The following is a 115,343-nucleotide window of genomic DNA, read 5'->3' on the forward strand; positions in this document are numbered from 1 at the left end:
AACACACAACCAAACCCACACACAGAACCTAAAACAACGCGTTTAGTTCCTATAGGCCCAGTGTTGGGAATCTGGTAATTGCTCTTCAACGAAGAAGACCCGGGGGATTGCCAAGCATGAGCGGACACCCTTTTCGCCCACCAGTCACGATTTTGTTCAGGCAACTCTGCCTCTTAGCTATTATGTAGCTTTAGCTAAAGAGCACAGCAACAGGCTAAGGAAATGGGTGGCCCGGCAATCTTGGGGTTTGCGGGGCCACCCCGCTTACTCGTGCAAAGAGTTTAGTGGCGACGGCTGCTGCTTTCTCGTTGGTGGGAGGCTGCTGCCGTGGCGCCTGCTGCAGTGAGCAGTCCTGCGGCGAGCAGGACCAGGAGTCCGGCGCTGCCGGCCCTGGGCAGGATGCCCTCGTAGGTGTAGCCCAGGTGGGCGGTCGTCTGTGCGGCCTGGTCTATGGTCCAGTCGACGGCCACGTCGACGGGTCCTGCGTCGTGGGGCGGGTTGGTGATGCTCCAGGTGACATCGGCGTTCCGGTACAGACTGGTCCCGGCGATGCCGCCGAACTTGACGCCAGTGAGCACCAAAGGTCTCGGATCGAAGGCAACCGCCAGGGGGGTTGTGCTTTTGGCTGCCGTTCGGTTGCTGCCCAACTGCCCGTATTGGTTGTCTCCCCAGGCCCAGAGGTTGCCGTCCTGCCTGATGGCCAGTGAATGGAGCTGTCCGACGCTGCTTCGAACGGCTTTGAAGGTTTGGGCCTTGTTCGCGGGGTCCTTGATGGTCGCGGGCTTGTTCTGATTGACGGTGCTGCCGATGCCCAGCTGCCCGTTGCTGTTCCATCCCCATGCCCAGAGGCTGCCGTCACGGCCGACGACAAGGGAGTGGTTCACACCTGCGCTGATCTGGGCGGCTTTAAGGTTTTGGCTGGTATTGGTAGGGTTCTGCACGGTTTGGGGCTTGTATTTGTCGCTGGTGCTGCCATCCCCCAGCTGGCCGTACCCGTTGTATCCCCAGGTCCAGGTGTTCCCGTTCGAATCGATGGCCAGGGCGTTCCAACTCCCCGCGCTGATTTGGATGGCTTGGAAGGACTGATTGGGCAGTCGGGCCGGATTGGATGCGTAATTGGTGCTGTCGCTGGTGCCGTTGCCGAGCTGGCCGTTGGTGTTGTATCCCCAGGTGTACACGTTGCCATCGGCGTCCAGGGCCATGACGAAGCTCCAGTTGAGGCTGGCCTGGACCGCATGCAAGGTCTGTCCCGGATTGTCCGGGTCAGCGGCTGGAGTCGGGTTCTTCCTGGTCGTGCTGTACGCGGGCGTCTGGCCCTTGCCGGTGCTCTCGCTGCCCCAGGTGTAGACGCGGCTTTCGGAGTCGATGGCGGCTGAGTCGGCGACGCCGGCGCTGACCTGTACGGCTTTGAATGGCTGGCCGCTGGTGTCCTTGACGGGCTGGGGCTTGTACCGGTCTGTGGTGGTGCCGTCGCCCAATTGTCCGTGATCGTTGCGTCCCCAGCTGTAGAGGATGCCGTTGGATCCGATGGCCAGGACGTGCGAGTCGCCGGCTGCAACCTGGGTGTAGGTAAAGCTGGAATCCGCGCCGTCGGGCAGGGGGATTCTGACGGGAGTTTTCTGCATGGCGGCATCTGTCGGTTTCTGAGCCAGTTGTCCATATTTGTTGTTGCCCCATGCATAGGCGTTTCCGTCGCTGGCGACGCCTATGGAGAAGGAGCCTCCGGCGCTGGCCTGGTTGAAGCGGATGCCCCGGTTGATGGTGGGCGGGGTGATGGTTATGTGCTGGCCGCCGAGCACGTTGCCTTTTTGAGGGTTCAGGGCCCAGTGGGTGTCCATTTTGGTCCAGTGGGCGGCCAGGGTGATGTTGCCGGTGACCGGCTGGCTGAAGTCGTAGGCGATCCAGGAATCGTTGCTGGTGTCCTTGATGAACCAGCCGTCGAACAGGCAGCCATCCGCTTTCGGATTGGGGAAGGGGCGTTTGGCCTGTTTGCCTTCGGTGACGGTCTGGTTTTGGGGCATGCCGGAGGGTGTCGGGCAGGAGCTGTCCGTGCTGGTGAAAGTGACGGTGTAGGAGTCCAGGTATCTGTAGGCCAGGTGGGCGTCCGGCTGCTGGCCGTTGAGAGTCCATGAGACGGTTGTGTCCACTTTTCCCCGCACATGCGCGGGTGTGGTGACGCTCCATGTACCATTCGCGTTCTTGGTTATGTTCGTACCTGCCGTCCCGCCGAAGCTGACCGCAGTGACTGTGGTAGTGCCGGGCAGGTTCACCCGGCCGGGGATATGCCGATCGTTGGTGGTGTTGTCGCCCAGCTGGCCGTTTGCGTTTTTACCCCAGGAGTACAGGTTGCCGTCCGAGGCCAAGCCGAAGGAGTTGTTGTCCCAACCGGCGCTTGCCTGGACCCAGGTCAGTCCAGTTGGCGCGTTCTGCGGCGCAGCAACCCGGACAGGGGTGTTTCGCTGGGTAGTGGTGTTGTCGCCCAGCTGACCATTGTTATTGGCGCCCCAGGAGTAGAGGTTTCCGTCTGAGCCAATGGCCAGTGATGCAACAGATAGGAGGCTTACTTGTTTCCAAGAGAAATAAGGTAGCACTCCATTGGGTTTATGTGCTTGAGTTGGGCCGTAAACGTCAACGGTGGACCCATTGCCAACGTTGCCGTTTCCGCCGTAACCCCATGTATATATGTTGCCGTCGGATCCGATGGCTTGCGAGTAGTAGTCCCCCATTTGGAACTGTCCCCAGGTCAATCCGGAGGGGGCCCCTTGTGGCCAGGCGATTCGTACGGGCGTGATTTTATTATCGGTGATTGATCCTGTACCCACTTCACCACGGGTATTTGCGCCCCAGCCGTAGATCCAGTTATCCGATCCCAAGGCCAGAGAATGCCATCCCCATCCGCTCATCTGCTTCCATTTGAATCCGGAGGGTACTCCGTTTGGCATCTTCACCTGGATGGGGGTATGCCGTTCAGTGGTAGTGCCGTCCCCCAGTTGGTTATGATCGTTGTCGCCCCAGCTGTAGAGGTTGCCGTCGGATCCCAGGCCAAGAGCATGCAGGCTACCTACCGCTTCCTGCTTCCATGTGAACCCGGATGGGGCATTTTGTGGCATGTTAACTTGTTCGGGGGTGTAATGCGCGGTTGCAGTCTTGTTCCCCAACTGGCCATAGGTGTTGTCGCCCCAGCTGTAGAGCTTGCCGTCTGATCCCAGAGCCATGGAGAACAAGTACCCGGCTGAGGCCTGGACCCAGGTGAAATCCTGGGATACGCCCTGGGGTTTCTTCACCGGGACCGGCTCATGACGTTCAGTGGTGGTCCCGTCGCCGAGTTGGCCATGATCGTTGCTTCCCCAAGAGTAGAGGTTGCCGTCCGAGGCGACTGCAAGAATGTGCCCCCTTCCAGCGCTGACCTGGCTGAAGCGTATTCCTCGGGGTCCGGGCGGGGTCAGGGTGACTTTCGTGCCGCCGGCGACCGGCCCCTGCATGGGGCTCATGCTCCAGGCATCCGCCTTGGTCCAATGAGCGGTGAGCTTCAGATCGTTGGTGATGGGCTGGTTGAAATCGTAGGCGACGGGTGTTGAGCCGATGAACCAGCCGTCGAACAGGTAGCCGTCTTTGGTCGGATTCGCTGGCCGTTTCGCGCGCTCGCCGTCAGCTATGGTTTGCGTCGTGTCGGTGCCTTGGGGGTTGCTGAAGGTGACGGTGTGCGATGTGGAGGCGCGTGATTGCAGTCCAGCGTTGTCTTTGTCGTCGGGAGTCCCGGTCTTGTCCGGCGTGGGGGAGATGGAGGGGGTCGGTTGTGTGGGATTCAGAGGGGAGGATGTGGCCAGAGGAGATGGAGATGTAGGAGTTGTTGCTGTTTCTGTTGGCTGGGTGGTGATGTCAGGAGCATTGCTGGACTGTTGCTTAGCTTCACGATCCCCCTCCTCCCCGCTATTCCCATATGGGGTCGGCGCTACTGCGCGGGCCGCACTGGATTGGGTTGTGGCGCTGTCTGCCGTGGCATAGGTGCAGACCAGGAGGCTTGAGGGCAGAATAACTGCCAGCAGGAGGCTGATCAACAAGGCCGGTCGAGCGGATACAGTTATATTGGAGTGCTGGCGAGGCATAGTATGATCCCCTTCCCCAGGAATCGCAGCCATATTGTCAAGAATCCCCAACATCCGGCGAATCACGTGCCGAAGACAACTTTGGCCGCTAATGACACAGTAGCATAAGCGCTGATGGTCTAGAACAAATAAAATTGAGAAATTCTTGTTTACTTTCCGACGATTTAATGGGGCACGTCGGCTTTTCATTCGTAGCCGACCTTTCGCTCCCTAGGGGTCCATTACCGATCTGGTATGCGAAACAGAAGGAATACAGGAAAATAGATATGGTTATCACTGCAACGACGAAGAGAGCAAACACAAAACGGTGTTATGCATGCCAAGAGTTCAGTAGGGAAAACCGATAGCCATGGAACCTTGTAGCACTATTTAGGATGGCCACCGAGAGATTCGTGGCGGAGATGATATGGGTTCGTCGATGTGTTAAGTATGCGGTGTTGACAGTGTTGGCAGTAATGCAGGACATGGTTGATGTATCACCACGGTTTTCAATTCGTGTGCTAGTACACACGTTCTGGTTGCAGTTGATCTTATGCTAGTTGGCCATAGCTGGTTACTCGATCAAACCTGGTTTCCGCGCCAGCAAATTATCGAGGTATTGGCAAATACCGATACAAAGTGCAACGACTGGGTATGCTTCCGTGCCAAAGCTTACTGGTCAAATGCCGACTCTTCCTGCCGTTATACGCCAGGCAGCCCAACAGTATGCGGCAGCGCCCGAGCGACGTTCAGGGTGATGATTTGGGTGTGAGGCCCCAAGAGCAGACTTTCGGTCTGCGCTATCCTCATACGTCCAGATAGGACTGCACCGAGATCTTCTTGAGACGAGACTCCAACGGCGGTAGTTCGTCTCAAGCCTGAAGGTCTGCGGCAAGATATCATAGAGACAGGCAAAGGGGTAGCGAGATGGCACTGAAGACTTCGACTCACTTGCCTTCTATTTCCATGGTCGTCCCATGTGGTCGCTGATATTTGGCCGAGTGCAGCAAAAGGGCGAGGCTGGCGTTGAGTGTCAGCGAAATGGAGCACCTACAGATGGATGGGATGGTCTTGCAGTGCAGGCCGAGCGGAGCGGGTCTTTAGCATCATTCATTCCAGCAAGCCACCCGGCTCTGTAAAGCATAACAATCGGCGATACAGTTCCCCTGGTTGTCGATGGCCGGCCCCTCATGGCCTTGCTGCAATTGGTTCCACAGGTTGGGGTAGTCCTGAAGATTGAATCCGCCGCTGTGTTGAGTAGATGGGGCGGATCCGCCTCCTCCGCCGCCATGTTGACCGGTGGCTGGATGGGATTGCGTGTAGCCTTTCCGCCTGTTGCTGGAGGTCGCCGACTTTCGTTGCGGAGATCCTGACCTTTGGGCTGCCTGCTGCGAGGCCTATGCTGCCGCCACCGAATCCACCACCTCCGTCAGCATACGCAGCAAGCGGTGAAAACAGCGTAGAAAGCACAGCAACCACAGCAGCCGCTATGGTCGCTCCATTCTTCCACTCTCTCGTATTCTTCCCTTATCATTAAAGAGGCAGCCCCTTATGGGCTGCCGTAACAGGCTCCCCACTATCGCGCTCATCCGGCAAGATAGAACCGTGATAGCGGGGCGCATTTTTTATTGGTTTATTGGTTATAAGAATTGATTACCCTATCGGGCACACACTGTTACCGTCTACACAGCCTTGAATAGGCTTCGATGGAGTCAGATCAAACCCTGAACCCGATCCGGTGGAGCCGCCAGAATTGGAATGGTTCGAGCCAGAGCCGAAATGAGAATTGTTGTCTGATCGATTAGTGGTAGCGGATCCTGAAGAGCCACCGGTCAAACGGCGCTTAGTGGATCCCAAAGAACCGGAAGACGAGGATCCCGAGGAGGACTTCGACTGAGGCTGAGACTGCGACTGAGCGGCCTGCGCGGCAGCCGCGTCAGCAGCGGCCTTAGCGGCCACACTATCGTTCACGCTATTGACTGGAGCAGTCAACGATGCCTCAGCATCCCGATACTTCTGTGGATTCTTCACGTCCTTACCGGCAAGCACCTTGTTCGCCACGTCGATGGCCTGCTGCAACGTCTCGCGGGTCTTGTTGTCGGCAACCTTACCGTTCGTGGAGTCAAGCGTGCCCTGGGCTGCACTCACCGCCTGGGCCAACGACGTCTTCGCATCCTCCAGGGCCTTCGCATCCCGGGAGGCAAGCACGGCATCCGCCGCTTTGGACACGGCCGCGTATTCACCGTCAAGCTTCTCGGCCCTTCCGGCCTCTGTGTTCAGCCCGTCGGTGGGCATGGAAGTCTTGCACCGGATCGTCGGCTGCCTGATCCCTTCGGCGTCCTTCACGCTGCGCGCCAGGGCCACCACGGTGCTCGCATCCTTGACCTGGTCGGACTTTATGCCCGCCGCCTCACGGTAGCGGGCCATCCTGGCCGGACCGGTCTTGTCCTGCAGGGCCTTCACCGTCCGGCTGCAGGAGTCCAGCGCCGCATCATGCCGGCGGTTCTCCACCACGCGCCAGCCCACAAGGCCGGCAACAACCACCACCACGACCACCAAGGCGACAACCGCCGGAACCAGCCACTTCGGGCGCCGCCCGTTCGAAGGGGCTCCTCCGCCCTCGGGCACAATCGCCGCAGGAGCAGAAACCTCACTCACAACCGGGTCGGAAACGCTCTCCAGACCCGCAGCCCCCTCGCCATCATGGTCCTCCATGAAACACACCCTCTTTCCCTCAGCCTCTGTCTCTTTTCAGGATCAGTGCTTGATTGGGCAGGCGCGCATTGCCACCTCGCATATTTGTGGCGATGCCACTCTGTCACCCATCAGAGTCTGCCTCTGCTGCACAGTCTTCGTGGTCTCGTCAAGGCTGCAAACAACTTCCGTGCGCTGCTGTGCAGTGAATCATTGATGCATTGATATTCAATACTTTATCAGGAAGCCGATTATGAATCCTCTGACGATACAAAATTTGACGTAATTCGATAGGTGGATGATTAAATGAGAGTGAAAATACTGCCGGAAGATATATGAGTGTATCAAGTTCAGAACAGGTTTGCGGTCGTCTCTCATGCATCAGTAAGAGCAATTGAAGGGGAAATGCTAAAAAGAGAACAGTTAACCTTTCTCATACAACCTGTGTCTTCTTGTTCAGACTTTCTGCCTTTGTTGATATAACTTGGTTTGACTGGCAAAGTGAGGGCACTGTCATCCATAGAGGTTTGGGGCAGAGAGTCGGTCAACGCTTTTCAACGCTTTCATGTTCACATAGGAAAACAAGGTCAATTGCCGGCTATGGCTTCTCTCGGTACCGCCATCTGTAAGTCTAGGTGCGAACTGTGATTGGACCCGACTGTTAATTTGGAATTTAAACAATCGCATTTCGGCATCACCGATTACGGGGATCTGCGATGCAGGCACGAGACGCAAACCTTGTCGGGGGACGGGCTCGCAATAGTTGCATACATATCTTTATTAGTGATAGCTCGAGGCCTATTTTGATTTTGCATGAGTGATAATAAATTCGTAGTTATCTTTCAGCCTGGTACGTTGTGTGTGATGCTTGGCGAAGAGAATCGGAGAAAGGGTTATGGGCGATAAGGATCAGGAATCAGAAGTTGAGGAAGCAGACGAAGAGGCCAAGGTCGATAAGGCTCCGCCGACGGTCGTGCCGGTAGATGAGGATACTACGTCAGGCAGGCGACATCGGAAGTGGCTGGTTGCGGTAATTATCGCCGTTGTGGTGGTGGTCGTGGCTGGTCTTGCGGGCTGGCGCGTGGTAGAGAACCGCCGGCATGGTTCGGCGCTGGAATCCTGCAACCGGGCTGCCAAGAGCCTGCAGGAAAGGACTAGCTCTGCAAAGATGGCCCGCTACCGTGAAGCGTCAGGTGTGAAAGCAGACCAGGTCAAGGATGCGAAGACCGTGACAAACATGAGCAGAAGCGTGAAGGCTGCCGGCGGGCTCAAGCCTTCTTTGATTCAGTGCAATGCATCCATGTCCACAGGCGAGCTGAATGCGACGGCCGGCCAGGCCGGAAAAATCGACGGCAAATATGCGGCTGTGGCCAGGGCTGCCAAGGCGGTGATCGCCTCCAGAGATGCGAAAACCCTCGATGATGCGAAGGCGGCGCTGAACACGAAGAAGGATGAAGCGTCAAAGCTGTTGGGTGATTCCGACGGGAAGGTGGCCGACAACGCGACCCGTGACAATCTGCAGACAGCTATTAATCAGGCCGGACAGGTCAAAGGGGATGAGGCGAAGGCTTACCAGGATGCGGCTGGATCCTTGCAGGCGGCCATCGACCGGGTGAACGCCTCCGTGCAGGCCAAGAGCCAGGCCGACCAGCAGGCCGCAGCCCAGGCGCAGGCCCAGGCCGCGCAGCAGCAGGCGCAACGGCAGGGCGCCACCCAACGTCGTCAGGCCTCTTCCAGCAATGGGCGGAGAGGCTCCACGCAATCCCGCCGGCCATCCTACCGGCCGTCCGGCAACCGGGGCGGCGGAGGCGGCGGATCAGCTCCCTCTGTTCCGCAAGGCGGCGGTGAGGATAATAGCTGGATTGATGAATTAAAGAATCAAAAGCCGATTGGGAACCATGGTTGTAATTCGGCTGGCGTATGTGTCCTTGGCTGATTGATTGAGAATTTGCCAGCGGGACCGGTTTCTTACCAGGTCTCTCATCCCGCGGGCGTTGTTTGTGGGCGACCATATGGCCGTCCCCTTCATAGTAGTGGTAGGGAAACATAAATGATGACTCCTGGAAAGATCGGACACTGGGCGGGCAAGGCGGTGGTTGTGACGGTTGCTGTCAGCTGTCGTAGCCGTCATTGCGAAATAAATTACTTGCGAGAATGCACTCTGAGTTCGGGTTGGAGGTCCTGTATACGCCAAGGATCTGTGCCGACTCCCCTTCCTGGTGAGATTGGTCGGGCAAAGAGGCCTCTTTATCGTTTACCGGAGTTGTATATCCAACCCCTATGCGAGTAGAAGATTTCATTGGTCAGAATTGATCTTTGGTTTTACAGGGAGTGTTTCAGATAGGAACGGCTTGCTTCTGTGCAGGAGGAGGCTTGAGTTTTTGCGGGCTGTTGCCCTGGAGGAGGACAACAGCAATCCGCGTGGATGGGAAGAGAGGATGGTCATGGCGGACCATGATGATGAGGGGGCTTTGGGTCTGGAGAGCGTGTCCGCTCCGGTCGAGGGGGAGGACCCGGAGTCGCCGGTGATTGTGCCGGAGGGCGGTGGAGCCCCCTCGGGCGGGCGGCGTCCGAGGTGGCTGGTTCCGGTGGTTGTTGCCGTGGTGGTGGCTGTGGTGGTGGTTGTTGCCGGTCTTGTGGGCTGGCGCGTGGTGGAATCACGCCGGCATGATGCGGCGTTGGACTCCTGCAGCCGGGCGGTGAAGACCCTGCAGGACAAGACCGGCTCGGACCGGTTGGCGCAGTATCGCGAGGCGGCGGGCATAAAGTCCGACCAGGTCAAGGATGCAAGCACCGTGGTGGCCATGGCGCGCAGCGTGAAGGACACCGAAGGAATCAAGGAGCCGACGATCCGGTGCAAGGCCTCCATGTCCACCGGTGAGCTGAATGCGACGGCCGGCCAGGCTGGAAAGATCGACGGCAAATATGCGGCTTTGTCTAAGGCTGCCAAGGCGGTGATCGCGTCCCGTGATGCGAAGGCCCTGGAGGATGCCAGGATCGCCCTGGACGGGAAGAAGGGCGAGGCGTCGAGGCTGCTGGCCGATTCGGACGGGAAGGTGGCCGACAATGCGACCCGTGACGGCCTGCAACAGGCCATCGGCCAGGCGGGCCAGGTCAAGGGTGATGGGGCGAAGGCCTACCGTGATGCGGTAGGCGCCCTGCAGGCGGCCATCGACCGGGTGAACGCGTCCGTGCAGGCCAAGAGCCAGGCCGACCAGCAGGCCGCAGCCCAGGCGGCGCAGGCCGCACAGCAGCCGGCGCAACGGCAGGGCACCGCTCAGCGCCGTCAGGCCTCCTCCAACAGTGGGCGGAGAGGCTCCACGCAATCTCGTCGGCCCGCCTACCGGCCTTCCGGCAACCGGGGCGGCGGAGGCGGCGGATCCTCGCAGGCTCCGGCAGCCCCATCAGCCCCTCAAGGTGGTAACGGAGGTATCGATTGGGACCAATGGATAGATCAACATAAAACTCCGAGTAGCTGTCATGCCGGGGAATTCTGCCCCATTGGCTGATTGATTGAGAATTTGCCAGCGGGACCGGTTTCTTACCAGGTCTCCCATCCCGCTGACGCTACATGAGGGCATCTCTTCACGGTAGTGGAATGGAAAAGGAAACATCAGCGATGACACTAGGAAGATAGGACGCTGATCCAGTTGTTTTCTGGGTCTGAGCTCAAAATACGGTCACTTATTGAATTGCAAGTGTGGCATTTTGGCTGAGAAAAGTACTCCCAATTTTTATACGGTGGCGTGATGACTGGGAAAAAGAAATTCCCTCGACTTTGGTAGAGGCTCATGCCCAGCTCCTAAGTTGGTCGAATACTGATCAGCTACGAACCATCACTGTTTACATTGAAAGTGGCTGAGTTGAGGATGACTGGCTTATATACGTGAGGACACTCTAGTTTTACGTGGTCGGTTACTCTGGCATAAGGCGATGGTGCTCGCAAGTGAGAAGAAGGATTGTTTCATGGCGAATCAGAAAGATGAAAAGACTGAGAGGCTGGAGAGCGTGTCCGCTCCGGTTGAGGCTTCGGCGCCTCCGTCGACTATGCCGGACCATGGGAAAGCCCCGTCGAGCAGACCGCGACCAAAGCGGCCAGTTGCGGTGGTTGTCGTCGTGGTGGCTGTGGTAGTTGTTGTGGCTGGTCTTGTGGGCTGGCGTGTGGTGGAATCCCGCCGGCATGGTGCGGCGCTCGACTCCTGCAACCGGGCGGTGAAGACCCTGCAGGACAAGACAAATCCGTCCAGGATGGCCAGCTACCGTGAAGCATCATACGTGAAAACGGAGCAGGTCAAGGATGCGAAGACCGTGCAGGTCATGGCGCGCGACGTGAAAGCCGTCGGTGAGCTGAAGCAACCTACCTTGCAGTGCAAAGCCTCGATGTCCACCGGTGAGTTGAAAACTGCAGCCAGCAAGGCCAATAAGCTTGCTAGTGAATACGCGGCCGTATCCAAGTCGGCTAAGTCAGTTCTAGCCTCCCGGGACGCGAAATCCCTTGAGGATGCGAAGACGGCCTTGAATGTAAAGAAGGACGAAGCGTCGAGTCTGTTCAGCGATTCCGACGGAAAGGTAGCGGACAACGCCACTCGGGACGGCCTGCAGCAGGCAATCGATCAGGGTGGCCAGGTCAAGGGCGATAAGGCCAAGAAGTACAAGGATGCGGCGAACGCCTTACAGGCGGCCATTGATCAGGTAAACGCGTCCATGCAGGCCAAGAGCCAGGCAGACCAGCAGGCCGCCGCCCAGGTGGCGCAGCAGCAGGGCGCCGCCCGACGCCGTCAGGCCTCCTCCAGCAATGGGCGGAAAGGCTCTACGCGATCCCGCAGGCCATCCTACCGGCCGTCCGGCAACCGGGGCGGCGGAGGCGGCGGATCAGTCCCGGCGCCAGCTCAAGACGATTGGTCGGAACAAGCATTTTTGGAATGGTCGAAAGGAAATACTACAGGTGGCAATGGTTGTAATCCGGATGGCTCTTGTGGCATTGGCTAATTGATATATGCAGGTACCTTCCTGCCCAGCCTGCAGTACTTGTTATAAAACGAAATTGACCCTGAATGATATGAAAAACTAGGCGGCTCGCAGAAATGGATAATCGGGACAAGTCCAAACCTAATTCTGACGAAGCGAAGGAGCGTCGTCCGAAATGGATGATTCCCTTAATTGCGGTGGTAGTAGTGTCGGTGCTGGCCTTGGCTGTTGTTTTCGCCTGGCGTGCCTATGAGCATCGCCAACATGATTCGGCGCTTTCCTCGTGTTCGCAAGCTGTTAGCAATTTACATGGGCTCACAAGACCGTCTCAGCTGGCCAGATATCATGAAGCCGGAGCTGTGCGGGCCGACCAAGTGAAGGACGCGAAGACCATAAAAGCTTTGAGCCGGAGCGTCAAGGCTGTCGGCAGTCTTCGCCCGCAGACTCTCCAGTGCAAGACATCCATGTCAACAGAGAGTTTGGAAGCAACTGCCAACAAGTCTAAGAAGTTAGATGCTGGATACCACGCTGTGTACAAAGCTGCCAATGCGGTTCTGGCTTCCCGCGACGCCAAGACCCTCAACGATGCGAAGGCTGCTCTGAGTTGCAAAATAAACGAAGCAAAGAAACTGTTGCAGGACAGCGATGGGAAGGTGGCTGACAATACCGTTCGTGACAATTTGCAGAAGGTCATAGATCAGGCTGACCAGGTTACGGGAGACGAGATAAAGGCTTATCAGGACGCAGTGAGCGCGTTACAAGTGGCCATTGATCGGGTGAACGCTTCTACGCAGACCAAGAGCCAGGCAGACCAGCAGGCCGCTGCTCAGGCGCAACGGCAAAGCCGGCCAACATCCTCCAACAATGGTCGAAGAGGCTCCGTGCAATCCCGTCGGCCTGCCTCCCGGCCTTCCGGGAACCGGGGCGGCGGAGGCGGTGGATCCTCGCAGGCGCCGACAGCCCCATCATCCCCACAAAGAGGTGATGGTAATGGAACCAGCGGGCATGCCGTATTGCCCCCGTTAGATACAACGCATCATGGTTGTAATCCGGATGGTTCCTGTGGCATTGGCTGATTTATTGGGAATTGAACATCTGCCATAGGTGCTGATTGCCTGGAGGATTTTCTACCCTGCTAGCATTGCTAGTGGGGCCCATGAGGCTGTCTCTTTCACGGTACTTTGCTATATTCGCTAGGGAATGCGATATGACTCGGCCTATGTCTGAACGTTGTAGGTGTGGATAATGATATCAATGGCTTTTTGAATAGGCTCTAGGCCACGCAAGTGAGAGAATTTATTCTCAGATTCGTATCGCTTTTTGATTGATGCCACCTCACTGACGTGGGTTTAGGTAGTAGTTTGTCACCGGGGATGATCCGCACTGAATGCGGGCCGCTACTGCTGGAGCGAGTGCTGAAACGGCCGTTGCGAATGTAATGAATACCGCAGGGCTTTGCATCGCACTTGCTCCATTGCATCAATAGGGCGACGTGCCGGATCAGCGCAGGAGGCTGTACCCGGAATTATGCGGCCTGCTTCGGCAAACTCCGAACATGTGGATCGAGCAATGCAATCAATTTGAGACCATTTGGCTGGTCGCATGAGAGTTTGTGCGGATTACCCTGTTTAATGTCAATCTTTGCGAAGGGGAAGAAATTCTGCCCGTCGCCTGCTGGATAATTCAAGTTTGAAGAAGAACGCTGCATGGCTTGTCCGTTCACCTTGCATTGCCCGGCTTCTGTCTGCTTAAGATCGGCCCGCTGTGCGAGTACATACAGGGTTCCCGACTTGTTCGCGGAGATGGTTGTGACGTTGCCGTCACCAGAAACGTCGTACTTTGTCAAAGATGACAGGTAATTGGAGACCTGTTCCACGGACGGCTCTGACCGATTCGATCCCTGGCAGCCTGAGAACAGGGCCACACTCATCAAAACTGCTACAAGGGCGATTATTTGTTTTTTCCAGATGGCGCCAGCCGTTCTTGCTTCGCTATGGAACCGGGCTGGCGATGCCGTGAGCCGTACCAAGTGTCCTTGGGAATCCCGCTGATGCGCCACTGTCGAATTAAAGTCCGTCTGCTCAAAAGCCTTTGTCTTCTTCATCAGTTCTCCTTAGGCAGGTAGAGGAGGGTTCACAACATTGTTAGTTGGATCTAAGTTTCATAACTCAGATGAGCGGTAATTAAATAAAACGAGTTTAGCTCTTTATTTAAGAAATACAAATATTTGCCAGTTTGTATCTTTCGTGGTCGAATTCTGGCTATAGTTACGTGATTAGCCGTCATTCTCCTAATTAATCGAATAGCGCCATGCATGCGGTTCCTACCCGCTTTAATCATGAAATCTCAACAGGAATTGTGATCTGCTTTGCGGAAGTCTCTGAAGGCGTGTGCTTGTCACATTGTTTTCTTACCGGCTATTTACCAATACAGAAACAATTACTCGAAAATTATATGAGTCTGGCTGAATTTCTGAGTTGTGCGGCCAGTTCAGTGAATGTTTTCTGTCCGCTGACCATTTCTTGTATCCAGCGATACATGCCATTGCGCTCAGGTTCGTCTGAATCGTCAATATCCAACTCGATGCCCATTCTGAAGAGATAAGAGAGTGAAGCTCGCATGGCAGTCCTTTTGTTGCCATCACCAAAAATATGGTCTTTTGCCAGCATTTCTGCGAACCTGCTTACCTGATCGAAAATATCGGTGAATTCAAATCGTTCAGCAGGACTCATACCAAAGCTGATGCAGAAGACTGAATAAACCGGAGTAAGCAATCTGCTCTCAACTTCCAGTCGCTGTTTCTGCTCACCCCGAATGTCGCTTTTACTAAAACCACCGGTTTTCTGTATTTCTAGTTTGTGCAAATCAAAGATTCTGCTGGCTTGTTCTTTGCAATCCTCTTCGCTGAGGATAATGGGCGGCGCTATGGCCGCCCAATCCAACTTCTCATTCTTCATGAGTCCTTCAACAGTTTCAGTGCGTTGGGGAATCGCTCATTCACTGCACGGACACCACCGGCCAAGGTCCTGCGCAGATCAGGATGATCAATGCCATCGTGAGAGCTGAGTATGGCTTTTTCAGTGATTTCGTTGTTCTTGTGGGGTTGATACACCGCTTTCCAAGCGGAACCGTTGCGATGTGAATAGTCCATAAGTTCGAAGGCTGCCAATGGTCCGTATAAATCGACCACCCTTTGAACCACATCCTTTGCCTCTTGGAGGTCTGCTAAGGAATTGGCCTGATCATGATCCTCTGACATGGCTGGAGCAGTGATTCGATCTGAACCATACTTTCTGAATGCCGTATAAACGCTCGGTTCCACGGGGCCGTACTCCCATGCTTGTATGGGTTCATCGAAGAGCTTATGCCCATGTGTTCGGAGGCATTCAACCTGTGCAAAGTAGACTAACTTGTTGATTTTCATATTGGTCAGATACAGGTCCTGCTGAGGCACGGAAATTAACATATTAGCAATTGTCAATGCATGCATTGCTACTCACCTCCCGTCAAACATCCCTATGTACGTAATATCATTTTATGCTTGTTACCAATTTTGGAAAATAGTTGTCCACTTTGAGTGGATAACAGAGACCATGGTTTTTGGCAAAGTGTGAGTTGACACTTATTATTTTATCAGGAATATTTATTGACGAATCTAATGCGGTTTCAGTTTATGAAGCGCTGGTAATCTTTCGGCCAAGCATGGTTGGATCATTTGGGTTATTTAATCTGCAATCAACTGGCGGCTGCTGGATACTAGCCTGGCCAGGTTCAGGCTCTCTCAGGGCAACTGGTCCATATGCCCGCTGCAGTCATGGTTGACCGGATTGGTGTTCCAGGGGTAGGGCAGTGTGGTCTGCGGATAGATGTCCGCCAGCAGGTAGCCGGTCGGGTCGTATTCGCGCAGCTTGTTCCTGGTGTTGAGCGGACCTCGGACGCCGTCCCAGGTGTCGTCGGCGCTCTTGGCCATCACGTTGAACTACATTGTGGTCGGGGTGGTGAAGTACTCCTCGATGTTGCCCAGCGGGTGGATGGCGTGGCCGAATTCATGAGCCAGTATGGACTCGTTGGGGTAGCGGGTCTGGTGTACGCCCTCAGTGATGCGTTCGATATTGGCGGCGGAGATGGATGCGACCGGGTCGCCGATCATGCCCCATAGCCTTTGACAGGCCGATCCATGATATGGGCACCGCCTCGGTGCTCGGGTATGTCATAGACGTCCCCATTCAGTCCGTAGATGCGGTGACAGATCACACAGGCCGAGGTTCTTCGGATGCCGTCAGCCGACGGGTGGACTAGGGGTACCTGTACCTCCACCCTTCGGTTTCTGGAAGCAGGGCGATCGGATCGACATCCACTTCGAAATGCCAGTGCGTGCCGTTGCCGCCAACCCTTTGGTCAGCCAGGATGCGGGCAAGGTGGCGGTGGCTGGGGGGGGGGCATAGTCTACTGCGCCGAGGAAAGGGACAACGGGGCCAACCTGCACCTGCTGCATCCGGACGGCAACGCCTTGTCGGGTGATGCAAGCCACGTGAAAGTCGAGCCTTTCACTTTCCAGGCTGGGGCGTATCTTGATGATCCTCAGTCCGAAGCCATTCTGATTCCCCTATTTTGCCAGGTCCAACCGTGGCGAAAACGAGATGAGGGTTTTCCTGGACGTGGGCTGAAGGCCAGCATCACTCAAGCACGTTGCGGTTTCTGAGATTGACGCAGGGCGGTCAAGATCAGCAGCAGGATCAAGGCGTGCTGGAACCGTTGATGGTGCCCACCTCTGTACGGTCCTGCCGAGCAGCAGGGGGGGGGGCGGTGCCAGCGTGTCGATGACCAGTCCGTTTATCTTCATTTGCCGCAGGATTTTTTGTTGTGGACGGGTGGATGTAGAATTCCATCTCGATGTCCCTCCGGGTATGGTCTTGGGACTCGCCTTGGCTGCTTTTCTGGATCCCTTGTGCAGAGCTCCGTATGGAATGGTTCCAAGATTCCAACCGGTCTAAGGATGCAGTTGACGTGCATTGCCGGATTTCGGCAACAAATATCATCTTCTTGCTATGCAGGGGAAATGCCCGATTCCCGGGCTTACCGTATAGGCAAACGGAAGCCTTCCCGTCCGGCTCATATGTAGGTGGTTGGAAGTTAGCCACTTCTGCATGGCATGATCTGCGACAGAGCAGTGGACGTAATCATGTCTCGTGACAGGGTCCTTATCTTGTAGCAATGGCGCCTTGAATGCCAGGACCCCGGGATGAGCCGTTGGGTGGACAGTCTGACTATTCAGAGAAGAATGAAGGTACAGGACATGAGCATATCCCAAAAGGTCCTTGCAGGATTGATGGCAGGGGCCGTTCTTCTGACTGGTGCATCGATGGCGACTCCAGCCATGGCATCGGAGGATGAACAAACAATCAATGTGACGCCGAATCCCTGGTATGCCGATGGCCCCTTCCAGGGTTGGGGAACTTCCCTGGCATGGTTTGCCAATGCCACAGGCAACTATGGAGAAACCGGTTCAATCAGTCAATCCAGCGGAGACCCTCAGACCGATGCCAAGGCTTTGGCCTATGGGCGGCAACTTCGTGAGGATTTCTATACGAGCATCTTCGGTAAGGAGGGTCTTGGTCTCAACAAGGCTCGCTACAACATAGGCGGTGGCAATGCCTCGGACGTGGCATATGGCTATCCGTTCATGCGGCAAGGCGCCGCCATGCCTGGCTACTGGGCCCAGGACCCGGACGGCTCCTTGGGCCTTTACGGCGGTCTGGCGACGACGATGGCCAACAAGGCCGGGATTGACCGGGCTTTCGATCCTCACAGCGATGCCTCCTATGTGTGGGGATCCGCCTCCTCTGATTCCCCGCAGGCCCGCGATGTCAAGGCTCAGGAATGGTGGCTGAAAAGGGGAGCTCAGAACCATGACATCGACCATGTCGAAGCTGCAGCCAACGCGGCTTCCTGGTTCATGACGGAAAGCGGGTATGTGAGCGGCGGCGATAGCGGGAATGCCAACAACCTTGCGGATGCGGAAAAATTCGCACAGTATCTGGCTGCGGTAACCCGGCATCTGTCACAGCTCAAGGCTGACAATGGGAACCGGGTTGGGATCAATACGGTCGAGCCTCTCAACGAGTCGGAGACCGGATACTGGAGTTCGCCGCGAGGCCGGGCTTCGGATGCCTGGCCAGCCGAGGACAGGGCTCTGATCGACCGATACTGGAATCGGTATTACCAGGGTAAGAACAAGGCTGTCACGCCGTATACCACCGAGGTCAAAAAGCCCCAGGAGGGTATGCATGTCGATACTGGGACAGCCGGCAATGTCATACGCGCGCTCAGATCGGCTCTGGATGCAGAAGGCCTGCAGCAGACTTTGGTTTCAGCTACCGATGCGACGGATTCAGGCCAGTTTGTCGATTCCTACCATCGCTATCCGCAGGATGTCAGGGATGCCATCGGCCAGTACAACACCCACGGGTATGGCACCAACCGCCAGCGGGCTGCCCGGGACATTGCCCAGGGGGATGGCAAAGCCTTGTCCATGAGCGAGGTGGATGGCTCCTGGCAATCCGGAGGCTTCAATCCTTATGGTTTCGACAATGCCTTGGGCATGGCCGGTAAGATCAACGCCGATGTCTACGCCTTGCAGCCCAAGGATTACACCTTCTGGCAAATCGGTGAGGACCTTTACAATGTGGCCACCGGCGACAAGGATATGAATGGCAACAGTGCCAATCCCAAGGGGGAGGACACCAATTGGGGCACAGTCTTTCTTGATTATGATTGCTCGGTCGCCGGCGTTGACGGCAAGCTCTACTCTCGCAGGGAAGTGGACAACAATGGAGGCCAGACCTCGGGAATTCGCCCCTGCCGGATCGTGGTCAACGCGAAGTACAATGCTGTTCGCGCCTACACCAAATTCATTCATCCAGGGGATTTCATCACCGCCAATAACGCCACCAAGGACAATATGACCGCCAGCTCGGCAGATGGCAAGACCCAGACGGTGATACACCGTAACGGCAGCGATCAGCCGCAGACGCTGGTCATCGATCTGTCAAACTACGGGGGCATCGATTCCAACGCGAGCGGAAAGCTCTTCCTGACTACCGAACCTGATCATCAGCAGGATATATACACGGCTGATATGAGCTATATGAACAAGTACTCCAATAAGGAGCAGCCGCATGGAGTCACCATTGATGCGGCAGCCAAGACGGCCACAGTCAAACTGCCGGCCCGTTCCATCGCCTCCATACAGCTCACCGGCGTATCCGGGGTCTCCCCGCAGGCCCAGGTCAAGGATGGCAGCACGGTTCAGCTTCAGGGGCAGCAGTCAGGAAAGATGCTCACCGCATCGTCCGATGGTATTCTCACGCTTGAAGGCATGGCCAAGAATCCGGATCAGGGACGAGCCCAGGCTTTCACCGTCCACAGCGTCGAGCCGTCTGCCGGCAGCCCTACGGTGCGTCGGTACCTGATCTCTTCTTCGGACGGGGGCAAGTTCCTGTGTGCGGATGGCCGGATGCGGGCGGGTACCAGAGCATCGATAGGTACCGATGGACGGTTCATCTGGATGCTCAATACGGAAAATGGCAAGACCTTCAGTCTGGTCAACCAGGCAGGCAAGGTTGCCCTGGACGTGACTGGTCAGCGGACTGATGCGGGTGCCACAATCTCTGTGGCAGAATCGACCGGTGCCGACAACCAAGGATGGTACTTCCGGTCTACGGAGCCGACAGGCGCCGAGAAGACCACGGTACAGGTGCCACTTGGCGGATCCGTGGCCATGCCTCAAACCGTGATTCCCTATTATTCCTGGGGTCAGGGGGAGCCTGTACCAGTGGTCTGGAAGACCGAGGCCGTTGATGTGGGCAGAGAGGGAACCTATCAGGTTCAAGGCGTTGCCACTGATTTCTTCGGCAATACATTCCCTTGCCAAGCATCGGTTTTCGTGGGCGATCTTACCGTGACCGATCCTGCTTCCGCCACTATTCTCTTCGGTTCAGATGCCCGGGAGGCCCGCAAAGCGATGGAAGCCACCACCGTTTACGCCCATGTCAAGGCTTCGCTGGCCATCAAGGTCGACCCTCATGCCGTCAGCTGGGATTGGGCTGATCTTCAAGGAAAGCTGGACCGGGCGCACGAGGGTGACGTGGTGCCTGTGAAAGGCAACCTGTCCGTAAGCGGAGGACGTTCCCTGCCCCTATCTTTCAGCCTGTATCTGGAGGCAGCCAAACCACAGAACGTGGCTGATGTCAGTTACAATCTGACCGTTACCGACCAGGACGTTGAGTATGGCAAGGAGGATCAGTGGAGGAAGCTCACCGATGGCAATATGCGGGAGGAGGCCTGGGCGACTTGGAATTCGGCCGGCAACTACCGACATAGCCCAACTGCCAATCTTGACTTCGGGCGAGTGCGTCAGCTGGATCGGGTGGCCATCACCTACAAGGATCATCCGCCGGTGTCCGCCAAGGCCGAATACACCGATGATGGTGCCAACTGGAAGCCGCTGGGGAAGGTCATCAACAACCCGCAGCCTGGTCAGACCGTGACCTTCCAGGCAGCAGGCATGGTAGGGGCCAGCAAGGTCCGCATCGTCAACACGGTAGACAACGCCTGGATGGATGCGGCGGAAATCGAAGCCTGGGCTCGTCCATGGGTAGGCCCGGTCAGAAATCTGGCTTGGGGCGCCGGCACCCACTTCTCGGTCAACGTGCAAGATGGTGATACGGCCGGGAAAGCCATTGACGGGCATGTCGCCGCGGGTTGGTCCACCAAGTCGGCTTCTTCGGATGTCGATCCGACAGCCACCTTCAACTTTGACAAAATCAGGACTATCAGCAAGGTCAAGACCGTCTTCCACTGGGATGGGCGAGCATCCTGGCCAAAGTCGCAGACCTTGGAATATTGCGATCAATCCGACATCTGGCATCGGCTAGAAACCAAGACGGGATGGTATCTTCCCCAGGCCGGTGGTACGGATACCTCCACACAAGCCGATGCGCCTACGGTGACCTTCACCCTGGCCAGCCCTGTCCAGGCAAAGGCGGTGCGGCTTATCAACAGTCTTCAGGACACGAAAACCTATATCAACGTGGCCGAGATCGAGGTAAACGGCACGGAGAGTATTTCGGCCTTCGAGCCTGAACCAGGCAATGATTCCAACCTGGCTGATCTGCGCTTGGACGGACGAACCATTACAGATTTCTCGCCCGATCGCAATGATTATGTAGTCGATTTGCCGGCTGGTTCCGAAAGCAACCCGGTCTTGCAGGCCTTCAGCAGGGACAACGCGGCTAAGGTGGTTCAGACTGATGAAAGAACGACCATCGGTGGCAAGAGCATGATTACCGTCACCTCTGCTGACGGGTCGCGCTCCAGAGTCTACTCGGTCCGCTACCGGTCCTTCGATTTGCAGGGTTTGCAGGTCATCCCGCCAACGAAGACCTGCTATGCCATCGGCGAGCGGTTTGACCCAAGCGGATTGGCGGTCAGCGCTGTGTACATCTCCAAGGACAGGGACCGCACCGAAGTCAGGCCTTTGGCCTTGGACGATCCCGAGCTGTCGGTGACGGGCTTTGACTCTACTGTGGCCGGCAAAAAGACCATTGTCGTGGCCTACCGAGGGGTGAACGCCAGCTTCGGTATTTGGGTAAAGGCCAACGGGCGGAATGCGTCCGGCACAGGCGCTGTGGGTTTGAACGGAAATGATTCTCCGCTTGGTGGACCTTCACATGCGGTTCTGGCGCATTCAGGAGCTTCGATAATCTCGGTAGCCCTGCTGGTCGGAGCTCTGGCACTGACGTCATTTGCGGCATTGCTCGGCAGGCGATACCTGTCAAGCAGACGATAAGGGCACTGCGAATTTCTTGGCTTCTCACCTTACGCGCGGTTCTGGTTCACCAATGTTGCAATTGGCTAACCTGAGCCGCGCTCAGGTGGTTAGCCGACAAACCTTTTTAAGCGAAAGCAATATTTTGATATTAGATAGCAGTTTTCATGTACAGAGCCTTGTAATCGTTTATAGACTGAAAGTACGTTAATGATTGCACTATCAACGTAATGAAAAGAGGCACAAGGATGTGTGCATGTGAAAAGCAGTCGTGACCATTTACAGCAAAACATCTACATTCGGCAGAGTTGTCTGAATGGTTGACAGTTTCTGACATCTAGATGCTCAACGGCCAATTGGTGGGGCGTCCGTTCCCTCAATTCCGGTTTGTAGGCCCGGGTCTTCGTCGTCGTTGACGGTAGGGGTTGGGTTCACGCAATCAGACATCTCAAAGGAGAATAATGACATTTTCCAAATCGGCGGCAGGGCCAGCTGATGTTGCGAACAATCAGCAGCCGAGCACCGTCAACAAGCACAGACGGGATTGGCGCGGTTGGAAGTTCATGGGGCCTTTCGCGGTTGCTTTCCTGCTGGTGTTCATCATCCCGATCATCTACGCAATTTATATTTCTTTCTTTGAAAAACGAATGGTCGGCGGCACGGTTTTCGCTGGGCTCAGCAATTACAAACGTTTGTTCGCAGATGGTCATTTCTGGAGTTCGGTCGGCCGTGTCAGTGCTTTTACGCTGATTCAGGCGCCGCTCTGCCTCTTCCTGGCCGCCTTATTGGCTCTGGCGATTGACTCCATGAGATTGCATGGAACCAAGTTCTTCCGAATTTCCACATTCATGCCGTATGCCGTTCCCGCCGTCGTGTCCACGCTGATCTGGGGATTCATGTACGGGGCCAAGTATGGACTGGTCGGCTCCTTCAATTCATGGACCGGCTTGCATCTGGACCTGCTGGCTTCCAATATTCTTCTGGTCTCTATCGGCAACATCGTGACCTGGGAATACACCGGCTACAACATGCTGATCTTCTATTCCTCCCTGTCCACGATTCCGCATTCGCTCTATGAGGCGGCGGCAATCGACGGGGCCAGCGAATGGCAGATCGTCAGACGGATCAAGATGCCGGAGTTGCGTGGAAGCCTGGCAATTACCGTGATTTTCAGCATCATCGGCTCCTTCCAGCTTTTCAATGAACCCTCGATCATGCAGAACATGGTGCCTGGAAACACCATTACCAGCTACTACACGCCGAATATGTATGCCTACAGTCTGAGCTTCGCGGGCAACCAGTCGAATTACGCTGCGGCCCTGGCCATTGTCATGGCGGTGATCACCATGGCGATCGCGTACGCGGTCCAGCTGAACAGTCTGAAGGAGCAGATGAAATGACCTCTGACATTTTGGATGAGTCGCCTTCAGCGATTCGAGCGCGCGAACGCAGACGCGCCAAGCGAGTAGCCAGGGATGAAAGGGCGGAACGCAAGCGCGCCGCAAAAAACGGATTCTCCAATCCAGCGAACCCTCGTCGCTCGATGACCCTGACGCTGGTTACCGGCATCTTCGCGCTATACTGCCTGTTTCCATTCGCCTACCTGATCATCAACGCCACCAAGACGCAGTCCGACTTCACCTCGACCTTCGGTCTTTGGTTTGGTCACACCTTCGCGCTTTGGGACAACATAACCACGGTCTTCACCTATGAGGACGGCATATTCGGACGTTGGCTCTTGAACACGCTGCTCTACGTGGTTGTGGGAGCGGGTGGCGCAACCGTACTGGCCATCATGGGCGGATATGCCTTGGCCAAGTTCGCTTTTCCTGGCCGCAAGGCAGTCTTCGCGGTCGTGCTGGGTTCCATCAGTGTGCCCGGCATTGCCCTGGCTGTTCCGCAGTTTCTTCTGTTCGCCAAGATGGGCTTGACCAATACGCCCTGGGCCATGATCCTGCCAAGCCTTATCAGTCCCTTTGGCCTGTACCTCATGTGGATATTCTCCGAGCAGGCTGTTCCCACGGAGCTCCTGGAGGCGGCCAGGGTTGACGGTGCAGGGGAGTTCAGAACCTTCCTGACCATCAGTCTGCCCCTGCTGGCTCCCGGAATCGTAACCACGGCCTTGTTCGCCATAGTGGCCACCTGGAATAACTACTTCCTGCCCCTGATCATGCTGAAGGACGCCAATTGGTACCCCCTGACCATCGGACTGAACCAATGGAAGAACCAGGCCAACACTGCCGGCGGTCACGCCATACAGAATCTCGTCATCACCGGATCGCTGATCACTGTCGTTCCTCTGATGATCGCTTTCCTGATTCTCCAGCGGTACTGGCAGTCGGGATTGGCTGCAGGTGCGGTCAAGGAATGAATGAATTTTTGAAAACTGCGGTCACTTAAGCCATCGCAAAGTGAGTGGCCGGGAAGGGAGTCTCTCGTCTGTCATACGGCAAGGATTCATCCCAGTAAAAGCTGATGAAAAGCACTAAGAGAAAAGAGTGATGTAATGAAACATGCAAAAGGGCTGAAGCGCCTAGTGGCTTGTGCCGGCGTGCTGGCCATGTTTCTCGGTGTCACCGCCTGCGGAGGTAGCAAGCAGAGCAGTGGCGACGAGAATGTGGAGCTGAACGTCTGGGCATGGGAGCCCACCCTGAAAGCCGCAACCAAGGAGTTCGAGAAGAAGTACCCGAACATCAAGATCAAGCTGCAGAACGCCGGGACAGCCAAGGAGCAGTACACGGCGCTTGACAACGCCTTCCAGGCAGGCAAGGGAGCACCCGATGTGGCGCAAATCGAACTCTATGCCCTGAGCCAGTATGCCATCAATGATCGGCTGACCGATCTGAGTGACAGGACCAAGGGCTACTCGAAGTTCTACAATCCTGGCACTTGGAATTCGGTTCTGGTCAACAAAAAGCCCTACGGGCTGCCCTTTGGCTCGGGGGCCATGGCCTTCTTCTACAACAAGGATGTGTTCGACAAGGCGGGCGTCGATGCGACCCAGATCAAGACCTGGGATCAGTATTACGAGGCTGCTAAGAAGATTCGGGCGGTGGGTTCCTACATCGCTGCCGATTCCGGTGACGCGGGCTTCTTCGACGCCATGATCTGGCAGGCCAATGGGCATCCTTACAAGCTGTCCGCAGATGGCAAGGATCTGTCCATCAACCTTGATACCGACAAGGGGACTCAGAGCTTCATCAAGTGGTGGCAGAAGATGATCGACGAGGATTTGGTCGACACCAAGACCGTCATCTGGACCGAAGACTGGAACAAGAGCCTGAACAATGGCAAGCTCGCCTCTGCGCTGATCGGCTGCTGGATCCCAACTACTCTGGTCAACGTGGCACCCGACCAAGCAGGCAAGTGGAGGGTCACGACCATGCCCACCCAGGATGGGTCTGCTGTCAACTCCAACCATGGCGGTTCGTCGCTGGCGATTATGGCTTCAAGCAAGAAGACCGATGCAGCCTATAAGTACATCGATTTCATCTCGCGGAACCAGGCCAGCATTGACGCTCGTGTGGCAGGCGGTTCATTCCCTGACGATGTGAAGACCACTGAATCGAAGAAGTTCAAGGAGGCAACCACAGTCAAGAACACCAAGGGCGATGACATCGAATACTTCGGCGGTCAGAAGTACAACGAGGTCCTGGCCAAGGCGGCAAGCGATGTGATCCCTGGCCACGCCACGCTGCCCTTCGAGGTCTATGCGCGGACGGTATTCGCTGACGATGTCGGTTCTGCCTATACCGATAAGAAGATCACTCTGAAGCAGGGTGTGGATGCCTGGCAGAAGCACCTGAAGGAATACGGTAAGCAGCAGGGCTTCAACGTGCACTGATCTTCATAAAGTAAATGGAAACGCTGCCGTTGCCTTGTATTGTTTGAGTATGAGGCAACGGCATTGCCGTATTGGTAAGGACGAAGCCCTATGGCTGATGTATGCGTTGTTTCGTGGCTTCGTTTAAAGGTCGTCAGGAGCGGCTGTCCGTGATTCGTGGGGAAATTGGTTTGTGCGGAAAGGAGGGTACGTCATGGCGAAGCCTGCTGAACACGGCATCGATGTCAATGCCTCTGACTTTTTGATTCATACTCCTTCGGCTATTGCGCGGACGACTTTCTTCTATCCGCTGCGGGTGGGCAAATTCTCCTATGAACCCGGCTACAGGCTGGAGCGACGATCCTTTGACAGCTATCTGATCATTCATATCGATAGTGGCAGGCTGACGCTGAATCTGCCCGAAGGTTCTTTTGTGGCTGAGGAGGGCCGGTTTGCGCTGGTCAACTGCTACGCGCACCATGCCTACGGCACCGATGTCCCGACGACCGCCCAATGGCTCCACTTCGACGGCATCATGGCCCGGCCATACTACGACTACATCATCAGGAAGCTGAGCAATGTCTTCATGCTCTCCTCCGAGACCTACGCCTTGGAGCGGATGCGGACCATTACCTCCTTGATGACAGCGGAAAACGGCTATTCGGAAGCGAGGATGTCCAAATACATCACCGACCTGCTCACCGAGTTTGCCGATGAGCAGCCGCGATCCTTCAAACGAAAGCAGGAGGAGGTGGTAGAGGACACAATCGCTTATGTGTCCTCCCACTTGTATGAGCCGCTCACCGTCTCCGAGCTGGCCAAGCGGGTCTTTCTGAGCGAGTACCACTTCATCCGATTGTTCAAGCAGGAGACCGGCATCACGCCCCATGCCTACCTGGTGGATTCCCGGATTCATGCGGTGCAGTATTTGCTGGTAAACACAGGGATGTCCATACGACAGATTTGCCAGCAGTGCGGTTTCACATCCGAATCCTCACTGTGTGCCTCCTTCAAGAAGAGCACGGGTATGACGCCTATGAAGTATCGCAGGCTCAAGCAGGGCGGGTGACTGACACGTATTGATTGTGCTGTCGGCTCCAGCGGCTTACCCGTATAAACGCATTTCTAAAATGCGCGGTTTACGCAATCACAAAGTCCGGCCTTTCATGCATCTGTTCCTCGACATAGGCTGAATCGAAGGTGAACGATAATTCGTTACCGTAATTCGGTTTGAAATGCTGCTCCTATTCCTTTACGCAACGTATGCTGAATGGAATAGGAGCAGCAGCAAATCTGCCTGAAAGGTCGTCGGGCTAAGTCAGACCTTGTCTAAGCCAGACCATGTTCGTACCTGCTCAGCTAGGCTTTCTTCCTGGCTACCATCGAGAAGGTCAGGGGGATCTGAGGCTGATCGTGGGGCATGACCCATCCCTGGAGATCAGAATTGTACTCAAGCATTGGCAGTGACTGCCAGTCGTCCACATTATGCTCGCCGATGGCCTCTATGGTCAGTCCGGCATCCAGAAGAGCACTGCTTATTTCCTGAAAGTCATGAGCCCAATTGTGATTGGTGGTGTGCGTAATTCGGGGTTTTGTCCCAGCTTCGAGCGAGTCGGATGCTGAGGTGTAGCTTTGATCAGTCTCATAAGTCGTTTCTGTTCCGCCAAAATAATCTTGAACTATAGACAAGCCCTCATTGTTCAAGGCGAAGAGCAGGGGATGGTTGTCGCGGATTATAAATATTCCGCCGTCTGCTAGCAGGGTGGCTATTGAACGAGCCCAGTCCTTCAGATCGGGAAGCCAGGTGATGGTTCCGCAGCTGGTGACGATGACATCGAACGAGCCTTGTTGCTGGGGCATGGCATCAGCAGCGCAACGAGCATCGCTTTGAACATAGGTTATGGATGCGCCGGCCCGCTCAGACAGTTTCCTGGCATAATCCAGCGAGGTCGGGGAGAAATCCAGTCCATATACATCTCGTGCTCCCAAGCGCCACCATGACAGGGTATCAGAACCTATATGGCATTGCAGATGCAAAAGGCGCAGCCCTTTGATGCTGTGTTCGGGCAGATGGGGCTTCAAAACCTCCAGATCGCGCAAGGTCACGGGCGACAGGGCGGATGGGTCATCCGCAAAAGCGTCAAGGTCTCCATAACCGCCGTTGGCGTGCACAACTGCCCTGTCATTCCAGTTGAGAAGATTATCTTCTACATCCTTGTTTCGGTGCATTTGATGAGGCATGGTATTTCTCTCGAATGATGCTTATCGACAGTGATTGAGCCTGTCGATGTTCAAACCTGTAATGATGCTATACTATCGGCATCATTTGGCAAGTTGACAATGAATATTAGAAGCCTGGCTGTGTCGATTTCAATCAAGTCGACTTTGATCACGACAGTTGGTTCCTCCTGTTATCATACGTTATCTACTGGCTTTCAATTGCAGGTTTGTAAGCTATCTTCAAATACCCACTTTGCCAAAAACATGGTGTTCCGCATGAGGGTGAGGAAAACAGCATCGTAAAACTATGTTCAAAAAAGATGGGGCTATATAAAGTGACGTGTTAAATCTGGTCAAGTAACCTGCTGAGTCCATAAGATATCCGTTACAGCATCGGACTTTTCATTTCAGAAATATATAGTTAATTATGTCAGAATGGCGATGAAGCTGATGTAAAAGGAGATTGCATTGTCATCTAATAGCCAGCTGTTAATACTCGGCAATGGTTTTGACCTCCAGTGCGGGCTGAAATCCAGTTTCAACGATTTCATGAAAACGAGGCTGGAAAAAGTCCAGGAAATAAGCAAAGTATTAAAGGTATCGAAACATCTGACGTACATTGACATCACCCGACCAGATGGGATACTAAGAAAAGGCAATTTACTGTCCTACTGGCTTTGGAAGAAGGGCCTGACTGTTTGGGATTTCATTCTGTATGAGGACAGACAACAAAGAACATGGTATGACATAGAGGATTGCATCAGAACCTGGGTCGATTACCATCTGGCACCTGATAATGCTTCCTATAAGAATCATATACTACAAATCTGTCTGGACTATGGAAAATCCGATCAGAATAAGGACTCTAACTCTGCATTTCCTGTAAAAGCGGAACAGTACGTATTAATGTATGCATGCGATCTCTACCGCTGGGATGGTCAGCCCGGAACACTCCTGGATATTCTCCTGCGTGAACTGCGCCGCTATGAGCAAGCGTTTGCCAACTACCTGCAGGAACAAATAGAGGAGAATTCTGATTATTTGATTCGTGCAACCAGCTTGCTGACGAATTTGGTCAATGACCAAACATCCGTACCTGCGTTCAATGCCAATATTTCTGCCAAGCAGTACAAAGGTGATTCAGCATCGGTCAACATATTGGATTTCAATTATACGTACCCAATAATAGAGGATTGGGGAAATAAGCCGACCTGTCTTAACGTTCACGGTTTGGCCAACAAAAGAAATATTATTTTCGGCATAGATGGAACGAAATTAAGTACAGATCATGAATATTATGCGAACATCGTTAAATTTACGAAAACGTATCGTCTTATGGCGCTGAGCAGCCATTCTCACAGATCTCTGGTCCGCCCATATCTGTCTTATTCCCCAGGTGGAGTGACGGACATGATCAAGTTCTTCGGTCATTCCTTGGGTGATGCAGACTACTCATACTTTCAAGCTATCTTCGATGAAGTAGACCTTTACGAGAGCAATACACGGCTTATTTTCTACTATAACAAACACCGTTTAAATGATGAAGAGGAGACAAGGCAGAGAGAGAAGAGTGTGCAGGAGGAGATGTTCGAGAAAGTCAATCGTCTTATCGTCACCTATGGTCAAACTCAAAATAATAAAGATCATGGTAAGAACCTGCTACACAAGCTGCTTTTGGAAGGTAGACTGACTATCAAGCAAGCTCCTATGGGCAGACATAAAAAGTAATGCGAATATAATTGAATGGTCAAATTATCATCCGACGGGTCTTCATAGATTCAAAATGAAATCCTGCAGCAATTGTGAAGAAGCCAACAATTTTCTATATACGTTTACGCATTAGTTTTGCACGTATGAAAGCTCCGATTGCTTTAGGTTATCGTGCTGTCCTTTCGAATGGCACCAGCCGAAGCAATTTTAGCTGATTGTTGACTTCGATATCCCATAAACTCCGGACGACGGGTTTTCGACCTCCCGTTTCCATTCGGGCTGGCGATTGCTTATCAAGACCGGATGTACGTGCCGGTAGCCTCCCTACTCTCTCACTGACATTATTGATTTGGCAATCTACCGTGTCTGTTAAGAGCAAGCGGACTTACCATTAGTCGAGACGAATTCCTCGTCTTTCAATATCAGGGTGCAGCCGACTTCTGACTCACTCATCATGGTGTGTCAGAGCTTAACCATTGGTATGTCAGCTAAGCCTAGTATCAGCCTGTCCAAAATGGGGCCCTGCTCGTGTTGCCTGGTACTCGTATCTGCCGAACCGATGGAGTTGACGTATCTGCTCGCACATGTTGAGTGACAGTCAGCCTACGGGCACGTGGCAATGCCGACAGTACAGTATATGCAAAAGCTGTCTATGTACAGCTAGTGTATTTCTCTAATCCGATTCTTTGGCACTGGCTACTCACCGCTTCTATCATAAGCTCGAGCGTTGCGTACTCCCGTGCAACATTCAAGTTTTGTTTGGTCAAAATTTGTCTTACGGCATTTTTCGCCAGGACGTGTTGTGCAGCATCTACTTTACTTTTATCAAGGACCAATATAGTTTGCTGATCCTTCGTCTTGTAATACGCGAAACACTATCTGTCGGCGATCAAGTTATGCAGAACGTTTCTTTTTCCATTAGGAAGGGGAGTATCTTTCGAAACGCCTTGCATGCGGCATAGAGTGTCACAAAGCCAGATATGGGTTGGGAGATATGAACGCCTTCGATGATGACCTTTCCCGTTCTTATGTATTGCAGGTTTGATGCCTGAGAATGGATGCACAAATAAAAGCAAAACAAAACAGAAAACGGAAACCGATAAACATTATGAGTAATAATTCGGTAAACATTTTCGGATGACAGGGCGTCGATATGGTGAGTACCACCAGCCGCATCGAGTAACTACTCAATAGAGTCGACCTCATTGTCTTGCTGGTCGGGTTGGAATCTGGGCGAGAACAGCATATGCAGTACACGCTCGGCATGAGAGAATCTTAAGCAGAACAAGAACGGAGGGAAACGCACATGAGCGAGTACGGATTGCTGAGCACCAAACAACTTGCCGGACTCCTGTACTCCATGGGCCGCACCTTTGATGGACTGCAGTCGACCTTCATGGCTACTGAAGAGTTCCTGCGCACGGGCAACCCCCAAGTTGTCAATTCCAAGGCTGACTACAACCTTCTGCTTGATTTGCGACAGGCTGCAGAGTACATCCTGCACTATGACTATGCGCACAAGCCGATTGACCTGGCGTACGTAAAGTCCATCAATGCACAGATGACAAGGACCGCGGCCATGGAACCCGGCAAGCTGCGCGACGAATGCACTCCCGTCATGGTCAACACCCCTTTGGGAAGGTACGAGCCACCTCTACCTGATCCTGCCGCCATCGCATCTCTGATAAAAAGCACCGTGAGGGGAGCAACTGAGGAGGACATTCTGGAAGGTGCGGTGCGTCTTTTCGTTGGCTTAGCCAAAATGCAGCCATTTGGTGACGGCAATAAGAGGACCGCGCTGCTCGCTGGCAACGGGTTGATGATTGGGCACGGCGACCGGTATCTGCTCACTGTGCCTACAAGTGATAAGGACAGAACCTGGTTCAACCGGGAATTGGCCGCTTATTACCTCAACAATGATCAGACGATCATTCGCCACTTGGCCGAGTGGAACAGGCAGCAGGCACTGCAGACCGAACAGAAAGAGAATCGGGACGACGTGCCGTCCTCTTTTCCTCAACAGACTCGCGGAACTCAGATGGATAGCCCCACTCTGTAGCGTCTTCTTACTTTCGGCTTTGGACGGTCAAACGAGCATAACGATCAGCACATGGTGTGAATCAGCCCGTACCTGATTGATCGCTCTGACTTCGATGGACTGCCCGGCATCTGCATTCAGCCGGACCGCGTATAAGCTCGACTAACGTTACCGACACCTAATCCGCGACGGGCCACCCATGCCAATGTACATGTGTGGAAGCAGGCAGCGGGGGTTACTTAAGGCGAGGCGTCAGAATACATAAGCCATAGGGTTGGGAAACTGTTGCAGAGAGTAAAGCCTGGTACTTCTTTATTTCTGAACTTTCAGGGTGCCCCGGATGCGATTCGAACGCACGACACCTTCTTTAGGAGAGAAGTGCTCTATCCCCTGAGCTACCGGGGCAACGGAAACTACTGTACCACGAAGTGGGACTTGGGCAGGCCGCTGATGTGCAGGCCCAGGGGGAGGCCCTGTAGCCGTGCTCTTCCTGGAGAAGTTGGCTCCCTATTCCAGCCCGCCGTATGTCCATGGTTTACAATTGCTCCACGGTCGAACTGACTATACATCCCTAAGAGGGGACCGGGTTGGCGATGATTTGCTGGAGGAGACCATGGCGAGATTCAGACAGTCCTTCCTGGTGAGGCATATCTTTGGGTGGGTGGCCAGGCTGTTGGCGTTGGTCAGCTTGGTGGCCCTAGCGGCGCGTGCCTGCCCTGCATGGCTGTCTTCGATCCCATACCTACCGGATCTGGTTGCTCTGACGCCCTGGTTCATCCTCTTGGGCCTCCTTGCCCTGGTCCTGGCTCTTATGGCTTCACGATGGTTTACGGCTTTGGTCCTTATCGCCGCCGTGGCTCTGAATGTCTACTGGCAGTATCCCTTCTACCAGGAAGGATCCGAGCTCAATGGCCAGGCTGATCAGCTCATGGCCCTTGAGCATCCCGACCGCTATGACGACGTAGCTCGGGTCATGACCCTGAATGTCTACAAGGGCCAGGCCGATGCCGATCAGATCGTCAAGACTGTCAGCGACAACCGTGTCGAGGTGTTGGCTCTGCAGGAGGTCAGCAAGGATTTTGTGGACAGTCTGCACAAGGCCGGCATCGACCGCTATCTGCCACATGAGCAGCTTTCCACATCTTCGAAAGAATATGCCAACGGTCTTTGGACGGCCGCGCCGATGCAGTCGCCCTCAAAGGACGATGTGGGTTCTCGCTCTTCCATGATGCCGGCGGCCAGCATTGACTTCGGCAGGGGGAAGACCAGCGTCAGATTCGTCTCGGTCCACACCACCTCGCCGCAACCGGGCAGCTGGAATGCCTGGCGACGCAGCGTGTCCGACTTGGGGAAGCTTCGGAAGCACGAGCACACTCGATACGTGCTGATGGGAGATTTCAACGCCACCTATGATCATGCAGTCTTCCGAGACATGCTGGGGGAGCGGTTCAGTGATGGGGCGCGTCAGGCCGGGCATGGTATGAGCATGACCTGGCCGGCCAACCGATCCCCATTGCCCAGGTTGGTGGCCATCGATCATGTTGTTGTGGACCGTGACATCAGGGCCAACCGGCTTCAGACCATACCTATCGCAGGTTCGGATCATGCGGCCCTGCTGGCCACGGTGATGGTGGAGTAGAGGGCTCTCAGGCATCCAGGTTGGATTGGGTGCCAGCCTGGGCTCCGGCGCTGGCCTGCTCCTGCTGGGCGGCGTCGAGCTTGGCCCGCACCTGACCCAGCAGCTCCTGGGCGCGCTTGGCCAAGGCTTCGCCGATCTCCCACTGACGCATGGAGGCATCCAGATCCAGGCCACCGGCTTCAAGGGCCTGAACCGCCTGGATCAGCTGGTCCCGAGCCTGCTCATAGGGCAGTTTGGCGATGGTCTCGCGTTCCTTTTGACTCAAGGCCGAAGCCAGTACCGGCTGTTCCTTGCCCTGCTCCTTGGTCTGCTCCTCGTCGGTGTCGCTCATGCCTGCTCCTCTTCTTATCTGATTTCTATCTGGTGCGTTATCAAATTTCTGGTGATGTGGATAAGTATCGCGGATGATCATACGCGGCAGATCCCGTCGGACCGGTCACTGTCCGCTGACGACCCTGGTCTCTATCCGGCCTTCTTTGACAGTCAGGGTCAGATCCTGATCGGTCTGAACCTGCTGGGGACTGACGACCACCTTCCCGTCCAGGGTCTGCACGACTGCGTATCCGCGGTCCAGCGTGGACTGGGGAGAAAGGGCGGTCAGCGAGGACTGGAGCTTCTCCACGGTCAGGGAGGCGTCGTCCACGATCCGACGAAGGGCGATGTCCAGGCGAACCAGGGACTCATCTACCAGCCGTTGGGGCTTGTCCAGCATGGTCTGTGGCTTGGTCAGGCTGGGGCGGTTGGCATAACCTTCAATCAGCCGTGTCTCGCCTTCGACCATATTCTCGATTCGCGCGTTTATGCGCATCCGGGCCTCCTGGATGATGCCCTCCTGCTCGACCAGGTCGGGTACCACCCTCTTGGCTGCGTCGGTGGGGGTGGAGGCACGCAGATCCGCCGCCAAATCGATCAGGGTCCAGTCGTCTTCGTGGCCGATGGCCGAGACGATGGGGGTGACGCAGGCCGCCGTGGCCCGGACCACGGACTCGTCCGAGAAGCCCAGCAGATCCTCAAAGCTGCCGCCGCCCCTGGCCACGATAATCACATCCACAGCCGGATCAGCATCCAGCTTCTGGATGGCCTCGACCACCTCGGGCGGGCACTGAGGGCCCTGGACGTGGGCGTGCACTACCGAAAATTCGATGGTGGGCCAGCGCAGACGGGCGTTGGTGATTACATCCCCCTCGGCTCTGGCCTTGGGTGCGCAGATCAGGCCGATGCGCCGGGGAAACTCGGGCAGGGGAACCTTGTTTTCTGCGTCAAAGAGGCCCTCGCCCTTGAGCTTACGCCTGAGCTGGTCGATCTGCTCCTTCAGGTCGCCGGTGCCCACACGCTTGATCCGGTCGGCCATGAAGCTCAGACGGGTCTGTTTGATCCACAGGTCGGGCCGTCCGTGCACCACCACCCGGTCGCCCTGGCGGAACTCCCTGGCCTGGGTGGCGAAGGCACGGAAGCCCATGACGTTGATGGAGATGTCCTCGAAGTTGTCGCGCAGGGTCAGATATGCCGAACCGGTCCGGCGGGTGTTGATCTCCACGATCTGACCCTCCACCCAGGCTCCGGGCCAGCGGGCCACTGCGTCGTGGTACTTCTGGCTGAGCACACTGACCGGCCAGGGGTCTTCCTCGGTGGTATCCCGCGCCAGGCGGGGCAGCTGATCCAAGGGCTTGGGGGCCAGTCCAGACGGGGCTGAGCCAGACGGCGCACCCATCGACCCGCGCATGTTCGAACCCATGTATGCTCGCACCTGATGCCTCCTGACCATCGGTTCCGCCAGCCTGGCCAATCCATCCGGCATAGCCTGTACAGGATGGTATGCGGGTTGGTCGGCGAAGGAAACGTCCTTTCAGGGTCTCTCAATACGGGGACAATTCCATGTCCTCTGCAGGTCCCCCACAGGTCCTCTGCTGGCTGCTCCTGAGCCGATTTCGCCGAGGGCACAGTTCCATTTCTTCCGATTGCGGACAGGTTGGGGTTGCGGCGAAAGTGTGGAGGAGAAGGGTTGGAACAACGCCTTGATGCACCTTCCCTCGTCTGGGGCTTGCCTGCAGCAGAGGCGGTTTTGCTGTTGGCTGTGTCAAAGCAGACAGTCTTGATTCCTCCATACCGCAGAAGTTATTCACGCTCTGGCGGTAGCATAAATAAAGCAAGCCGGATATGATGTGGTGTCTGCTTTTCGAACCCATCATGCGGCGGTCTCACGGATTGAGGTTGTTTCATGTCTGATGGCATCGACATAGCGGGTCGATATAAGGGCACAGGACCGCGGGATCTCCTGCGTGTGGGTTTGGACATCGGTTCCACCACAGTCAAGGCAGTGGTTCTCGGCACAGGGGACAGGCTGGATCAAGCGCTTTTCAGTGACTATCGCCGCCACCATGCCAATGTGCGGCAGTGCGTGGCGGAACTGGTCACCGACATCAAGCTTTCCCTGTCACGGGTTGGCCTGGCCGGCAACCCCATCAGCCTGGTGATCACCGGCTCGGGCGGGTTGGAACTGGCCAGTCAGCTCCAGGCTGAGTTCGCCCAGGAAGTCATCGCCGAGACCGAGGCCATCAACGCCACCTATCCCGAGGGGGACGTGATCATCGAGCTGGGCGGCGAGGATGCCAAGATCACCTATCTGAAGCCTACCCCGGAGCAGCGGATGAACGGATCCTGCGCAGGCGGGACCGGAGCCTTCATCGACCAGATGGCCACCCTGCTCAATACCGATGCTTCCGGCCTGAACGATATGGCTTCCAAGTACAAGACCATTTATCCCATTGCATCGCGTTGCGGGGTCTTCGCAAAATCCGATCTCCAGCCTCTGATCAACGACGGAGCCGCCAAGGAGGATCTGGCTGCATCCATCTTCAACGCTGTTGCCACTCAGACCATTTCAGGTCTGGCCTGCGGGCGTCCCATCCGTGGCAACGTGATCTTTTTGGGCGGGCCTCTCTTCTTTATGAGCGAGTTGCGGGAAGCCTTCAAGCGGATCCTCCAGGACAGGGTCAGTCGCTACATCATCCCTGAGAACGCACACCTCTACGTGGCCTATGGCGCCGCCATCATGGCTGGCCGCCACGACCAGGACGACCAGGACAAGGCTGCGCAGGTCAAGACCGACTACTCGCCAGAAACAGATGTGAACGACCCCTTCGGTCCTGCTTGGGGACTGGACCAGGCGGAGGTCGACAAGGCACAGTCTGAGAAGGCTTCGAACCTGGACAAGATGGCTCTGCAGGATGCCATGCAGGATGGCCGCACCACCACGCTGGTCGGCGGCGACGATAAAGTCCAGGCGGCCGAGACCGGCAAGGATGCTCGCCAGGATCAAGACATGCATTTTGATCTGACTTCCTTGGATGGCGTCCTCTCCGCCCTGAAGGGCCTGGAGAACATGCCTTCCACAGCCAGAACGATCCGCCCGCTCTTCCTGAATGAGGAGGAGCGCAAGGAGTTCAATGACCGGCATGGTGCCCAGGTCATCCCTACCGGGGACCTGTCCGGAGCCAAGGGGCCGCACTTCCTGGGCATTGATGCGGGCAGCACCACCATCAAGGCCGTCCTGATCAACGACGACAAGACCATCGTCTGGTCCACTTACGGGGTGCACAAGGACAGCCCCCTGATTGCCGCCGCCAACATCGTCAAGGAGGTCAGGAAGTCCCTGCCCGAGGGTGCTTACATCGCCCGCGCCTGCGCTACTGGCTATGGTGAGGGTCTGGTCAAGGCCGGCCTGCATGTTGACGAGGGCGTGGTCGAGACCATGGCCCACTACCGGGCCGCCGAGGAGATCAGCCCCGGTGTCACCTCGGTCATCGACATCGGCGGACAGGACATGAAGTACATCGCCGTCAACGACGGGGTCATCGATTCGATTTGCGTCAACGAGGCCTGCTCGGCCGGCTGCGGGTCCTTCCTGCAGACCTTCGCCCAGTCCATGGGCATCAGCATCCAGGAGTTTACCAAGCAGGCGCTGGCCTCCGAGGCTCCGACCGATCTCGGTTCCCGTTGCACGGTTTTCATGAACTCCTCGGTCAAGCAGGCTCAGAAGGAGGGTGCCTCCCCGGAGGATATCGCCGCAGGACTCTGCTACTCGGTGGTCAGGAACGCCCTTTACAAGGTCATCAAGCTGCGTGACGCCAACGCCCTGGGGCCGGTGGTTGTGGTCCAGGGAGGCACCTTCCTCAACGATGCTGTTCTGCGGGCCTTCGAACTCCTGACCGGTCGCCAGGTGACCAGGCCCAACATCGCCGGGCTCATGGGAGCATATGGTGCCGCACTGACGGCCCGTATGCACTGCCCGCAGAATGAAGAGGTCGAGGATTTGGCTGCGGCCAGTTCCCACGTGGCCCACCCCTCCATGAACGTGGGTGACGGGGAGAAGTCCATGGCCAGCACGCCTACCACCCCCAATAGGGCGCCAGCTTCCACCAAGACGAAGTTGTCGCCAGCCGCCGTCAACAAGATGGCCTCCAAGAACGACCAGGGGTTCAAGACGACCCTGCCCGATCTGAAGGTGCAGGACGGCCATGTGGTCAGCTCCATCCTGGCAGGGGATGATCTGGACAACCTGTCCATGACCACCACCCACGATGTCTGCAAGCTCTGCCAGAACCACTGCAAGCTGACCATCACCGAATTCGAAGACGGCGGCCGCTATGTGACCGGGAACCGTTGCGAGCGTGGCGGAGACAAGAACCGTAAGCGCTCCGACAGGCCCAACCTCTATGACTTCAAGTACAAGCGGGCCTTCGCCTATCGTCGTTTGACCCCAGACAAGGCCACCAGGGGCGATATCGGCATTCCCCGCGTGCTCAACATGTATGAGGACTACCCCTTCTGGTTCACCCTGCTGACCTCGCTGGGCTTCCGGGTCATGATCTCCGGGCGGTCCAACCACGAGCTCTTCGAGAGCGGGATGGAGTCCATCGCCTCCGAGAACATCTGCTACCCGGCCAAGCTGGTCCACGGGCACATCCACTCCCTGGTGGACAAGGGCATCAAGACCATCTTCTACCCTTGCGTCACCTACGAGCAGGAGCTGGTTCCGGATACGGACAACCACTACAACTGCCCAATCGTGGCCAATTACCCGGTGGTGATCGAGGCCAACATGGGCGAGCTCAAGGAGAACGGCGTCCGCTTCATGCGGCCCTACTTCAACCTGTCCAACAAGGAGAAGATGGTTGAGCGGATCGTCAAGGTCTTCGACTGGGCCAAGGTGAGCGAGGAGGAGGCCCGGACGGCCGTCCAGGAGGCCTACCGTGAGGATGCCCGGTTCAAGGAGGATGTCCGCCAGGAGGGGCTTCGTGCCCTGGCCTACATGCAGGAGTACGGAGTCAAGGGCGTGGTCCTGTCCGGACGACCATACCATGTGGACCCCGAGGTCAACCACGGCATTCCCGAGACCATCTGCTCCCTGGGCATGGCTGTACTCTCCGAGGATTCGATCTGCGAGCTGGACGTGCATAAACTGCCCAAGCTGAGCGACTACATCATCCCGGCGGCAGGGGAGCGGGCCCTGGCCTCCAACAACCCCACAGCCGCCAAGTTCCGCAAGACCGTGCCGGGCTTTGGTGACGACCATCAGAAGATGCCTCTGAGGGTGACCGACCAGTGGGCCTACCACTCCAGGCTCTATTCCGCCGCCAGGTTCGTCTCCGAGTATCCCGACCTGCAGCTGGTCCAGCTGGTCAGCTTCGGATGCGGCGTGGATGCCATCACCACCGACCAGGTCCAGGAGATTCTGGCCGACAAGGGCGATGTCTACACACAGCTGAAGATCGACGAGGTCTCCAACCTGGGCGCAGCCAAGATCCGTCTGCGCTCGCTGAAGGCCGCCATGGACGAACGCCATCAGCGGGATCTGACCCAAAAGGACAGCGAAGACCAGAATGAAGCGTCCGTTATGGAGCAGGCGCCTGTGAAGGTCGCGGCTAAGGTTGCCGACGACCCATCGCCTGACCGGGTCAAAGCGGAGGATTCATCCGATTCTCAAGATTCGCAAGACCTTGCAAGCCATATTGAAGCAGTGGAAGCGGATGCGCCTGACCAGCCGAAATCCGATGGGTTCCGGTCCACCAACGCGCAGAAGATCAACCTCTCCCAGCGCAAGGCCGACATCGTGGCTCTGGCCCGGTTCGTGGCCCTGCACGACAAAAGCGATCAGGGTCTGATAGGTCTTCACCCCATGGGCATCAGACCCATCCGGGAGACCATGGCATCGCGGCAGAAGGAAGCCGAAAGCAAGTCGGCAGAGCGCCCGGCTGAACAGGACAAAGCTGTTCAGCCCAGCGGGGCCGCTGCCAAGCCGACCCTGTCCAAGTACGCCACCGAGCATCGCTTCACCAAGGAGATGGGGCACAAATTCACAGTGGTGGCACCGCAGATGTCCCCCGTGCACTTCTCCCTCCTGGAGGCGGTCTTCTCCAGCGCCGACTATCACTTCGAGCTCCTGAAGCATGCCACAGCCGAAGATATCAATACCGGGGTCAAGTACGTCAACAACGATGCCTGCTTCCCTGCCATCATCGTGGTGGGGCAGCTGGTGAACGCCTTCCTGTCCGGCAGGTTCGACCCGCACAAGTGCGCGGTCATCGTCACTCAGACCGGCGGCATGTGCAGGGCCACCAACTACTATGGCCTTCTGCGCAAGGCCATGGCTGATGCCGGCTATGGCTACGTCCCCATCATCACCCTGAGCGTTCAAGGATTCCGGGCCAATCCCGGCCTTCAGGTAACTCCGGCTCTGCTGCACCGCGCCGTCAAGGCCTTCTATCTGGGCGATGCCATGATCGAATGCCTGCTCAGGGTCCGCCCCTACGAGCAGGAGCCCGGCTCGGCCAACAGGCTCTACAAGCTTTGGGACACGATCTGCAAGGAGACCATCGAACACCACGGGTACTCCAAGACCGCCAAGAAGGTCTACGGTCATGGATATCTGCCTTACCGCACGCTGATGAAGCGGATGATCCGGGCCTTTGACCAGTTGCCCCTGCGCAATATCCCCCGCAAGCCTCGAGTGGGTGTAGTCGGAGAGATCCTGGTCAAGTACCATCCCGATGCCAACAACCATGTGGTCGACCTGATCGAAAGCCAGGGCTGCGAGGCTGTACTCCCCGGCGTCTGCGACTTCATGGTCAACGGCATCTCCAACGCCGAATGGAACGAGGAGATGCTGGGCACCGGCGGCCAGGTGGGTGTCAAGAAGATCGTCCTCAAGGCTGCTGATGTCTACCGTGCCCCCATGATCGCCGGCTTCAAGGCTTCCCATGGGAAGTTCGACATTCCCTCCCACATCAGTGACCTGAGGGAGAAGGCCGCCTCGGTTACCTCCCTGGGTGTTCAGGCCGGAGAGGGCTGGCTCCTGACCGGCGAGATCATCGAGCTTATCCAGTCCGGCGCCCCAAACATCGTGTGCGCACAGCCCTTCGCCTGCCTGCCCAACCATGTGACGGGACGCGGCATGTTCGGCAAGATCCGCAGGACCTACCCTGAGGCCAACATTGTCTCGATCGACTACGATCCCGGCGCCTCGGAAGCCAACCAGCTCAACAGGATCAAGCTGATGATCGCCGCTGCCAAGAAGCCGGGCGACCAACAAAAGCTCAGCCAGGACCGTAAGGCTGCCGTCGAATCCCAGCCCGCGGAATCGACCGTTCAGGACGAGGAGAAGGTTCTGGAGAGCCTGTAGTCGTCAGGCCGGGGACGGTGTTTGTAGATAACGCGCCGGCCCCGGAACTGCTGAACCACGAAGATCAAGGAAAGAGGGGGGTCCCATGACCAGTCGCGAAGAGATCAAGGCTCTGCTGGACACCGACCAGATTTACATTGCCGATACACCCGAAATGAAGCAGGTCCAGGACGCCCAGCAGGATCTGGTCTTCGAATTCAACGCCTGCCGCCCTACCCAGGTGGGAAAGAAGCAGGACCTCTGCAGGCAGATGTTCGGTTCATTCGGCCAAGGCAGCTGGATTGAGGGACCAGTCCGGGCCAACTGGGCCTGTAACACCTACTGGGGAAGCAAATGCTATGCCAACTTCAACCTGGTTCTGGTTGATGATGGACGCATTGACATAGGCGACCACACCATGTTTGGACCGAACGTCACCGTCGTCACCACTGGGCACACAATTCGGCCCGATATACGCATATATGGAACACCACAGTTCACTGTCCCGGTCAGCATCGGCAGGAATGTGTGGATCGGCGCAGGTGTCATCATTATGCCGGGAGTGACCATCGGAGACAACACGGTAATCGGGGCTGGTTCCCTGGTCACCAAGGACATCCCCTCTGACGTGGTCGCCTACGGCCACCCCTGCAAGGTCGTCCGTCCCATCGATGAGCATGATTATGAATACTTCTGGAGGGATCGCAGGTATCGGGCGCCTTATGATGCCCGGCCCTTCAAGATGGAAGAAGAGGGCTGACTTCTCGGATGTCTCTGCCGGCTGGTCCGGCCTTGTCAGGGAGACCGCCGCCTCTATGCAGTCTGTGCTGTTCAGCGGTACCCATCCCAGAGCGGCAGAGGGAAAAGCAAGTCTTTGAACAGGTTCCATTCCTGGACATAGTCGATTTTCGGTTCCCGTAGCAGTCGTATTTGTATGCCGTCCATGACTTCCATGCTCATCCTGACGCTGTCTTGCATATCTCTGGACCAATCCATGCCATCGGGGAGCGCCCAGGGGAACTTGGAATAATGCTTCCACACTTCTTCTGGTCTGTGGAGAAAATAGTCATGCAAGGGATGGTTGGTGGAGATGGCCTCGGTTTCCAGGACCGTATATAGCTGCGTGAGTTCAGGCTGGCTGGCATTGTGGGCGACCAGATAGTCAAAATAGGCCGGAAGATGAGGATGGTTCGGGTCGGATCCGGGTAGGCCCGTCTGCAAGAATTCCTCCGGGGTGCCATAGACGTCATAGATGTCGGTGATCAAGAGGGAGAGCAGTCCTTCCTTGCTGCCTACGTAATGGAGAACGCCCGGTTGAGACATGTCCACCATATCGGCAACGTCCTTGAGCGATATACCGTTGTATCCGTGTCTGCTGATGAGGTGGGCGGCGGCCTGTGTGATTTCCGCCCGTCTCACCTCTGGTGATTTTCTGGTTCGGCTCGCCATATTCCGGTCTTATGGCTCCTCTCCGCAGTTTCTGAGTGTCCTCATGCTGCTGGTTGTTTGATACTTATGGTACATGGGTGGTGCATGGGGATGGATTCGCAACAGTGATGAGGGAGTAGTTCAACAGGGTTTCAACCCAATCAGGTAAATGAAAAGGAGCCAATAGGCACTCCTTGATCTGCCTTAAGTAACTGATTTGACATTTATATCGAACATCTGTTAGATATATGGTTATCTAATGATTGGTAGATATGGCTGTCTGCCGGCATTGGACGTGTCAGAGAAGACTAAATAATAGAGAGGTCGACACCATGAGCGACTCAGCAGCCCCGGGGTTGGGGGATTCTGAACTTCTGCAGGCGCATAAGGCAGCCTTGGCTGCTGCCGACAAGAACCCCATGCTCTCGCCTGAAACTGGCAAACCAGTCCCGAAAAAGACCCTGTTCAGGTTTGGCGCGAGCTTCCTGGCCTTCGGCATTCTGTGGATGTCGGGCCTGGGCATCGTCAGCATCGTGCTGCTTCCCGAGCATCTCAAGCAGGTTCCAGGCATCGCTCCCGAGGCGCTGATGGGCATAGTCAATGCCTGTACGGCCGTAGCTTCGCTGGTCTCCAACCTGCTTTTCGGAAACTTTTCTGATCGCAGCCGCTCCCGGTACGGGCGTCGGACCCCATGGGTCCTGGGCGGCGCAGTCCTGGGCGGCGTAACCCTGTTCCTGACCGGCATGACCACCAACCCGGTCCTGTTGACCATCGTCTATTGCCTCTGCATGTTCGGTCTGAACTGCATGATCGCCCCCATGGTGGCCATCCTGTCCGACCGCGTGCCTTCAGGTGTGCGCGGAACACTGTCCGCCTTCTATGGAGCAGGCTCTACCATCGGTTCGCCCATCGGCTCCCTGATCGGCGCGGCCCTGGTGACTCATATGTTCACAGGCTTCGTCCTCGCAGGTGTACTCATGTTCCTGGGTGGTGTCGTGGCCATTCTGATCATGCCCAAGGAAGGATCGGCTACTTACCTGCCCAAGGACGAAGGCACCCTCATGGATGTGCTCAAGTCTTTCCAGCCTCCACGCTTCCATGGGGCCCATGACTTCTATAAGGCCTTCGCCGGCAGGCTCTGCATGTTGCTGAGCTATCAGATGATCTCCGCCTATCAGCTCTACATCATCGAGAAGTATGTGGGTCAAACCGTAACCCAGGCTGCCGCCACCATTTCGGTCATGTCAGTCATCACCATGGTGGTATCTCTTTTGGGTTCTTTGGTCTCCGGCCCGATTTCGGATTTGATCGGACGGCGTAAGGTGCCGGTGGTCATCGCCTCGGTCCTCTTCGCCATCGGCATCGCCATGCCCTGGATCAGCCCCACGGTCATGGGCATGTATCTATACGCCGGCATCGCCGGGTTCGGCTACGGAGTCTATTCTTCCGTCGACCAGGCGCTTAACGTCGATGTCCTGCCCAGCAAGGAGGAGGCCGGCAAGGATCTGGGCATCCTGAACCTGGCAACCACGCTGGGACAGATGGCCGGCCCTCTGGTCATGTCCTTCATCACGCTGAACTGGGGATATGCGGCGGCCTTTCCCACGGCCATCGCCTTCGCCCTGTTGGGATGCGTCTTTATCCTGTTGATCAGAAACGTCAAGTGATTTTGGCTGTTCCAGTCATACAGGCAAACCATGCAAAGGAGCAGAAGATTCATGAATAGGAATGCAGAACCGATCTGGGTTGCGACCACTCGCCAACAGGCCATGCAGGAGCAGCACTTGGCTGTCTCTGCGCTGGAGTCATCGCCCGATTTGGAATACACCGGCGGTAAGTTGCAGACTCTGCGAGGGTTTGGCGGCTGCTTCAATGAGTTGGGGTGGCTGCCCTTGCAGGAGTTGGGGGAGGAGAAACGTGATGGGGTCATCCGTGAGCTCTTTAGCCCGGACGAGCTGAATCTGACCTTCAACAGGACCCCGGTGGGCGCCAATGACTTCGCTGCGGGTTGGTACAGTTACGACGAGACCGACGGCGACTATGACCTGGAGCATTTCAGCGTCGACCACGACGAGCAGACCCTGATTCCGTATATCCGCCAGGCTCAGAAGTATCAGCCGCACATGGGACTGTTCGCCAGCCCCTGGAGCCCGCCCACCTGGATGAAACGCCCCAAGGTCTACAATTTCGGGCGAATCGACATGAGCGAGCGCAATCTCACTGCCTACGCCCGCTACCTTCTGTGGTATGTGCGCGAGTATGACCGCCGCGGCATCCACATCGACCAGCTGCACGTGCAGAACGAGGTCTTTGCGGACCAGAAATTCCCCTCCTGCCTATGGTCCAGCGAGGATATGCGCATCTTCATCCGCGACTACCTGGGTCCGCTCTTTGCCAAGGAGGCTCCGGATACGGCCATCTTCCTGGGAACACTCAATGGTCCCGAGGATATGAAATTCGCTCCCGAAGGCATGATTTTGGAGAACTACAACCGGTATGTGGACAACATCCTCTTCGACGAGGACTGCCGTAGGTACATTGCCGGCATCGGCTACCAGTGGGCCGGCCAGCATGTCATCGAGCGCACCCACCAGTCCTGGCCGGAGATTGAGTTGGAGCAGACCGAGTCCGAATGCGGTATGGGCGGCAACACCTGGGAGTACGCCGAATACGTTTTCTCGCTGGTCAACCGGTATCTTCGGGCCGGAGCCACCTGCTACACCTACTGGAACATGGTCCTGGGCCAGGGCATATCGACCTGGGGATGGCGGCAGAACTCCCTCTTCTCCATCGACACCACCACCGGCCAGGTCAGGCGGAATCCCGAGTATTACGTCATGCGCCACTACTCGCACTATGTGCGCCCGGGCGCTCGCCTGCTGGATACCCGCGGTCATTTCAGCTCCATGGCCACAGCCTTCGAAAATCCGGATGGATCGATTGTTGTCGTGGCACAGAACGCCCTGGATCGCGCCATGCCCTTCTCCTTCTCCGGGCCGGAAGAAGACGGCGAAGAGAGACAAGGCTTTAAGGCGACCCTGGAGCCACGATCCTTCAACACTTTCGTCCTATGAATTTAACCCTGTAGATTGAGATTGGAGTTCATCATGACAGACAACGCAGTCCGCACACGCCTTCCGGACAGGCTCATCTTCGGATGCGCCTACTACGACGAATACATGCCCTATGAGCGGGTGGACAAAGACATGTCCATGATGAAGTCCGCTGGCATCACCACCATTCGTATCGCCGAATCCACCTGGAGCACCCTGGAGCCCCAGCCCGGCGTATTCGACTTCAGCCATGTGGACCGCGTGCTGGACGCTGCCGGGCGCTTCGGCATTCAGGTCATCGTGGGCACGCCCACCTATGCCGTCCCCGCCTGGCTGGTCGCCATGCATCCGGATGTTTTGGCGGACACCCCCAAGGGCCACAACCGGTATGGCGCTCGCCAGATCATGGACATTGTCAATCCTTCCTACCGGTACTATGGCGAGCGCGTCATCCGCAGGCTGATAAGCCATGTGGCCGACAACTCCCAGGTGATTGGCTACCAGGTCGACAATGAGACCAAGTACTACGACTGTGTGTCTCCCGACATGCAGCGCCTCTTCGTCAAGGATCTGCGACGGCGCTTTGACAATGATCTGGACCGTCTCAATGCTGCCTTTGGCCTGGACTACTGGTCCAACAGGATCGACTCCTGGGAGGACTTTCCCGATCTGACCGGGACCATCAATGCATCCCTGGGGTCGGCCTTCGATCGTTTCCGCCGAAGCCAGGTCAGCCGCTACCTGGCTTGGCAGGCTGGCATCGTGCGCGAATACGCTCGCGAGGACCAGTTCGTCACACACAACTTCGATTTTGACTGGGGCCCGGGCTGGTCATATGGCGTCCAACCAGCCGTCGATCACTTCGAGGCGGCCGAATGCCTGGATGTGGCCGGTGTGGACATCTACCACCCCACTGAGGATGACCTGACCGGCAAGGAGATCGCCTTCGGCGGGGACATGACCCGCAGTCTGAAAGGTGGCGCCAGCTATCTGGTTCTGGAAACCGAGGCCCAGGGGCAGAACGGCTGGTTGCCTTACCCGGGCCAGCTGCGGCTGCAGGCATACAGCCATCTGGCCTCGGGTGCTGACGGGGTCATGTACTGGCACTGGCATTCCATCCACAACTCCTTCGAGACTTACTGGAAGGGGCTGCTTTCACAGGATATGGAACCCAACCTCACCTATGAGGAGGCCGGCCGGTTCGGCAGGCAGATAGCGCGGAAGGGTGTGGGGGAGCGTCTGATCAACCTTCAAAAGCGCAACAAGGTCGCCATCATGGTGGGCAACGACTCCCTGACCGCCCTGGACTGGTTCTCCCTGGAGACCGGCTTCCCCCGTCAGCAGGGGCAGATCTCCTACAATGATGTGGTCAGAAGGGTCTACGATGCCCTCTTCGAACTCAACATCGAGTGCGATTTCATCAGCGACAAGGCTGACCGGTCCCAGCTGGGCCGCTATGCCATGGTCCTGGCTCCTGCACTCTACAGCACCAATGAGGATACGCTGAAGGCCCTGGCCGACTATGTCCATCAGGGAGGTCACCTGGTGGCCACGCTGCGCTCCTTTGTGGCGGATGAGAACCTCAAGGTCTGGCATGACAAGGCTCCGCACCTGCTGACCGACGTGTTCGGCATTGACTACAACCAATTCACCCGTCCCGGCAAGGGGCTCACCCTGGATCTGCATGGGTCCGACCAGGCCGGACTGGCCTGCCAGGGACTGATTGAGCTGCTGAATCCGAGACCAGGCACTCAGGTCCTGGCCTCTTATGACCACCCGGTCTGGGGGCGGTATGCGGCTGTGACCCGTCATGATTACGGCCACGGCAGCGCGGAGTGGATCGGCACCCTGCCCTCTGCCCAGGGCATGCGGATGCTACTCTCGGATGTGGCGGATGCAGCTGGCCTGGGCGGCCCCGCCCGGGACCTGGCTGGTCTGGTCACCGTGCGGGAGGGCATCAACGCCCGGGGGGAGCAGGTCTCTTACCTGCTCAATTATTCATCCAAGGAGGTCAAGCTGGACGCGCCTTACGGAGGGCATCTGCTGGTGGCCGACGGGCAGGCTGATCCTCAGGCGCAAGTGGACCAGGGCCAGCCCATGACCATCGGACCCTGGGACCTGGCGATCATCGTTCGATAGACCGGCTTCAGTCTGATCGGCTTGAGACTGACCGGATACGAAGAAAGGAAGGTGCCCAGATGGCATCAAGAAAGTTGACGGAGGACCTGCCCTACCGCAATCCCGACCTAAGCGTGGATGAGCGAGTGGCCGACCTGGTGGGCCGGATGACCCGTGAGGAGAAGGTGGGCCAGATGATGCAGCTTGATGCCCGCTCGGGAGTGGACAAGGAGGTGGTGGATCAGCACGCCGGGTCCCTGTTGCATGTCTCTCCGCAGAACATGATCAAGGCTGACAAGGCCGTTCATCGCACCCGTCTGGGCATTCCTCTGCTGATCGGCGATGACTGCATCCACGGCCATTCCTTCTTCCGCGGGGCCACCATTTTTCCCGAGCAGTTGGGCATGGCAGCCTCCTTCGACCCTGAACTGGTTCAGCGGATGGGGCGAGCCACAGCCCAGGAGGTCGCTACAACAGGCGTCCACTGGACCTTCTCCCCGGTGCTCTGCATCGCCAGGGACACCCGCTGGGGCCGGGTGGATGAGACCTTCGGCGAGGACCCCTTCCTGATCGGCGAGATGGCCTCGGCCATGGTGCGCGGTTATCAGGGCGGATCAGCCATGACCGGAACCCTGCCCAAGGACGCTGTGCTGGCCACGGCCAAGCACTTCGCCGGCTACTCCGAGACCCAGGGTGGGCGCGATGCCTCCGAGGCCGACCTTTCGCACCGTAAGCTGCTCTCCTGGTTCCTGCCGCCCTTCGAGCGCCTGGCCAAGGAGGGTGTGGCCACCTTCATGCTGGGCTACGAGTCCATCGACGGGGTACCGGTCACCATCAACAACTGGCTGCTCAACGACGTGCTTCGAGGGGAATGGGGTTACCAGGGCACCCTGATCACCGACTGGGACAACGTGGGCCGGATGGTCTGGGAGCAAAAGGTGCAGCCCGACTACACCAGGGCCGCTGCGGCCGCCGTCAAGGCCGGCAACGACCTGATCATGACCACGCCCGGTTTCTACCAGGGGGCCTTGGATGCACTTGATGCCGGGCTTCTGCGCGAGGAGGACCTTGACCGGGCGGTCAAGCACATCCTGGCCCTGAAATTCCGCATGGGGCTCTTCGAGGATCCGCGTCTGCCCGACCCAGAGGGCCAGAAGGTGGTCATCAACTCCCCGGAGCACCAGGAGCTCAATCTCCAGGTGGCCCAGGAGTCGGTAGTTCTTTTGAAGAACGACGGCATCCTGCCCCTGTTCGGCGGGGTGGACGCCGATGACCGCCCCGGTGACGGCTCGGCGCACAGCATAGCCCTGGTGGGTCCGCTGATCGACGATGCCCAGAACCAGCTGGGGGACTGGGCCGGCGGCTCGGGTCAGTGCGACTGGATCAAAGACCAGCCGCGGGAGATGATCTCGACCGTGGCCGACGGTCTGCGCCAGGAGCTGCCTGAAAACTGGCAGCTCAACTGCGAGCAGGGCGTCGACGTGCTTCGTCTGGTCGACGACCCGGCGGGCAAGCTCTTCCCCGATGGCCAGCCCAGGCCCAAGGTGGCGGCCCCGGCCAGGATCGATCAGGACCGCTTCGACAGGGCAGTGGACCTGGCCAGGCAAAGCGACCTGGTGGTTGCCGTGGTCGGCGACGTGGTCCAGCTGGTGGGCGAGGGCCGTTCGACTGCCACCCTGGAGCTCTACGGTCCTCAGCGCGATCTGCTGGATGCCCTGGCGCAGACGGGCAAGCCCATGGTCATCGTGCTCATGTCCTCCAAGCCGCTGATCCTGCCTCCGTCCGCACAGTCTGCCAGGGCTCTGATCTGGCAGCCCGACCCAGGCATGCAGGGCGGCCGTGCCCTGGCCGGGATTCTCACCGGCAAGGTTGAGCCCACAGGCAGGCTGCCCATCACCTTCCCCAGGCATGCCGGGCAGCTGCCGGTCTACTACAACCAGATCCGGGGCCAGCATGGTGACCGCTATGCCGATCTAACCCAGGATCCGGCCTTCGCTTTCGGTCAGGGTATGGGCTACACCACCTTTGCCTACGGAAAGCCCCGGGTCGATGGACCGGATACCGTCGGACCCGAGGACACGGTCAGGGTGACCGTGGACCTGACCAACACCGGCCAGAGGCCAGGCACTGAGGTGGTCCAGGCCTATATCAGCGACCTGGTGACCTCCGTCAGCTGGGCTGACCGCGAACTCAAGGCCTTCCAAAGGGTTCAGCTGGATCCAGGGCAGACCCGGAAGGTGGTCTTCGATCTACCGGTGTCCGAGTGGACCCTGGTTGATGCCGACTGCAATCGCAGGGTCGAGCCCGGTCGGTTCCAGGTGCTGGTGGGGCCCTCCTCGCGCAGGGAGGACCTGCAGGCTGTGACGGTGACCGTGGGTTGACCACCGTCCGGTAGCGGAACTCCTCGCGTGTTGGTTGCCCAGGGCCCTCGCCCGCTCCTACCATGACAGCATGAGCAAAAGCGTAGGCGCTGGGTATGCGCACCTGTTGACGGTCCCTAATCCTCGGCATGTGGCCAGCCTGGTCGACTACTTCACACGAGGATCCAAGCCACGGTCCCAGTGGCGTTTCGGTATTGAGATCGAGCATCTGCCGGTCCGTAACGATGGGTCCGATGCCCCGGTTCCCTATGAGGGGGAGCGGGGTATCGAGGCCCTGCTGTCGGCCTTGGAGCCCTGCTACGACGGCGATAAGGAATACCGGGAGGACGGTCACCTGGTCGGGCTGAGTAGACCGGGCTGCGTGGTCTCTCTGGAGCCCGGGAGCCAGGTGGAGTGCTCCTTAGGCGTGGTCCGGGACAGCCGAGAATTCGAGGATCTCTACCGTCGCTTCCGTGCCGAGGTCGATCCCATTGCTGAGCGTCTGGGGTTCCGGCTGGTTGAGTACGGGTACCGTCCGGCCGGGTCCTACGCGGATGTGGGCGTCAATCCCAAGGAACGCTATGCGGTCATGAACACCTACCTGGGTCGCATTGGCCAGTGCGGTCCCATGATGATGCGCAGCACCGCCTCCACCCAAATCAGCATCGACTACCAGGACGAGGACGATGCCATCGCCAAGATCCGTCTGGGCACGGCCATCGGGCCCATTTTGGCCTACTTCTTCCGCAACACTCCAATTTTCGAGGGCAAGCCCAACCGCATGCCCCTGCGGCGCCAGCGCATCTGGGACTGGCTCGACACCCAGCGCACAGGTCTGATTCCTGGGCTGTTCGAAGACGGCTTCGGCTGGGAGGACTATGCCGTGGACATGCTCTCCACCCCGCTCATGGTGGCCGATGTCTCCCACACCCCGGAGGTGGAGGGGCCGCAGGGGCAACAGGTCTTCATAGCCTGGCATGAGAACGCCGGGGAGATCTATCCTGACCGCCGGCTCAACGATGCCGAGATAGCGCACATCCTGACCACGCACTTCAATGATGTCCGTCTGAAGAATTACATCGAGCTCAGGCACTGGGATTCCCTGCCCATGGAACGCGCCAGCCGACTTCTTGAGGTCGTCGGTGGCATCTTCTACGACTCGGATCGATTCGCCGGACTTGTCGGACTTTTGGACGGGGTGAGCGAGGAGGATGTGCTTGCAGCCAAGGCCGACCTGCAGGTTCGCGGCGGCCAGGCCAGCCCCTATGGTCGCTCCCTGGACTTCTGGCGGCAGGCGCTGGGTGCCGAGGACACCCTGGATGATCTGCCGGGCGATCCACGCCATCCCGATCTCTTCCAGTCCTGACGACTGTTTCGTTATGCGAACGGGCGGGTCCGGTTTCCTGAGGATGGTATAATCTGGTCACCAATGGGCCTTGATCCGTCATCAGCGGGGAGCCCTCGGAAGAACGGGATTGCTTGCGGCGGTCCTCAGTAGAACCGACGGGTGGGCCCGCACAGCCCAGATCAAGCGGTCCGGCGCGGGTCATTAGCCGGGCAAGCGAGGTGGTACCGCGGTGGGCCTCATGGGTCCCTCGTCCTCGACATGGCGACATGAACGACCAGCGAGGAGCGTGAACGGTGAATCAGACCACTGATACCTCAGATGTGACAAGTCGGGATGGCGAAGTCTATCCCAAGGCGGTGGTGGACCCGGCTCTGGCCAAGGTGAAGCCCAATCCCTCCTTCCCCCATATGGAGGAGTCCGTTCTGGACTACTGGGACCATGACGACACCTTCAACAAGTCGGTGGAGCGCCGCCCGTCCGGCGACCATGCCGACAACGAGTTCGTTTTCTTCGATGGCCCGCCCTTCGCCAACGGCCTGCCCCACTACGGGCACCTGCTGACCGGCTACGTCAAGGATGTCATTCCCCGCTACCAGACCATGAAGGGCCACAAGGTCAACCGTGTCTTCGGCTGGGACACCCACGGTCTGCCCGCCGAGCTGGAGGCCCAGCGCGAGCTCGGCATCGACAGCGTGGATCAGATCGAACAGATGGGCATCGAGAAGTTCAATGATGCCTGCCGCGCCTCGGTGCTCAAGTACACCAGCGAGTGGAAGGACTACGTCCACCGTCAGGCCCGCTGGGTGGACTTCGACCACGGCTACAAGACCCTGGATGTCTCCTACATGGAGTCGGTCATGTGGGCCTTCAAGACCCTCTACGAGAAGGGACTGGCCTACGAGGGGTACCGGGTGCTGCCCTACTGCTGGAAGGACCAGACACCGCTGTCCAACCACGAGCTGCGCATGGATGCCGACGTCTACCAGGACCGGCAGGACACCACCGTCTCCGTGGCCGTCAAGCTCAGGGACGAGGACGCTTATGCGGTCTTCTGGACCACCACCCCCTGGACCGTCCCCACCAACCTGGCTATCGTGGTCGGCGCCGACATCGAGTACTCGGAGGTCAGCCCGGTGTCCGGGCCCTTCGCCGGCAAGCGCTTCTATATCGCCACGGCCCGCCTGGGAGACTACGCCAAGCAGCTGGGGGAGGACTACCAGGTGGTCCGCACCCTCAAGGGGTCCCAGATGGAGGGCTGGCGGTACTGGCCGGTCTTCCCCTACTTCGCTGGAGAGCAGGCCGAATCAGAGGGCGGCACCCCCGGCCCCAATGCCTATACCATCTACACGGCCGACTACGTCGACACCGTGGAGGGCACCGGCCTGGTCCACCAGGCTCCCTATGGCGAGGATGATATGAACACCCTGAACGCCAAGGGGATCCGCAGCGTGGATGTCCTCGATGCCGGGGCCGTCTTCACCGAGCAGTGCCCTGACTACCAGGGCCTGCAGGCCTTCGACGCCAACATGCCCATCGTACGCAACCTGCGCGCAGGCGATGGCCCCCTGGCACAGATTCCAGCCGAGCATCGTGCCCTCCTCTTCCAGGAGAAGAGCTACGTCCACTCCTACCCCCACTGCTGGCGTTGTGGCACCCCGCTGATCTACAAGCCGGTCTCCAGCTGGTTCGTCTCCGTGACCAAGATCAAGGACCGACTGCTGGAACTCAACCAGCAGATCAACTGGATCCCCGGAAACGTCAAGGACGGCCAGTTCGGCAAGTGGCTGGCCAACGCCCGCGACTGGTCCATCTCCCGCAACAGGTTCTGGGGCTCGCCCATCCCGGTCTGGGTCTCGGACGATCCCAAGTACCCCCGGGTGGATGTCTACGGGTCCCTGGATGAGCTCAAGAAGGACTTCGGCCGTTACCCGACCGACGACAAGGGTCAGATCAACATGCATCGGCCCTGGATCGACCAACTGACCAGGACCAACCCGGACGACCCGACCGGCAAGTCCACCATGCACAGGATCACCGATGTGCTGGACTGCTGGTTCGAGTCGGGATCCATGCCCTTCGCCCAGTTCCACTATCCCTTCGAGAACAAGCAGTACTTCGAGGACAGGGATCCCTGTGATTTTGTGGTGGAGTACATCGGCCAGACCCGCGGCTGGTTCTACACCATGCACATCATGTCCACGGCCCTCTTCGACAGGCCGGCCTTCAAGAACGTGATCTGCCACGGCATCGTCCTGGGCTCCGACGGCCAGAAGATGAGCAAGCACCTGCGCAACTATCCGGATGTGAACGAGGTCTTCGACAAGTATGGGTCCGATGCCATGCGCTGGTTCCTGATGAGCTCTTCCATCCTGCGCGGCGGCAATCTGGTCGTCACCGCCGATGGCATCCGCGACACGGTCCGTCAGGTCATGCTGCCGGTCTGGAGCTCCTACTACTTCTACACGCTCTATGCCAACGCGGCCAACAAGGGCGCCGGCTACCAGGCCCAGGCGCTGACACCGGACCGTGTGGCCGACCTGCCGGAGATGGACCGCTTCCTGTTGGCACGGACCCGTCGGCTGATCCAGTCGGTGCAGAAGGCCCTGGACGACTTCGCCATCTCGGATGCCTGCGATGCGGTGACCGACTTCATCGACGTGCTGACCAACTGGTACATCCGCAACAATCGCGACCGCTTCTGGAGCGAGGACCACCAGGCCTTCGACACCCTCTATACGGTCCTGGAGGCCTTCTCCCGTGTTCTGGCCCCCTTGGCACCCATGGAGGCCGAGCAGATCTGGCGCGGTCTGACCGGCGGCGAGTCGGTCCATCTGGCCGACTGGCCCTTCCTGGCCGATGAGGCCACCGGGCAGGAGACCGAACTGGGACAGGTCCTGTGCGACGATCCTGCCCTGGTAGCCGCCATGGAGAAGGTCCGCGAGGTGGTTTCTGCCACCCTAGCTCTGCGCAAGGCCGAGCAGATTCGTGTCCGCCAGCCCCTGTCGCGGTTGACCGTGGTGGTTCGTGACCCCGATGCGGCCCGTCCCTACGTGGACGTGCTCAAGTCCGAGCTCAACATCAAGGATGTGGAGTTCTGCACCCTGGATCAGGCCGGCCAGCACGGCCTGCGAATCATCCACGATCTCAAGGTCAATGCCCGGGCTGCCGGACCCCGACTGGGCAAGCAGGTCCAGTTCGTCATCCGGGCCTCCAAGCAGGGCGACTGGTCCGAGCAGGATGGCCAAGTGGTCGTCACCACCCCCGACGGAGCGGTGGCCCTGGAACCCGGCGAATACGAGCTGGACAACCGGATCGAGCAGGAGGATGGCTCCCAGGCCGACCGGTCGGCCTCCGCGGCCCTGCCCACCGGCGGCTTCGTCATTCTCGACACCCAGCTGGACGACGATCTCCTGGCGGAGGGCTATGCCAGGGATCTGATCCGCCAGGTTCAGGATGCCCGGAAGACCGCTGGCCTGGACATCGCTGACCGGATTCGGCTGACCCTGACCCTGCCTGCCGAGGATGCCCCCAAGGCCCAGCAGTTCAATGACCTGATCGCCCATGAGACATTGGCCACCAGCCTGACCGTCAATGTCGGCGATGTGGATCAGCCGCAGGTCGGCCTGGTCAAGGCCTGACCCGTAGTCGCATAAAAGGGCTCCCATCCTGTATTGGACGGGAGCCCTTTTCATTCGATCTGTCTGGCTGGGAAGACCGATTGTGTCAAAATCGGCCCTGCTGCTGGCAACGAAGCTTGCAGATCAGCCCTTGACCTTGTCGCTGACCTGATCCAGGGTCTGCATATCCTGGTCGCTCAGTTCCAGATGGGCAGCAGCAAGCAGGGGCGGCAGCTGCTCAGGGGTGCGTGCGGAGGCGATGGGGGCCGCAATCCCAGGCCTGCGGTTGAGCCAGGCCAGGGCGACGGTGGCCAGTTCGACCCCGTGGGCCTTGGCGATGCCGTCCATGGCGGCGACCACGTCCAGCCCCTCCTGGGTAAAGAAGTCCTTGACCATGCCCTCGCGCTTCTTCCCCTTGAGGTCGTCCATGGTCCGGTACTTGCCCGTCAGGAAGCCCGAAGCCAGCGAGAAGTAGGGGAAGACCGCCAGATCCTCGTCCTCGGCGACCTGCATGAGGCCACCCTCATAGTCCTTGCGGTAGACCAGGTTGTACTGGGGCTCCAGGGCCACCGGCAGGGTCAGACCCTCCTTGCGTGCAATGCTGAACCACTCGCGGATCCGGTCCGGTGTGTAGTTGGACACTCCGATGGCCCGGACCTTGCCCTCCTTGACCAGCTTGTCGAAGGCTGTCGCAGTCTCCTCCAAGGGGGTGGAGCTGTCGTCGAAGTGCGCGTAGTAGAGGTCGATCACATCCAGGCCCAGTCTGAGCAGGGAGGCATCGGCGGCCGCCTCTATGTTCTTGGCCGAAAGACCGGGGTACTGGGGGTGCTGGCTGACCTTGGTGGCCACCAGGACCTTGTTGCGGTTGCCGTTCTTGGCCAGCCAGCGGCCCAGGACGATCTCGGACTCGCCGCCGGAGTGGCCGGGGGCCCAGGCCGAGTAGACGTCAGCTGTGTCGATCAGGTTGCCTCCGGCTTCCGTGTAGGCGTCCAGGACCCGATCAGACTCGGATTCGTCGCTCGTCCATCCGAAGGTGTTGCCGCCCATGACCAGGGGGAAGATATCGGCGTCAATGCCGCGTAGCTTTGCCATGTTCATCCTTTCAGTCTGAAGTCTTGTTACGCCGAGTCTATTACCGCTTTGTCGTCAGAGGGGATTAATCCAGTCGGGTTCATCATGTATAAAAGATGGAAAAGGCCGGAATGGTGCGGTTTGTCGGTCCGGCAACCAAGGGTTTTAAGCTCGAAGGAGAACGCTTATGAGTTTGGGCATTGTCATTCTGGTCGTCCTGCTGGTCATCTTCCTCCTGGGAATCTTCGTGGTGCCTCAGCAAAAGGCATATGTCATCGAGCGCTTCGGCAAGTACCAGCGGGTGGTCCTGGCGGGCATTCATGTCAAGATTCCCCTAGTGGACCGGGTGGCGACCAAAACCAACCTGCGGGTCAACCAGCTGAACGTCAAGCTGGAGACCAAGACCAAGGACAATGTCTTCGTCACGGTGGAGGTTTCTGCACAATTTCGTGTGGAGGCGGCCAACGTGGCTACGGCTTACTACGAGCTGGGCGACCCGGAGGGCCAGCTGCGCTCCTACATGGAGGACGCCCTCAGGTCGGCCATTCCGGCTCTGAGCCTGGATGACGCCTTCGCCCGCAAGGACGACATCGCCTCCGACGTGCAGAAGACCGTGGGCCAGGAGATGCAGCGCTTTGGTTTCTCGGTCATCAAGACCCTGGTCACCGCCATCGACCCCTCCACCCAGGTCAAGCAGGCCATGGACTCCATCAACGCTGCCCAGCGCGAGAAGGAGGCCACCAAGGAGCGTGCCGAGGCCCGTCGGATCGAAATCGAGACCCAGGCCAGGGCCGATGCGGAGAAGACCAGGATGCAGGGCGAGGGCCAGGCCAACTACCGGCGGGAGATCGCCAACGGCATTGTGGACCAGATCAACAGCCTGCGGGCCGTGGGCATGGATATCGACGCTGTCAACAATGTGGTGCTTTTCAACCAGTATCTTGATGTGATGCGTTCACTGGCCGAGTCCGGCAATGCCAAGACCCTGGTTCTACCTGCGTCGACCCCCGGCGGGTACAACGACCTCTTCAACCAGATGACCGCTGCATTGATGACCGCCCAGAGCAGCCAGGGGAGTCAGGATTCCCGAGACGGCCGTGGGGAGGCAGAGACTGAGAGCGGGGCCGAGGCACCGGTTCTCTAAGGTCTTATAGCTTATAGAAGGAGCCGAAGAAGGGACGCCCTTTACATGGTAGGCCCGGCGGGGGCGGATTTCAGCTTTCCAGGAAGTCGGCTATGGCCTCGGCGGCCCGATAGCCCTTGTCATACATGGCGTTGAGCCCCTTGAGCGACTTGCTCAGCGTGGTCAGTCCGCACAGGCTGTCCGGGGCCAGGATGAGTACCTGGCCCTCCTTTTCGGCCTGCTTGGCCAGGGCCACCTCGTCATTGTAGGTGTGGTAACGCTCCATCAGCCGCTCGCCGGCCGCCGGATAAGTTCTGGACAGGATCCGGGCCGGCAGGACGTCCTTCTTCTGCTCGCGCAGGATATCCCTCTGGCGTGTCAGGACCAGAACGATGCGTTCATAGCCCTCGTCCATGGCCTTGCGGACCGGAACTGGATCGGCGATGCCACCGTCCAGATAGGGCACGCCATCGATCATATAGGGCTTATTGGCTACTGGCACAGTGGACGAGGCCTTGAGGACGTCATAGTTGTCCTGGGCCAGGTCCGACTTGTCGAAGTAAGCGGTGGATCCGTCACTGGCCTTGCAGGCCACAATGGTGAACAGGGCAGGATTGGCCTTTAAAGCAGGGTAGTCCAGTGGGCATTCTCCATCGTGGGCCGACAGTTTGCCATAGACGTAGTCCAAGTCGACGAAGGTGTGCTTGGTCAGGAAGTTGCTTACACTCGCGTACTCCTTGCGGGAGGAATACACAGTGTAGAAGCGGTAGCAGCGCCTGAGCTGGCCCGACAGGAATGAAGCCAGATTGGCGCTGCCGGCCGAGACCCCGTAGCAGTGATCGAAGGTGATGCCCTGCTCCATGCAGCGGTCGAAGACGCCGGCGCCGAAGATGGACCTGTAGCCGCCGCCTACGTCGATGACGGCTGTTCTTTTGCGTGCCATGGGCACCTCGATTCCTGACAGATATTCGCGCTTGATGACAGCTTATGCGTGAACATTGGACAAGCTGTTCAGGGGCGGCAGGAGGCCAGCAACCGCTTGGACAGGTCCAGCATGGCCGGTGAGGAATCAGAGTTGGCGATCCTTACTCTGCCGGTGCCAGGGCCCGGGTTGAGGGCATCGGCTTGGGACAGCAGATCCTTCAGGTGGCGGGCCGTCCCAGGGTTGCCGTCGATCAGCGCCAGGTCTGGCGGGCAGATGCGGGCGATGGGCTGGCGGAAGAAGACGAAGTGGGTGCAGCCCAGGACCAGGGCATCCAGGGTCTGCAGATCATAGGGGTCCAGGTAACGATGCAGGGTGGCGTCGACCAGGGCCTGGTCATTCAGCCTGTCCGACTCCACAATGGTCACCAGGTCTGGGCAGGGCTGGGTCAGGATGGTGTGCCTGCCGGAGAACCGTGCCATCAGGCGCGCAAACTTGGTCTCTTTTAGAGTCAGCGGAGTGGCCGTGACCAGAACCCGCTGAGGCCGGCCTCCACCTCGTGTGCAGGCCAGTTTCAGCGCCGGCTCCATGCCGATGACAGGGACAGGGTAACGTCGGCGCATCTGCTCCACGCAGACGCTGGTGGCGGTGTTGCAGGCGATGACCATGGCCTTGACGCCCTGGTCCATGAACCGGTCGCCGATGACCTGGCAGCGTTGGGCGATCTGGGCCGGCTCCTTGGTGCCGTAGGGAGCGTAGGCGGAATCGCCGAAATAGAGGAGATTTTCTCGGGGCAGAAGGTTCTGGATGGCTGCGGTGACGCTCAGACCGCCCAGCCCGGAGTCGAAGATTCCGATTGGTGCATCTGATGCCATGTAATCCGCTCCTTTCGCAGCCGGAAAACCAGCCTAGCCTGTCGCCGAAGGGCCGTACTCTACAAGCATGAGTATTCCCCGGACTGTTTACAAAATGCAAGCCACCGGCAACGATTTCGTGGTCTATGCCGATCCCCGGGGGGATCTGGAACCTACGGCCGACCAGGTGCGATGGCTGTGTGACCGGCATTTCGGGGTCGGAGCCGACGGGGTCATTCGGCTGACCCATCCGGCTGATGTCAGCGACCTGAGCCGGGAACAGGTGGATGCCTGCGACCGTTTCGGCTGCCAGTGGTTCATGGATTACCGGAATGCGGACGGTTCCTTGGCCCAGATGTGCGGCAACGGGACGCGGGCAGTCACCCTCTTCGCTCAGAAGCAGGGGCTGACACCGACCATGGAGGGCTCCTCCTTCCTGCTGGGGACCCGGGCCGGGGTCAAGCGGATCGTCTCGCGCAGTCCTATGCAGTGCGAGGGCGAGCATGTGTTCAAGGTCAAGGTCGGATCCTGGCGGATGGGTCCAGTGGGGGACCAGCTGGTCGACGGCGGAGCCCTGTCAGGCTCGGCTCCCGGCACCCTGGTGGATATGGGCAATCCCCACGCAGTCGTTATGAACTCAGTCGCTGCCCAACCAGAGGCCGATGGGTTGCCCGAGACCATGACCGACCTGCTGGCCAGGACTGATCTGCCTGGCCTGGGTGATCTGGACCTGTCGGTCCCGCCGCGGGTCAGGCCTGGGCTGGACGAAGGGCAGAATGTGGAATTTCTGCGTCTGGATGCCCTGGATGCTGAGAATGGCAGCGGCCGGGCCACCATGAGGGTATATGAGCGTGGCGTCGGCGAGACTCTGTCCTGCGGGACCGGTCTGTGCGCCAGCGGTGTGCTGCTGCGGGCCCTGACCGGGATCGATCACTGGACCATTCAGGTGGGTGGAGGCCGTCTGCAGGTGGACGTGGACCCGCAGGATGTATGGCTGACAGGACCGGCCAGAATGGTGGCCCGTCTGACCTTGGAGAATGTTCCCGGCTGCTGATCAGCCGAAGAGGGCGGATCCTTCCACAGCCAGAACGATGGTTGCCAGGGCGACCAGCCAGATTAGGTCGACCATCAGGTCGAAGTGCCGCTGGTAATAGGTGTGTAGCCATCCTGGCCGCTTGCGAGGCAGCCCCTGCTGGATGACCGTGGCATGGCTGAAGGCCATGAATTGCAGGCTGGTCGCGAAGGTCATGACCAGGCACCAGGGGCAGAGGGCGTGGATGACGAAGAGCGACTGGGTGAACAGCCAGAGCGCATAGGCCAGGGCGGCAAGAGATGCCAGCCAGGTCCCTGCTGCCAGCAGTCTGGGCATCTTGATCCGGCACAGACCCACTACGGCCAGCGTCAGGAATACAGATTCTGCTATCAACCCCAGAAAGGCATTGGGGACCGGTAGGGTGCCCAGGCGGATCAGCTCGGCCTGGGGCGACTGGGCCACGGCTGAGCAGGAGACCACAGAGTTGATGTCACAGCTGAGCTGGCCCTGGGGGTGACGTGCCAGCTGAAGTGTTTCCGCTGACAGGACCAGGCTGGCATAGAGGGTTGCAAGTGAGGCCAGGGCGGCAATCAGATAGCTTGAAGTGGTTGAAGAGGTCGGTTCGCTCATGGGGTCCATCACCTCGGTGGTCGGGAGGGTTCTCTGAGACGGGAACGCGTTCACGAGTTTAGGATGGAGGCATGACGCATGAGGATACTGTCACGGCCTCCGGCTGGGACCTGCACTGCCACACCGTCTTCTCCGACGGCACCGTGACGCCGCGGGGGATGGTCGAGCAGGCGCAACAGCTGGGCCTGGAAGGTCTGGCCATCACCGACCACGACACCAATGCGGGCTGGGATGAGGCCCGTCAGGCGGCCCAGGACCTGGGAATGCCTCTGCTGCCGGGTACCGAAATCACTGCGCAGGATGGCCGTGTCTCGGTTCACATGCTGGCCTATCTTTACAATCCCAAGGATTCGGTCATCACCGGACTCTTCGCCAAGACCAGGGAGGCCAGGCTGACCAGAACCAGGACCATGGTCGAGCGGATATCCCGGGATTATCCGATCACCTGGCAGGATGTGCTGGACCAGGTCAAGGAGGGGTCGAAGACCACGGTGGGTCGTCCGCATATCGCCGATGCCCTGGTCAAGGCCGGTGTCTATGCCGACCGGAGCCAGGCCTTTGCCGGGGTCTGTTCCTCCGGAAGCGCTTACTACCTGCCTACGCCATCGCCGACCACCCATCAGGTGCTTGCAGCGGTCAACCATGCGGGCGGATTCCTGGTCATCGCTCACCCCGGTGCGGTCAACCGTAATCCCGTCCTGCTCTCCGATCAGCAGATCGCCGCGCTGGCCAGGGAGGGGCTGGGCGGTCTGGAGGTCTGGCACCGGGATAATCCGCCTGAGCAACGCCGACGGCTCCTGGCCCTGGCCCAGCGCTGGGGGCTGCTGGTGACCGGAGGATCGGACTGGCACGGCCAAGGCAAACCCAATCGGATGGGGGAGAACAGCACCACTGACGAGGTGGTGGCGCGAATAGTGGATAGGTCTCGGGGGAGCCGTCCGGTCGCTTGGAGGGGTTAGCGGATACGAATCGGGGGCGGTCGGACTACAAGGACCCGGCCGCCCCCATCAGGCAATCACAACCTCAGTCGGAGGAACCTCCCAGAACACCGAAGCCCACAGGATGGGTGGTGTCGGAACCGACCACTGCGTAGCCCAAGGACTCCTTGGGAACGATGATGTGCCGACCCTTGTCGTCCACCAAATCGATGGGTCCGCCCTCGTTCAGGGCCTGGGCGATGTGGGCAGCCACCTCGTCCGCCTTGGCATTGGTGCTGAAGTTGACCGTGCGGGCCACGTTCTTGATGCCGAATTCGATATCCATTGCTACCTCCAAGGTTGTTCTCCGTCGCCCAGACCTGCCGGTCCACGGATCTTCCGGTCTCATTATTCGCTGACCCGGATGATTACGCTCTAAGCGTCCCCGTGGGGCTCCTCCGGGGAAGAGCCGGTTTCCGGCGGCGATGCCGATGTCTGTCCGTCTGTGGTGAGCGTGGGGGTCTGCTCGGGCAGGGGCTTTCTGGGAAGGACGATGGTCTCTGCCTGATCGTTTGCAAGAGACTGGGCGGACGAGGCATCGTGCGGTTGGGAAGCTGCCGAAGGCTGTTCGTCTCCGGACGTGTCTGCGGACGAGCTGCTTACTGCAGCCTTCGGGTCCGCTTCGCCATCCGCATCCTCGTCGCCGGTGACTGGGTTGCCTATGCCGCGGAAGTGATCGCTCAGGCCTGATTCCTCCTCCTTGGGAATAGGAGCAACGGCTGGTGGCTTGGATTTATTCCTGGCATCGGAGTGGTCCATGGCGGTCTGGGCCAGAGCCAGGTCAGCCATTTCCACCCTGTTGATGGCGATGGTGGCCGAACTTTCATCCGATGCTTCTGCCGAGTCGGGGTCCGGCTTCGGCGTTGGATTCTCCTGTACCTTGGCGGCAGAGGGGTCTTCAGCATTATCGTCGCCCAACAGGGTGCCCACGGTGATGGTGGAGGGTGCGCCAGCGGGTGACGGACTTGGCGTCTTCTGCTGCCGACGGGTTCGCTGGTCCTGCTCATGGTCGCCCAGCTGCTGGGCCAGGCGCTCAACCTGGGCCTTGAATTGGATGATCCGTTCGTTGTCTGCATGATCCAAGGCGGTGATGAAGTCGCCCACCTGCTCCATCTGCAGCCAGAGATTGGCCCGGAGCATGATCAGGTCGTCCAGCCGGGCCCCCATCATCCTGCCGTAGGCTGCAATGACTGCGTTGCGGCGTGACCCGTCAAGCTTGGCGAAGATCCAGGCCAGGTCACGGGCAGGATCGTTGATCTGCATGTCCTGCCAGCCGTAGACCCCGCTCAGTCCGGAGCCTGCATAGAGCAGATCGCCGTCGGAGAAGCCCCCATGCACAGTGCAGGTGTCGAAGGACCAGAGTCCGTCGGTTGCCACGATGGAAGCCCAGGAATCGGTGATTTCCTTGGGCACATGGCCGTCCATGCGCAGCCGCTTGATCCATCCGCGCAGTTGTGCCGCGATTTGGGCGGTGGAGAAGGCCGGATAGCCGTGGGTTTTCAGAAAATCAGGGCGCACCCGGTGGATGGCGCCGATGGCTGTGCCTGCAGCCGTGCATTCGTTCAGGGTCAGCAGATGGAGGGGACGGATTCGGCCTGGGCAGTGGGTCATGACGGCAACAGCTGTGGTGCCGGTCGGGCTGTCGGCCTTCTCGCCTGGCTGGTAGGCCAGGATGCGCTCGACCTGGAAGCCCATGGCTGCCATCTCCTTGGCATCGGCCAGGGCCTGGGCCGCCTTGACTCGAGCGGCCAACCGACGTTTGCCGGCCTCCGAGCTGGTGGCCCAGACGTCGTAGACGTTGCCGGTCGCGTCCTGGACCACCGCACAGTCCACGCCCTGTGCACGGTCCAGGCTGCTGAGCTGGTCGCAATCCCGCGCGCCGGTCACGGGCACCTCGGGCATGGCGGCCGACGCCAGGGCGGCCAGGGTCAGCTTCGTTCGTTCAGTCACATTCTCAAGGATAATACAAGGACTGTTGTGGATACGGTTGTCCACTTGACCACATGGGCACGCCGCCGCCGGTTCGGGTACCGGCCTTTGACACAATGGGGGTGTGCATGAGGATGAGGAACGATTGCTGGAGGGACTGGATCCCGCCCAGCGGCAGGCGGCTACCGTGCTTGACGGGCCTGTGCGCATTATCGCAGGGGCCGGGGCTGGCAAGACCAGGACCATCACCCGGCGGATGGCCTATGCCTGCGCATGCGGTAGCTGGGAGCCCTCCAAAACCCTGGCGGTGACCTTTTCGGTTCGTGCCGCGGCTGAGATGCGTGATCGACTGACCAAGCTTGGCGTGTCGGCCTCCCTGCAGGCGGCGACCTTCCATTCGGCCGCCCTGCACCAGCTCAGGCGGGTCTGGCCCCAGGTCAGCGAGACCTACCCTCCCGATTTGATCGAGGATGTGGGTCCCCTGGTGTCTTCTGCCTATCAGCGGGTCTGCGGGCAGGAGGCCGACCCGGGCCAGGTCAGGGACCTGACTGCGGAGATCAACTGGGCCAAGGTGGGGCTGATTGCCCCCCAGGACTACGTTCGGGTCTGTGCAGCCAGTCACCGTCTGCCGCCGGCAGGTCTGGAGGCAGATCGGATGGCCGATCTGTACACGGTCTTCGAGAGTTCCAAGGCCGCCCATAATCAGATGGACTTCAACGATATTCTCCTGCTGGTCTGTCACATATTGGAAGAAGACGGTCAGGCTGCTGCAGATATTCGAGACCGAATCGGCTGGCTGACGGTGGACGAGTACCAGGATGTCTCGCCCCTGCAGCACCGGCTGCTCAAGCTTTGGCTCAACGGCAGGCAGAACATCTGCGTGGTGGGGGACCCGGCCCAGACCATCTACTCCTTCGCGGGGGCCACCTCCTATTACTTGCTGAACTTCCCCCAGGAATTCCCTGGCATCAAGGCCGATCTGGACCTGTCCACCGACTACCGGTCCACAGAAAGGGTGGTCCGATACGCCAACGGCATTCTGGCGCGCTCGCCGGTGCGTGACGACTATCTGAAGCTGACCTCGGCCCGTCAGGAGGGTAGCAGGGTCGCGATGACCCGTTATGAGGACGATGCTGATGAGGCTGGGGCCGTGGCCTCCCGTATATCCTCCATGATCCGGAAGGGGGCCCGGCCCGGCCAGTTTGCAATACTGACTCGGATCAACGCCCAGCAGACCCTGATCTGCCGTGCCCTACACGAACATGGAATCGGCTACCGGGTGCGCACCGAGTCAGGCTGGCAGAACCAGTCGGTCAATCTGAGCAAGCAGGAGGTGCTGGAACAGCTGGAGGGAGGCATAGGCCAGGGGAGGGTCACGGTCTCTACCATTCACGCCGCCAAGGGATTGGAGTTCGCCCATGTCTTCATCGTGGGCTGTGCCGAGGGGTTGATTCCCTTTGGTTCACCGCCGGAGGGGGATGCCCTGGAAGAGGAACGTCGTCTCATGTACGTAGGGGTGACCCGTGCCGAGGACACTCTGCACCTTTCCTACGCGGAGCATAAGGACGGCAGCGCCTTCGTCCGACGCGCCCCCAGCCGGTTCATTCACCGCTGAGCACTATCGCCTGGGCCCTCGGAACATGGGGGAGCCGCTGTTCAGGCGTGGTCGTTGTCCGAGTGGTCGTTGTCCGAGTCGTCTCTGTCCGAGTCGTCCTGGTCCGGGTGGCCATCATCGAAATTCTTGGAATCTTTGCCGGCGCTCTTCTGGCTGCCAGGAGCCTCATGGTCTGGATGCCCCTGGTCATTGGAAGCGTCGGAGTCTGCCGGGGTGATCGGGTTGGCAGAGGAATCCTTCTCCTCGGCATTCAGCAGTTTGTCCAGCTCGGCATCCCAATCCACTGAGGTGGCGGGAGTGTCGGCCTTCTGCTCGGATTGCCCGTCCGCAGAGGTCGATGTTCCGGCTTGGTCGGCATCCTCCTTGACAGGCAGGGAGGGCAGCAGATCAGGATGGGACCAGTGATCGTCGCGGCCCTGTACACCCTCGTCAGCGGTGATGCGCTCCCAGAGATCAGCGGCCTCTCGCAACCTCTTGGGATGAAGATGCAGTCCCAGCAGGGACTCGAAGGTCTGCTCGGCCGGCCCTCCCACGGCGCGCTCGCGTCGGGTCATCTCCCGCAGCTGCTCCAGGTGGGGCAGGTGGGCCATGCCAGCGTTCCATACCACGCAATCCACCCAGCCGTCGACCAGGGCCAGCAGGTCGCCAAGGCTGTGCAGGGCCTCCTTCTGCTCAGGGGTGTCTTCGATGCCGACATTGCTGAGGTTGATGGCGCCGGCGATGGATTCGGGGTTGATTTGCTCAGCATCGCGCAGCTGGTCCTCCACAGCGTCCAGGTCGATGGAGACTCCCCGGGCGTATTTGCCGATCAGGGCCTCGAAGCGCGGCATCAACCAGGGGACGGCGGCGTAGAGCCGGGCGTGGGCGGCCTCCTTGAGGGCCATGTAGCGGGTGACCTCGTCCAGATCCAGTTCAAGGGATTTGGTGTAGGTCTTGATGTTCTGCGGAATGAGGGCGCCGGCGGGGTTCTTCAGCAGCGGGATTCCCTGGTCGAATCCTCCTCGGACCTCCTTGGCCAGCTCACCGGCGGCCTGCCCCAGCTGCATGGCGAAAGAGGTGTTCCCCAGCAGCTTCATCAGCGTGGTGGGATCCTTGAGGTTGTCGGGCAGGGGGATGGGCACAGGTCCGGCAAACATCCCGGAAATCTCGCCCTGGTCGAAGCCTTGGAAACGCTGGCTTATGACGGAGGTCAGGGCCTCGCTGACCGCCTGGGCCACCGGGGAGGCGAACTTTACCCAGGCGTCTATGCTGCCCTCGATCCATCCGGCACGGGTCAGGGCTTGCGTTTGGCCCGGGGCGGGGTCGAAGGCGCAGACGGTATCCAGCCAGAGATTGGCTTCGCTCATGACTCGGGCCACCCTGTCGCTGTCTTCGGCTGTGACTGTGGTATCGGACTGGTCGGCCCTGGTGCGTCCCAAGGCGATGTTCTTGGCCAGTGCAACGTTGATGGGACCCTGGTCAGCTTGGGCCTGCATATCGGCCGGGGTGTTCAGCCCTCCAGCAGTGAAGGCCTGGATCAGGGCCTGAACCTCGGCGGGTTTGGGCAGTTGATCGGCTCCCTGGGCCGCCATCTGGGAGCGGATGGACTCAGGTAGCTGTGAGAACTGACTCCAGGCCAGCTCGCCCTGCACCGGGCCGAAGCACTCGATGAGCCATTGGTGGATTGCATTCTCGTCCATTGCTTTGATTCCAGTCCTCGCCAAGGCAGGCCGTCCGCCCTCAAGGTTGACGTCTGCCGGGATTATCGTCTTCATCAACCATAATATTGGAGCTATGACACTTCCGCACGGGAAATCGGATCACTGCGCCACAGGCGCACCCGAAAGGCAAGCCGGGACGCTTGGCGGACCCACCCGCAAAATGCTGGTCGGCGGTCTTCTGGTCATTCTGGCCATCTTGGTGCTCTTCCTCCCATCGCCCTATACCATCGAGACGCCCGGTCCCACCCAGGATGTGTTGGGAAGTTCAAAGGACTCACCTGTCATCAAGGTGAAGGGCGGCCAGGTTCACCATGACAAGGGTCGTCTACTGATGACTACAGTCAATGCCCGCGGAATCCCCGGCTACCCGGCCTCTAACCTTGATGCCCTGGTGGGCTGGGCCGATCCTCACGCCACGGTGCTTCCCCAGGAGGCCGTGGTCCCTCCCGGACAGAGCGTTGAGGAGTATAAGCGCCAGGAGCAGGGCGATATGCACGGCTCCCAGAAGGCCGCATCGGCCCAGGCTCTGGCCTTTCTCAAGGCCCGAGGATATGACGTGTCAGGCCTGCAATTCAGCATGAGGGTGGCCGACATCGGCGGTCCCTCGGCCGGACTCATGTACACCCTGGGGGCCATCGACAAGATCACCCCGGAGCAGGAGACCGGCGGTCTGACCATCGCTGGAACCGGCACCATGGATCAGAAGGGACGGGTCGGGGCCATCGGCGGTATCCAGCTGAAGATGCTGGGTGCCAGGCGGGACGGCGCCACCTGGTTCCTGGCCCCGGCGGCCAACTGCTCACAGGTGGCAGGTCATGTGCCCAAAGGGCTGCGCGACGTGCGGGTGTCCACCTTGGACGATGCCTACAAGGCCCTGGTGGCCATCGGCCATGGCCAGGGGGAGGGGCTGCCCCACTGCACGGCCGCCAAGGCCAAATAAGACAAGGCCGGTCCAATTGGTGAATTCCGGCAGTCTTGTTATGCTGAAGCCGTGGCTGAGACTACAACCTATACAGCGGAAGAGTTCGGTTTTCATCCCGGAGATATCGTTCAGGAATGGATGTGGGACGACGATGTCGACGACGGGATCCGGACCAGGATTGAGGATCTGACCGGCGAAGAGCTGGTGGACGAGGACTATGACGCAGCCGTGGATGGAGTCATCATCTGGTGGCGGGACGGGGATGCCGAGGACGATCTGGCGGATACCATCATGGATGCCTCGGCCATGGTCAACAAGGGAGCGCCTTTCTGGGTGCTGACCCCCAAGCCCGGCAGACCTGGGGCTTCGGCGCCAGGGGTCGTCTCCAATGCGGCCAAGACCGCCGGCATGAACGCCCTGATGCCCACCACCGTCAGCAAGGATTGGAACGCCACCCAGCTGCGGGCTTTCGGCAAGGGCAAGTAAGACTTCTGGCTGCATAAGCGCCAATGAACGAGGTGGTGGGCATCAGGATCAACCAATGCCCACCACCTCGTTGTCATTCAGGAGGAATTCCCGGAGGAATCCGCACGACGAGCGGCCCTTTACTGTTCGCTCTTCTCAGCAATTGCAGGAGCCACCGTCGTGGCCTTGTTCTGGTATTCGGCCAGCAGAGTGCGCGAGCGGATGTCGCAGAGGTTGGCCACCAGGGCCATGATCAGGATGACCAGGCCTACCACGAAGATCCAATGCAGGCCGTCGAAGACGATGGTGCGGGCCGGACCCAGCAGGCGTGAGGGGATGCTCCCTGCCGTGGCCGGGTTGATCATGCTGTTCATCATGTCCTCGGTCAGTCCCTTATACCGGGGTACCTCGCGGGCGATGACCGTGTTCATGACGATGCCGAAGATGGAGACCATCAGCGTTTGTCCCAGGGAGCGGGCCAGGGTGTTGAAGCTGGTCGAGGCACCCACGTCGCCTGAGGGCACCACGCTCTGGGCGGTGATGGTCGAGGTGGTGATGGTCAGGCCGAAGCCGAAGCCGACCACGGCCGAGATGACCAGGAAGACCCAGTAGGCGGTGGCCTGGGGGACGGCTATGTAGCAGACGCAGGCCGTCAGGATGAAGGCCAGGCCGATGTTGGTGGCCCGGTGTGGCGGGTGGTGCATGGTCAGTGGTCCGGCCAGGTAGGCGCCCAGGAGCCAAAGAATGGAGGAGGGGGTGACCACAAAGCCGCCCAGGGAGGGATTCATCCCCAGCACAGACTGCATCCAGATGGGCATGTAGGTGTCGAAGCCCATGAGGAATCCGGCCACCAGGAGCATACAAACGTTCTGAATGACAAAGGTCCTGATGCGGAAGAGCCGCAGGGGCAGGATGGGATCCTCCTGGCGGCCCTCCACATGAAGAAGCAGAGCAAAGGTGACCAGAGTGGCCGCAGCCAGAACCAAGGTGATCCGTGCATCGCCAGCCGATCCCAGGCTCTGCAGGCAGAGCATCAGGCAGATCAGGCAGACGCTGAGCAGTCCGATGCCCATGTAGTCGACGCGGGTTTCACGCGCCTGGATATGCTCGCTCAGGAAGATCTGGATCATGATGATGACCAGCAGGCCGATGGGCACGTTGATGGCGAAGACCCAGTGCCAGCTTATCTGCTGGACGATGAAGCCTCCCAGCAGGGGGGCGATGATGGAGGCGATGCCCCAGGCCGAGCCGTTCAGGCCAATCATGCCCGCCCGCTTGTCCAATGGATAGATATCGGCCAGGACCGTGTAGGTCAGCGGCTGGATGGCGCCTGCCCCCAGGCCCTGCAGAAAACGGGCGCCGATCAGCTGGGGCATGGACTGGGACAGGGCGCACAGGGTGGACCCGATCACGAAGACCAGCAGACCGATGGTCAGCAGCGGCTTGCGGCCGAAGCGGTCCGAAAGCTTGCCGTAGATGGGTGTGGTGACCGCCGTCATGAGCAGATAGATGGAGTAGACCCAGTTCATGATGGACAGCCCATGCAGGTCCCCGATGATGGTGGGCATGGCGGTGGAGACGATGGTCCCCTCGATGGCCGTCATGAAGGTGGCGATGAAGACCGCCACCGTCACCAGGGTGCGGTTGGTCTTCCTGCCACTGCCTGTATCGACTGTCTGTGACAATCCGAACCCCCTCTTATATGGTGTAAATGGTGTGTTTCTCTTCTTTTGCGGATCAGGCCCGCGAATTCCTAGTGGATTATAGCCGCACCGTGCGGCCTTGTCACCGTGTATTCTGCTAAGGTAGTGTGCTGGTCCCGTGGCTCAGTTGGTTAGAGCGCCACCTTTACACGGTGGATGTCCCCGGTTCGAGTCCGGGCGGGACCACAGGGGTTTTTAGGGGGCGTGCCCGAAGTCGCGTCTTAGCGCTCACGTAGAATCGATGCACGACGATCGTTGGCAAGAAAGGTCAGGAGGTCGATGCCTGATGTCAGCTAAGCCTGATGCCCGTGGAACCGAGGCGACCATCGCGCGCTCGGGCAAGCGCAAGTGGGGATATGACACCAAGCAGGTGGACGCCTTCCTGGAGCGGGCTCACTCGCTCTATGAGAGCCAGGACCCTGATCTGACCCAGGAGGAGATAGCCAACGCCTCCTTTGATCTGTGCAAGAACGGCTATATCATCACCCAGGTGGATGCTGCCCTTTCGCGGCTGGAGAGGGTGATTTCCGACAGGCAGACCAGCTTGGAGATAGCCCGGGTGGGCGTGGACGGTTGGACGACCAGAATGGTCAGTCTGCAATCAGAGCTGACCACTCATGCCGGCAGACCCTCAGGCAGTGTTTTCAAGCGCGGGGATCCCGGCATGCCCTCATACGACTGCAAGCAGGTGGAGCGGCTGATCGAGCAGGTCCTCAACAAGACTTCTGACCAGCTCAACCTGCAGGAGGGACGGAAGACCGACTCAGGCAAGTCAAAGAACACCGACATCACGGCTGACCGTGTCTCCAACGTCATCTTCACCCAGCGGCGGGGGAACAAGGGCTATGACGAGCGCCAGGTGGACTTCTTCCTGGCCAAGGCCGTCGAGCTTCTCGAGCAGTTGGAGTCCTTTGCCAGGGTCAGCGAGAGGGCCAGGAGAGCCAGAGCCAATGCAACGGCGCCTGCTGCTGTTCCTGCGCAATCGCAGTTGCCGGTGCAGGACTCTTCAGCTTCGGGCGTTCAGCCGCTGATCGGACAGAGCCAGACACCTGCCTGGAGTATCCCCAATGCTTCCGCTGCCGCGAACGACCAGGGCAGTCAGGACGATTTCGCTCAACTGCACCAGGCAGAGCGTGCTATCTTCGAGGCGCCGGTCGCCAGCACGCAGACGACGCCTACAGCACAGACAGCGCAGCCCAACAGCTCGCTGAGCGCTCTGGCTTCGGCGGTCAACCAGCGGCTGGCCCAGGAAGGCGCGGGGGCTGCCCCAGTGTCATCGACAGCAGCAACTCCAGCCTCTTCGTCAGCCAGGTCGGCCTCCTCAGCAGGCATGAGCGGCGGAGCCCCCGTTGCCTCTGCCAATTCCACCCCTGCCAATCCCCCTGTCTCCGGTCAGCAGGAATCAGTTATGCCCGCTTCCGTGCCGCCTGCGGCTGCACAGCCGGCCTCTGCGCCGACCAGCCACAATCCTGTGGCTCCCGCTGCAGCGTCAGCGGCACCTGCGTCGGTTGCGCAATCCGCGCCTTTCAACCCGGTGATGCCTTCTTCGCCTTCGCCTGCACCACAGACTCCTGAGCCGACGGCATTTCAGCCGACCCCTTCGGCACCCGTAGCCTCCACTCCGCCTACTTCGGCCGGGAATGCTTTCGTCCCTTCGGCGACAAGGGCTGACACTGACGGCTCGTCTACGCCAGGATCCACCTCAATCATCTCCTCGCCCTTCGTCGATGGTCCTCTGGGCGCAGGCGGACCCCTGGGCAACTATGAGGAACCAGCACCTGCAGCGCCTGAGGTCCAGGAGCGTCCTTGGGCTGAGACAGCCGGAACCAGCACGGATACGCCCGACTGGGCCAAGCCCAGGTATTCACAACAAAACACGCAGGGGAATAAGCAGGACCAGGACCCGGATTCCTACCTGGCTTCGCTGCTCAACCAGGATCTGCCCAAGATGGATCTGGACATCCCCGATATTTCTTTCCCGGCTTTCGGAGACGAGGGGGAGCAGGATAAAGGCAATCGATGAGTCATCAGACAACAATCAATACAGGTAGTGAAGATAGGCAGGGCGGTTTGTCAGTCGGGCGTGAGCGCACCTTGGCGGATTGGTCACCCAGGGAAGATGCAGACCAGTCTCGCAGTCTGGTCATCTTGGGATCCACGGGATCCATCGGCACCCAGGCTCTGGATCTGATCAGTCGTCATAGGGATCGGTTCCAGGTTACCGGGTTGGCCGCTGGCGGGGCGCATGTCGAGCTCCTGGCCCGTCAGGCCCGCGATTTTGACGTGACCCGTCTGGCTCTGGCCGACAAGGCGCAGGTTCCAGCCCTGCAGCAGGCTCTCAAGGCCCTGGGATTGACCGGCATTCAGGTAGAGGCAGGCATGGAGGCGGTTCAGGCGCTGGCTGGTTCCGGCAGCGATCTGGTCCTCAATGGCATCACCGGATCAGTCGGTCTGCGTCCATCCATTGCGGCCCTGCAGGCCGGATCCCAGCTGGCTCTGGCCAACAAGGAGTCCGTGGTGGCCGGCGGCCATCTGCTCTTTGATGCCGAGGTAAGGCCGGGGCAGATCAACCCGGTCGATTCCGAGCATTCGGCCATCTGGCAGTCCCTGCGTTCGGGGCAGCATGGAGAGGTGGCCCGTCTGGTGGTCACCGCCTCGGGAGGTCCCTTCCGGGGCTGGAGCCGCCAAGCCATGCGCGAGGTCACCCCTGAGCAGGCCCTGAACCATCCCACCTGGTCCATGGGTCCGGTGGTCACCATCAACTCCTCCACCATGGTCAACAAGGGTCTGGAGGTCATCGAGGCCAGCAGGCTCTTCAGGATCGAGCCCGAACGGATCACCGTGGTGGTCCACCCCCAGTCCGTGGTCCACTCCATGGTCCAGTTCCAGGATGGGGCCACCATAAGCCAGGCTTCGCCTCCTGACATGCGTCTGCCCATCGCCCTGGGCCTGTCGGCACCCGCCCGTCTTGACAATGTGGCTGCGGCCTGCGACTGGTCCAAGGCCAGCACCTGGACTTTCGAGCCCCTGGACGACGAGGCCTTCCCGGCGGTCAACCTGGCCAGGCGGGCTCTGGGCAGCTGCGAGCCCATGACTGCGGTCTTCAATGCCGCCAACGAGCAGGCGGTCAGGGCCTTCCTGGATCACCGGCTGCCCTACCTAAGCATCGTCGAAACCATCCGTTCGGTCATGGATGCCATGGAAACGCATCTTCCGGGAACATTCACATCCGTGGAGGTAATGGAGCAAGTCGAGCATGAGGCACGTCAAAGGGCTGATGCTTTGATAGACATGACAGCGTGAGTAGCATTCCCAAGACCGAACAGTCAACATCCTCCCAGGGGTTCCGCAAGACAGGCGAGCAGGCCATCAGCCAGACTCCGCTGCATCCTCGTCGCCGCTCCCGTCGGATCATGGTGGGGTCTGTGCCGGTCGGCGGGGGAGCCCCAATTTCGGTGCAGTCCATGACCAACACGGTCACCGCTGACATCAACGCCACCCTGCAGCAGATCGCCGAGCTGGCCGCCGCAGGCTGCGATATCGTGCGGGTGGCCGTGCCCAGCCAGGACGATGCCGACGCGCTTCCCATCATTGCGAAGAAGTCGCCCATCCCGGTCATCGCCGACATCCACTTCCAGAGCAAGTACGTCTTCCAGGCCATCGATGCCGGCTGTGCAGCCGTCAGGGTCAACCCGGGCAACATCCGCAAGTTCGACCAGGTCGGCCCCGAGATCTGCAAGGCGGCCACCGACGCGGGCATCTCCCTGCGCATCGGCGTCAACGCCGGCAGCCTGGACAAGGACATCTACGCCCGCTACGGCGGCCCCACCCCCGAGGCCCTGGTCGCCTCGGCCCTGAAAGAGGCCCATATGTTCGAGGACGTGGGCTTTCACGACTTCAAGATCTCCGTCAAGCACCACGATCCCGTCACCACGGTCCAGACCTATAGGCTCCTGGCCTCCAAGGGCGACTGGCCCCTGCACCTGGGCGTGACCGAGGCCGGGCCCTCCTGGCAGGGGACCATCAAGTCCTGCCTGGCCTTCGGCGCGCTCCTGGCCGAAGGCATCGGCGACACCATCAGGGTCTCCCTGTCCGCGCCGCCTGTGGAAGAGGTCAAGGTGGGCTGCAAGATTCTGGAATATCTGGGGTTGCGCCAGCGCCACTTCGACATCATCTCCTGCCCCTCCTGTGGCAGGGCCCAGGTGGACGTGATCGAGCTGGCCAAGGAGGTCACCGAGGGGCTCAAGGACATCACCGCCCCCATCCGGGTGGCTGTCATGGGCTGCATCGTCAACGGACCAGGCGAGGCCAGGGAGGCCGACCTGGGAGTGGCTTCGGGCAACGGCAAGGGTCAGATCATCATCAAGGGCAAGGTGGTGCAGACCGTGCCTGAGGACCAGATTGTCCCCACCCTGCTGGAACGGGCCAAGGAAATCGCTGCCCAGATGGATGCCAAGGCTGCGGCCGAGGGTGAAACCCTGCCGGAGGCAGGACCCATGGTGGTCCCGGTCACCGGCCGTGCCAGCTGAGGGCGTAAGCGCCATCCCCGCCACCGGCTACAATGACCGACGTGTCCCAAGAGGTTGAGCGTTCCCTCCCTGCAAGCGGGTGGAGCAGGGTCAGGCGGCTGATGACCAGCCTGCCCGTCTTCATCATCCTTATGGGTCTGCTGGCCTCTGTCTCCCACTTGACCGCCGTTCCCTGGAAATACGAACCGGTGGATCAGAATTTTCCCACCCTGACTCCGGACACCGCGGTCACCTTCGACTGGCCTGCCGGGGTTGACAGGGATACCGTGGGGCAGTACCAGGTCGAATCCCGTCACCAGGAACTGAGCGTGGAAAGGCCCGCCACTGGGGAGCACCAGCGTATCCGGATTCTGATCCGCACCCCCAAGGGGGCTTCAGGGAATCGGCCGGCAGTGGTCTTCATGCATGGCGCCGGATATGGCACCTGCGACAACTCCTTCGGGGACGTGGCCCGGACCCTGGCCTCTGCCGGTTTCGTCACCGCCGTGCTGGACAAGCCGGTCTGGTCCACCACGGATGCCGACCGGGACTATCCTGCTTCGGCCAAGGCCTACGAGCAGGTTGCCAACCTGCTGCGCGACCGGGATGATGTGGATGCATCCAAGGTAGGCATCTATGCCACCAGCGAGAGCACCTGGATCGCCGCCATGCTGCTGACCATGGACCACCGGATCGCCTTCCAGATCCTGCTGAGCCCCATGGTCTATTCCCCGCGGCACGCCATGGGCTTCTTCGTGGCACAGGACTTCGCCATCGCCGGGGCCAACCAGGGCTACCAGTCGGTGGTCCGTCGGCTCTTCAGCACCGATGCCTCCCTCTTGGGTCTGAACAATCTGGACATCGATCCCACCGACCGCTACACCTATGCCATTCCCACCCTGTTGGCCTACGGGGCCAAGGATGTGATGACCGCCCAGGTGGAGGGGGTGCAGCGCGTGCTGTCCCAGGCCCACGCCTCCGGCAACGAGAACGTCACGGTGCGTTCCTACCCGGTCTCCAACCATGTGCTGCGGCTGGGGGATGAGGCCCGGACCGGCACGCCCCTGGCCGACCACTACCAGCAGGACATGATCGACTGGGCGGTGGGTCAGGTCCACGGCCTGCATCAGACCAGCCCCAGCGTGGGCGGGGCCACCATCCACCAGTCCATAGCCGTGCCCACTGATCTGCGGGGGCGGCGCTCGCTGACCATCTATATGCTGGTCCTGCACCTGCTGACCCTGGTGCTTTTGCTGGCGGCCCTGGTCATGGCCCTGGTGGCCGGTCTGATGAAATTGTTCCGCCTGCGACGACGCAAGGAACCGGTCCTGGGCTTCAGCCATGGCTTCGGCGGCACCCTGGTCACCATCACCGGCACCACCCTGGCTACCCTGGTCCTTTTCGGAGCCGGTCTGGGTCAGGTCATCATGGCTGTGGTACGCCTGGGCTGGGGCGGTGTGCCCGATCAGGCCGGGGTCAGCTACTGGAGCTGGCCGGTCATCCAGGTGGTCTGCGCCCTGGTCATCTGGGCCTGGTCGCGCACCTTCGCCCGCATGGTCGAAGTCGCCTCCCTGAGGGGATTGGACCGGCTGCCCGACCAGGTGCGCACAAGCAAGGCCGGCGGCCCCAGTCTGCGCCAGCAGATGCGGAGCATGGATCCCAGGCCTGTGCTGGCCTCCACCCGTTTTGGCGTTGCCCTCTTCGTCGTCACCACCCTGGCCATGTTCGGGGTCCTGCTGATCTTCGCCTTCTGGGGCCTGTTCATCTACCAATGAAAGGACGGGACCGTCGTGGCCATCTATCGTGACGAGGGCCTGGTCCTCAGAACGGTCAAACTGGGCGAGGCCGACCGGATCGTCACCATTCTGACCAGGGGGCACGGCAAGGTCAGGGCCGTGGCCAAGGGGGTACGACGGACCAAGTCCCGCTTCGGCGCACGGCTGGAGCCATTCATGCGTGACGATCTGCTCATCTCCCGCGGCCGCAACCTGGACATCGTCTCCCAGGCCGTCTGCATAGCCGCCTATGCGGATGCCATATGCGCCGACTATGACCTTTACGCCAACGGGGGCGTCATGCTTGAGACAGCCGACAAGCTGGTGGTGGGTGAGCATGAGCCGGAGCAATACCGTCTGCTGGTCTCCGCCCTGGCCAGCCTGGCAGGTCACCGGCATGGACCCCGTGACATCGGCGCCTCCTACCTGCTGCGGTCTCTGGCGCTGGCGGGCTGGCGGCCCCGGTTGGATTCCTGCATCGTCTGCGGCCGGACCGACCAGCTGACCCACTTTTCAGTGCCCGGCGGCGGTGTGGTCTGCAGCCGGGATAGGCCCACCGACGCTGTGGCGGTGGATCCCGCCACACTGGCACGCTTTCGGGCGCTGAGCAGCGGGGACTGGTCCAAGTTGGACGGCAGGGATTCAACCCCCCTCTGCGATGGTCTTGTCGAGAAATGGGGCGAATATTACCTGGAGCGGCCCATCAGGTCCCTGCGGCTATTAGATTCTTGAAGCATGAGCTTTGACCCCGTCGACTACACCTCCCTGGATGTGCCTGCAGCCCCCTTCTCCGATCCTGCTCGTATCCCGCACTTTCCCGAGGGCTCAGTCCCTCGGCACCTGGGAGTGATCATGGACGGCAATGGCCGTTGGGCAAAGCAGAGGGGCATGGAGCGCACCCAGGGTCACCGGGCCGCCGAGCCGGTGGTTTTCGACACCATAGCCGGGGCCATTGAGGCCGGGGTCCGATACCTGAGCCTGTATACCTTCTCTACGGAGAATTGGAAGCGCTCGCCGGCTGAAGTCCACTTCCTGATGGGTTTCTCCCGGGACATCATCCACCGTCGTGTGGCCCAGATGGACGACTGGGGAGTGCGCGTGCGCTGGGCGGGCCGTCGTCCTCGGCTTTGGAAGTCGGTCGTCGACGAGCTGGAGGCGGCCATGGAGCGAACCCGGCACAACACCAGAATCGATGTGATCTTCTGCATCAATTACGGAGGCCGGGCTGAGCTGGCCGATGCAGCCACCGACATCGCCCGGGAGGTGGCGGCCGGGCGGATCAAGGGCTCCAAAGTTACCGAAAAGATGATCGCCCAGCACCTCTACAACCCCGACATACCGGACTGCGATCTGGTCCTTCGTACCTCGGGGGAGCAGCGCACCTCCAACTTCCTGCCCTGGCAGGCGGCCTATGCGGAGCTGGCCTTTGTGCCCGAGCTCTTCCCCGACTGCGGGCGCGACGTGCTATGGCGGGCCATCGACGATTACATCCACCGGGACAGGCGCTTCGGCGGCGTGGACCAAGCCTAAAGAAAACAAGACAACTCAATTTGTGAAGTTAGCCATAGTCGTCCAAATTTACAGGTCTGAACACTCTCGTAATGCCCTTGAAAGGTAGTCTGTGTCTTATCGCAGCGGAGCAAGCCAAATCCGCTGTGGCAATCAGGGCAGCAAACGAAGCGAAGGAGTGACAGGCGTGGACGACAAGCAACGCATCATGCAGATCATCGAAGATAAGTCACAGGAGTTCATCGAGGCCGCCGATCATATTTGGGGTACCCCCGAGACCCGGTTTGCCGTGAAGGAGTCGGTCCAGCAGCACTACAAGGTGCTGGAGCAGGAGGGCTTTGACATCGAAAAGGGCGTGGGCCATATGGACTACGCCTACGTGGCGACCTGGGGCTCGGGCCGTCCGGTGATCGGCATCACTGGCGAATACGACGCCCTGGGAGGCCTCAGCCAGGTGGCTGATCTGGGCGAGCACAAGCCCTTGGTCGAAGGCGGCAACGGGCAAGGCTGCGGCCACAACATCCTGGGCATGGCCGCTGTAGCGGCAGGCGTGGGCATCAAGACCTTCATGCAGGAGAAGGGGCTCAAGGGGACCATCAAGGTCTTCGGCTGCCCGGCTGAGGAGTCGGGCTATGGCAAGGCCTTCATGGCCAGGGACGGGGTCTTCGACGGGCTGGACCTGGCCCTGTCCTGGCATCCCTCGGATGTGACCCAGGCCTGGGGCTCCTCCAGCCTGGCTGTCCTACAGGCCTACTTCGACTTCACCGGCGTGCCGGCACACGCGGCTGCGGCTCCCGAGCTGGGCCGGAGCGCCCTGGATGCCGCGGAGCTGATGAACGTGGGCGTGCAGTTCCTGCGCGAACACATGATCGATGCGGCCCGTGTGCACTACGCCTTCATCGATGCAGGCGGCGAGTCGGCCAACGTGGTGCAGTCCCACGCCCGGCTCTACTACTTCGTGCGTGCTCCCAGGATGGACCAGGCTCAGGATCTGTTCAAGCGTGTGGAGAAGATCGCCCAGGGTGCGGCCCTGATGACCGAGACCCAGGTCAAGGAGGAGTTCGATGCGGCCTGCTACAACTTCGTCCCCAACCATCCGCTGACCGAGGCCATAGACAGGAATCTGGACCTCGTCGGCCCCCTGCCCCTGGACCAGCAGGAGCTGGACTACGAACGCCGCTACACCGACACGGTCCCCGAGGCCGGCAAGCAGCGGGTGCTCAGCCGTACCAAGGCCGCCTTCCCCGATCTTCCGGATGAGGAAGTCAGGAAGATGGCCGAGTCCACCATGGCTCTGAAGAAGTATCCGCTGGCCTTCACGGATACGGCATCGGGGTCCACTGACGTCGGCGATGTCAGCTGGCAGACGCCCACCGCCCAGTTCAGCGGCGGGTTCGAGCCCCAGGGCACCTCTGCTCACTCTTGGCAGTGGGCGGCCAACGGCAAGTCCTCGGTGGCCCACAAGGGCCTGCTGGCTGCGGGCAAGACCCTGGCTCTGACTGCCTACGATGCCTTTACCGACCCGGATCTGGTCAAGGCCGCCAAGGAGGACTTCGACAAGACCTTCGCCGGCCAGGAGTACAAGGTCGTCATCCCTGACGATGTGATGCCCCACTGACCTACCTACTGTTCGGCTGCCGCCAGGCGGCAGCCGGCTTCGACTGAAGGATGACAGACCAATGGCAATCAAGCAATCCTCAAAAACGGCGAGCGGAACGCTGATCTTCTCCCTGATGGCCGGTTACTCGATCGTGTACATGGACAAGAACATGATCTCGACCGCCATCATCCCCATCTCCGAGCAGTTCCACCTTGACTCGGGGCAGACAGGCATCATTATGTCGGCCTTCTTCCTGGGCTACTCGCTCATGCAGATTCCCAGCGGCTGGCTGGCCGACAGGCTTGGGGCCAAGCGTGTGTTGATGGCCTCCATGATCATCATTGGTCTGTTCAGCTACCTGTTCGGCCTGGCCAATGGCCTGGCCTTCTTCATCATCGTCCGGTTCTTCGCCGGCATGGGCCACGGAGGCTACCCGCCCTCCTGCTCCAAGTCGATCGCGGAGAATTTCCCTCAGGAACGGCGCACCTTCGTACAGTCGCTGATCCTGTCGACCTCGGGCATCGGCGGCATCCTGGCCTTCGTCCTGGGCGCCAACCTGGTCGCCATCAACTGGCACCTGGCCTACGCTGTGCTGGGCACCCTCTATCTGCTGGCCTTTGTCTGCATTCTGATCTTCGTGCCCTCCAAACCCCGGCAGCCCGAGGTTGACCAGAAGCCCGGAGCCAAGGGTGCAGGGTTCCTCGAGGTCCTGAAGAACCGGAACGTGCTGGTCCTCTTCGTGGCCATGCTTCTGCTCAACATCCTCCTGTACGGCAATATCTCCTGGATGCCCACCTTCATAAAGAACACCTTCGGCCTTACGATTGGCCAGGCCGGCATCCTGCTGGCGGTCAATGCGGTCTTCACGACCGTCGCCACCATCTATGCTGGTCAGCTGCTCTCGAAGCTCTTCCTGGGCAGGGAGAAGGTGGCCATCCTGGGCGCCGGGGTGATCAGTGCCGTCCTGGTGGTCTGCTTCGTCTTCTCGCGCAACATCTGGCTCTCCCTCCTGCTGCTGATCCTGGTATCCTGCGTCTCCGTGGTGGCCTTCACCGGCATCTTCACCTGGCCCCACAAGATCATGGACCCGCACATCATCGGCTCCGCCATCGGCATCATCAATACCGGCGGCACCCTGGGCGGGTTCCTGGCCCCCATGATCATCGGTTACCTGGTCAAGGCCGCCGGCGGCTCCTTCGTCGGAGCCTTCCTCTTCATGGGTGCGGCGGCCATCGCCTCCGGCCTCATGGCTCTGCTGGTCAAGGTCGGCAAGTAAAGCCGAGGCTGAGGTAGCCTCGTTCAGGCTTCCGGGTCCGAAGATCAAGGGGTCCGAGATCGAGTCATGACTGCCGATTAAGTGCAAGCAGTCACTGTCAAAGGACTGTCGCTTCTTTAGGATCCTTCGATTCCTTGGTTCTGACCACAGGTGTTTAAATGAGGATGTTTTTACAAGAGAAAGGCCCGCTCCCTGAGCAATTTCAGGGAGCGGGCCTTTCCTATGCCGACCAGGGAAGTAGGATTAGCGATCCGGCTCTTCCCAGATGGTGCCCAGTTTGGCGATGGAGATGGAGTTAATCAGGGCCTTGCCTTCGCCGGATTCGGCAATCAGGCGGATGCCGCGCGGTCCTTCGGCGGGGAAGGAGTAGGAGGACATGATCTCCAGGCCGTCGTTTACGACGACCTCGATCGAGCCCCGGTCCACGATGATGCGCAGCTTGAGCTTGCCCGAGGACTTGTCGACGGGAGCAGTGCGGTAGCCACGGTCCCCATAGGTGTTGCAGTGGCGGTCGAGCACCACGCGGCCCAGCTGGTCGTCATAGCAGACCAGCGTGTGGTCACCTGATTGGGTCCGATGAATCTCCAGGCCGATGCGCTCGGCCTGGGACTTGTTCAGGTCGATCTCCATATTGATGTCGGCGGTCTGCGCATCGTCCACCAGATCCTGGCTGCCGTTGACCTCCAGCTCGATGGGACCGAAGTCCTGCCTGTCCTGGTCCAGGTCGGAGAACTCGCGTACTGGCAGGCAACGCAGGTGATCGCCGGCCAGGGTGACCTCGCGAGGTACGGTGAACTGGCCACACCAGCCATCCTCCTGCATGGGGATGGGTTCGGTGAATGGGCTCATCCAGCCGAAGACCAGCCGACGGCCGTCAGGGGCCTGGAAGGTCTGCGGTGCATAGAAGTTATGGCCGTCGTCCCAGAGGTGGAATTCAGTCTCCTGATGGAAGTCGCCGCCGGGCTGCCAGCTGCCGATCACATAGCCGGCGTTGTTGTGGTTGCGGGCTTCGAACCCATGGGGCTTCAGGCCCATGGCCGAGTAGCAGATAACCCATTTGTCCTCCAGGGGGAACATGTCAGGGCATTCCAGCATGAAGACCTCAGGGTCGGGGTGCCGGTAGATGACCCGGTCGAAGGTCCAGTGCTCCATGTCCTTGGAGGTGTACATCCAGATCTCGCCCCGGTGGGCGGGTGTGCTGACTCCGAAGACCATGTACCAGAGCCCACCCATCTTCCACACCTTGGGATCGCGGAAGTGCAGGATCTTGTCGTCGGGGCAGGGGACTACGACCCCCTTCTTTTCGAAGTGGATGCCGTCCGTGGAGACAGCCATGCACTGCTCCTGGAGGTTGCCGTCATCTTCATTGACCCCATTGCGCCAGCGGTGACCGGTGTAATAGATGGTCAGACGGCCGTCGTCGCCCACCACGGCCGATCCGGAGAAGACTCCGTCCTTCTCGACCTCCAGGGTGGGCGCCATGGCCAGGGGCTCGCGACGCCAGGTGACCAGGTCGGCGCTGGACACATGTCCCCAGTGCATGTTGCCCCACTCACTTCCGTAGGGGTTGAGCTGGAAGTAGGCATGATAGCGCCCCTTGTAGTAGCTCAGGCCGTTGGGGTCATTGATCCATCCGGCCTTGGAGGCGATGTGGCACTGGGGATACCAGCGGTCATTGCGGGTGGCGAAGAGCCGATCTATGCTCTTCTGGGCCTTGTTCAGCTGAGCGCTCATATCGGCGTTTTCCTTGGTTGCTGACTGGTTCATCCTTGAATCCTTTCGGGTTGGATGGGTGCTGATGATGATTGATCTGGGATCAGCCCTGGGTCACGGCGGACTTCTGTGAATCCCTGATGAAGGGATCGCCGTCCACCTGCTGGTCGTCGCGCTTGAGCACGAAGATGCCGTAGATCAGGGCAGCGAGAACCACCAGGGAGATGGTGTAGAAGGTGACCTGGTCGCCGGCGCGATCGTGGAGCATGCCCAGCGGGGTGGACAGGATCACCTGGCCGACCTGGGAGGCAATCTGGAAGCCCACCATGTAAAGGGTGGCGGACAGCTTGGGGTTGAAGTGCAGGGTGAAGTAGCGGAAGGCCGGCAGGCTGAAGAGCGGGACCTCGATGGAGTGGAAGAGCTTGACGATGGAGACCATGACCGGATCGTGGAAGAACCCGCACAGTCCGATTCTGGCGAACATGACCGTAGCCCCCAATAAGAGGGAGTTGCGCACGCCGATCTTGCGCATGATGATTGGGACGACTCCCATCATGGCTGATTCCAGGAAGACCTGGAAGGAGTTGAGGATGCCGTAGACCTGGTTGCCCAACTGCGGCGTAGCGAAGAGGTTGGCGTAATAAGTTGGGAACATCTGCTGGTCGAAGACCGTGTAGAAGGTGTTGGTGAAGATCATGAAGACGATCAGCAGCCAGAGGGCCGGCATGCCCAGCACGTGGAGCATATCACCCAGAGAAGGCTGGGACTTCTCGCCCTCGGGGGTCGATTCGCGGCGAATCTCGTCACGCTGTTCATCAGGGATCCAGAAGGCGTAGACCAGCAGCATGCATAGGCCAAAAGCTGATCCCAGCCAGAAGTTGATCATGGGATTGATGTTGAAGACAAAGCCGGCGATCAGGGCCACAATTGCGTAGCCGAAGGAGCCCCAGGCCCTGGACTGTCCATACTCGAAGCCGAACTTGCGAGAATAGCGCTCGGTGATGGCTTCGATCAAGGAGCAGCCCGACATGAAGCCGGCAGAGAGGACCACCGCGCCAAGCATGGCGCCCAGCATTATGTTGGAGCGCATGAGCGGCGCGTAGATGAATTGGACGAAGGGCCCCACCAGAGCGGCGATGGCAGCGATGAAGATGGCCAGACGGCGCTTGACTCCCAGTTCGTCCTGAATGACCCCGTAGACGAACATGATGATCAGGGTTGCTACGGAATTGATGGAGTAGATGTTGCCGACCTGGGTATTGGTCATGCCAAGCCCTGTTACCAGCCATCGCTGGTAGAAGGACCACCAGACTCCCCAGGCGCAGAAGAAGAAGAATATTCCGGTGGAGGATTCCAAATATGATGGATTCCTCCACGCCGATAATTTGGCGGCCATGCTGCCCCTCTTTCCTTGTTGTGCACCGCTTCTCCGCAGTGTCTTCCGGTTCGATGCACTTCCTATGTGCAGAGCGAATCCTTGTAGGTATAGTAAGCCGTCAATCGATTTACGTCAAACGATTGACTGTTGATGTCAGTTCTTACCCACACGGTGAGTGGTTAGCAGGGGATCTTGGCTGATTGGCTGTTGGCGACTGGTATCAAGCTAGCCAGAATTGGACCTGGGTTCGGCATCTTGCGACAGTGAAGGGGAAGGGTGAGTGTGGCTTAGCGGCTGGCCGGGACCAGGTCTGAGGTGGCATCGAGGCGGGTAGAGCCCTTGCGAATCAGGGCGCAATGGATGCGTACCCCGCCAGCTTGATCGAGCGGCGGAAGGACAGCACGGGTATCGGGCAGTGGAAGAGCACCGCGGCGGGGATTGATTTGTGCCAGCAGTCGTCGCACCGCCCAGAAGCCCATCTCGTAGTGAGGCAGTTCGACCGTGGTCAGGGGAGGGGCCGAGGTCTCGGCTACGACCTGGTGGTTGTCCACGCCCACCAGACTCAGGTCCCTGCCGATGACCAGATGGCGTGCGGCGGCGGCCTGGTAGAGGTAAAAGGAACGCGAATCATTGAAGCAGAAGACGCCATCGGGGTGCTGGTCGTCCATCAGATCGTTTGTCTGATCCATGGCCTCCTGATTGAAGCCCACCAGTCGGATTAAGGCCTGACTTGCAGGTAATCCCGCTTCCTTAAGAGCGGTCTGATATCCGCGTATTCTGTCTTCCTGCGCCGGCAGATCCTGTGTGGTGCCCAGGTAGGCCACTCGACGACTACCTGATTCGATCAAATGTCGGGTGGCATCGTAGCCGATCAGAAACTCGTCAGGCGCGATGCTGGGGCAGCGGTTGGCCCGCTCCACTGCGTTGACCACCACGGCAGGGCAGGAACGCAGCGTCTGGGGCAGGTCGACATTCTGGTCATACATCTTGGCGAAGAGGAAACCGTCCACCCCATAGCGCTTCAGGGCCTGAATCTGTTCTGATTCACGGATGCCCCCATCGGTGGAGACGGTGAGAAGCACATAGCCGCGCTCGGCCGCCGCATCCTGTGCGCCCTGAATGATGGCGCCGGCGTATGGCGTGGTGGCCACCTCTTCGCTGATGAAGCCCAGCATGCCGGTCTTGCTGGTGCGCAGGGACCGGGCCATGGGGTTGGGCCGATAGCCCAGGGTTTTGGCTGTGTTGCGCACCTTTAGGGCGGTCTCCGACTTGACCCTGCCCTTATCGCGGCCGTTGAGCACCAGAGAGACTGTGGAGACGGATACGCCTGTGCGTGCGGCAATCTGCTTCATCGTGATCATGGGCACACCTTAACCTGCTCAGGCGATTTCAGCCCGGTTGATCTTCAGTGACAGGGAGCTTTCAGCGGTTTTCCCCGCCCAGGATCCGGTCGACCCGCTCCACCTTCTCGTGAATCTGGTCCCGCTTGCCGGGACGGATGTCAAGCCTGAGATTGACGCCGGTCCGATACCCCTGCTCGGCCAGGACCCGTGTGGCTTCTTCCACGACCTCCATGACCCGGTGCAGATCCCCTTCGACGACCGTGCTCATGGCATTGGTCTGGTTGGGCAGCCCCGAATCCCTGATGACCTTGATGACCTGGGCCACATAGGTGGACAGTTCCTCACCCTGACCGGAGGGCGCAATCGTGACCTCGGCTACGGTGTTCAGATAGGATGGGTCGTTTACATCGGGCATATCGGGAACCTTTCCACATTGATTGGTGTTCGTAGGCAGGATGCCCGGTGTCCCCTGCGGTCACCAGCGCGGCCTCTCGCACCTTCCTCGATGGTAGGCCTTTACACTGACAGCAGGTCACCCGCCAAAGGTATGCTGGAGGCCGGTCATCAGGTCGTATACCCCCAGGAGGGGTTCCCGAGCAGAAGGTGTGATCAGTGGCAGTATCGAAACTGGATGAGGTCATCTCCCTGGCCAAGCGCCGAGGATTCGTCTTTCCCGCAGGGGAGATCTACGGCGGGACGCGCTCGGCCTGGGACTATGGCCCCCTGGGTGTGGCCCTCAAGGACAACATCAAGCGTGAGTGGTGGCGGACAATGGTGGTCACCCGCGACGACGTGGTCGGCGTGGACACCTCGGTCATCCTGCCCACAGCGGTCTGGGAGGCCTCGGGCCATGTGTCCGTATTCAACGACCCTCTGATCGAGTGCCTGAACTGCCACAAGCGTCACCGGGCCGACACCCTGGAGGAGGCCTACGTCGAGAAGCACGGCCACGATCCGGAAAACGGCCTCAAGGACATCCCCTGCCCGGACTGCGGCACCAAGGGCCAGTGGACCGAGCCGCGCGACTTCAACATGATGCTGCAGACCCACCTGGGTCCCGTCCAGGACGAAAAGAGCCTACACTACCTGCGCCCCGAGACCGCCCAGGGCATCTTCGTGGACTTCAAGTCCGTCATGGCCTCCTCACGTTCCAAGCCCCCCTTCGGCATCGCCAACATGGGCAAGAGCTTCCGCAACGAGATAACCCCAGGCAATTTCATCTTCCGTACCCGTGAGTTCGAGCAGATGGAGATGGAGTTCTTCGTCCACCCCGGCACCGACGAACAATGGCATCAGTACTGGATCGACGCCAGGACCCGTTGGTACGTGGACCTGGGCGTCAAGCCCGAAAACCTGCGCCATTACGAGCACCCCAAGGAGAAGCTGGCCCACTATTCCAAGAGGACCGTTGACATCGAGTACCGGTTCGGCTTCCAGGGCTCCGAGTGGGGCGAGCTGGAGGGCGTGGCCAACCGCACCGACTACGACCTCAAGGCCCATGCCGAGCACTCGGGCGAGGACCTGAGCTACTTCGACCAGGCCAGCGGGGAACGCTACATTCCCTACGTGATCGAGCCCGCGGCCGGTCTGACGCGCTCGCTGATGGCCTTCCTGGTGGATGCCTATGACGTGGACGAGGCCCCCAACACCAAGGGCGGGGTCGACCGTCGCACCGTGCTGCGTCTGGATCCGAGGCTGGCCCCGGTCAAGGCCGCGGTCCTGCCCCTGTCCAAGAAGCCTGATCTGCAGCGGATCGCCCACGACCTGGCCGCCGACCTGCGCCAGAACGAGTGGATGGTGGACTACGACGAGTCCGGTGCAATCGGCCGCCGCTACCGTCGTCAGGATGAGATCGGCACACCCCTGTGCATCACCGTGGACTTCGACACCCTGGACGACAAGGCCGTCACCATCCGCAACCGCGACTCCATGCAGCAGGACCGCGTGGCCCTGGAGCAGGTGGAGGACTATGTGCGCAAGGTTGTAGGCGAGCAGCGTGTCCGTTACCCCATGGGCCCGTCCGACCTGACCGGTACGCGCGCCGCTGACGGCTACACGGACCTGGCCAGCGAGCCGGGCACGGACGAAAGCGAACCCATCAAGGTGGCCGAGGCCGGTGGCCGGTACTGAGATTGATCGCCAGACCCTGAAGGTTGCCCCGGTGAAGCTGGGCCCGATAACCGTACCTGTTCCGGTCATGCTTTCGCCCATGGCGGGCGTGACCAACTGGCCCTTCCGCTTGCTCTGTCGCGAGTATGGACCCGACGGACTGTATGTGGGGGAGATGGTGACGGCCCGGGCTCTGGTGGCGCGCAACCCCAAGGCCTTCCGGCTCTGCCGCTTCGCCCCTCAGGAGAAGGTGCGCTCCCTGCAGCTGTACGGAGTGGACCCGCAGATTATGGAGCAAGCCACCCGGATGGTGGTCGATGCCGGCTGGGCCGATCATATCGATATGAACTTCGGCTGCCCGGTCCCCAAGGTCACCAGGCATGGCGGCGGGTCCGCCCTGCCCTGGAAGACCGACCTCTTTGCCGAACTGGTCCATCGGGTGGTCGCTGTCTGTTCCCCTGCCGGAATCCCCGTCACCGCAAAGATCCGGGTGGGCATCGACCACCAGCATGAGACCTTTATGGAGGCGGCCCATATCGCCCAGGAGGAGGGGTGCGCCGCCGTCACCCTGCACGCCAGGACCACGGCTGAATACTATGGCGGCCATTCCGACTGGGACCGGATCGCTCAGTTGGTCCAGGCCGTAGACATCCCCGTCTTCGGCAACGGTGACATCTGGACCGCCGAGGATGCCCTGGACATGTTCGCCCAGACCGGCTGCGCAGGCGTGGCCATAGGCCGGGGCTGTCAGGGCCGTCCCTGGCTCTTTGCCGACATCGCGGCGGCCCTGGCCGGCTCTACGGAACGGCAGGAGCCAACCCTGGGTCAGGTGGGAGCCATCATGGCCCGCCACGCCAGGCTTCTGGTCGAGTTCTATGACGGTGACGAGCGCATGGCCGTCCACGATATGCGCAAGCACGTGGCCTGGTATCTCAAGGGCTTCGCCGTAGGCGGCCAGGTACGCCGCGACTTCATGTCCTGCGAGAGCCTGGAGGATATGGACCGCTGCATCGCCAATCTGGACCAGGACATGCCCTATCCCCGGGCCGTGGCTGGCAAGCCCCGGGGTCGGGTCCGCTATGCCAAGAAGGTCCGCCTGCCCTATGGCTGGCTGGATTCGCGGACCACCACCCATCAGGAGCGCGAGACGCTCTTCGGCAACGACCCCATGGACGCCTCCTACTGAAGCCGGAAATATTTCCGTCACCAACCATGCGCACCCGGGTCTAGAATCAGGGTTTAGAATACGGACAGAACGGCGTGGAGGTTCTTTCGGAAGGCCAGGGCGGTTGGCTCTGACCTCCCGGACCCTAGGCCCACGGCCGTCAGGGAGGGTCGGAACGCCTGTGGGCAAATGCGTGTTGGCGTATATGACCTGCGCTAGAGTTGAGCGTAACGTGAGTGACGGGAGCATACTGTGAGCGAGATTGCCCAGAATGACAATTTCAATGACAAGACCAACATCAAGGTCGTTGGTGTTGGTGGAGCCGGTGGCAATGCTGTCAATCGTATGATCGCCGAGGGTCTGCAGAATGTCGAATTTGTGGCCATCAATACCGATGCCAAGGATCTCCTGCGCTCAGAAGCCGATGTGAAGATCTCCCTATCTGATGCCAACAGCCGCGGCCTGGGAGCAGGAGCCGATCCCGAGAAGGGCGCCAAGGCCGCCCAGGACCATCAGTCCGACATCGAAGAGGTCCTCAAGGGCGCCGATATGGTCTTCGTCACTGCAGGCGAGGGTGGCGGCACTGGCACCGGTGCCAGCCCTCTGGTGGCGCGTGCAGCCCGTCAGCAAGGCGCGCTCACCATCGCCGTGGTCACCCGTCCCTTCACCTTTGAGGGGCCCAGGCGCTCCGCTTCCGCCGAATCGGGCATCGAGAACCTACGCAAGGAGGTCGATGCCCTTATCGTTATCCCCAATGACCGGCTTCTGGATCTCTCGGATCGCACGGTCTCGGTCATGGATGCCTTCAAGACCGCCGACACCGCCCTGCTGGCAGGTGTTCAGGGCATCACCGACCTGATTACCATGAACTCCTACATTCACGTGGACTTCTCCGATGTCACCGCCATCTTGAAGGATGCCGGCACCGCCCTCTTCGGCATCGGCGCAGCCAGGGGCGAGGATCGAGCCACCCAGGCCGCCGAGATCGCCATCTCCTCTCCGCTCCTGGAGGAGAGCATCGAGGGCGCCCATGGGGCCCTGATCAACGTGGCCGGTCCCACCGACCTGAGCATGCAGGAGGCCTCTGCGGCCGCCCAGCTGGTTCAGGATGCCATCCATCCCGAGGCGCAGATCATCTGGGGCCTGGCCTTGGACGATGCCTACGGGGACGAGGTGCGGGTCACGGTCATCGCCGCCGGATTCGATCCCACCCCTAAGAAGGACGAGACCCCGGCCCCTGCAGTGGACACGACCACCGCACCGGCAGCGGCCACGCCGGTCCAGGAGCCTCAGCAGCCGCTGACGACTCCGTCCGTACAGGCGGAGTCCGATGAGACCTCTGAACACGATGTGGTGCCCCCCGCCTCCGGCGACGATGGCACCTCCGACCCGGGATATCTGGATATCCCTGACTTTCTGCGGTAATCAGGCGAAGGAGCAGGTATGGCAGGATTGATGAAGAACGCAATGTCCTTTTTCGGCATGTCGGATGTCGTGGATGACGATGACGACGACCTGGCCGACGATGACGAGGCCCGCGATGGCTTCGACACCGATCACTCTGTGACTCCCATGGCTCCGCAATCCACGTCCAGCAGCCAGGAGGCCGAGTCCACACCCTTCCAGAGCCGGATCAACCGCATCACCACCATCCATCCCAAGTCCTATGAAGATGCCCAAATGGTTGGCAGGGCCCTGCGGGATGGGGTGCCGGTGGTCCTCAACCTGACTGGCGTGTCCGAGTCGGTGGCCTACAGGATCGTCGATTTCTCGGCCGGAGTGGTCTTCGGGGTACGCGGGTCCATTGAGCGGGTCACCCCCAGGGTCTTCCTGCTCAGTCCTGCACAGGTCAACATCAAGGTGGAGGAGCCCGAGTCAGGCTCTTCGGCCAAGGGGCTTTTCGCCCAGTGACCGACCCCCTGGCAGCCGTGTCCGCAGGAGTCTAAAGACGCATGCTTGTTCCTTTTCTTCGATATCTGGTAGACATCTGCATTGAGACCTACCTGCTCATCCTCTTCGTGCGGATGATTCTGGACTGGGTCCTGGTTCTGTCGCCCCGCTGGTATCCCCGTGGCTTCGTGGCTTCGCTCATTCGGGTCATCTATGCCTTGACCGAGCCGCCCCTGCGCTGGCTGCGCCGGTACATCCCGCCTCTGCCCATGGGTAGGATTCAGCTCGATGTCTCCTTCATGGTGCTCTACGCCGCCCTGATCATCATTCAGGTGCTGCTGGGGTAGAAAGCAAGACCGCGGATACGGCAGACTCCGTGCTAGCATGCAGTAAGAGAACACAATCGGGCTGGTTGGCCTGAAGCGAGGTGGAGAAACATATGGCTCTATTGACGCCTAATGACATAAGGGAGCATACCTTCCAGACAGTGCGGTTTAAGGAAGGCTACGACGTCGACGAGGTCGACGACTTCCTGGATCAGGTCACCGATACGGTTGAAGCCCTGGGCAAGCAGGCCATGCAAGGCAACGCTGCTTCCACCCAGTCCCTGGGCACCGATGTGGCCTCGCTGAACTCGAAGATTTCCGACTTGACGGCTCAGGTGGAATCCCTGCAGACAGAAAACCGGGATTTGAAGCAGGCCCAGGGTAATGCCGCCCAGCAGCCTGCCGTGGATGCCCAGACCAAGCGTCTCCTGGCCGAGTCCCAGAGTCAGGTCAAGACCCTGGCCTCCCAGAACGACCAGCTCAAGCGTCAGGTCGAGCAGCTCAACTCGCAGATCGACCAGCTGACCGCCCAGGCCGCCGCGGGCACCAACACCCAGGCGCTGACCAACCAACTGACGGCCATGCAAAAGGAGCGCGACCAGGCCCGCCAGCAGGTCCAGGCCCTGACCAACCAGCTCAATGCCTCCCAGCAGAGCATGGCCACGGCCCGCCAGCAGGTCACCCAGGCACAGAAGGCCTCTCAGGAGCAGCAGCAGCGTACCGAGCAGCTCAACAAGCAGCTGGAGGAGTCCCGCAAGCGCGAGGAGCAGCTGCGTCAGCAGGTCTCCAAGTCCGAGCCCTCCACCGAAACGGGCAGCCTACAGCGGATTGCTGGTGCTGGCGCCGAAGCCAGCAGCGAACCCGAGAGGGCCACCGCCATGCTCACCCTGGCCATGCAGCTGCACGACCAGTATGTGGACAAGGGCAAAGCCAATGCCTCCCAGCTGGTTGCCGAAGGTCACGCCCAGCACGACGACATCGTCAAGAAGGCGGAGGACTACTCCAAGAGAACCCGTGCCGAGGTGGACGAGTACTCCAAGCGAGTCCACTCCGAGGCTGATGGCTACTCGCAGCGTATACGCTCCCAGGCCGACGAGTACTCGGTCAAGACCCGTTCCGATGCCGACGCCTATTCCAAGCGCCAGCACACCCAGGCCGACGAGTACGAGACCCAGGTGCAGACGCGCGCCCAGGAGTACGACAAGAACACTCGCGACAGCGCTGACCGCTATGCCGCCGATGTCAAGAATAAGCTCGTGGATCAGTCCAAGGTTCTGGAGGAGAACATCCAGGGGCTCAAGCAGTTCGAGGCGGGCTACCGCAGCAAGCTGACCGAGTTCCTCAACCAGCTGATCAACCAGATTTCGGACACCAGCAATTACCAGTCCATGGAAAAGAAGTCCGAACAGGCCCACTGATTCCATCCGGTAATGACGAAGAACACACACAAGGGACGGCTGCGCGGGCGCGTGGCCGTCTTCGTCACTCTGGCGGCAGTGGCCATAGCCCTGGACCAGGTGACCAAGGCCCTGGCTCTGGCTCGGTTGGGCAACGGTGTCAGGGTGGCCTTGCCTGGACCATTGCGTGGACTGCGTCTGGTACGCAACCCCGGGGCCTCTCTTGGATTGGGGTCGGGGAGTACCTGGATCATATCCCTGATTGCCCTGGCAGCCTGTCTGCTCATCATTGTTCTGGCTTTGCGCACCACCTCCATGCTCTGGACTTTGGTGCTTTCCCTGGCCTTCTCCGGGGCAGCAGGCAATCTGATCGACAGGGTGGCCTATGCCTCCGGTTTTCTTGACGGTGCCGTGGTCGACTTTCTGGACTACGGCTGGTCGGTGGGCAATGTGGCCGACGTCTATCTGACCCTGGCAGGCGTGGCCGTGGTGGTACTCATTATCTGCAATGTGCGATTCAGCGACAGGGACAAGCCCGAAAAAGATGGGGGAGCGGCCAAGTGACCCGGCTTCTTCCCGCACCGGATGCCTTGGTGGGTCGGCGCCTGGACATGGCCCTGTCCAAGATGTTGGGCCTGTCCAGGGCCAAGGCCAGCGATCTGGTGGCCCAGGGCCATGTGCGGATTATGGGCCGTCGGGTGAACAAGGCCACCACCCTGATGAGCGGTGATCTGATAGAGCTGGACGAGCCCGAGCCAGTCAAACAGGTGGAGCCGGTGGCCGAGGACATGCCGGTGGTCTACGAGGACGAGGATGTGGTCGTCGTCGACAAACCGGTGGGTGTGGCGGCGCATCCCTCAATAGGCTGGACCGGACCAACGGTTCTGGGCAGCCTCCTGCAGCGGGGCACCCACATCACCTCCATGGGGGCCCAGGGCCGCCAGGGCATCGTCTCCCGCCTGGACGCGGGTACCAGCGGCCTCATGCTGGTCTGCAAGTCCGACCTGGCCTACAAGGAGATGCGTCGGCAGTTCGCCCGGCATGAGGTGGTCAAGATCTACCACGCCCTGGTCCAAGGCAATCTTTCCGAGGACAAGGCCACCATCGAGGCCCCCATCGGACGGGCTCGGGTCTCGGACTTCCGCTTCACGGTCACCCCTGCCGGCAAGGAGGCCATCACCCACTGGGATGTGCTGGAGCGCTTCGGCTCGGCCACCCTGGTCAGTGTCAATCTGGAGACCGGGCGCACCCATCAGATACGCGTGCACTTCTCATCAATAGGCCATCCCCTGGTGGGTGACCACATGTATGGGGCCAATCCCGATTTGGCGAACAGGCTGGGCCTGAAGCGGCAGTGGCTGCACGCCATGCGCCTGGAATTCCGCCATCCCCGCACCAAAATCTGGACCAAGGTGGTCTCCTCCTACCCGGCTGATCTGCGCCGGTCCCTGCAGATCGAACGTCAGAGCGCCACTGGTATACGCAGCTAGCGCACTCCGGCGATTCGGCCAGGGTCCTGGGTAAGTTGGAGATATGTCCTCAACCCGGTCAGACTTCGTTCACCTTCACACCCACACCCACTATTCCACCCTGGACGGGGCCAGCAGGATTCCCGATCTGGTTGCCGAAGTGGGACGGCTGGGACAGCCCGCTGTGGCCATCACCGACCATGGCAACATGCACGGGGCCTATGAACTTTGGCGAACGGCCGTGGATGCCGACATCAAACCCATCATCGGCATCGAGGCCTACGTGACCCCCGAGACGGCCCGCCAGGACAAGAGCCGGGTCCACTGGGGAACCGACGAGCAGCGTTCCGACGATGTCTCCGGCGGCGGCTTCATCACCCACATGACGCTCTGGGCCAGCGATGACACGGGCCTGGTCAACCTTATCAAGGCCTCCTCGGTTGCCAATCTGGAGGGCCTGGTAGGCAAGTGGCCCCGAATGGACAAGGATCTGCTGTCCACCTACCACAAGGGGGTCATCGCCACCACCGGCTGCCCCTCGGGCATCGTCCAGACCAGGCTGAGGTTGGGCCAGTTCGACGAGGCCCTACGGGCCGCCGGGGAATTCCAGGACATCTTCGGCAAGGAGAACTACTACGTGGAGCTGATGGACCACGGGCTGGAGATTGAGCACCGGGTGACCAAGGATCTGCTGGAGATCGCCCGTCGTCTGGATGCCCCCCTGGTGGCCACCAACGATTCGCACTATGTGCGCAAGGAGGATGCCTCGGCCCAGGATGCCCTGCTCTGCATCAACTCGGGGTCCCGGCTGACCGACCCTGGACGCTTCAAGTTCGACGGCACCGGCTACTACATCCGCTCGGCCCAGGAGATGCGTGAGATCTTCAAGGAGTTCCCCGAAGCCTGCGACAACACCCTGGAGATCGCGGAACGTTGCAACGTCATGTTTGACGACCACGAGGACGGGGCCTTCATGCCCCGTTTCGACTGCCCTGAGGGCTGGGACGAGACCTCCCTCTTCCTGAAGAAGGTGGACGAGGGGTTGAAGAACCGCTACCCGGACGGGGTGCCCGAGGAGGTCTCCCACCAGGCCGACTACGAGTGCGGGGTCATCTGCCAGATGCAGTTCACCGGATACTTCCTGGTGGTGGCCGATTACATCAACTGGGCCAAGAACCACGGAATCATGGTGGGTCCGGGCCGTGGATCGGCTGCAGGATCCATGGTGGCCTACGCCATGGGCATCACCGAGCTGGACCCGCTCAAGCACGGCCTGATCTTCGAGCGCTTCCTCAACCCCGAGCGCGTCTCCCTGCCCGATATCGACGTGGATTTCGACCCCGAGGGGCGCATGAAGGTCCTGGACTACGTGGCCCGCAAGTACGGCTCCGACAAGGTGGCCCAGTGCGTGACCTACGGCACCATCAAGACCAAGCAGGCCCTGAAGGACTCGGCCAGGATCATGGACTACGAGTACTCCGTGGGCGACCAGGTCACCAAGGCCCTGCCGCCCACGGTCAACGGCAAGGACATGAGCCTCAAGGAGATCTTCGACCCCCGGTCCAAGCGTTACCCGGAGGCCAAGGAGTTCCGCGACCTGTACGAGTCCAACCCGGACGTCAAGCGGATCACCGAGGAGGCCAAGGGCATCGAGGGCATCATCCGCCAGACCGGCGTGCACGCCTGCGCCACCATCATGGCCTCCAACCCCATCACCAACACCTCGCCGCTGATGGAGCGCACCGACGGCACGGTGACCACCACCTTCGAGTACCACACCTGCGAGACCCTGGGGCTGGTCAAGATGGACTTCCTGGGGCTGTCCAACCTCACGGTCATCAGGGACACGGTCAACAACATCAAGCGCAACGGCAAGGAGCCCATCAGTATCGAGAAGGTCCCCCTGGACGACAAGGAGACCTACCAGCTGCTGTCCAGGGGCGACACCCTGGGTGTCTTCCAGCTCGATGGCGACGGTATGCGATCCCTGCTGCGCATGCTCAAGCCCGACAACTTCAACGACATCTCCGCCCTGATCGCCCTCTACCGGCCGGGGCCCATGGATATGAACTCGCACATCAACTATGCCAAGCGCAAGAACGGGCTGCAGAAGATCGAGCCTATCCACCCCGAGGTGGCCAAGCCCCTGGCGGGTGTGCTGGACGAGACCTACGGCCTGATCGTCTACCAGGAGCAGGTCCAGTCCGCAGCCCGGATTCTGGCCGGTTACTCACTGGGCCGAGCCGATGTGCTGCGAAGGGCCATGGGCAAGAAGAAGCCCGACGTCCTGGCCAAGGAGCAGGTGCCCTTCTTCGAGGGCATGAAGGCGCATGGCTACTCCCAGGAGGCCGCCCAGGCGGTCTGGGACGTCCTGGTGCCCTTCTCCGGCTACGCCTTCAACAAGGCGCACTCGGCGGCCTACGCCCTGATCGCATACTGGACCGCCTACCTGAAGACCCACTATCCGGTGGAATTCATGGCCGCCCTGCTGCAGAACGAGCGGACCAACAAGGACAAGACCGCCCTCTACCTGGGCGAGGCCAGAAGGATGGGCATCCGCATCCTGGCACCCGACATCAACGAGTCCGTGTCCGAGTACTCCGCTGTCGGCGACGTGGTCCGCTTCGGCCTGGGCGCCATCCGCAATGTGGGCGACAAGGTGGTGGCGGACATCATCAAGGAGCGCCAGGGGCCCCGGGGCAAGTACGTCAACTTCATGGACTTCGTCAAGCGGGTGCCCATGGAGGTGCTCAACAAGCGAACTGTGGAATCCCTGATCAAGGGCGGCGCCTTCGACAGCATCGACCCCAACCGGAGGGCCCTCTTCCAGATCCACGACGAGGCAGTCGACCAGGTCATGCCCATCAAGCGCAAGCAGGCCGAGGGCCAGTTCGACCTCTTCGCCGATGCCGATGACGACCAACCCCAACAGGACGCACTGGGCGATGCCCAGGTGACCGTGCCCGACATCGACGAGTGGGACAAGTCCATCAAGCTCAACTTCGAGCGGCAGATGCTGGGCCTGTATGTGTCTGACCACCCGCTGAGCGGCATGACCTCGGTTCTGGCCGGCATGCGCGACATGTCCATCGCCCAGCTGCTCAACCGGTCCAAGGGCATGGACGGCAAGGCGGTGACCCTGGCCGGGCTGGTCACTGCAGTGGATCGCCGGGTCTCCAAGAAGGGCAATCCCTGGGCCATCGTCACCATCGAGGACCTGGAGAGCTCCATCCAGTGCATGTTCTTCGGCAAGGTCTACGATGCCCACTCCGACGACCTGGTCCTGGACTCGGTCATCCGGGTCAGGGGTGTGGTCGAGCTGCGGGACGAGGCCACCAATATCCGCGTCAACGATATGGAGGTGCCCGTCCTGGAGTCGGCGGACGAGCGGCCTCTGACCATCACGCTGCCCAGGCAGGCCCTGGATCGGGGGCACATGGAGCGGCTGGCCCGGATACTCAAGTCCCACCCCGGCTACTGCCAGGTCCGTCTGGCCGTCACCGACGACCGGGGCAATGTGCGCCTGCTGACCTTTGGCGACGGCTTCCGCACCAGGCACGACACCTCCATGATGGCCGAGATCAAATCGGTCTTCGGGCCCTCCTGCCTGCCGTCGGCCTAGGACGCGTCCGGAACCGTCTCACCATTTGGGACGGCGGTGAGTCGCTGGCTTTGGCGACACAAAAGTTCACTACCATCAAAGTATGTCAAAGCTCATGATGAGAACCATGGATCTGCGCGGGAAGACCATGTCCCGCGCCCAACTCCTGGCCGCCATGCCCCGGGCCGATATGGGTACCCGGGAGGCCAGCGCCCAGGTGCAGCCCATACTGGACCAGGTGCGCGAGCACGGGGCTGCGGCCCTGCGCGACCTGGAGGAGAAGTTCGATCATGTGCGTCCCCATGATCTGAGGGTTCCGGCATCTGCCATGCAGGAGGCCTTGGATGGGCTGGATTCCAAGGTCAGGGCGGCAATAGAGGAGTCCGTCACCCGCATCCGTAAGGTCTGCACCACCCAGGTGCCTAAGCCCATGGCCACCGACCTGGCACCCGGCGCCCGGGTCAGCGAGCGGTGGATCCCGATCGAACGCGTAGGCCTTTACGTGCCGGGAGGCAAGGCCCTGTACCCTTCCTCGGTCATCATGAACGCGGTCCCCGCCCAGATTGCCGGCGTTGATTCCCTGGCCGTGGCCACGCCGCCCGCATCCGACGACCCCCGCGGTCTGCCAGCGGCCATCATCCTGGCTACCTGCGCCATCCTGGGGGTGGACGAGGTCTATGCCGTGGGCGGCGCCCAGGCTGTGGCCATGTTCGCTTACGGGGCCAAGGGATCCGAGCCTCAGGACGGGGAGATTCTCTGCGACCCGGTCGACAAGATCACCGGCCCTGGCAACATCTTTGTGGCGACAGCCAAGCAGATGGTCTCCGGCATGGTGGGCATCGACGCTGTGGCCGGACCTACGGAAATCGCCATTCTTGCCGACGGTCAGGCCAACCCCGACTGGGTTGCCGCAGACCTGATCGGCCAGGCCGAGCATGACGAGCTTGCCGGCTCGGTGCTGATCACCGACAGCCAGGACTTGGCCCAGGGCGTTCAGGAGGCTCTGGATCGCAGGGTGCCTCGGACCGAACACGCCGACCGGGTGCGCACATCTCTGGGTGGCAACCAGTCGGGAATCATCCTGACTGACGGGATCGACCAGTCCATCGACGTGGCCAATGCCTATGCCGCCGAGCACCTGGAGGTTCAGACGGCCGATCCTGACGCCGTCATCGACCGGATTCGAAACGCCGGAGCCATCTTCCGTGGCCCTTACTCTCCTGTGCCCCTGGGCGACTACATGGCCGGGTCCAACCACGTCCTGCCCACCGGCGGAACCGCCCGCTTCGACGTGGCCCTGGGAGTCCACACCTTCATGAAGCCTGTCGAAGTCATTGAGTACGACCAGGAGGGGCTCAAGCCCATCGCTGCCAAGATTAATGATTTCGCGGTATCCGAGGACCTGCCCGCCCATGGCGAGTGCGTCCTGAGCAGATTCCTGGACGACCCCTACGACAAGGCCGACCTGGAAGCCAACGAAGAGAAGGCCGGTCTGCGGTGAGTGCCATACCAGCCGATCTTCCCCTCCGTGCGGACCTGGTGGGGGAGGAGCCCTACGGCGCCCCCCAGCTGGATGTCCCGGTCTGCCTGAACGTCAACGAGAACCCCTACCCCCTGGACCAGGAGGTGGTCGATGCCATCTGCCAGCGCGTGCGCCAGGTGGCCCCCGGCCTCAACCGCTATCCGGACAGGGAGCATGAGGAACTGCGGCGGGCCCTGGCTGCCTACCTGAAGAAGGAGTCGGGGACCTCGCTCCAACCCGAGCAGCTCTGGGCGGCCAACGGGTCCAATGAGATCATGCTCCAGCTCTTCCAGGCCTTCGGTGGGTCGGGCAGGACGGCCCTGGGCTGCGACCCGACCTACTCCATGTATCCCGAGTACGCCCGGGATACCTTCACCGACTGGGAGCTGGCCCATCGGCTGCCCGATTTCAGCCTGGATGTTGAAACGACCATCGAGCGCATCAAGGCTTTGAGGCCAGCTATGGTCCTGGTGACCAGCCCCAACAATCCCACTGGGACGCCCCTGCCCATGGATCAGCTGACCAGGCTCCTGGAGGCCTGCTCCCAGGTCCCTGTAGCGGGCGCGGATCCGTCCGCCCGGCCCATCGTGGTCGTGGACGAGGCCTACATCGAGTTCCGAGACCCGGGTACGCCCTCGGCGGTCAGCCTGATCGGGCAGTACGACCACCTGGCCGTCAGCCGGACCATGTCCAAGGCCTTCGCCTTCGCCGGCGCCAGGGTGGGCTACCTGGCTGCAGCCCAGGGAATAATCGACGCGGTCCGCATCGTCCGGATGCCCTACCACCTGAGCGCGCTGACCCAGGCTGCTGCCCTGGCTGCCCTGGAACACACCGACCTCCAGCTGGCCCGGGTGGATCAGCTCCGCCAGACCCGTCGGGAGACCGCCGAGTGGCTGGCCGGGCAGCAGTTCCACGGCCGACCCTTGACCGTGGTCCCCTCGGCCTCCAACTTCATCCTCTTCGGCATCTTCCCCGACCGGGATGCCGTCTTCGAGGCCATGAAGGATGAAGGCGTGCTGATCCGGGCCGTGGGTCCCCAAGGGTATCTGAGGGTCTGCATGGGCACGGACGAGGAGATGGAGCGATTCCGGCAAACCCTGGTCCATGTCCTCAAGCGGTTCTAGGAGGATGCAGACCAGCGGCACGGCTATGCTGGTGGTCTAGACGCCGTGCAGGAGCCACAGTGCGGACTGGAGTGCGCGGCAAGAAAGCGGAGGAGCAGCAATGGCAGGCAGAACAGCCACCATCACCCGCCAGACCAGTGAATCCAAGGTGAGCCTGAGTCTGGACCTGGATGGCACCGGAGTGACCGATATCGACACCTCGGTTCCCTTCTATGACCATATGATGACGGCCCTGGGCAGGCATTCCCTGATCGACCTGACCATCAAGGCCAGCGGGGACACCCAGATCGACGTCCACCACACCGTCGAGGACGTGGCCATCGTCTTTGGCGAGGCCCTGGCCCAGGCCCTGGGGGACAAGCGGGGCATCAAGCGCTTCGCCGATGCAACCGTTCCCCTGGACGAGGCCCTTGCCCGAGCCGTGGTCGATATTTCCGGCAGGCCCTATGCGGTCTGCACCGGTGAGCCGGAAGGGTTCGAATACGCCATGATCGGCGGGCACTTCACCGGTTCCCTGGTCAGGCACGTCATGGAGTCCATCGCCCTGCACGCCGGCATCTGCCTGCACCTGACCCTCTTGTCGGGCAGGGATCCGCATCACATCGCCGAGGCTGAATTCAAGGCCCTGGCCAGGGCTCTGCGTTTCGCCGTGGAGCCTGATCCCAGGGTGAAGGGCATCCCCAGCACCAAGGGGTCGCTATGAGCACTGATGAACACGACAACAACGACAACAAGGATCAGGACCTGCCGGATTCCGGCCATCATCTGAGCGAGGAGGAGGTCGAACGGGCCCTGGCCAGCTTTGAGGCTGAGTTCAATCAGGACCAGGACCAAGCGGATCAGCCGGTTGAGTACTCCGAATCGAGTGTGGACGACGAGGCTGGGCTGAATTCCGAGCCTGCTGACCAATCGTCAGTGGAACCGGACGGGGCTGATGGCGTTGAGGCTGACTTCGATCAGGAGCTGGAAGGCCTGATCGGCAACCGGGCCAAGGCCGCCGTCATGGTCACCCGTCTGGCTTCGGCGGAGCTTCTGGCGGCCTTCTGCCAGATCTCCGACATTTCCGCCTGGTGCATCCAGGCCCGTGAGGGTGCCGTGGCCGTCCTGAGAAACCTGGACGGGGACGGACCCGAGGCGGCCATCCGCGATCTGACCACGGTCGTATCCGGGCTCAGCGCCATCCTGGCGGTCAACCGTGCCGACAAGCTCGAGGTGACCCTCTGGATCAGCGGGAGGTCGGGGCAGACGCTTGCGCCGCCCATCCTCTTTGCCGCCACCGCCGACTTCGTGGAGGATCTGATGATCGGGACCACCACGGTGGACAGGCTGCGCCAGGACGGGGCCGCCGTCTTCGACTCGGGGGAGTACAACCGCGAGAAGGCCATGGGCATCATCGCCTCGCACACCAGGTTCGGTGCCGGCGGATCGACTCGCCAAGGCCGCGTCGAGTAATCGAGTCGAGTAGAAGTTCAGGCAAGAGGCTTGGCTAGGAGGAACATGACCAGGATACAGGTGCTTGACTATGGGTTCGGCAATGTCAGATCCATGGTGCATGCCCTCTCCCAGTTGGGGGTCGATGCGCAGATCAGCGCCGACCCGGACCTGGCCATGAAGGCCGACGGCCTGGTCATCCCGGGTGTGGGAGCTTATGGGGCCTGCATGGCGGGGTTGCGCGCCGTGGGCGGCGACCGCATCATCCTCGATCGTCTGGCCCAGGGACTGCCGGTTCTGGGGGTCTGCATAGGCCTCCAGGTCATGTTCCAGTTCGGGGACGAGGACGGCCGCAGCGAGCCTGGTCTGGGCCTGATCCCCGGTCGTGTGACCAAGCTGGATGCCGATGTGGTGCCCCATATGGGCTGGGACCATGTCCAGGCGCCTCAGGGAACACGACTCCTGGCAGGGGTTCAGGACCAGCGTTTCTACTTCGTCCACTCCTATGCCGCCATGGCTGCGCAGGGCGATGACCGGGTCAGCGGGACGCAGCCCGATCTGTGCCTGCGGGTATCAGCATTCAAAGAACATGGTGACAGCCGGCCAGGGTCATTCCGGACAGGGTCTAACAAGACCTCACAGGGCGTCTCTTTCGGTGAACCGCTGGTTACCTGGGCCACCTATGGACGCAGCAGGTTCGTGGCCGCCTATGAATGCGGTCCCTTGAGCGCCACCCAGTTCCATCCTGAAAAGTCCGGACAGGCCGGGGCACGGTTGCTGACCAATTGGGTGAGGACCCTTCCCGGGGCTTCCGGACTCCCTTGCGAGAAAGGTGAATGAGATGCTGACGCTCCTACCCGCTGTCGACGTCCGTGACGGAAAGGCGGTCCGTCTGAAGCAGGGGATCTCCGGTTCCGAGAAGGTCTATGGTGAGCCTGCCGATGCAGCCAAGGCCTGGGTGGACCAGGGTGCCGGGTGGCTCCACCTGGTCGACCTGGATGCGGCCTTCGGCACGGGCGACAACCGAGACAAGCTGGCCGCCCTGGTCAACGAGCTGGGCGATCGCGTCAAGGTGGAGCTCAGTGGCGGCATCCGTGACGGCGCCAGCCTGGAGGCAGCCTTGGATGCCGGCGCCACCCGGGTCAACATCGGCACGGCGGCCCTGGAGAACCCGGAGTGGACCAGCCAGGTCCTGGATCGATACGGCGAGCGGGTCTGCGTGGGTCTGGACGTGCGCGGACACACCCTGGCCGCCCGGGGCTGGACCAGACAGGGCGGGGACCTTTTCGAGGCCATGGAGCGACTGGACCGTGACGGGTGCACCCGGTACGTGGTCACCGATGTGACACGCGACGGGATGATGACCGGTCCCAACCTGGATCTGCTGGGACAGGTGGCTGACCGGACTCCGGCCAAGGTGACCGCCTCGGGAGGTATATCCAGCCTCGATGACCTGAGCCGGATCCTGGATCTGGCCGATCGGGGCGTGGACAGCGCCATCCTGGGTAAGTCCCTCTATGAGGGGGCCTTCACGCTGGAGCAGGCGCTTAACCTGGTCTCAGGGCATTGTTAACGCTATAAGCAAATCTGCGAAATATAGGAATGGGAGCATAGGCTCTATGGATAAGCAAGAGGAGTTCGCGCTGCGCACTGTCGAGGAGCGCGATGTCCGGTTCATTCGTCTCTGGTTCACCGACGTCTTGGGAACCCTAAAATCGGTGGCCATAGCGCCCACCGAGTTGGAGGTCGCCTTCGAAGAGGGGCTGGGCTTCGACGGCTCGGCTATCGAGGGCATGACCAGGGTCTCCGAGGATGACATGATCGTCAAGCCCGACCCGTCCACCTTCCAGATACTTCCCTGGAGGGGCGGACCCCAGGGTACGGCGCGGATCTTCTGCGACGTGCTCACACCGGATGGCGAGCCCAGCAGCGGTGACCCCAGGCATGTGCTCAAGCGCGCCCTGGCCAAGGCCAAGGAGAAGGGCTTCATCTTCTACACCCATCCGGAGATCGAGTTCTACCTGTTCGAGAACCAGGATGACTGGTCCCAGGTTCCGACCCCCATCGACGAGGGCGGCTACTTCGACCATGTGCCCCGCAGCCCGGGGATGGACTTCCGCCGGGCCTGCGTCAACATGCTGGAGCAGATGGGCATCTCGGTGGAGTACTCCCACCATGAGGCCGGACCAGGACAGAATGAGATCGACCTGCGCTATGCCGACGCCCTGACCACCTCCGACAACATCATGACCTTCCGGACCGTGGTCAAGGAGATCTCCCTGGAGCGGGGGATCTACGCCAGCTTCATGCCCAAGCCCTTCACCGACAAGCCGGGGTCGGGCATGCACACCCATCTGAGCCTGTTCGAGGGGGACACCAACGCCTTCTACGAGGTGGGCCAGGAGTTCAACATGTCCCAGACGGCCCGGCAGTTCGCCGCCGGCATCCTGGCCCATGCGGCCGAGATCTGCGCGGTGACCGACCAGTACGTCAACTCCTACAAGCGGCTTTGGGGGGGAGCCGAGGCACCCAGCTACGTCTGCTGGGGGCACAACAACCGGTCCGCCCTCCTGCGCATACCCCAGTACAAACCCGGCAAGGGCAACTCGGCCAGGATGGAGTTCCGGGGGCTGGATCCGGGGGCCAACCCCTACCTGGCATACTCGGTGCTGCTGGCTGCGGGCCTGGACGGGATCGAGCAGAAGATGACCCTGGGTGAGCCCACCAGCGACGACGTCTGGGAGCTGACCGACGCCGAGCGGCAGGCCATGGGCATCGAGCCCCTGCCTGACAGCCTGGACGCGGCCCTCAAGGTCATGGAGAAGTCGGACTTCGTGGCCCAGGTGCTGGGCGAGCAGACCTTCGAGTACTTCCTGCGCAACAAGCACCGGGAGTGGGCCGGATACAGCCGGCAGGTCACCCCCTACGAGCTGGCCTACTACCTGCCCAGGCTTTGAATCCGGGGCTCACTGGTCCGATCGGCCGAACCAGCTGTTGTAGATGATGACGAAGTTGCGATTGCCATAGCTTGAGCAGCGGTTGCCCTCGCCGTCGCCTGCCCGCAGCGCTGCCTCGTTGGGCTGGTAGGGCGTATAGATGTAGAGCAGGGCAGTGGCATCGTTCTCGATGTAGACCTTGCCGCTGCCACAGGAGGCATCGGGGCTGAAGCGCACATCGTTCAGGGCCTTGGTCTGGTAGCCGTATTGGTCCCGGTGGGCCTGGTAGTAGCGGAACCGGTGGGCGGCACCGTAGACCTGGTTGAAGAATCCGGCGTAGCGGGCGTCGCAGTCTGCATCGTCAGGGCAGGAGAGGCCCATGGCCGACTGGAGCTGAACCTGGGTGGGGGGCTGGTCGGTGGCCACCAGGTGCTGCTCCTTTTGCAGCATGGTCAGGAGGACCTTCTGACTGATCCCGCAGGAGCGGGCTGACCCGTCGATGATCTGAGCCGCGCTCTGCCCCTTGCCGCCCTTGTAGGCATCACATAGGCCGTCGCCAGGGCGGTCGGGGACATCCATCTGCAGACTGCGCAGGCAGGTGGAGCCGTTGCAGGATCCCCCCTTCTGGTCCAGGAAGGCCTGGACATCGTCGGCGTTCATGTCCACCGTGTCATGGAAGCGGTGATCGGTGATGATCCTGCCTGGATTGAAGACGTACTCCTGGGAGAGCTGCTCCTGGTGGCGGATGACGCGGCCGACCATCAGCCGGTAGGAGACGAAGCGGACGGCCAGGATGCACAGGGCGACCACCAGGACTATGGCCATCAGGGCTGCCCCCAGGGTCTGCGCGCGGCGGAGGGTCATCCGTCTGCGTTTGTTGCCGCCCCTGCGTGCTCGTCCTGATGGCCTTGTGTTCATGGTTTTCCTTCCAGCGCCTTCCTGATCCTTTGCAGGCTGACGGGGATGGCCGTCCCCAGCTCCTGGGCCCAGATGGAGACAAAGTACTCCTCCATCATCCAACGTCCCCTTTGCGCACGGTCCATGGCCTGGTCTCGTCCGGGACCGGCGGGCAGAGCCTGGGCCGCCTTGGCCGCCTGGTCCACCAGATCCTGGGCGGTCTGCGCCTGCCATGCCCATCGTACGTCACGATCCTTGTCCCTGCGGGCCTTGTCCAGGCGCATCAGGTCCGCCTTCAGGTATGTGTGCAGGCGGGGGAGGGCATAGGGCGGATCGGCGCCGATGAAGCCCTTGGCCACCAGATTGGCAGAATGCTGGCGTATCCACTGCAGGACCGAGAGCAGGGGAAGATCGGCCGGGCCGGACACGGCCTTGTCCACCTGGGCCGAGGTCTCCAGAATGGCGACCACATCCCTGGCCACCTGATAGACGGTGTCCTCGTAGACCTGGCTGACGCCGGCCACAGCCTCCTGCAGGGTCCGGTCGTCGGTCACGGCTTCGGTGTGGGGGATCAGGCGCTTGACAGCGGCCATCTGCAGGTCCTCGGCAAGCGAGGAGGTGCTCGGGTAGGGGGCCGAGGCCAGCATCAGGGCCTCCCGGCTCAGCCAGCGCGAGGAGATCCGCTGGGCAGGCAGGTGGAGCTTGTCCAGGGCGGCCTGCCAGATCAGTTCCTCGCGCGGTTTGGTGGTGGCGCCGGACTGGTGGAGCAGGTCGGCGCTCTTGACCACCTGACCCTGTCGGGCGGCCTTGCTGGCCTGGGAGTCCACCCGGGACCGGGCCGACTGCCGGGCCTGTCCGGCCAGGTCGCGCTGCAGGTCGGTCAGGGACTTGGACCGGCCCAGGACCTTGGGGTGGCCCTGGCCCTTGCGGCCGTGGCCCTGGCGCCGATCCTCCTCCACCTGGAAGGTGGGGCGCAGGTAGTCGGGTAGCCGTTCCAACCTGGCCTGGGTGAAGACCTCCGGGTGCAGCTGGGCTCCGACCGTATCGATGGCTGCGGCGGTGAAGGCCTGCTCGAAGTCCGGCCAGCCTCCGGCGGGGATGGCTCCTGCACTGTTTTCGTCTTCGTCTGCATGCTGCTGGTCCGCCGACCCGTAGGTGGCCTGCTCTGCCGGCGCCGGATCGGCGCCGGGCAACAGGGGATAGTGGCCGTCTATCCAGGCGCGGATGGTCCGGGCGGCGTCAGGGGCGGGGACGAACTGGACCCGCAGGGCCTTGGGCAGGGACTTGATGGTGGCTGTGATCAGGTCGTCCAGAAGACCGGGCACGGTCCAGCTGAACTGTCCGGGTGTCAGCTGGTTCAGGCAGTGCAGGGGGATGTGGACAGTGATGCCGTCGTCCGGCTCTCCCGGCTGGTAGCGGTAGGTCAGGGGCAGATCCATGGGCCGGCCGTCGATGCCCAGGGTGTGCCAGTGGTCGGGGTAGTCCCCGGGTCGGTAGGAGGCGGACTGGTCGTTCAGGCGCTCCACCTTGTCGGGGTCGAAGTCCAGCAGGTGGGGGTCCGCATCGTGGTGCTTCCGCCACCAGGCGCCCAGTGCAGCCAGGGAGGTGGCCTCCTGGGGAATGCGCTCCTGGTAGAAATCGTAGAGGTCCTCCTCGGTGACGGTGCCGGTCACCTGACGGGTCCGGCTGGTCCGCTCTCCGGCCTCGCTGAGCACCTGCCTGTTGGCCTGAATGAAGCCGTCATGGGGGAAGCGCTCGCGTACGTCACCCTCGACCAGGCCCTGGCGTATCAGCATGTCCCGGGCCTGGCCGGGGTTGATGCGGGCCCATTGGACCGTCCTGTCGCGCACGATGGGCAGGCCGTAGAGCAGAACCTTTGAGGTCGCCACCGCGGCACCACGGGAGGCCGACCAATGGGGCTCGGCGTAGGTGGTCCTGGTCAGGGACTTGGCCAGGGGCTCGGCCCAGGCGGGGTCGATGGCTGCACAGCAGCGCGCCCAGAGCCGGGAGGTCTCCACCAGTTCGGCGGCCATGATCCAGGGCGGATTGGCCTTGGCCAGGGCAGAGCCGGGGAAGATGGCGAAATGCGTGCCGCGCGCCCCCTGATAGTCGTTCTTGGCCTGCCGGCGAGCCCGCTTCATGGCCTTGGCCCGGGCGGCACCATGCAGGCCGGCGAAATCGGAGGCCTTGGGTTCGTGCACCACCTGCATGCCCATGCTGGAGAGCAGTCCGGCCAGCATGGACCGGTGGATGCCTTGGTCGTCCCAGGAGCAGACCAGGGCATGGGCCGCCTGCTGCCCAATCGGCAGGGCCAGCAGGGCCTGATCCGGTCCCTTGACGGGGACGGGGGAGCCCACCTTCATGTGCAGGCCCCGGCACATCTGGGCAAGCTGCCGGTAGAGGTCATGCCACTGCCGCATGCGCAGGAAGGCCATGTACTCCTGCTTGCAGGCCTTGCGCAGGGCCCCGTTGGAGGGTTCCTTGTCCTGCGGGAAGAAGCGGTTCCAGATGTTCAGGGCCGTCAGGAAGTCGCTGGATGGGTCCTCGTAGCGGGCATGGATCCGATCGGCCTCCTCGCGCTTCTCCTCAGGTCGCTCGCGAGGGTCCTGCAGGGAGAGGAAGGCCACGACCACCAGAACGGCGGCCAGGGTGTCCGGGGTGGCATCCTGGCCGGCCTGCAGGATCATTCTGCCCAGACGGATGTCGATGGGGATCCTGGCCAGCCGTCGTCCCAGATTGGTCAGCCGGATGAGGCCCTGCTGGCGGGAGATGGCCTGCAGCTCGGTCAGTTCCCGCAGACCGTCGCTGACTGCTCGGGTGTCGGGCGGGTCGATGAAGCCGAAGTCGGTGACGTCCTCGGCCGTATGGGCCACGCCCACCGAGAGCATATGCAGGATGACCGAACCCAGGGAGGTGCGCAGGATCTCCGGGTCGGTGAACTTGGGACGGGTGTCATAGTCGTCCTTGGCATACAGGCGGATGGCGATGCCGTCGGCTACACGTCCGCAGCGGCCTGCACGCTGATCGGCCGAGGCCTGGGAGATGGGTTCGATGGGCAGGCGCTGGACCTTGGCCGACTTGGAATAGCGGCTGATCCTGGCCAATCCCGGGTCCACCACGTATCGGATGCCCGGTACCGTCAGGGAGGTTTCCGCCACGTTGGTGGCGATCACGATGCGCTGATGGCCGTGGTGTTCGAAGACCCGGTGCTGCTCCTTGGCCGACAGGCGGGCGAAGAGGGGGATGATCTCCAGGGCGTCCGGGCGGCGCATGTCGGAGGTTCGCGGGCCGAAGTGGCGTCGCAGGGCGGTTTCGTACTCACGGATGTCGCGCTCGCCGGCTGCGAAGACCAGGATGTCCCTGGGGCCGTCCTCATGAGTGGAGTGGATGACCAGCTCGGCGCAGGCCCGGGCCACCGCCTTGGGGATGTCCGGTTCCTCCCTGTCCTGGCCTTCCCCATCGGAGTCGAACCCGGGTACATGCCGCATCAGGGCAGGTGCCGATCCGGCGGGCTCGTAGAGGGTTTGGACCGGATAGGTCCGGCCGGAGACCTCCAGCACGGGCACCTGGGTGTGCAGGGCCTTGGCGAAGTGGTCCCGGAACTTGACCGAATCGATGGTGGCCGAGGTGATGATCAGCTTCAGATCGGGCCGTTTGGGCAGCAGGGCGGTCAGGTAGCCCAGCAGAAAGTCGATGTTCAGGCTGCGCTCGTGGGCCTCGTCGATGATGATGGTGTCGTAGGCCCGTAGCTGGGGATCGCCCTGGATCTGCGCCAGGAGGATGCCGTCGGTGACCACTCGCAGGCGGGTGCTCCTGCTGGACTTGTCGGTGAAGCGGACCTGGTAGCCGATCTGGTCGCCTAGCCTGGTGCCAGTCTCCGAAGCGATGCGCTCGGCCACGGTTCTGGCGGCGATCCTCCTGGGCTGGGTGTGCACAATCTGACGACCGTGGTCGCCGCGGCCCATCTGAAGGAGGATCTTGGGGATCTGTGTGGTCTTGCCCGAGCCGGTCTGGCCTGAGACGATGACCACCTGGGAGGACTGCACGGCATGGACGATGTCCTCCTTGGCCGCGCTGATGGGCAGCTCGGCAGGATACTCGAACCTCATGCCCGGCCCACCTCGATGATCCGGTAGCCCTTGGCCGAGGCATACTTCTCTGCCGTCCAGCCGGAGCCCAGGGCCTCAGCCAGCCAGGGAATCAAGGAATCGGCGCCCAGGTTGCGCTGGACCACCAGGTAGGCCCGGCCTTGGGGCTTCAGTCTGGGCAGGTAGGTCATCAGCAGGTCGTGCAGGGCCGCCTTGCCCACTCGGATGGGCGGATTGGACCATATCAGGTCGAAGCGTAGATCGTCCGGCACCTGTTCCGGAGTCAAGGTGCGAATCCTGTCAAGACTTTGGGTTTTTGCATTGCGGGCAGTCAGATCCAGGGCTCGGAGGTTGGTGTCCACAGCATAGACCTTGGCTTTGGGTGACTGCATGGCCATGCTCAGGGCGATGGGACCCCAGCCGCAGCCCAGGTCCAGAAAGTCACCCTCGGCCGGGGGCTGGGGGACGCGTTTGAGCAGGACCGAGGTGCCCAGGTCGAGCCTGCCCGACGAAAAGACCCCGTTGGAGACCTCCACCTGGCAGGTGCGGCCGGCGAGTTCAACCTGGATGGTCCGCCGCTGGTCGGGGGAGGCCGGACGGGCTACGAAGTATTGTTCGCCTCCGTCCGTCCCGGTCCTGGAGGATTGCCCCCGGCTGCTGCCATGGTCCCTGTGCGTCATGTCCATCCTGTCCGTCTTTGAAGACTGCCCGTCCGTCGGGCGCTCGCTGATGTCTGCTAAGAAGATGATAATAAAGACTGTGTCATGATTCCGCCTACACCGGATTCGTTCCCTAGTCCATAGATCAATGCAGAGGTGCCTTTGACCCAAGAAAAACCGACCCAAGAGCATGGTTCAGCAGTTGACGATGCCCGCCAGGACCCGCTCTTACACAAGTCCGAGGTGCTGACCCGCGGCGAAGGGCAGGTCGGGCAGGACCAGGATCAGGAGTGGGAGGAGCGCAGTCGACTCAATGCCTTCCGCCATGTCGAGGGGCTTGGCGAGCTCCAGGACGTGACCGAGGTGGAGTACCGCAAGGTCCGTCTGGAGCGGGTGGTCCTGGTCGGCGTCTGGTCGGGTTCGCGGACCACGGTCGGTCAGGCCGAGGAGTCCCTGCGCGAGTTGGCCGCCCTGGCGCGGACAGCCGGGGCCGAGGTGCTGGATGGACTGCTCCAACAGCGTGTCAAGCCTGATCCGGCCACCTACCTGGGCTCGGGCAAGGCACGGGAGCTGGCGGATATCGTGGCCCGGCTGGGCGCCGACACCATCATCACCGACGACGACCTTCATCCCTCCCAGCGACGTGCCCTTGAGGATGTCACCAAGGTCAAGGTGGTCGACAGGACGGCCCTGATTCTGGACATCTTCGCCCAGCACGCCACCAGCCGAGAGGGCAAGGCCCAGGTGGAACTGGCACAGCTGGAGTACATGCTGCCCAGGCTGCGCGGCTGGGGCGGATCCCTCTCCCGCCAAGCCGGAGGACAGGCTGCCGGGCAGGCCGGCGGCATAGGCTCCCGCGGACCCGGAGAGACCAAGATCGAGACCGATCGGCGGGTCATCAGGCGGCGGATTTCCCGGCTGAAGCGACAGATTGCCCAGATGGCCCCCTCGCGTCAGGTCAAGCGTGGGTCCCGGCGGCGTTACCAGTTGCCGGCTGTGGCCGTGGTGGGTTACACCAATGCCGGCAAGTCCTCGCTGACTAATCGGCTGACCGGGTCCGAGGAACTGGTTGAGAACGCCCTCTTCGCCACCTTGGATACGGCCGTCAGGCGGACCAAGGCGGCAGATGGCCGGCTCTACGTCTATGTGGACACGGTCGGGTTCGTCCGCCGCCTGCCCACCCAGCTGGTCGAGGCCTTCAAATCCACCCTGGAGGAGGTGGGTCAGTCCGACCTGATTCTGCACGTCGTGGATGGCTCCCACCCCGATCCCTTCGGGCAGATCAGGGCAGTGGATGCCGTGCTGGCAGACATCCCCGGCGCCGAGTCCATTCCACGCCTGCTGGTCTTCAACAAGGTGGATCTGATCGACCAGGATGCCCGGCAGCGGCTTGCCAACCTCGAGCCTGAGGCCTTTTTGGTCTCGGCCAGGCAAGGTCAGGGTCTTGAGTCCCTGCGCAGGCGGGTGGAGGAGCTGCTGCCCGCACCCGCCGTGCATGTCCAGGCCATCCTGCCCTACACCAGTGGTTCCCTGCTGGAGCAGGTGCGGCAGTTGGGACGGGTGGATTCATTGGAATACCGGGCCGATGGGGTTGCGCTGAGCGCTGATGTGGATGACCGGCTGGCGGCTGCCGTGCTTGACCAGGCCATTGATCAAAAGCCCTTGCAGGCTCCGGCGGGTGACACGCCATCGGGAGGACTGAACTCCTAAGGGGCGGATGCACGCCAGGTCACCTATGCTGGGTAGACTACGTATGTTGTGTCAGCGGCAAACCCGTTTCCCGGGTTCCGATAAGAGAGGTCCATAAAACTATGGCGGAATCATCAATCAAGCCAACCAAGCTAGCGATCGTAGGAGCCGGAGCCGTGGGGTCGACCCTGGCCTTCTCGGCGGCCCAGCGCGGTGTGGCTCGGGAGATCGTCCTTGAGGATATCAACGCCCAGCGTGTTGAGGCCGAGGTCCGCGACATGCAGCACGGATCCAGCTTCTACCCCACGGTCACCATCGACGGCTCGGACGATCCTCAGATCTGCGCCGACGCCGACATGGTGGTCATCACGGCCGGAGCCAGGCAGAAGCCTGGGCAGACTCGGCTTGACCTGGCCGGCGCCACCATCAACATGATGAAGTCCATCATCCCTCAGATGGTCGAGGTGGCCCCCAATGCCATCTTCCTGCTGATCACCAACCCCGTTGACATCGTCACCAGGGTTTCCCTGGAGCTGTCCGGACTGCCGGTCAATCAGATGTTCGGCTCGGGTACCAACCTGGACTCTGCCCGCCTGCGCTACCTGATCGGCCAGCAGACCGGGGTCAACGTCAAGAACGTCCATGCCTACATCGCCGGCGAGCACGGCGACTCCGAGGTCCCGCTCTGGAGCTCGGCCACCATCGGCGGCGTGCCCATGTGCGACTGGATGGAGCTGCCCGGCCATGAGCCCCTCGATGCGGCCAAGCGTGAGGAGATCCACCAGGAGGTGAAGAACGCCGCCTACCAGATCATCGAGGGCAAGGGGGCGACCAACTTCGCCATCGCTATGTCCGGCGTGGACATCATCGAGTCCATCCTGAACGGCACCGACCGGATCCTGCCGGTCAGCTCCCTGCTGGAGGATTTCCATGGGATCTCCGACGTGTGCATGTCGGTTCCCAGCGTGCTCAACCGTGACGGGGTCAACACCCATATCAACACCCCTCTGAGCGACGGAGAGCTGGCTGCTCTGAAGCGTTCCGCCGAGACCCTCAAGGAGACGGCAAGCAAGTTCGGCTTCTGAGTATTTCCCAGAACACCCTTGCCTTGTGCCCCCTGGTGGCATACCTTGGTGACTGATGAATCGGGGTATGCATGAGCGCTCATGAAGGTGTTGTCCAGGGCGGCGGGTCCGCCCATCGTCGACAGTTGCTGACGACCTTGGCACTGACGGGGTCGGTCTTCGTGGCCGAAGTCGTCGGCGCCTTGGTCACCCGAAGCCTGGCCCTGCTGGTCGACGCCGGGCACATGATGACCGACATGGCCGTGCTGATCGCCTCCACCGTCACTGCAGTGTTGATGGAGCGCCGCCCCACAAACCGGCGGACCTGGGGCTGGTCCCGCCTGGAGGTCATCACGGCGGCTGGCGGGGCTCTGGTTCTGCTGGCTGTGGGCATTTACGCCATTGTGGAGGCTGTCTTGCGGCTCTGGTCACCTGGGCGGGACCAGGTCCATCAGCAGGGGCTGTTGCTCTTCTTCGGCATCCTGGGTCTGGCTGCCAATGTGGGGTCCATCCTGGTCCTGGCCTCCGGGCATAAGGACAACCTGAACATGCGCGCCGCTTTTCTCGAAGTGGTCAACGATGCGCTGGGTTCGGTCGCGGTTCTGGTATCAGCAGTGGTCATGATGCTCACCGGCTGGGCCGGATTTGACGCCGTAGCGGGAGGTCTGATCGCTCTGCTGATGATTCCGCGTGCTATCAAACTGCTGGCCAGCAGTGTTTCCGTGCTTCTTGAGGAGACCCCAGCAGACCTCGACATGGCCAAGGTCAGGAAGCACCTGGAGGATGTGCCTGGCGTACTTGAGGTTCATGACCTACATGCCAACAGCGTCTCCACCGGCCTGCCTCAGCTGACAGCACACGTAATCGTTCCCAAGGGTACGACGGCCGTTGAAAACGAACGTATTCTGACCAGCATGCAACGCTGCCTGCGCGATCATTTTCCGGTCTCGGTCGAACACACGACTTTTCAGATAGAGCCGCAGGGGCACAGAGACAGCAGCGGCGAGCATTTGGACATGTAGCCTTCAGACCTTGCGCAGAACGGTGACCACCTTACCCATGATGACGGCATGGGTGCCGTCAATAGGGGAGTATGCCGGGTTGTGGGGAATCAACCAAACGTGGTCCTTCTCGCGTCGGAAGGTCTTTACCGTGGCCCCATCGTCCAGCAGAGCCGCGACGATATCCCCGTTCTCGGCTTCCTGCTGACGGCGGACGACAACAAAGTCTCCGTCGCAGATGGCGGCATCGACCATGGAATCCCCATGGACCTCGAGCATGAATAGCTCACCGGATCCCGTCAGACGTTCGGGCAGACGCATGACATCGTCCACATGCTGCTCGGCCAGAATGGGCTGACCGGCGGCGATTCTGCCGACCAGGGGCACGTCGCGCGACTGCATGATTGCCTCGTCGGCCTGCGTGTCGGGGAAGGGTACAATCTTGGCGGTTCCTGCAGCCGGCTCAGGCTGGTCCTGAACCAACTCTATGGCACGTCCCTTGTTGGCAGTCAGACGAATGTAGCCCAAATCCTGCAAGACCTGAAGCTGGTGCTTGACGGAAGAAGTGCTGCGTAGTCCTGCGTCTTTGCCGATCTCCCTGTAGGAGGGCAGGAATCCGCGCTCTGCCAGGTGCCGCTTGATAGCTTCCAAAACCCTGGCCTGGCGATCGGTCAGCTTAGGTCGGGATCCCTTATTCAGGCTCTCGGCGTTGACGGAGGTTTCAGCGGCTTCCTGAGAGTCGGCGCTGTTGGTGACAGTGGCCTGGTTGAGGGAGCTCGTAGCCATGGACCCGGTAAAGGGGATGGTACTCACGATGGGCTCCTTTCCTTGCAAACTGAACTCAGTCTAACCTGCCGGGAGTGAAAAATCAAACAAATGTTCGAATCAGCCTTGCCAAATGGCTCTTGCGGTGCCACAATGAGAACATCTGTTCGATAGAACAAATGTTCGAAAGAGGTGTGCCATGGTTGTTCGTACCTGTGCCAGTTCCCGCATGTCTGCGCCGTCGAACCTGTTTTCGGCCTGCCGGGCGTATGTAGGTTCTGTGTTCTCGTCCGTCATGGCTCATCTTCGTAGAGCTGTTAAAGCCTGTGTGTCCGAGCAAGGTTTTCTGAGTGTCGTTGTGCATAGATTTGCGGTTTTTCTGGCTGTCGCTGTTCTGACCCTGGCTGGAATCGGATTGATGGCTCGACCGGCCAGCTCCGCTCCAGGACCGCAGGAGGTCATCACCAGAACTGTTCGTCCGGGCGATAACGTCTGGTCCTACGCGGCCTCGATCACACCACAAGGTGAGGATGTCACTAAAAACGTGGACCGCATCATGCAGATCAACAATATGTCTTCACCCAATCTGCGTGTTGGCGACCGAATTCTGATCCCCAGCGACGATTGAGACCGTGACTTTCAATCCAGTGAATCAATGAAGGGGTTTCAATGACTTGTCGTCTGAACGAAGGCGATAGCTGAATTCGAGGAGTTTGTCCAGGGTTGTACGCTGATAGGCCCGGTATACGTGGGTCTCGCGGTCCTTTGGCGCTATGATATTATCTATGCATTGTCCTTTCTGCCAGAATCCCGATACCAAGGTTGTGGATACGCGAATCAGCGACGACGGCCATGCCATCAGACGCCGCCGTGAGTGTCCGAACTGCTCGCGTCGGTTCACCACGGTGGAGACTTCGATTCTCTTGGTCATGAAACGCTCAGGCAATGCCGAGCCTTTCAACCGCGACAAGGTCATCTCTGGTGTGAGGAAGGCCTGCCAGGGTAGGCCCATCGATGAGAATGACCTAAAGCTCCTGGGCCAGCAGGTCGAAGAGGATCTACGTTCGCGCGGCCTGGCCCAGGTTGATTCGGAAGAGGTCGGCAGGGCCATCCTGAAGCCCCTCAGGGAGCTGGATGAGGTGGCCTATCTGCGCTTCGCTTCGGTATACCGCAACTTCAGCAACCTGGAGGACTTCCAACAAGCCATCGATACCCTGCGCGCCGAGGACCAGTCAGCTGAAGAGCAGTCTGCAACTGCACAGTCCTGAAATTAGCTACTCAGGCACATAGGCACATCATCCCAGGTCCAGCAGCCTCTGATCCTTGGATGTCTGGGCGATGACCAACTCCTGGGTCGGTCGCGTCATGGCCACATAAAGGTCGGCCGCCGCGCTCAGTCTGGAGGGGGCTTCATCCTGAATGGCTCCAGGTTCAACCAGAACCACGGCGTCGAATTCCAGTCCCTTGGTGTGGCCGGTGGTCGTGACCATGATCTGGTGCTCCTGTGACTTATCAATATGGAGCCGGGAGCTGACCTCGGCTTCCAAGGCACTGGGAACGATGATGGCCAGGCG

Annotated in this window: 83 protein-coding genes and 2 tRNA genes (1 of these 85 running past the window's edge); 56 read left to right on the forward strand and 29 right to left on the reverse strand. The window is 60.3% G+C overall.

Features of this window, described 5'->3' with window-relative positions; translation table 11 throughout:
- Nucleotides 1-281: 281 nt before the first annotated feature.
- Together GKC41_RS05340 and GKC41_RS05345 are read right to left on the reverse strand one after the other, a co-directional pair.
- Nucleotides 282-4,106 carry an InlB B-repeat-containing protein gene (locus GKC41_RS05340; RefSeq protein ID WP_195760183.1) on the reverse strand — a complete coding sequence of 1,275 codons (3,825 nt, stop codon included), beginning with the start codon at nt 4,104-4,106 and terminating at the stop codon, nt 282-284.
- 1,632 nt (nt 4,107-5,738) lie between these two features.
- Nucleotides 5,739-6,800 carry an FIVAR domain-containing protein gene (locus tag GKC41_RS05345; RefSeq protein WP_154313306.1) on the reverse strand — a complete coding sequence of 354 codons (1,062 nt, stop codon included), beginning with the start codon at nt 6,798-6,800 and terminating at the stop codon, nt 5,739-5,741.
- 874 nt (nt 6,801-7,674) lie between these two features.
- Here GKC41_RS05345 and GKC41_RS05350 point away from each other — a divergent pair.
- From GKC41_RS05350 to GKC41_RS05365, 4 genes are all read left to right on the forward strand, one after another.
- Nucleotides 7,675-8,715: a hypothetical protein gene (locus GKC41_RS05350; protein ID WP_154313307.1), complete on the forward strand. Its 1,041-nt coding sequence runs from the start codon at nt 7,675-7,677 to the stop codon at nt 8,713-8,715.
- Between the two features lie 508 nt (nt 8,716-9,223).
- A complete protein-coding gene (locus GKC41_RS05355; RefSeq protein WP_154313308.1) occupies nt 9,224-10,288 on the forward strand; it encodes a hypothetical protein in 1,065 nt (354 codons plus the stop codon).
- Nucleotides 10,289-10,745: 457 nt separating this feature from the next.
- Entirely contained in the window at nt 10,746-11,768 is a 1,023-nt protein-coding gene (locus GKC41_RS05360) for a hypothetical protein (protein WP_154313309.1), read from the forward strand.
- Nucleotides 11,769-11,863: 95 nt separating this feature from the next.
- Nucleotides 11,864-12,823: a hypothetical protein gene (locus GKC41_RS05365; RefSeq protein WP_154313310.1), complete on the forward strand. Its 960-nt coding sequence runs from the start codon at nt 11,864-11,866 to the stop codon at nt 12,821-12,823.
- 449 nt (nt 12,824-13,272) lie between these two features.
- On the opposite strand, the gene GKC41_RS05370 is transcribed toward GKC41_RS05365, so the two are convergent.
- The 5 genes from GKC41_RS05370 to GKC41_RS05390 all read right to left on the reverse strand — a co-directional run bounded on the left by GKC41_RS05370 (nt 13,273) and on the right by GKC41_RS05390 (nt 15,897).
- On the reverse strand, nt 13,273-13,851 hold the full coding sequence (locus GKC41_RS05370) for a hypothetical protein (RefSeq protein WP_154313311.1): 579 nt from the start codon (nt 13,849-13,851) through the stop codon (nt 13,273-13,275).
- A 346-nt stretch (nt 13,852-14,197) separates the two neighbouring features.
- Entirely contained in the window at nt 14,198-14,704 is a 507-nt protein-coding gene (locus GKC41_RS05375; protein ID WP_154313312.1) for a Fic family protein, read from the reverse strand.
- A complete protein-coding gene (locus tag GKC41_RS05380) occupies nt 14,701-15,237 on the reverse strand; it encodes a Panacea domain-containing protein (protein ID WP_154313313.1) in 537 nt (178 codons plus the stop codon). The genes GKC41_RS05375 and GKC41_RS05380 overlap by 4 nt, the downstream gene beginning before the upstream one ends.
- A gap of 291 nt (nt 15,238-15,528) precedes the next feature.
- A complete protein-coding gene (locus GKC41_RS05385) occupies nt 15,529-15,720 on the reverse strand; it encodes a hypothetical protein (protein WP_229281660.1) in 192 nt (63 codons plus the stop codon).
- 6 nt (nt 15,721-15,726) lie between these two features.
- Nucleotides 15,727-15,897 carry a hypothetical protein gene (locus tag GKC41_RS05390; protein ID WP_154313315.1) on the reverse strand — a complete coding sequence of 57 codons (171 nt, stop codon included), beginning with the start codon at nt 15,895-15,897 and terminating at the stop codon, nt 15,727-15,729.
- Nucleotides 15,898-17,043: 1,146 nt separating this feature from the next.
- Here GKC41_RS05390 and GKC41_RS05400 point away from each other — a divergent pair.
- The 5 genes from GKC41_RS05400 (at nt 17,044) to GKC41_RS05420 (ending at nt 26,468) form a co-directional block, all read left to right on the forward strand.
- A complete protein-coding gene (locus GKC41_RS05400; protein ID WP_154313316.1) occupies nt 17,044-21,597 on the forward strand; it encodes a discoidin domain-containing protein in 4,554 nt (1,517 codons plus the stop codon).
- A 440-nt stretch (nt 21,598-22,037) separates the two neighbouring features.
- Nucleotides 22,038-22,976: a carbohydrate ABC transporter permease gene (locus GKC41_RS05405; protein ID WP_154313414.1), complete on the forward strand. Its 939-nt coding sequence runs from the start codon at nt 22,038-22,040 to the stop codon at nt 22,974-22,976.
- Nucleotides 22,973-23,947: a carbohydrate ABC transporter permease gene (locus GKC41_RS05410; protein WP_154313317.1), complete on the forward strand. Its 975-nt coding sequence runs from the start codon at nt 22,973-22,975 to the stop codon at nt 23,945-23,947. The genes GKC41_RS05405 and GKC41_RS05410 overlap by 4 nt, the downstream gene beginning before the upstream one ends.
- A 135-nt stretch (nt 23,948-24,082) precedes the next feature.
- On the forward strand, nt 24,083-25,420 hold the full coding sequence (locus tag GKC41_RS05415) for an ABC transporter substrate-binding protein (RefSeq protein ID WP_154313318.1): 1,338 nt from the start codon (nt 24,083-24,085) through the stop codon (nt 25,418-25,420).
- Nucleotides 25,421-25,613: 193 nt separating this feature from the next.
- Nucleotides 25,614-26,468, forward strand: a complete 855-nt coding sequence (locus tag GKC41_RS05420; RefSeq protein ID WP_154313319.1) for a helix-turn-helix domain-containing protein — start codon at nt 25,614-25,616, stop codon at nt 26,466-26,468.
- 290 nt (nt 26,469-26,758) lie between these two features.
- Here GKC41_RS05420 and GKC41_RS05425 read toward each other — a convergent pair whose 3' ends face one another.
- Nucleotides 26,759-27,628 (reverse strand): class I SAM-dependent methyltransferase, encoded by an 870-nt coding sequence (locus GKC41_RS05425; protein ID WP_154313415.1) that lies wholly within the window; start codon nt 27,626-27,628, stop codon nt 26,759-26,761.
- Between the two features lie 459 nt (nt 27,629-28,087).
- Here GKC41_RS05425 and GKC41_RS05430 point away from each other — a divergent pair, with 459 nt between their 5' ends.
- Together GKC41_RS05430 and GKC41_RS05435 are read left to right on the forward strand one after the other, a co-directional pair.
- A complete protein-coding gene (locus GKC41_RS05430; RefSeq protein ID WP_154313320.1) occupies nt 28,088-29,347 on the forward strand; it encodes an AbiH family protein in 1,260 nt (419 codons plus the stop codon).
- 1,288 nt (nt 29,348-30,635) lie between these two features.
- Nucleotides 30,636-31,388, forward strand: a complete 753-nt coding sequence (locus GKC41_RS05435) for a Fic family protein (protein ID WP_229281661.1) — start codon at nt 30,636-30,638, stop codon at nt 31,386-31,388.
- A 311-nt stretch (nt 31,389-31,699) separates the two neighbouring features.
- On the opposite strand, the gene GKC41_RS05440 is transcribed toward GKC41_RS05435, so the two are convergent.
- Nucleotides 31,700-31,772: transfer RNA gene (locus tag GKC41_RS05440), tRNA-Arg, on the reverse strand.
- Between the two features lie 208 nt (nt 31,773-31,980).
- Between GKC41_RS05440 and GKC41_RS05445 the strand changes: the two genes are divergently transcribed.
- Entirely contained in the window at nt 31,981-33,006 is a 1,026-nt protein-coding gene (locus GKC41_RS05445; protein ID WP_154313321.1) for an endonuclease/exonuclease/phosphatase family protein, read from the forward strand.
- 7 nt (nt 33,007-33,013) lie between these two features.
- Here GKC41_RS05445 and GKC41_RS05450 read toward each other — a convergent pair whose 3' ends face one another.
- The gene (locus GKC41_RS05450; RefSeq protein WP_044097639.1) at nt 33,014-33,337 is read right to left on the reverse strand and encodes an exodeoxyribonuclease VII small subunit; all 324 of its coding nucleotides are present in this window, start codon (nt 33,335-33,337) and stop codon (nt 33,014-33,016) included.
- A 105-nt stretch (nt 33,338-33,442) separates the two neighbouring features.
- Nucleotides 33,443-34,717: an exodeoxyribonuclease VII large subunit gene (gene xseA / locus GKC41_RS05455; protein WP_154313417.1), complete on the reverse strand. Its 1,275-nt coding sequence runs from the start codon at nt 34,715-34,717 to the stop codon at nt 33,443-33,445.
- A gap of 507 nt (nt 34,718-35,224) precedes the next feature.
- On the opposite strand from xseA, the gene GKC41_RS05460 reads away from it, so the two are divergent.
- Nucleotides 35,225-40,687, forward strand: a complete 5,463-nt coding sequence (locus GKC41_RS05460) for an acyl-CoA dehydratase activase-related protein (RefSeq protein ID WP_154313322.1) — start codon at nt 35,225-35,227, stop codon at nt 40,685-40,687.
- An 85-nt stretch (nt 40,688-40,772) separates the two neighbouring features.
- Nucleotides 40,773-41,426, forward strand: a complete 654-nt coding sequence (locus GKC41_RS05465) for a sugar O-acetyltransferase (RefSeq protein WP_154313323.1) — start codon at nt 40,773-40,775, stop codon at nt 41,424-41,426.
- A gap of 71 nt (nt 41,427-41,497) precedes the next feature.
- Here the strand turns inward: GKC41_RS05465 and GKC41_RS05470 are convergent, their stop codons facing one another.
- Entirely contained in the window at nt 41,498-42,115 is a 618-nt protein-coding gene (locus tag GKC41_RS05470; RefSeq protein ID WP_154313324.1) for a TetR/AcrR family transcriptional regulator, read from the reverse strand.
- Nucleotides 42,116-42,426: 311 nt separating this feature from the next.
- On the opposite strand from GKC41_RS05470, the gene GKC41_RS05475 reads away from it, so the two are divergent.
- The 6 genes from GKC41_RS05475 (at nt 42,427) to ileS (ending at nt 54,611) form a co-directional block, all read left to right on the forward strand.
- Nucleotides 42,427-43,761, forward strand: a complete 1,335-nt coding sequence (locus GKC41_RS05475; RefSeq protein ID WP_154313325.1) for an MFS transporter — start codon at nt 42,427-42,429, stop codon at nt 43,759-43,761.
- A 51-nt stretch (nt 43,762-43,812) separates the two neighbouring features.
- Nucleotides 43,813-45,168 carry a glycoside hydrolase family 30 protein gene (locus tag GKC41_RS05480; protein ID WP_418904391.1) on the forward strand — a complete coding sequence of 452 codons (1,356 nt, stop codon included), beginning with the start codon at nt 43,813-43,815 and terminating at the stop codon, nt 45,166-45,168.
- 33 nt (nt 45,169-45,201) lie between these two features.
- Entirely contained in the window at nt 45,202-47,286 is a 2,085-nt protein-coding gene (locus GKC41_RS05485) for a beta-galactosidase (RefSeq protein ID WP_154313327.1), read from the forward strand.
- A gap of 59 nt (nt 47,287-47,345) precedes the next feature.
- The gene (locus GKC41_RS05490; RefSeq protein ID WP_154313328.1) at nt 47,346-49,646 is read left to right on the forward strand and encodes a glycoside hydrolase family 3 N-terminal domain-containing protein; all 2,301 of its coding nucleotides are present in this window, start codon (nt 47,346-47,348) and stop codon (nt 49,644-49,646) included.
- Between the two features lie 70 nt (nt 49,647-49,716).
- A complete protein-coding gene (locus GKC41_RS05495) occupies nt 49,717-50,991 on the forward strand; it encodes a glutamate-cysteine ligase family protein (protein ID WP_154313329.1) in 1,275 nt (424 codons plus the stop codon).
- A gap of 275 nt (nt 50,992-51,266) precedes the next feature.
- Nucleotides 51,267-54,611, forward strand: coding sequence for a mupirocin-resistant isoleucine--tRNA ligase (ileS, locus tag GKC41_RS05500; RefSeq protein ID WP_324612057.1), 3,345 nt, complete (start codon nt 51,267-51,269; stop codon nt 54,609-54,611).
- Between the two features lie 123 nt (nt 54,612-54,734).
- Here ileS and GKC41_RS05505 read toward each other — a convergent pair whose 3' ends face one another.
- The gene (locus GKC41_RS05505) at nt 54,735-55,682 is read right to left on the reverse strand and encodes an aldo/keto reductase (RefSeq protein WP_154313330.1); all 948 of its coding nucleotides are present in this window, start codon (nt 55,680-55,682) and stop codon (nt 54,735-54,737) included.
- A gap of 166 nt (nt 55,683-55,848) precedes the next feature.
- Between GKC41_RS05505 and GKC41_RS05510 the strand changes: the two genes are divergently transcribed.
- On the forward strand, nt 55,849-56,805 hold the full coding sequence (locus GKC41_RS05510) for an SPFH domain-containing protein (protein ID WP_229281662.1): 957 nt from the start codon (nt 55,849-55,851) through the stop codon (nt 56,803-56,805).
- Nucleotides 56,806-56,875: 70 nt separating this feature from the next.
- On the opposite strand, the gene GKC41_RS05515 is transcribed toward GKC41_RS05510, so the two are convergent.
- Both GKC41_RS05515 and murI read right to left on the reverse strand, forming a co-directional pair.
- Nucleotides 56,876-57,727, reverse strand: coding sequence for a patatin-like phospholipase family protein (locus GKC41_RS05515; RefSeq protein WP_154313331.1), 852 nt, complete (start codon nt 57,725-57,727; stop codon nt 56,876-56,878).
- A gap of 68 nt (nt 57,728-57,795) precedes the next feature.
- Nucleotides 57,796-58,581, reverse strand: a complete 786-nt coding sequence (gene murI / locus GKC41_RS05520) for a glutamate racemase (RefSeq protein WP_154313332.1) — start codon at nt 58,579-58,581, stop codon at nt 57,796-57,798.
- Between the two features lie 67 nt (nt 58,582-58,648).
- Here murI and dapF point away from each other — a divergent pair, with 67 nt between their 5' ends.
- A complete protein-coding gene (dapF, locus tag GKC41_RS05525) occupies nt 58,649-59,614 on the forward strand; it encodes a diaminopimelate epimerase (protein WP_154313333.1) in 966 nt (321 codons plus the stop codon).
- Here dapF and GKC41_RS05530 read toward each other — a convergent pair whose 3' ends face one another.
- A complete protein-coding gene (locus GKC41_RS05530) occupies nt 59,615-60,223 on the reverse strand; it encodes a vitamin K epoxide reductase family protein (RefSeq protein WP_154313334.1) in 609 nt (202 codons plus the stop codon).
- Between the two features lie 71 nt (nt 60,224-60,294).
- On the opposite strand from GKC41_RS05530, the gene GKC41_RS05535 reads away from it, so the two are divergent.
- The gene (locus GKC41_RS05535; protein ID WP_154313335.1) at nt 60,295-61,182 is read left to right on the forward strand and encodes a PHP domain-containing protein; all 888 of its coding nucleotides are present in this window, start codon (nt 60,295-60,297) and stop codon (nt 61,180-61,182) included.
- A 64-nt stretch (nt 61,183-61,246) separates the two neighbouring features.
- On the opposite strand, the gene GKC41_RS05540 is transcribed toward GKC41_RS05535, so the two are convergent.
- Nucleotides 61,247-61,486: a DUF3107 domain-containing protein gene (locus GKC41_RS05540; RefSeq protein WP_024627268.1), complete on the reverse strand. Its 240-nt coding sequence runs from the start codon at nt 61,484-61,486 to the stop codon at nt 61,247-61,249.
- A gap of 89 nt (nt 61,487-61,575) precedes the next feature.
- Nucleotides 61,576-63,150, reverse strand: coding sequence for a phosphotransferase family protein (locus tag GKC41_RS05545; protein ID WP_324612058.1), 1,575 nt, complete (start codon nt 63,148-63,150; stop codon nt 61,576-61,578).
- 103 nt (nt 63,151-63,253) lie between these two features.
- Between GKC41_RS05545 and GKC41_RS05550 the strand changes: the two genes are divergently transcribed.
- Entirely contained in the window at nt 63,254-64,744 is a 1,491-nt protein-coding gene (locus tag GKC41_RS05550) for an ATP-dependent helicase (protein ID WP_324612059.1), read from the forward strand.
- Between the two features lie 41 nt (nt 64,745-64,785).
- Here the strand turns inward: GKC41_RS05550 and GKC41_RS05555 are convergent, their stop codons facing one another.
- On the reverse strand, nt 64,786-66,423 hold the full coding sequence (locus GKC41_RS05555; protein WP_154313336.1) for a zinc-dependent metalloprotease: 1,638 nt from the start codon (nt 66,421-66,423) through the stop codon (nt 64,786-64,788).
- Nucleotides 66,424-66,517: 94 nt separating this feature from the next.
- Here GKC41_RS05555 and GKC41_RS05560 point away from each other — a divergent pair, with 94 nt between their 5' ends.
- Both GKC41_RS05560 and GKC41_RS05565 read left to right on the forward strand, forming a co-directional pair.
- Nucleotides 66,518-67,384 (forward strand): PDZ domain-containing protein, encoded by an 867-nt coding sequence (locus GKC41_RS05560; protein WP_154313337.1) that lies wholly within the window; start codon nt 66,518-66,520, stop codon nt 67,382-67,384.
- 51 nt (nt 67,385-67,435) lie between these two features.
- On the forward strand, nt 67,436-67,852 hold the full coding sequence (locus tag GKC41_RS05565) for a DUF3052 domain-containing protein (RefSeq protein ID WP_024627263.1): 417 nt from the start codon (nt 67,436-67,438) through the stop codon (nt 67,850-67,852).
- Between the two features lie 119 nt (nt 67,853-67,971).
- Here GKC41_RS05565 and GKC41_RS05570 read toward each other — a convergent pair whose 3' ends face one another.
- Nucleotides 67,972-69,516 (reverse strand): MDR family MFS transporter, encoded by a 1,545-nt coding sequence (locus tag GKC41_RS05570; protein ID WP_154313338.1) that lies wholly within the window; start codon nt 69,514-69,516, stop codon nt 67,972-67,974.
- Between the two features lie 130 nt (nt 69,517-69,646).
- Between GKC41_RS05570 and GKC41_RS05575 the strand changes: the two genes are divergently transcribed.
- The 9 genes from GKC41_RS05575 to GKC41_RS05615 all read left to right on the forward strand — a co-directional run bounded on the left by GKC41_RS05575 (nt 69,647) and on the right by GKC41_RS05615 (nt 80,202).
- Nucleotides 69,647-69,720 (forward strand) — tRNA-Val (locus tag GKC41_RS05575).
- Nucleotides 69,721-69,820: 100 nt separating this feature from the next.
- Nucleotides 69,821-71,557 (forward strand): DivIVA domain-containing protein, encoded by a 1,737-nt coding sequence (locus tag GKC41_RS05580; protein ID WP_195760184.1) that lies wholly within the window; start codon nt 69,821-69,823, stop codon nt 71,555-71,557.
- Complete coding sequence (gene dxr, locus GKC41_RS05585) at nt 71,554-72,837, forward strand: 1-deoxy-D-xylulose-5-phosphate reductoisomerase (protein WP_229281663.1); 1,284 nt, start codon at nt 71,554-71,556, stop codon at nt 72,835-72,837. The genes GKC41_RS05580 and dxr overlap by 4 nt, the downstream gene beginning before the upstream one ends.
- Nucleotides 72,834-74,063, forward strand: a complete 1,230-nt coding sequence (gene ispG, locus GKC41_RS05590; RefSeq protein ID WP_198186904.1) for a flavodoxin-dependent (E)-4-hydroxy-3-methylbut-2-enyl-diphosphate synthase — start codon at nt 72,834-72,836, stop codon at nt 74,061-74,063. The genes dxr and ispG overlap by 4 nt, the downstream gene beginning before the upstream one ends.
- Before the next feature lie 101 nt (nt 74,064-74,164).
- Complete coding sequence (locus GKC41_RS05595; RefSeq protein WP_154313424.1) at nt 74,165-75,817, forward strand: alpha/beta hydrolase; 1,653 nt, start codon at nt 74,165-74,167, stop codon at nt 75,815-75,817.
- Nucleotides 75,818-75,832: 15 nt separating this feature from the next.
- On the forward strand, nt 75,833-76,549 hold the full coding sequence (gene recO, locus GKC41_RS05600; RefSeq protein WP_324612060.1) for a DNA repair protein RecO: 717 nt from the start codon (nt 75,833-75,835) through the stop codon (nt 76,547-76,549).
- Between the two features lie 3 nt (nt 76,550-76,552).
- The gene (locus GKC41_RS05605) at nt 76,553-77,347 is read left to right on the forward strand and encodes an isoprenyl transferase (protein WP_154313340.1); all 795 of its coding nucleotides are present in this window, start codon (nt 76,553-76,555) and stop codon (nt 77,345-77,347) included.
- A gap of 166 nt (nt 77,348-77,513) precedes the next feature.
- Nucleotides 77,514-78,944, forward strand: a complete 1,431-nt coding sequence (locus GKC41_RS05610) for an amidohydrolase (RefSeq protein ID WP_198186907.1) — start codon at nt 77,514-77,516, stop codon at nt 78,942-78,944.
- Nucleotides 78,945-79,005: 61 nt separating this feature from the next.
- Nucleotides 79,006-80,202 carry an MFS transporter gene (locus GKC41_RS05615; protein WP_154313341.1) on the forward strand — a complete coding sequence of 399 codons (1,197 nt, stop codon included), beginning with the start codon at nt 79,006-79,008 and terminating at the stop codon, nt 80,200-80,202.
- Nucleotides 80,203-80,445: 243 nt separating this feature from the next.
- Here the strand turns inward: GKC41_RS05615 and GKC41_RS05620 are convergent, their stop codons facing one another.
- From GKC41_RS05620 to GKC41_RS05635, 4 genes are all read right to left on the reverse strand, one after another.
- Nucleotides 80,446-81,969 (reverse strand): glycoside hydrolase family 32 protein, encoded by a 1,524-nt coding sequence (locus tag GKC41_RS05620; protein ID WP_154313342.1) that lies wholly within the window; start codon nt 81,967-81,969, stop codon nt 80,446-80,448.
- A gap of 49 nt (nt 81,970-82,018) precedes the next feature.
- A complete protein-coding gene (locus GKC41_RS05625; protein ID WP_154313343.1) occupies nt 82,019-83,311 on the reverse strand; it encodes an MFS transporter in 1,293 nt (430 codons plus the stop codon).
- A gap of 269 nt (nt 83,312-83,580) precedes the next feature.
- Nucleotides 83,581-84,654 (reverse strand): LacI family DNA-binding transcriptional regulator, encoded by a 1,074-nt coding sequence (locus tag GKC41_RS05630; RefSeq protein WP_154313344.1) that lies wholly within the window; start codon nt 84,652-84,654, stop codon nt 83,581-83,583.
- Nucleotides 84,655-84,715: 61 nt separating this feature from the next.
- Complete coding sequence (locus GKC41_RS05635) at nt 84,716-85,051, reverse strand: MTH1187 family thiamine-binding protein (RefSeq protein ID WP_029677898.1); 336 nt, start codon at nt 85,049-85,051, stop codon at nt 84,716-84,718.
- Nucleotides 85,052-85,248: 197 nt separating this feature from the next.
- Here GKC41_RS05635 and GKC41_RS05640 point away from each other — a divergent pair, with 197 nt between their 5' ends.
- The 16 genes from GKC41_RS05640 to glnA all read left to right on the forward strand — a co-directional run bounded on the left by GKC41_RS05640 (nt 85,249) and on the right by glnA (nt 103,627).
- On the forward strand, nt 85,249-86,766 hold the full coding sequence (locus GKC41_RS05640; protein WP_029677899.1) for a glycine--tRNA ligase: 1,518 nt from the start codon (nt 85,249-85,251) through the stop codon (nt 86,764-86,766).
- Nucleotides 86,753-87,931: a tRNA dihydrouridine synthase DusB gene (gene dusB, locus GKC41_RS05645; RefSeq protein ID WP_198183992.1), complete on the forward strand. Its 1,179-nt coding sequence runs from the start codon at nt 86,753-86,755 to the stop codon at nt 87,929-87,931. Before GKC41_RS05640 ends, dusB begins: the two co-directional genes overlap by 14 nt.
- A 231-nt stretch (nt 87,932-88,162) precedes the next feature.
- Nucleotides 88,163-89,335 (forward strand): cell division protein FtsZ, encoded by a 1,173-nt coding sequence (ftsZ, locus tag GKC41_RS05650; protein ID WP_198183990.1) that lies wholly within the window; start codon nt 88,163-88,165, stop codon nt 89,333-89,335.
- An 18-nt stretch (nt 89,336-89,353) separates the two neighbouring features.
- Nucleotides 89,354-89,821, forward strand: coding sequence for a cell division protein SepF (locus GKC41_RS05655; RefSeq protein ID WP_029677902.1), 468 nt, complete (start codon nt 89,354-89,356; stop codon nt 89,819-89,821).
- Between the two features lie 41 nt (nt 89,822-89,862).
- Nucleotides 89,863-90,147, forward strand: a complete 285-nt coding sequence (locus GKC41_RS05660) for a YggT family protein (protein WP_015021536.1) — start codon at nt 89,863-89,865, stop codon at nt 90,145-90,147.
- A 92-nt stretch (nt 90,148-90,239) separates the two neighbouring features.
- Nucleotides 90,240-91,544: a DivIVA domain-containing protein gene (locus GKC41_RS05665; protein WP_029677903.1), complete on the forward strand. Its 1,305-nt coding sequence runs from the start codon at nt 90,240-90,242 to the stop codon at nt 91,542-91,544.
- A gap of 12 nt (nt 91,545-91,556) precedes the next feature.
- Complete coding sequence (locus tag GKC41_RS05670) at nt 91,557-92,087, forward strand: signal peptidase II (RefSeq protein WP_029677904.1); 531 nt, start codon at nt 91,557-91,559, stop codon at nt 92,085-92,087.
- A complete protein-coding gene (locus GKC41_RS05675; RefSeq protein WP_198183988.1) occupies nt 92,084-93,013 on the forward strand; it encodes an RluA family pseudouridine synthase in 930 nt (309 codons plus the stop codon). The genes GKC41_RS05670 and GKC41_RS05675 overlap by 4 nt, the downstream gene beginning before the upstream one ends.
- Before the next feature lie 43 nt (nt 93,014-93,056).
- Complete coding sequence (gene dnaE, locus GKC41_RS05680) at nt 93,057-96,614, forward strand: DNA polymerase III subunit alpha (protein ID WP_154313345.1); 3,558 nt, start codon at nt 93,057-93,059, stop codon at nt 96,612-96,614.
- 82 nt (nt 96,615-96,696) lie between these two features.
- A complete protein-coding gene (gene hisD / locus GKC41_RS05685; RefSeq protein ID WP_154313346.1) occupies nt 96,697-98,094 on the forward strand; it encodes a histidinol dehydrogenase in 1,398 nt (465 codons plus the stop codon).
- Nucleotides 98,091-99,239: a histidinol-phosphate transaminase gene (locus GKC41_RS05690; RefSeq protein ID WP_324612061.1), complete on the forward strand. Its 1,149-nt coding sequence runs from the start codon at nt 98,091-98,093 to the stop codon at nt 99,237-99,239. Before hisD ends, GKC41_RS05690 begins: the two co-directional genes overlap by 4 nt.
- A 100-nt stretch (nt 99,240-99,339) precedes the next feature.
- The gene (gene hisB / locus GKC41_RS05695; RefSeq protein WP_024627238.1) at nt 99,340-99,942 is read left to right on the forward strand and encodes an imidazoleglycerol-phosphate dehydratase HisB; all 603 of its coding nucleotides are present in this window, start codon (nt 99,340-99,342) and stop codon (nt 99,940-99,942) included.
- On the forward strand, nt 99,939-100,691 hold the full coding sequence (locus tag GKC41_RS05700) for a hypothetical protein (protein ID WP_154313347.1): 753 nt from the start codon (nt 99,939-99,941) through the stop codon (nt 100,689-100,691). Before hisB ends, GKC41_RS05700 begins: the two co-directional genes overlap by 4 nt.
- Before the next feature lie 45 nt (nt 100,692-100,736).
- On the forward strand, nt 100,737-101,510 hold the full coding sequence (gene hisH / locus GKC41_RS05705; protein WP_154313348.1) for an imidazole glycerol phosphate synthase subunit HisH: 774 nt from the start codon (nt 100,737-100,739) through the stop codon (nt 101,508-101,510).
- A gap of 1 nt (nt 101,511) precedes the next feature.
- The gene (priA, locus tag GKC41_RS05710) at nt 101,512-102,243 is read left to right on the forward strand and encodes a bifunctional 1-(5-phosphoribosyl)-5-((5-phosphoribosylamino)methylideneamino)imidazole-4-carboxamide isomerase/phosphoribosylanthranilate isomerase PriA (RefSeq protein WP_154313349.1); all 732 of its coding nucleotides are present in this window, start codon (nt 101,512-101,514) and stop codon (nt 102,241-102,243) included.
- Between the two features lie 46 nt (nt 102,244-102,289).
- Nucleotides 102,290-103,627 (forward strand): type I glutamate--ammonia ligase, encoded by a 1,338-nt coding sequence (glnA, locus tag GKC41_RS05715; RefSeq protein ID WP_045935176.1) that lies wholly within the window; start codon nt 102,290-102,292, stop codon nt 103,625-103,627.
- 9 nt (nt 103,628-103,636) lie between these two features.
- Here the strand turns inward: glnA and GKC41_RS05720 are convergent, their stop codons facing one another.
- From GKC41_RS05720 to GKC41_RS05730, 3 genes are read right to left on the reverse strand one after another with little or no spacing between them, the layout of a single operon-like run.
- On the reverse strand, nt 103,637-104,524 hold the full coding sequence (locus GKC41_RS05720; RefSeq protein ID WP_154313350.1) for a hemagglutinin: 888 nt from the start codon (nt 104,522-104,524) through the stop codon (nt 103,637-103,639).
- Nucleotides 104,521-108,612 carry an ATP-dependent RNA helicase HrpA gene (gene hrpA, locus GKC41_RS05725; protein ID WP_154313351.1) on the reverse strand — a complete coding sequence of 1,364 codons (4,092 nt, stop codon included), beginning with the start codon at nt 108,610-108,612 and terminating at the stop codon, nt 104,521-104,523. Before hrpA ends, GKC41_RS05720 begins: the two co-directional genes overlap by 4 nt.
- Nucleotides 108,609-109,271 carry a class I SAM-dependent methyltransferase gene (locus GKC41_RS05730; RefSeq protein ID WP_154313352.1) on the reverse strand — a complete coding sequence of 221 codons (663 nt, stop codon included), beginning with the start codon at nt 109,269-109,271 and terminating at the stop codon, nt 108,609-108,611. Before GKC41_RS05730 ends, hrpA begins: the two co-directional genes overlap by 4 nt.
- Nucleotides 109,272-109,493: 222 nt before the next feature.
- On the opposite strand from GKC41_RS05730, the gene hflX reads away from it, so the two are divergent.
- The 3 genes from hflX to GKC41_RS05745 all read left to right on the forward strand — a co-directional run bounded on the left by hflX (nt 109,494) and on the right by GKC41_RS05745 (nt 113,025).
- On the forward strand, nt 109,494-110,960 hold the full coding sequence (gene hflX / locus GKC41_RS05735; RefSeq protein WP_324612071.1) for a GTPase HflX: 1,467 nt from the start codon (nt 109,494-109,496) through the stop codon (nt 110,958-110,960).
- A gap of 101 nt (nt 110,961-111,061) precedes the next feature.
- A complete protein-coding gene (locus tag GKC41_RS05740) occupies nt 111,062-112,024 on the forward strand; it encodes an L-lactate dehydrogenase (protein WP_024627229.1) in 963 nt (320 codons plus the stop codon).
- Between the two features lie 71 nt (nt 112,025-112,095).
- Nucleotides 112,096-113,025 carry a cation diffusion facilitator family transporter gene (locus GKC41_RS05745; RefSeq protein ID WP_154313353.1) on the forward strand — a complete coding sequence of 310 codons (930 nt, stop codon included), beginning with the start codon at nt 112,096-112,098 and terminating at the stop codon, nt 113,023-113,025.
- Nucleotides 113,026-113,028: 3 nt separating this feature from the next.
- On the opposite strand, the gene lexA is transcribed toward GKC41_RS05745, so the two are convergent.
- Nucleotides 113,029-113,790, reverse strand: coding sequence for a transcriptional repressor LexA (lexA, locus tag GKC41_RS05750; protein WP_229281676.1), 762 nt, complete (start codon nt 113,788-113,790; stop codon nt 113,029-113,031).
- 178 nt (nt 113,791-113,968) lie between these two features.
- Between lexA and GKC41_RS05755 the strand changes: the two genes are divergently transcribed.
- Together GKC41_RS05755 and nrdR are read left to right on the forward strand one after the other, a co-directional pair.
- Nucleotides 113,969-114,397 carry a LysM peptidoglycan-binding domain-containing protein gene (locus GKC41_RS05755; RefSeq protein ID WP_154313354.1) on the forward strand — a complete coding sequence of 143 codons (429 nt, stop codon included), beginning with the start codon at nt 113,969-113,971 and terminating at the stop codon, nt 114,395-114,397.
- 157 nt (nt 114,398-114,554) lie between these two features.
- Entirely contained in the window at nt 114,555-115,037 is a 483-nt protein-coding gene (gene nrdR, locus GKC41_RS05760) for a transcriptional regulator NrdR (RefSeq protein WP_044097646.1), read from the forward strand.
- Nucleotides 115,038-115,064: 27 nt separating this feature from the next.
- Here nrdR and GKC41_RS05765 read toward each other — a convergent pair whose 3' ends face one another.
- On the reverse strand, nt 115,065-115,343 hold the end of the coding sequence (locus tag GKC41_RS05765; protein ID WP_154313355.1) for a HelD family protein. Its footprint extends 1,956 nt past the window's final position; 279 of the gene's 2,235 nt are visible here — the last part of the coding sequence; its start codon lies beyond the right edge, outside the window; the stop codon is at nt 115,065-115,067.

Source organism: Bifidobacterium asteroides, from assembly GCF_009683175.1.
Taxonomy (GTDB): domain Bacteria; phylum Actinomycetota; class Actinomycetes; order Actinomycetales; family Bifidobacteriaceae; genus Bombiscardovia; species Bombiscardovia asteroides_H.

What these genes read in the sequence shown, in the direction of transcription:
- GKC41_RS05340 (WP_195760183.1), bottom strand. Translation starts at nt 4,106, where the DNA reads ATGCCTCGCCAGCACTCCAATATAACTGTATCCGCTCGACCGGCCTTG.
- GKC41_RS05345 (WP_154313306.1), bottom strand. Translation starts at nt 6,800, where the DNA reads ATGGAGGACCATGATGGCGAGGGGGCTGCGGGTCTGGAGAGCGTTTCC.
- GKC41_RS05350 (WP_154313307.1), top strand. Translation starts at nt 7,675, where the DNA reads ATGGGCGATAAGGATCAGGAATCAGAAGTTGAGGAAGCAGACGAAGAG.
- GKC41_RS05355 (WP_154313308.1), top strand. Translation starts at nt 9,224, where the DNA reads ATGGCGGACCATGATGATGAGGGGGCTTTGGGTCTGGAGAGCGTGTCC.
- GKC41_RS05360 (WP_154313309.1), top strand. Translation starts at nt 10,746, where the DNA reads ATGGCGAATCAGAAAGATGAAAAGACTGAGAGGCTGGAGAGCGTGTCC.
- GKC41_RS05365 (WP_154313310.1), top strand. Translation starts at nt 11,864, where the DNA reads ATGGATAATCGGGACAAGTCCAAACCTAATTCTGACGAAGCGAAGGAG.
- GKC41_RS05370 (WP_154313311.1), bottom strand. Translation starts at nt 13,851, where the DNA reads ATGAAGAAGACAAAGGCTTTTGAGCAGACGGACTTTAATTCGACAGTG.
- GKC41_RS05375 (WP_154313312.1), bottom strand. Translation starts at nt 14,704, where the DNA reads ATGAAGAATGAGAAGTTGGATTGGGCGGCCATAGCGCCGCCCATTATC.
- GKC41_RS05380 (WP_154313313.1), bottom strand. Translation starts at nt 15,237, where the DNA reads ATGCATGCATTGACAATTGCTAATATGTTAATTTCCGTGCCTCAGCAG.
- GKC41_RS05390 (WP_154313315.1), bottom strand. Translation starts at nt 15,897, where the DNA reads ATGATCGGCGACCCGGTCGCATCCATCTCCGCCGCCAATATCGAACGC.
- GKC41_RS05400 (WP_154313316.1), top strand. Translation starts at nt 17,044, where the DNA reads ATGAGCATATCCCAAAAGGTCCTTGCAGGATTGATGGCAGGGGCCGTT.
- GKC41_RS05405 (WP_154313414.1), top strand. Translation starts at nt 22,038, where the DNA reads ATGACATTTTCCAAATCGGCGGCAGGGCCAGCTGATGTTGCGAACAAT.
- GKC41_RS05410 (WP_154313317.1), top strand. Translation starts at nt 22,973, where the DNA reads ATGACCTCTGACATTTTGGATGAGTCGCCTTCAGCGATTCGAGCGCGC.
- GKC41_RS05415 (WP_154313318.1), top strand. Translation starts at nt 24,083, where the DNA reads ATGAAACATGCAAAAGGGCTGAAGCGCCTAGTGGCTTGTGCCGGCGTG.
- GKC41_RS05420 (WP_154313319.1), top strand. Translation starts at nt 25,614, where the DNA reads ATGGCGAAGCCTGCTGAACACGGCATCGATGTCAATGCCTCTGACTTT.
- GKC41_RS05425 (WP_154313415.1), bottom strand. Translation starts at nt 27,628, where the DNA reads ATGCACCGAAACAAGGATGTAGAAGATAATCTTCTCAACTGGAATGAC.
- GKC41_RS05435 (WP_229281661.1), top strand. Translation starts at nt 30,636, where the DNA reads ATGAGCGAGTACGGATTGCTGAGCACCAAACAACTTGCCGGACTCCTG.
- GKC41_RS05445 (WP_154313321.1), top strand. Translation starts at nt 31,981, where the DNA reads ATGGCGAGATTCAGACAGTCCTTCCTGGTGAGGCATATCTTTGGGTGG.
- GKC41_RS05450 (WP_044097639.1), bottom strand. Translation starts at nt 33,337, where the DNA reads ATGAGCGACACCGACGAGGAGCAGACCAAGGAGCAGGGCAAGGAACAG.
- xseA (WP_154313417.1), bottom strand. Translation starts at nt 34,717, where the DNA reads ATGGGTGCGCCGTCTGGCTCAGCCCCGTCTGGACTGGCCCCCAAGCCC.
- GKC41_RS05460 (WP_154313322.1), top strand. Translation starts at nt 35,225, where the DNA reads ATGTCTGATGGCATCGACATAGCGGGTCGATATAAGGGCACAGGACCG.
- GKC41_RS05465 (WP_154313323.1), top strand. Translation starts at nt 40,773, where the DNA reads ATGACCAGTCGCGAAGAGATCAAGGCTCTGCTGGACACCGACCAGATT.
- GKC41_RS05470 (WP_154313324.1), bottom strand. Translation starts at nt 42,115, where the DNA reads ATGGCGAGCCGAACCAGAAAATCACCAGAGGTGAGACGGGCGGAAATC.
- GKC41_RS05475 (WP_154313325.1), top strand. Translation starts at nt 42,427, where the DNA reads ATGAGCGACTCAGCAGCCCCGGGGTTGGGGGATTCTGAACTTCTGCAG.
- GKC41_RS05480 (WP_418904391.1), top strand. Translation starts at nt 43,813, where the DNA reads ATGAATAGGAATGCAGAACCGATCTGGGTTGCGACCACTCGCCAACAG.
- GKC41_RS05485 (WP_154313327.1), top strand. Translation starts at nt 45,202, where the DNA reads ATGACAGACAACGCAGTCCGCACACGCCTTCCGGACAGGCTCATCTTC.
- GKC41_RS05490 (WP_154313328.1), top strand. Translation starts at nt 47,346, where the DNA reads ATGGCATCAAGAAAGTTGACGGAGGACCTGCCCTACCGCAATCCCGAC.
- GKC41_RS05495 (WP_154313329.1), top strand. Translation starts at nt 49,717, where the DNA reads ATGAGCAAAAGCGTAGGCGCTGGGTATGCGCACCTGTTGACGGTCCCT.
- GKC41_RS05505 (WP_154313330.1), bottom strand. Translation starts at nt 55,682, where the DNA reads ATGGCAAAGCTACGCGGCATTGACGCCGATATCTTCCCCCTGGTCATG.
- GKC41_RS05510 (WP_229281662.1), top strand. Translation starts at nt 55,849, where the DNA reads ATGAGTTTGGGCATTGTCATTCTGGTCGTCCTGCTGGTCATCTTCCTC.
- GKC41_RS05515 (WP_154313331.1), bottom strand. Translation starts at nt 57,727, where the DNA reads ATGGCACGCAAAAGAACAGCCGTCATCGACGTAGGCGGCGGCTACAGG.
- murI (WP_154313332.1), bottom strand. Translation starts at nt 58,581, where the DNA reads ATGGCATCAGATGCACCAATCGGAATCTTCGACTCCGGGCTGGGCGGT.
- dapF (WP_154313333.1), top strand. Translation starts at nt 58,649, where the DNA reads ATGAGTATTCCCCGGACTGTTTACAAAATGCAAGCCACCGGCAACGAT.
- GKC41_RS05530 (WP_154313334.1), bottom strand. Translation starts at nt 60,223, where the DNA reads ATGAGCGAACCGACCTCTTCAACCACTTCAAGCTATCTGATTGCCGCC.
- GKC41_RS05535 (WP_154313335.1), top strand. Translation starts at nt 60,295, where the DNA reads ATGACGCATGAGGATACTGTCACGGCCTCCGGCTGGGACCTGCACTGC.
- GKC41_RS05540 (WP_024627268.1), bottom strand. Translation starts at nt 61,486, where the DNA reads ATGGATATCGAATTCGGCATCAAGAACGTGGCCCGCACGGTCAACTTC.
- GKC41_RS05555 (WP_154313336.1), bottom strand. Translation starts at nt 66,423, where the DNA reads ATGGACGAGAATGCAATCCACCAATGGCTCATCGAGTGCTTCGGCCCG.
- GKC41_RS05560 (WP_154313337.1), top strand. Translation starts at nt 66,518, where the DNA reads ATGACACTTCCGCACGGGAAATCGGATCACTGCGCCACAGGCGCACCC.
- GKC41_RS05580 (WP_195760184.1), top strand. Translation starts at nt 69,821, where the DNA reads ATGTCAGCTAAGCCTGATGCCCGTGGAACCGAGGCGACCATCGCGCGC.
- dxr (WP_229281663.1), top strand. Translation starts at nt 71,554, where the DNA reads ATGAGTCATCAGACAACAATCAATACAGGTAGTGAAGATAGGCAGGGC.
- GKC41_RS05595 (WP_154313424.1), top strand. Translation starts at nt 74,165, where the DNA reads ATGACCAGCCTGCCCGTCTTCATCATCCTTATGGGTCTGCTGGCCTCT.
- GKC41_RS05605 (WP_154313340.1), top strand. Translation starts at nt 76,553, where the DNA reads ATGAGCTTTGACCCCGTCGACTACACCTCCCTGGATGTGCCTGCAGCC.
- GKC41_RS05615 (WP_154313341.1), top strand. Translation starts at nt 79,006, where the DNA reads ATGGCAATCAAGCAATCCTCAAAAACGGCGAGCGGAACGCTGATCTTC.
- GKC41_RS05620 (WP_154313342.1), bottom strand. Translation starts at nt 81,969, where the DNA reads ATGAACCAGTCAGCAACCAAGGAAAACGCCGATATGAGCGCTCAGCTG.
- GKC41_RS05625 (WP_154313343.1), bottom strand. Translation starts at nt 83,311, where the DNA reads ATGGCCGCCAAATTATCGGCGTGGAGGAATCCATCATATTTGGAATCC.
- GKC41_RS05630 (WP_154313344.1), bottom strand. Translation starts at nt 84,654, where the DNA reads ATGATCACGATGAAGCAGATTGCCGCACGCACAGGCGTATCCGTCTCC.
- GKC41_RS05635 (WP_029677898.1), bottom strand. Translation starts at nt 85,051, where the DNA reads ATGCCCGATGTAAACGACCCATCCTATCTGAACACCGTAGCCGAGGTC.
- GKC41_RS05655 (WP_029677902.1), top strand. Translation starts at nt 89,354, where the DNA reads ATGGCAGGATTGATGAAGAACGCAATGTCCTTTTTCGGCATGTCGGAT.
- GKC41_RS05660 (WP_015021536.1), top strand. Translation starts at nt 89,863, where the DNA reads ATGCTTGTTCCTTTTCTTCGATATCTGGTAGACATCTGCATTGAGACC.
- GKC41_RS05665 (WP_029677903.1), top strand. Translation starts at nt 90,240, where the DNA reads ATGGCTCTATTGACGCCTAATGACATAAGGGAGCATACCTTCCAGACA.
- GKC41_RS05670 (WP_029677904.1), top strand. Translation starts at nt 91,557, where the DNA reads ATGACGAAGAACACACACAAGGGACGGCTGCGCGGGCGCGTGGCCGTC.
- dnaE (WP_154313345.1), top strand. Translation starts at nt 93,057, where the DNA reads ATGTCCTCAACCCGGTCAGACTTCGTTCACCTTCACACCCACACCCAC.
- hisD (WP_154313346.1), top strand. Translation starts at nt 96,697, where the DNA reads ATGTCAAAGCTCATGATGAGAACCATGGATCTGCGCGGGAAGACCATG.
- hisB (WP_024627238.1), top strand. Translation starts at nt 99,340, where the DNA reads ATGGCAGGCAGAACAGCCACCATCACCCGCCAGACCAGTGAATCCAAG.
- GKC41_RS05700 (WP_154313347.1), top strand. Translation starts at nt 99,939, where the DNA reads ATGAGCACTGATGAACACGACAACAACGACAACAAGGATCAGGACCTG.
- hisH (WP_154313348.1), top strand. Translation starts at nt 100,737, where the DNA reads ATGACCAGGATACAGGTGCTTGACTATGGGTTCGGCAATGTCAGATCC.
- priA (WP_154313349.1), top strand. Translation starts at nt 101,512, where the DNA reads ATGCTGACGCTCCTACCCGCTGTCGACGTCCGTGACGGAAAGGCGGTC.
- glnA (WP_045935176.1), top strand. Translation starts at nt 102,290, where the DNA reads ATGGATAAGCAAGAGGAGTTCGCGCTGCGCACTGTCGAGGAGCGCGAT.
- GKC41_RS05720 (WP_154313350.1), bottom strand. Translation starts at nt 104,524, where the DNA reads ATGAACACAAGGCCATCAGGACGAGCACGCAGGGGCGGCAACAAACGC.
- hrpA (WP_154313351.1), bottom strand. Translation starts at nt 108,612, where the DNA reads ATGAGGTTCGAGTATCCTGCCGAGCTGCCCATCAGCGCGGCCAAGGAG.
- GKC41_RS05730 (WP_154313352.1), bottom strand. Translation starts at nt 109,271, where the DNA reads ATGACGCACAGGGACCATGGCAGCAGCCGGGGGCAATCCTCCAGGACC.
- GKC41_RS05740 (WP_024627229.1), top strand. Translation starts at nt 111,062, where the DNA reads ATGGCGGAATCATCAATCAAGCCAACCAAGCTAGCGATCGTAGGAGCC.
- GKC41_RS05745 (WP_154313353.1), top strand. Translation starts at nt 112,096, where the DNA reads ATGAGCGCTCATGAAGGTGTTGTCCAGGGCGGCGGGTCCGCCCATCGT.
- lexA (WP_229281676.1), bottom strand. Translation starts at nt 113,790, where the DNA reads ATGGCTACGAGCTCCCTCAACCAGGCCACTGTCACCAACAGCGCCGAC.
- GKC41_RS05755 (WP_154313354.1), top strand. Translation starts at nt 113,969, where the DNA reads ATGGTTGTTCGTACCTGTGCCAGTTCCCGCATGTCTGCGCCGTCGAAC.
- nrdR (WP_044097646.1), top strand. Translation starts at nt 114,555, where the DNA reads ATGCATTGTCCTTTCTGCCAGAATCCCGATACCAAGGTTGTGGATACG.